The sequence below is a fragment of the Stenotrophomonas sp. NPDC077461 genome, assembly GCF_049545475.1.
Lineage (GTDB): Bacteria > Pseudomonadota > Gammaproteobacteria > Xanthomonadales > Xanthomonadaceae > Stenotrophomonas > Stenotrophomonas nematodicola.
In genome coordinates this window covers 1-111,904 of sequence record NZ_JBMWDO010000002.1, presented here as the reverse complement: position 1 = coordinate 111,904, position 111,904 = coordinate 1, and the positions used below count along the sequence as shown (strand labels likewise).

Here is a 111,904-nt window from a genome sequence, read left to right as displayed (position 1 = left end):
GTGCGGTCTTGCCGGTCAGGCGTGCCTGCATCGCCTGGACCTGCATGTCCAGCTCGCGCAACCGCCGCACTTCCTGGGCGTAATTCGCCTTCAGGGTTTCCAGCTGCGCCATCAGTGCCTTCACGTCGGCCTGGTCGTTGCCGGCTGGCTGCTGCGCGTGCGCGCCCGCCGCTGCCATCAGTGCCAGCGCCGCCAGCGCCAGCGGTGTTGCCCGTATCGAAGTGTGCATTGCCTTGGCCCACGGTTGTGTTGTCGCCCCCTTGCCGGTCCTGCCTTACTGGCCCGGCCCCATGCCTACACCCCGTACCAGCGTCATCGCCTGGGCCACGTTCTGGCTCAGCGGGACGTTGTTGACCAGGGACTGCCTGACCAGATCGATCTGCAGGCGATTGCTCACCGCCTGGCCGTCGCTGCTGAGCGCGATGCTCTGGCCGACGCTGCCGTTGCGGATCCACTGCTGCACCGCGCCGGCGCCCTCGATCTGCAACTGCACCTTGGCGCTGTTGCCGTCCAGCTGGGCAATGGCACTGACCCCATCGCGCTGCAGTGAGGCCACGTGCGCGCTGTCGCTACCGGCGGGCGGCGCAACACCGTCACGCACGGTCAGCCGGGTGGCATTGCTGGCCTGGTTGCCGTCGCCGGCGACCTGGATGGTCTGGCTGAGTCCGGCCACGTTCTGCAGGCCACTGGCATCGATGCTGCGACCGGTGGTGACCGGCAGCGGAGCATCGGCGGCGGTAACGCTGACGCTGGGCGCGAAGGTGATACGCGGGGTGCTGCCCTGGGTGAAGTCCATGCCCAGTTTCAGCGCGCTCTGCGCCGACTGGCCGCCGGCGGTCTGCCACTGCGAGATCATGGTGACGCCGAACCAGGCCACTGTATTGCCACCGACGGTGTAGCGTCCCCGCATGAGGTTCAGTTCCGGATCGGGGATCTCGCTCAGTCCCTTGCCGGGCCGGCTTTCGTCGGCATGCGCCGGTGCCATGCCGAGCACGGTCAGCAGCACCACGCCGGGCGTCCACGTTGCGATGTTCATGTTGACTCCTTAAAACAGGTCGGCATGGGTGAATCCGAAGTCGACCAGTTCCGCGTCGGTGATCGGGCCCTGCCGGGCATACAGCGAACGCGCACTGGGCCGTTCGCCAGGCTGCAGCAGCACCGTGTTGCGATCGAAATCACTGCCGATCACGACAAACACGGCGCGCGACGGCCACGCCTTGAGAAATTCACTGACGGGCAGGCTGCGGTTGCCCAGGATCGGGTCGGCCACGTCCACCACATCGCCACGGACCTGCTTGAGGACCACGAAGTGACGGAACCCGCGTACGTCCATCAGCACCAGTCCAGGCACGCGCAGCGATCGCAACCGCTCTTCGTTGACGCGGTAGCCGCGCCCGCGCATGCCCATCGATTCCACATAACGTTTGATGTCCAGCAGCGAGAATCCACGCTGGTGCACCAGTTGGGGGTCCGATACCCCCATCATCCCTTCGATCACCGTGCCTTCGTCCGCCTCCAGGTGGTAGGCGTAGCGCAGGATCGTGGCCAGCGCCGCCGCGCCGCAGCTGTAGTCGGTGTGCTGCCGCACGATGTTGCGGAAGCGCCGTTCCTGCATGCTTTCCACACGCTGGGTCAGCACCGCTCCATTGGGCAGCACGCCACTGAAGCCGACATCGCCGGCGCGTACCGCGCCCATCGGCAGCATCAGCAGCGACAACGCCCACACCAGCATCCAGATGCGAAAACGGTTGGACATTGCCTTCTCCGGCTCAGGAAGGAGCCCCTGCCCCGAAAGGGGGAGAAGGGACAGGGGCTCCCGGGGAGCCCGGCCATTGGCGGATGGCCGGGTTTGTTGCGCTCAACGCGTACTGCTTGCGAAAACGGACAGACTTACTCGCCGGTGCCGCCGCCACCGCCGCCGGTGGAGGGTTGCGCCACGGCCAGCGCCAGGCTGTTGGCCTGCAGGTTGCCGGTACCCGCCGACACGTTCACCCCGATGTTGCCGGAGGCATTGGAGAACGCACTGCCGGACAGGGCCGCGGTGTTGGTTGCATTCACCGCCACCCAGCGGGTGGTGGAGACGGTGCCGCTCAGGCTCGCGTACAGGTCGGCCACGCCCAGTTCGACGAACTGGCTGGTGCCGCTCTCGTCGGTATCGAAGGCGATACCGCCCACACCCTGGCGATTCGGATTCGCCGTCGCGTTCTGGATGTCGTTATCCATGTCGATGTGGCCCGTTGCATTGCCACTCGGATGGTCCAGCTCGCCATTCCACGTATCCAGGTAGTAGTTGTCCTTCTGGTAGGCGTTGCCGGTACCGCTGTAGCGGCCCGCACCCACCGCGAGGGTCCCGCCGGCGACACGGCCGCGCAGGCTCACGTCCACGGTATCGGTCATGCGCTGCAGATAGCCGGCATTGCTGACGGTATTGCCGCTGGAGACCTGGTTGGAGCTGATGCTCGAGGTGGCATAGGCCGCGGTGGCCACCGAGGCGGCGAGCGCGTTCTTCTGCTCGTTGTTGTTGCCGGAGGTGGCATTGACGCCGATGTTGCCGGACGCACCGCTGAAGGCATTGCCGCCCAGGCCCGCCGCGTTGGTCACGCCGGAGTTGAGGGTGGTGTTGCCTGCGCCGTACTGGTTGACGAACACTTCGGCGTCGGCCATGCCGAAGCTGAAGGACGCATCAGCCGCAGACAGCGATGCGGCGTTGTCCTGGGCATTGTTGTCGCCGGCGGCAACGTTGAAGCCGAGGTTGCCGGACGCATCGGCGCCGACGTCATCGGCGATCGAAGCGCTGTTGGTCACCAGGCTGTTGCCCGCCATGTTGTTGGTGACCGACTGGCGGTTGTCGATGATGGCGATGGCGGCCGAGTCCAGGTCGATCGAGCCGGTGATCTCCGGATCGCCGGAGAAGTTGATGTCCGAGCTCAGACGCAGATCCTTCTCCAGGTTCACGTCCACGCCGTGGTTATTCTTTTCCTTGCGCTCGTCGGCCTGGATGTTGCTGGTCTTGTTGACGTCTTCGTTGACCGTTACATCGCGGTTGCGGGTGACGTCTTCGTTGACGGTGGTGTTGGTGGTGGTGTTGGTGTTGCGGGTGTTGTTCCAGGTCCGGTTCCAGGTCCGCGAATCGGTGTTGGTGTTGGTTTCGGTGTTGGTATCGGTGTTGGTGTTGGTGCGGGTCTCGCTCACATTGTGCAGGTGATTGATGTTCGCGCTCTGGTTCTGGTTGTCACGGTCATTGCCCCGGCCGTTGGCGCCGGCCGTGGCCGATGCCGCAGCGATGGCGACTGCGAGTACGGTCCGCTTCATGGTGGTGTTCATGGTGCCCTCTCTCTCATCACAGACAATCGGGTGGATGTGACTACTCACGGGGTGGACTGCACCGAGATGCTCAGTTGATTTGCGGTGGCGTTGCCGGATCCCGCGATCTGATTGAGTTGCAGGACGCCGTCGAAACCCTGCAGTGCGGTCGCTTCCACCGCCACCCTGCGGGTTCCAGCCGGCCGGCCGTCGTTGACGGTCGCCTGCCCCCCTGCTGACGCGAGCGCACCCGACGCGGCCAGAGCCTCGTCGGTGGTTTCGCGTATGCCCTGTTGCGCCAGCGTCGCGGTCACGACGTTGAGCGTCGCGTTGCCGTTGCCGCTGGCCTGATTGATCGATGCGACGCCGCTGGCGCCGCGCAGTGCCTGTCCGCCGATGCTCGCGCTGGCATCCATCGGGCCGTCGGCGAGCACGCGGTCGCCGGTCTGTCGCTGCTGTGCCTGGACGGCAACACTGGCGCGCTGCCCGTTGGCGATGCCGATGAGGTTGGCCTGCTGGTTGAGATCGCCGGCCACCATGTTCACGCTCATCGCACCGTTGGCGCCGGCCAGCGCACGGCCGTCCATGCGACTGTGGTTGAGGTAGGACAGCATCGCGGCGTAATCGTCGCCGGACTGCGCCGCGGCGACAGCCGGAACGATCAGCGCGAGCGCCAGCGCACTGCCCCGCAGCCAGGCGCTCATTTGCCGGGTCCGCCTGCAGGCTGGCCGAGCGGGAACTGCGCCAGCGCGCCCCGCACCTGGTCGCCGATGCCGCGCGTGGCATTGCCCACCGCGCCCATTGAGCCGCCGATGGTGTTGCTGAACTGACCGCCGGACAGCATGCCGTTGTCGGTGACCTTGCCCAGTGTGTTGTTGACGGTCTGGCCGGTCACGCGTTCGATCGTGGTCGGCCCGTGGGCGGCGCCTGCGCCGGTATTGGACCCGAGCGAGGCATAGTCGTCGTCGCTGAGTTCATCCATCCCGGTCGAGGTGCCCAGCGCCTGGCCGACTTCGCGACGGGGCGACGGCTCGGCAATCAGGGCGATCCCGGGCGGTGCGGGACGATACGCCGGCCGGGTGGACACATCGCGCAGCAGCACGATTTCACCCGGCTGGGCCTTCACCCCCTGACGTGCGCCGGAGGCCGTGGCGGCCAGCGGCAGTACCATCACTGCGGCCAGCCACCAGGGGCTGAAGCGCGGTGTCCTGCGTGCGGCGATGCTGTCCATGGCGAACTCCCGAAAACATGCGCAGGGACATCGCAGCAATCGTGCCAAGTCCAGCAGGCCCGTACGACAAGGCCTTGCCGGCGTTCGCACGCGGCAGCCGCTTCATCGGTGTTACATCCGCGTGGGAAAATCGTTGCCTGAACGTGCGCGGGGACAGGCGGTGCGCCCCGCAGCGTCAACGGTGGCGGGCCTGTATCAACGCTGTTACACCCCCCTGATACACCGCGTTACGGTGCGTGGTCAGCGAGGAGAGAAGGAGCATCCATCAGATTCGGGCGGCAGGCGGTGTCCGCCCCACACAGACAGGGCCGGCAGATGCCGGCCCTGTGCGACGTGCCCATCCGCACGGTGTGCGATCAGGACGGGCGTTCTTCGCCCTCGTCCACACCCAGGTTGGTCGACGGGTTGTCGTAGACCGCACGATCCAGCAACCCGGTTTCCTTGGCCACCAGGACCGGCACCAGCATCTGCCCGGTCACGTTCGTCATCGTCCGCATCATGTCCAGGATGCGATCGATCGCGTAGAGGTAGCCGATCGTCTCCAGCGGCAGGTTCGCCGCGCTCAGCACCACCGTCGCCATCACGACCGCCGTGCCCGGCACGCCCGCGGTCCCGAAGCTGCCCAGCACCGAGGCGATCAACACCACGATGTACTGCTCCGGCGTCAGCGGCACGCCCGTGTACTGGGCGATGAACACCGCGCACAGCGCCGGATAGATCGCCCCGCAGCCGTCCATCTTGATGCTCGCGCCCAGCGGCACCGCGAACGAGGCGTAGTCCTTGTTGACGCCCAGGTTGTGCGTGATCGAGCGCATCGCCGCCGGCATCGCCGCGAAACTGGACGAACTCACGAACGCCACCTGCATGCCCGGTGCAGCCCCCCGGAAGAACTTCAGCGGATTCAGACCGTGTGCCAGCAGCAGGCTCCCGTAGACCACCACGATGTGCAGCGCACAGGCCACGTACAGCGCCAGGACGAAATTGCCCAGCGGCAGCAGTTTCTCGAACCCGTAGCTGCCGACGAGCCCGGCGATCAGGCCGAACGTTCCCAGCGGCGTGATCTCCAGCACGAAGCGCGTCACCTGGATCATGATGTCGCTCAGCTGACCGGTCAGCTTGCGCGCCTCGGCCACCTTGTCGCCCAGCTTCACCATCGCAAAGCCGAGCAGGCCCGCGAAGAAGATCACCGGCAGGATCGACCCGCGCCCGGCAGCGAGCACCGTCTCACCGGCGGCATTCACCTTGGTGCCGATGCCGGTCAGCGCATAGAACACATTGGACGGCACCACGTCCATGAGCACCTTCACGATGCTCGGCACCTCCCGTGGCGTGTAGCCGTGGTCCATGCTCAGACTGAGGTTGCCGGTGCCCGGCTGCATCAGCGTGCCTACCGCCAGGCCGACGCACACCGCCAACGCCGCCGTGATGATGAACCACAGGAACGTCCGCCCGCCCAGCGCCGCCACCGACTTCTGCCCGTGCAGCGATGAAATGGCATTGATCACCGCGAAGAACACCAGCGGCACCGCAATCATCTTGATCAGCGTGACATACAGATCACCAAGCGGACCGAACCAGGTTTCCGCCGCCGGCCCAAGCAACCAGCCGGCCAGCGCACCCAGCACGAAGCCGCCCAGCACACGTTGCCAGAACGGAATCCGCAACCACGCAGAGACCAGCTTCATGAGCATTCCAGAGAGGATTTGACAGCTGGGCACGATAGCCCAAGCCGGCGCCCGGAACGAGGTGTGGACAGAAAATCAGCGTGTCATCGGCGTGCCTTGCGCCGTTCTGCATAATGAACGCCCGATTCACCTGTGAGATATGCCTGTCCATGTCCCGTTCCACGTCCCTGGTGGTGGCCATCGCCACCACGCTGCTGCTCGGCGCCTGTGCCACCCCCGCCTCCACCTCCCGCAACGGCCCGGCCGCCATCCAGGTCGATGTGCCGCCCGTGGCCCATCCTGCCGGTGAAACCCCGCAGTGGTGGTACCGCAGCGGGGCTGCCCGCGCGGCCGGCAACGGGGCCATGCAGGGGCGGGCCAGGAACGTGATCCTCTTCCTCGGTGATGGCATGAGCCTGACCACCGTCGCGGCCGCACGCATCTTCGAAGGCCAGCGCAACGGTAACCCGGGCGAAGAAAACCTGCTGTCGTGGGAGCGCTTCCCGGCCACCGCATTCAGCAAAACCTACAACACCGACTCGCAGACCCCCGACTCGGCCGGCACCATGACCGCCATCACCACCGGCGTGAAGACCCACATGGGTGCCATCGGCGTCAGCGCCGGCCAGCGCACCGACTGCGCCGACAGCCTGGACAAGGGACTGCTGACCTGGCTGCAGTTGGCCGACAGTGCCGGCATGGCCACCGGCGTGGTCTCCACCGCCCGCCTGACCCACGCCACCCCGGCGGCGACCTATGCCCATTCGCCCGAGCGCAACTGGGAAAACGATACCGACCTGCCCGAGGCCGCCAAGGCAGCCGGCTGCAAGGACATCGCCCAGCAGCTGCTGTCCACGTCGCGGTACGGACGCGGCCCGCTGGTGGCCCTCGGCGGCGGGCGCGGCGAATTCACCACCGTTGAAGAGCGCGACCCCGAGTACGACGACAAGGTCGGCCAGCGGCTGGACGGCCGCAGCCTGGTCACTGAATGGCAGCAGGCGCATCCGCAGGGCGCCTATGTCTGGAACGCCCAACAGCTGCAGGCCGCCGCCAACGCACCGGCAATCCTTGGCCTGTTCGAACCGGACCACATGCGCTATGAGATCGAGCGCAAGGACGACCCGGCCGGCGAACCGAGCCTGGCCGAGCTGACCCGGGCCGCCATCGCCAACCTGTCCCGCCACCAGGAAGGCTACGTGCTGATGGTCGAAGGCGCGCGTATCGACCACGCCAACCACAGCGGCAACGCCTACCGTGCCCTGAGCGACACCGTGGCCCTCTCCGATGCCGTGCGCGCCGCCGTCGACGCGACGTCCGACCAGGACACCCTGATCATCGTCACCGCCGACCACTCGCACACGCTGAACTTCGTCGGCTACCCGGCGCGCGGCAATCCGATCCTCGGCAAGGTCAAGGACAAGGGCGGCGAAGATGGTTCCGGTGCGCTCGACGTCGCCCGCGACGGCCTCGGCCTGCCTTACACAACGCTGAGCTATGCCAATGGTCCCGGCTACACCGGCGCCACCAACCAGCAGCCGGCCGGCCCCAAGACCTACCCGCACAACCCCAGCAGCTTCGAGGCGGCCAGCGGCCGGCCGGACCTGTCCCATGTGGATACCGAACACCCCGACTACATGCAGGAAGCACTGGTTCCGACCAAGAGCGAAACCCACGGCGGCGAAGACGTCGGCATCTGGGCGCGCGGCCCCGGCAGCAAGGCCATCCGCGGCACGATGGAGCAGAACGCCATCTATCACATGATCGTCCAGGCCACCCCGCGCCTGCGCGAGCGGCTGTGTGCGGCCGGCACCTGCGATGCCAAGGGCGTACCGGTGAACCTGCCGACGCCAGCGGCCTTCGAGCGCAAGGCCGGGGCGCCCTGATGACGGGCACCCCGCATCCGGCACGCCGCAGGCGCCACGCGCGGCGCCTGCGGCTGCGGCTGCCCGCCAGCCTGCTCGCCAGCCTGCTCGCATGCGTTGCAGCGCATGCCCAGGCGCCGGAGTGCAAGGTACTCACCCAGGAACACGGGCTGTGGATGCTGCCCGGCTGCACCCTGGAGGCAGGCAGCCCCCGCATCGAGGAACAGACGCTGGCCCAGCTCGATTACGACGACGACGGACTGGCGGTCGTGTGGGCCGGCGACAGCTTCCATTACGTCAACCGGCAGGGCCGCACCCAGGCGGTCATCACGTGGGACAACGGTCCGGACCCGCTCGCTGAAGGCCTGATGCGCGGTCGCGTCGGCGCACGCATCGGCTACTTCGATGCCCGCCTGGGGCAGGCCTTCCCGGCCACCTTCGACTTCGGCTGGCCGTTCACCGACGGCATCGCGCAGGTCTGCAACGGCTGCCGCCGCGGCCCGGCCGACGCCCAGGGCCACATCCCGATGGAGGGCGGGGAGTGGTTCCACATCGACCGCCAGGGACGCCGCGTTCCCGCTCCCGCCACGCCATGACGGGCGCACATGGCGGCGATGACCGCCAGACCCGATACTGCCGGCCTGCCTGAGCCATGCCGGACCCGATGCCGATCGACCTGCCCGTTTCTCCCGACACCCCCACTCCGGTGCTGGTCGGCTTCAGTGGAGGGCTGGATTCGACCGTCCTGCTGCACTGGCTGGCGGCGATGCCCGCACAGCGCGCGGCCGGGCTGCGCGCGCTGCACGTCCACCACGGCCTGCAGGCCGCCGCCGATGGCTGGGTCGACCACTGCCGGGCCATCTGCGCCGATTGGGAGATTCCGCTGCAGGTGATCCATGTCGATGTGGCGCGCGACAGCGGCCAGGGATTGGAAGCGGCCGCCCGCAACGCACGCCGCGACGCCTTCGCCCATGCCCTGCGCCCCGGCGAGCGCCTGGCGCTGGCCCACCATCGCGACGACCAGGCCGAGACTTTCCTGCTGCGTGCGCTGCGCGGCTCGGGCGTGGATGGGCTGGCGGCGATCCAGGCCCATGCCGGGTTCGCTGCCGGTTCGGTCTGGCGCCCGCTGCTGCAGGTGCCGCGCAGCGCCCTGCTCGACCACGCCCGCACGCACGGCCTGCACTGGATCGACGACCCCAGCAATGCGCGCGACGATGCCGACCGCAATTTCCTGCGCCTGCACGTGATGCCGCTGCTGCAGCAACGCTGGCCACAGGCCGATGCCGCGTTCGCGCGCAGCGCCGCACTGTGCGCGCAGTCGCAGCGGTTGCTGGACAGCACCGATCGCGACGCGCTGCGACGTTGCCTGATCGCCCCGGGGGTGATGTCCATCACCCCGCTGCAACGGCTGCCTGCCGAGCGCCGGGCGCGCCTGCTGCGGCGCTGGGTGCGCAACAGCGGGTTGCCGCCGCTGCCGGCCGCAGGCGTGGACGCGATCGAGCAGGACCTGCTGCCTGCCGCACCGGACGCCGATGCGCAGTTCGCCTGGCAGGGCGCACGCATCCGTCGCTGGCGCGGTGAGCTGCACCTGCTCTCCGTTACCCTGGCCCTGCCCCCGCACTGGAGCGTGCACTGGGACGGGCGGGCAGTGCTGGCGCTGCCCGACGGTGGCCAATTGGCGCTGCTCGGCGCCGCACGCCTGCCCACGCCGGTCCAGGTCCGTGCGCGGCGGGGTGGCGAACGCATCCAGTTGCCCGGCCGCACCCATTCACACGCGCTCAAAGACCTGCTGCAGCAGCGTGGACTGCCACCGTGGCAGCGCCGCCAGCTGCCGCTGCTGTTCCAGGACGACACGCTGGTTGCCGCTGGCGACCGGGTGATCGCCGCAACGCTGCAGCAGTGGCTGGATGAACACCACGCCCACCTGCAGTGGACGCCGGGCAGCGCGTGAATTGACCCCACCGGGCGCGCGCATCACACTTGCGGCATGCCCAAGAAGTCCCCCAACGAAACCTCCCCGGTCGCCCACTTCGAGCAGTCGCTGGAAGAACTCGAGCACCTGGTGGAGAAGATGGAAACCGGCGAGATGAGCCTGGAACAGTCGCTCAGCGCCTACGAACGTGGTGTGGGCCTGTACCGCCAGTGCCAGCAGGCGCTGGAACAGGCCGAACTGCGCGTGCGCCTGCTCCGCGATCCGGCCCAGCCGGACGCGGCCGACAGCTTCGATCCGCCCGGCCATGACGGTTGAGTCCACGTTCGCGCGATGGCGCGACCGCATTGAAAGCCAGCTCGACGCCAGCCTGCCTTCTCCGGAATCCTCGCCGCAGCGCCTGCACCAGGCGATGCGTTACGCCGTGCTCGGCGGTGGCAAGCGGATGCGCCCGCTGCTGGTCTACGCCAGTGGGCGGATTTTTGGCGCGGACGAACACGCGCTGGATGCGCCGGCCGCGGCGGTCGAGCTGATCCACGCCTATTCGCTGGTCCATGACGACCTGCCGGCGATGGATGACGACGCGCTGCGCCGCGGTCGCCCCACCACGCACATCGCCTTCGACGAAGCCACCGCGATCCTGGCCGGCGATGCGCTGCAGACCCGTGCCTTCGGGCTGCTTGCCGATGCCGCACTGCCGGCGCTGCTGCGCGTGCACTGCCTGCAGGCGCTGACCCATGCATCCGGCGCCGCAGGCATGTGCGGCGGCCAGGCACTCGACATCGACGCCACCGGCCATGCACAGCCGCTGGAGGCGCTGCAGCGCATGCATGCACTGAAGACCGGCGCGCTGATCCGCGCGGCCGTGCGGATGGGCGCGCTGTGCGGCGATGCACCGCAGACCGACCTGCTGCAGCTCGACGATTTCGCCAACGCGCTCGGCCTGGCGTTCCAGGTGCGCGACGATATCCTCGATGTCGAAGCCAGCTCTGAGCAGCTCGGCAAGACCGCCGGCAAGGACCAGGCACAGGAAAAATCGACGTTCCCCGCGCTGCTCGGCATGGAGGGTGCCAAGGCCGAACTGGCTGCACTCAGCGCGCGCATGCACGACAGCCTGGCCGGCTACGACGACCGCGCCGATGCATTGCGTGCCCTGGGACGGCTGGCGGTCGAGCGCAATCATTGATGTGAAGCCCGGCGATGCCTGGCCTTTCGTTACCGGGAAGAACACAAAAAAAAAACGCCCGGCAGTGCCGGGCGTTTTCCTTGGGACCGCCGCGCGTGCAGCGGGCCGCTTACTTCACCAGACGCAACGCGAACGGGTAGCGGTAGGCTTCGCCGTTGTTCGCCTTCACGGCTGCGATGATGCAGAAGACCAGATTCAGGATGCCGACCAGCGGCGCCAGCAGGCCGCCGATGATCACGATCATCAGCACGAAGCAGATCAGCATCGCGATGGTGATGGTGATCTGGAAATTCAGCGCTTCCTTGGCCTGGTCGTTGACGAATGCCTTGCTGCTGTCGTCCTTGTTGACCAGCCAGATGATCAGCGGGCCGATGAACCAGGTGAAGATGCCCAGCAGGTGCGCGGCCAGCGCCATCGTGCGCTGGTCGCTCGGCACCGGATCGGTGTGGGCCGGCGGCGGCGGCGGGGCGGTGACGTTGTCGAATTCGCTCACGTAAAGCTCCTTGTGCGGTAAGTGGGTAGTGCGCGGCAGGCTCCCCGCCTGCCAGGGCAGCTTGAATAGAATACGTCAATCATTACCGGCAACGGTCATCCGCCCGATCAGAATCGACCCCACGTGAACATGGGAGCGGCGGTCGATATCGGTGCCTACCGCTTCGATGCTCGCAAACATGTCCTTCAGGTTGCCGGCGATGGTGATCCCGTCCACCGGATAGGTGATCTCGCCGTTTTCAACGCGGAACCCGCCTGCACCGCGCGAGTAGTCGCCGGTGACGCCATTGACCCCCTGCCCCATCAGTTCGGTGACCAGCAGCCCCTCGCCCATCTGCCGCGCGATGGCAGTCAGGTCGCCCGCATTGGCGGTGACCTTGAGGTTGTGCACGCCGCCGGCATTGGCCGTGGTCGGCAGGCCCAGCTTGCGCGCCGAGTAACTGCCCAGCACGTAGCGCTGCAGGATCCCGTCGCTGACCAGCGCCGAGTCGCGGGTCGCCACCCCGTCGCCGTCGAACGCCGACGAACGCAGGCCACGGCGCAGCAGCGGCAGTTCCTCGATGCCGAACCAGTCCGGGAACAGGCGGGTGCCTGCGCTGTCGAGCAGGAAGCTGGCACGGCGGTAGAGCGCACCGCCGGAGACCGCACCCAGCAGGTGGCCGATCAGCGAGCGTGCCACCTCCGGTGCGTACAGCACCGGCATCTGCGCGGTCGCCATCGAGCGCGGCTGCAGCCGGGCCACGGTCCGCTGCGCGGCCTGGCGGCCGATCGCCGCCGCCGATTCGAGGTCCTCCCGGGCCAACGCACTGCTGTACCAGCCATCGCGCTGCATGCCGTCGCCGTGGCCGGCGATCAGCGCGCAGCCGATCGAATGGTGGCTGCTGCGCTCGCGGCCGATGAACCCGTGCGAGTTGGCGTACACCGACAGACTGGTCGCGGTGGCCGCCGAGGCGCCATCGGAATTGCTGATGCGCGGGTCGGCTTCGCGCCCGGCCGCTTCACAGGCCAGGGCCAGGTCCAGCGCCTCGTCGGCCCCCAGCGCCCACGGATGCCAGCCGTCCAGGTCGGGGAACGTGCGGGCCATCAGGGCCGCGTCGGCCAGCCCGGCCGCCGCGTCGTCCTCGGTGTGCCGGGCGATCGCGCAGGCCTGGGCCACGGTGGACTCCAGGCTGGCGTCCTGCAGGTCGGCGGTGCTGGCGCTGCCCTTGCGCTGGCCAAAGTAGACGGTCACCGCGATGCCGCGATCGCGGGTGGATTCCACCGTCTCGACCTCGCCCAGGCGCACGTTCACATCCAGCCCGCGTTCCTCGCTGCAGCTGACTTCGGCCTGGCTGGCGCCCAGGGCCCTGGCCCGCTCCAGCAGGCGCTGGGAGATGTCGGCCAGCTGCTCCAGGCGCTGCAGGCTGTCGTCGGCCGGGGAGACTTCAGGGGAGATCACGTTCAATGCTTTATCCTGTACGGGTGAGTGCCTGGCGCGACGCCGGGCACAGTTCTGGATGTGGAAATAAGACGATGCGCGGACGCGACGAAGAAACCGGTGAATTCCTTGATATCAGCCGCAGCCAGAACCGGCGCGACGCGCTGGATGTCCTGGCTCTGGGCGAAAAGCTGGTCTCGCTGACCCCGGCCCAGCTGGCCCGCGTGCCGGTGCCGGAAGACCTGCTGCCGCACATCGCCGAGGCCAAGCGCATCACCGCGCACATCGCCCACAAGCGCCAGCTGGCGTTTCTGGCCAAGCACATGCGCCGCGAGGACGACGCCGTGCTGGATGCGATCCGCGACGCGCTGGACGCCAACAGCGAGACCTCGCGCCGTGAAGTGGCCACCATGCACCGCGTGGAGGACTGGCGCGAGCGCCTGATGAAGGACGGCGACAAGGCGCTGGGCCTGCTGCTGGCCGAGTACCCGCACGCCGACCGCCAGCAGCTGCGCACGCTGGTGCGCAACGCCCAGGCCGACCGGGCCAAGAACAAGCCGCCGCGGGCCTACCGCGAGATCTACCAGGTGCTGCGCGGGCTGATGCTGCCCGCCGCGCTGGGCCTGGAAGACCTGAACGCGGCGGACGCCGCGGCCGACGCGGACGCGGACGGCGACACCGACGGCGACGATCGCGCCGACGACTGAGTCCACGCGCCCACGCGGCGGCGCCAGCAATGTGCTGGCCCGCGCGCGGTGTGGCGACAGGGACAGGCGCATCCGGCGGCTCAGGCCTGGGTGCCGCCCACGGTGATGCCATCGATCAGCAGCGACGGCTGGCCCACACCCACCGGCACGCTCTGGCCATCCTTGCCGCAGATGCCCACGCCCTCGTCCAGGGCCAGATCGTTGCCGATCATGCGCACCTTCTGCATCGTCTCCGGGCCATTGCCGATCAGGGTCGCGCCCTTCACCGGCGCGGTGATCCGCCCGTCTTCGATCAGGTAGGCCTCGGTGGCCGAGAACACGTACTTGCCGCTGGTGATGTCGACCTGGCCGCCACCGAAGTTGACCGCGTACAACCCCTTCCTGACGGACCGGATCATCTCCTCCGGATCGTGCTGCCCGGCGCGCATGTAGGTATTGGTCATGCGCGGCATGGTCATGTGCGCGAACGATTCGCGGCGGCCGTTGCCGGTCGGCGCCACGCCCATCAGGCGGGCATTGAGCGAATCCTGCATGTAACCGACGAGGATGCCGTCCTCGATCAGCGTGGTGCACTGGGTCGGGTGGCCTTCGTCGTCAATGTTCAGCGAGCCGCGGCGCCCGTCCAGGGTGCCGTCGTCAACGATGGTCACGCCCGGCGCGGCCACGCGCTCGCCGACACGCCCGGCGTAGACGCTGGTGCCCTTGCGGTTGAAATCGCCTTCCAGACCGTGGCCGACCGCCTCGTGCAGCAGCACCCCGGGCCAGCCCGGGCCGAGCACCACGGTCATCACCCCGGCCGGCGCGGGGATCGCCTCCAGGTTGACCAGCGCCTGGCGCAGCGCTTCGCGGGCGAAGGCTTCCGGGCGCCCGTCGGCGAACAGATCGGCATAGCTGTAGCGGCCGCCGCCGCCGGCATAGCCGGATTCGCGCCGGCCGTGCTGTTCCACGATCACCTGCACGTTCAGGCGCACCAGCGGCCGGATATCGGCGGCCAGCACGCCGTCGCTGCGCGCGATCAGCACGGTATCCACGCCGCCGGACAGGCTCACCATCACCTGCTGCACGCGGGGGTCTGCCGCGCGCAGGTACTGGTCCAGGCGCTTGAGCATCTCGACCTTGGCCTCGTTGCCCATGCCGTCGATCGGGTCCAGCGCCGGGTACAGGGCGCGACCGGTGCCCCGCACCAGCGATCGCGCCGACTGCGCCCCGCCCTCGCGGGAAATGGCACGTGCGGACTGTGCCGCGGCGAGCAGCGCATCGCGATGGATGTCGTCGGAATAGGCAAAACCGGTCTTCTCACCGGCGATGGCGCGTACGCCCACGCCCTGCTCGATCGAATGGGCACCGTCCTTGACGATGCCGTCTTCCACGCTCCAGCTTTCGCGCCGGGCGTGCTGGAAGTACAGGTCGCCAAAGTCGATCCCCGGCCCCAGCAGGGTGCCGAAGGTGCGTTCCAGGCCATTGGCGTCCAGCCCGGCGGGCAGGAGCAGTCGGTCGTGGGCCAGCGAGAGTGCGTTGTCGGTCATGTCATCTATCTGAGGGCGCCGGTCGCCATCGCAACCCGGGCGCGGGAAAAGGGTCAGCGCGGGGTCGGGCGGGCAGGGGCCGGGGCCGGCTTGGGCGCATCGTCGCGGTCGATCACTTCGACCTTGGGTTCGGCCCAGGGGCCGGTCACACGATAGGTTTTGGCGCCGATTTCGCCCAGCGGCTTGGACAGCACCGCGTTGGCGGCGGCGCCCACGGCGGCGCCGACCGGGCCACCGGCGACCGCGCCGACCACGGTCAGCAGGTTGCCGGCACGCGGATTCACGTCGATCGTCTGGTCGAACTGCTGGCGGCGCAGGTCCGTCTGGCCGCGGATGCTGATGTTGGCCGCCGGCCCTTCGATCAGCACCTTGTCGGTGGTGGCCATGCCGCCGGCGAATGCCAGCGTGCCTTCGACCTGGTTGAAGGCGAATCCCTTGGAGAAGAAGTCGCGGAAATCGAACATCAACCGGCGCGGCAGCTGTGTCACGCTGAGCAGGCCCAGTACGCGTCCGGCGCCGGGCTCCAGCTCCAGCAGCTGACCATTGCGGGCATGCACGTCCAGGCGCCCTTCCAGCGCGCCCAGCTGGAAGTCCGACGGACCGCCCGGCCAGCCGGCCTGCAGCTGCAGCTGGCCCTGGCCACCGCGCAGCTGGCCGCCGTAATCCAGGTTCTTCATCAAGCCCCCCAGATCCTCGCTCTTCACGTCCACCGTGAGCTGGGTACGGGCGGCCGCGCCCATGCCCATCCAGCGCCCACGGACATCGATGGCCTGCTTGGGCGAGCGGAACTGCAGCTGATCCACGCTCAGGCCATTGGCCATCGGGCGGGTCCGCAGCACCGCCTTGCCCAGCGTGGCCTTGCCGAACTGCAGGTCGTCGATGTCCAGCGACAGCGGCGGAATCCTGGCCGGGTCGGTGTCGTTGGCGCTGGCCTGCACCCGTGCCGCCAGCAGCGCGTCGCTGGGCAGCACGATCGGCGCGCCATCGCCCGGCGCCTTGACCGGCGTCGGCAGCGACTGCCAATGCACGCGGCTGAGCGTGCCGGAGATGGTGCCGCCATCGGCATTGGGGACATCCAGGCGGCCGGCCAGCGAGGGCCCGTCCAGGCGCACGTCCACGCTGTTGCCGGTGGGGCGCAGCTGCAGACGGGTCTGCTGGAACACGCCACCGGCCAGCAGCAGCTGGCCGACCTGCACATCCACATGCCGCAGCGGCATCGGGTCCTTGCCGTCGTCGCCGCCCGGCGAGCGCGCCAGGCCGATCCACTCCAGCGCATCCAGCGAGCCGCTGCGGCCATTGACCACCAGGCCGCTGGCCGGCGGCTCGCGATCGACCTGGCCACTGCCGAGGGTGACCTGCACGCCGGTCTGGTTGTTGTGCATGCGCGCGGCCAGGGCCAGGCGCTGGCCGAACGCCACATCCACCCGGCCACTGCCCATCGGCAACTGCGCTGCCACCGAGGTGGCCAGCGGCACGTCGGCCGGCTTGTCCAGCGGCGCCGGCAGCTCCAGGCGCGTGCCGACCAGGTCCGAATGCAGACGAAGCTCGGTCGGTGCCGGCGTTCTGCTGCCGGCGGCGACCTTGGGCAGGGTCACGCCGATGGTCCAGCGCGACGTTCCGTGGATATAGGGCTTGAGCCAGTTCAGCTCCGGCGCGCGGTCGAGCAGGCCGCCGGCGTCGAGCGAGGCGGTCAGTTCGGATTCGAAGGCTTTCTGGGGGTCCTGCACATAATCGCCGGCGCGCAGGCTGAGTACGCCGTCCTGGCCGAGGTGGCGCACCGACAGCAGGTTGGCGTCGAAGCCGCCGCGCCCGTAGCGCGCCTGCCCGCGCATGGCATCGAAGGCCAGCTCGAAGCGCTTGTCCGACAGACTGGCACCGTCCAGCTCGACGGTGCCCTGCAGGTGCCCACCGGGGTCGCCGTGGTGCAGCGGCTGCAGCAGGTCGAAGGTGACCGCGGCCGGTCCCTTGGCGGTGAGGTTGTCCAGGGTGTCGCCGTAAGTGGCCTGCAGCGGGCTGCGGCGCAGCATGGCCAGCAGCGCGCCGGCATCACTGCGGGTGGTCGCCTTTACGTACAGGCCGGTCTGGCCGAAATCGGCAATGCCGGCATCGAAGTGGTTCACCGCCACCCCGGCCAGGTCGCCACTGCCGTGCAGCTCGAAGCCGGGGCCGATGAAGGCGATGCCGGCGTTGACCTTGTCCATCGTCGGCCAGTCGTGCTGGAAACGGATGCTGCCGTTGTCGATGTGGCCGGTCGCCTCGAACCGTCCGTTGTTGTGGTCGAACGGCCAGTCCTCCAGGTCGCCGGTGACCAGCCCCACGCCGCCGCGTACCTGCCCGGACACCAGCGCGGCGTCGAGCCAGTCAGTGGCGCCCTTGCTCATCCTGGAATGGATCCAGAAGCGCTTGGCGGTGGTCATCGGCACGTCATCGATCTTCGCCGCCAACTGCAGCCACGGGCGCGTGCCATCGCCCTGGAACCACACCCCACCGCGCACATCGGCGGCATAGTCGGTGCCCTGCACGCGCAGTGCCGGAGTGCCGATCCGCCAGCCGCCGGCCTCGTCGCGCCAGGCGACCATGCGTCCGGCCAGACGCACGTCATGGCGCTGGCCGAAACCGGTCGGCCAGTCGAAATGCATCACCCGTGACGGCACCAGGTCCAGCGCGAACCCATCGGCGTCACCGGTAACGTGGCCGCCCACGCCGCTCAGGCCCGGGGAATGCCCGGCCGGCGCGAAGCGGATCTCATCCAGTTCACCCTCGATCGACAGCCGACCGCCCTGCTCCCCGGCCACCCGCACACGGCTCATCCGCACCTGCGGCGCGGCGGCGTGCAGCCAGCCGCGCAGACCCGGGTCGATGCGGTCGCTCAGCGCCAGGCCACGCAGCAGTGCGGTGGCATCGAGGTTGTCGCCGGACAGCGCGAACTGCTGGCCGCCGGCGATCAGCAGGCCATCCAGCTGCTGGGTCCGGCCTTCCATGCCGATCCGCAACCGCGGCGCATCCGCCCGCCAGCCCCCCTTCACCCAGCGCCAGCGGGCGCGCAGCTGCAGGGTATCCAGGGCCAGCTGCGGGCGGGTACCGTCGGCCAGCGGTGCGCCGCGCAGGCGCACGCCCTGCAGGTCGGCATCGGAGGTCACCATCACTACTTTGTTGTCGCGCAGGTCCACCCAGGCATTGAACTCACCGGTGCCCTGCTGCAGCGACACGCCACCCGCCTTGAGCAGACCGGACCAGGCGCGGAAATCCGCAGGATCAGCCGCCAGCCAGGCCTGCCCGTCGCCGTGGTGGCGGTCGAAATCCACCACGGCGGTCAGCGGCTGCGCGGCCGGGTCGGCCCAGGCGCGGGCGCCCACCCGCAGCCGCTGGCCGTTCACGCGCAGGCGCAGGTCGATGCGTGGCAGTTCGGCCTGCAGGCCGATCGACGGCGCATCCACGCTCAACCGGCCGCCGATCACCTGCAGTTCGCCGAGGCGTCGCAACGTGTCCAGTGGATCGCCGCCGCCAGCCTGCGGCAGGCCGCGCACCGACCAGCGCCCGTCGGCGGCACGCTGCAGCACCAGCGCCACGCCGCGCAGGCGCAGCTCGGTCAACGAGTGGCCCGGCAGCAGGCCGGCATACATCGACACCAGCACCTCGGCTTCGCCGATGCGCAGCCCCTCGCCGGCCCCGATGCGCAGGCCCTTGAGCTGCAGCAGCGGGCCGCGCCGGGTCCAGGCGGTGTCCAGCCCATCGAACCGGACCGGCTGACCGGCGCGCGCGCTCAGCCAGGCCGCCACTTTGTCCGGGTGCCGCTCGGCCAGGGGCAGCAGCTGACTGACGGTGCCCACCAGCACCGCCACGCAGACCAATACGATCGCCACGGCATACACAGCATGGCGGCGAATCCTTCGCAGTCGCAGTCGAAGCGGCGTACTCATCGCAACGCGTGGACGCCCGCGCCGCGCGGCGCAGGCGGATGACGGTCAGAGCAGCACGACATCGAACTGCTCCTGCAGATACTGCTCGTCGGCCTGGAAGCGGATCGACTTGCCCAGGAATTCCTCCAGCTCTGCCACCGCCGAGGATTCCTCGTCAGTGATGCGCGCCACGACCTTGGTCGAGGCGATCACCAGCAGCCGCGCGGCATCGAACTGGCGCACGGCCCGGGTGATCTCGCGGAAGATCTCGTAGGTGACCGTTTCGGCGGTCTTGATCGAGCCGCGGCCGCTGCATTCCGGGCAGGGCTCGGACAGCTGCCGCTCCAGACTTTCCACGGTGCGCTTGCGGGTCATCTCCACCAGGCCCAGTGGCGAGAACTCGTACACGGTGGTTTTGGCATGGTCGCGGGCCAGTGCCTTCTCCAGGGTGCGGAGCACCTGGCGGCGGTGCTCGGCATCGTCCATGTCGATGAAGTCGATGATGATGATGCCGCCCAGGTTGCGCAGCCGCAGCTGGCGCGCCACGGCCTGTGCCGCCTCCAGGTTGGTGCGGAACACCGTCTCCTCGAGGTTGCGCTGGCCCAGGAACGAACCGGTGTTCACATCGATGGTGGTCATCGCCTCGGTCTGGTCGATCACCAGATACCCGCCCGACTTGAGCGGCACCTGCTTGTCGAGCGCGCGACCGATCTCGTCCTCGACCCCGAACATGTCGAAGATCGGCCGGTCGCCGCTGTACAGCTCCAGCTTCTCGGCCAGCACCGGCATGTACTTGGCCACGAAGGCCTGCAGCTGGGCGAAGGTCTCCTTGGAGTCCACCTTGACCTTGTCCACGTCCTTGCGGATCAGGTCGCGCACCGAGCGCAGCGGCAGGCTCAGGTCTTCGTAGATCACGCTGCAGGGCGCGGCATCGCGGCCGCGCCGCTCGACCACGTTCCACACCCGCGACAGATAGGCCACGTCCTCGGCGATGGCTTCAGCGGGCTGGCCCTCGGCGTTGGTGCGCACGATGTAGCCGTAGCCGCCGTGCTGGGCCGACAGCTCGGTCACCAGGCTCTTCAGACGGGCCCGTTCGGCCTCGTCCTCGATCCGGGCCGAGACCCCGACCACCTTGGACTGCGGCAGCAGCACCATGTAGCGCGAGGGAATGCTGATCTGGGTGGTCAGGCGCGCCCCCTTGGTGCCGATCGGGTCCTTGACCACCTGCACCACGATGTCCTGGCCGTCACGCAGCAGTTCCACGATCGGCACCGACGACGGCGGCGGCAGCGTGGTGCCTTCGGTATCGGCGCTGGCCACCGGGGCGGGCCGGATCACATCGTTGGCGTGCAGGAACGCGGCGCGCTCCAGCCCGACCTCGACGAACGCCGCCTGCATGCCCGGCATCACCCGCTGCACCTTGCCCTTGTAGATGTTGCCGACCACGCCACGACGCCAGCCGCGCTCGATGTGCAGTTCCTGCAGCATGCCGTTCTCGATGACGGCGACGCGCGTTTCGCGCGGGGTGACATTGACCAGGATTTCTTCAGACATGGACGACACCCTCCGTTGGCGTGGTGGAAGCAGCGGGCGGAACGCCAAACGCCTGCAGCAACTGCTCGGTCTGTTGCAGGGGCAATCCCATCACACCCGAATAGCTTCCCGCCAGATGGCGGATGTATCGTTCGGCGCCGCCCTGGATGGCATAGGCGCCGGCCTTGCCCATCGGCTCGCCGCTGGCCACATAGGCTGCGATCGCGTCGTCGCCGATGTCGATGAAACTCACCTCCGACACCACCAGGACACTGTCGTGGCGCCCGGCCGCGGCCAGCGCCACCGCGGTCATCACCTGATGGGTACGCCCGGACAGGGCGCGCAGCATCGCGCGGGCATCGACGGCATCGGCCGGCTTGCCGAACACGCGGCCGTCGAGCACCACCTCGGTATCCGAGCCAAGCACCACGGCCTGCGCGTCGTCGGCGACCAGCGCCAGACCCGCGCGCGCCTTGTCGGCCGCCACGCGCTGCACGTAGTCGGTGGCCGATTCGGCGGGGCCGCGGATTTCAGGCACGTCCAGGTCCAGCGCGCGGAAGGGCCGGTCCAGGCGCGCGAGCAGCTGGTTGCGTCGGGGAGATCGGGAGGCAAGATAAAACATCGCGGAAGCATAACCTGTGGCTACTGTCTGAATCGCGAGCAACCGTGTCGAAACGTGATCGACCCCGGCAAAGCTCACGACACGTTCATCGCCCCGACACCAACCTCAACGCCTTCACAAGGAGATGTACATGCGCCGCCATTCGTTGTCCCCCCTGCTGCTTGCCCTGTCCCTTGCCCTGGGAACCTCGATGACCGCACACGCCCAGTCCCAGCCCGCCGTTGCCGTCGCAGCCGACGGCACCCTGCTCAATATCTCGGCCAACGCCGAGGCCCGGCGCGTGCCCGACGTGGCCACGCTCTCGGCCGGCGTGGTCACCCAGGCCGTCGATGGCAACACCGCCATGCGACAGAACGCCGAACAGATGGTCAAGGTGCTGGCGGCGATCAAGGCCGCCGGCATCGCCGAGCGCGACGTGCAGACCAGCGGCGTCAACCTCAGCCCGCAGTACCGCTATGCGGACAATGAAGCGCCGAAGATCACCGGCTACCAGGCCAGCAACACGGTCAGCCTGAAGGTCCGCGACATCGCCAAGCTCGGCAAGGTGCTCGATGCACTGGCCGCGCAGGGCGCCAACCAGATCAACGGCCCGCAGTTCGAGATCGACCAGCCCGAGCCGGTGTACGACGAGGCCCGCCTGGCCGCACTGAAGAAGGCCCAGGCCCGCGCCGAGACCTATGCCAAGTCGCTCGGCCTGCGCGTGCGCCGCATTGTCAGCATCTCTGAAAGCGGTGGCGGCAACTTCCGCCCGGTGATGATGCGTGCAGCCGCTGCGCCGATGGCCGCCGACGTCGCCACCCCTGTCTCGCCGGGCGAATCGACCGTCTCGGTCAACCTGGACGTGGTCTTCGACCTCGGTCGCTGAGCCTGCCGCCACGCGGTTCCCACGACGGCGCCCCAGGGCGCCGTCGTCCTGTCCGGCGCCGGTTCCTGAGCGCCAGTGAAACGGCTCCCCCGCGCATGGCTTCCGGGGCATGCCCTGCTCCGGTATTGCTGTCATTGCGCGGCCTCCTCTCAACCCCGCAGGCCGCGCTGGCACGTTGATGTTCCCGCACATCTGGCAAGGAGAGTGGAGCATGGTCCGTACGCAGCCCCCCGTGATGCCCCTGCAACTCGATGTTTCCCGCGTGCTCGGTTGGAGCACGGCGCTGGCCCTGCACGTGCTGGCCTTGATGCTGCTGCTGATTCCGGCCGCGTACGTGGCCGCGCCTGCCCAGCGCGACCGCCTGTCCGTGCGCTGGATGACCGCCACGCCCACCCCGCCGGTGCCGCCACCGGACATCGTGACCGTCGACCCGACGCCGCCGAAGCCCGCCCCGGCGGTCCCGACGCCACGGGTCGCGCCGCCGCAGGCCCCGCCGACCGCCAGCGCCGACGATCGCCTGGCCGTGCCGCCGCTGCCGGCCAGCGAGCCGGCCATGCCCTCGCTGGAGCCGTCCACCGCCGTCAGCGGCGGGCCGCCCGCGCGGGGCGTGCAACTGCAGTACCGCAGCGCGCCGCCACCGGCCTATCCGATCCAGGCCATTCGCGACGGTCAGCAGGGCACGGTGCTGCTGCGGGTCCGGGTGGGTACCGACGGCCGCCCCAGCGAGGTGACGATCGAGCGCAGCAGCGGCTCGCGCACCCTGGACAGCGCCGCCCGCCTGCAGGTACTGCGCCACTGGCGCTTCGTCCCGGCCATGCGTGACGGCCAGGCGGTGGTTGCCGACGGCCTGGTGCCGGTGGACTTCTCGCTGCCCCGATAAGTCCATACGGCGGGGCGCCTGGACGACGCCCCGCCCATCTCCCGACGGACGGCGTGGCGGGTTAAGCAATTTTTCACACTTACGTCACCTGCTGGAAACCTAGATTGGCGCCGTCGGCCGCCGTTCCGGTGCCGATCTTTCGCCATCGTAGGTTTTCCAGTCAGGAGAGAAGCTGTGAAACACCCGGTCCAACGGCTCGACAGCAGCCGCCGCAATACTCTGGCCCATTCCATTTCCACCTCCCTGACCGGCAGCATGCTGCTGCTGGCGGGCGCACTGGCCAGCTCTTCTGCCTTCGCCCAGGAGCAGGCCACCAACCTGGACCGGATCACGGTCACGGGTTCCAACATTCCGCGCACCAACACCGAGACCCCCTCCCCGGTGCAGGTGGTGACCCGCCAGGAAATCGACCGCACCGGCAAGACCACGGTGGCCGAGTACCTGCAGACGCTCACCGCCGACGGCGCCGGCTCCATCCCCAAGACCTTCGGCAACGGCTTTGCCGGCGGCGGCGCCGGCATCTCGCTGCGCGGCCTGGGCGCCGGCTCCACGCTGGTGCTGTTGAATGGCCGCCGCATGGCCACCTATGGCCTGGCCGATGACGGCCAGAAGGTCTTCACCGACCTGAGCACCATCCCGCTGGACGCGGTGGAGCGCATCGAAGTCCTCAAGGACGGCGCCTCGGCCATCTACGGGTCGGACGCCATCGCCGGCGTGGTCAACATCATCCTGCGCAGCGACTTCAACGGCGCCATCCTGCGCGCGTCCTACGGCCTGTCCGGCGACAGCGACGGCGATGCCAAGAAGGCCACGCTGACCGCCGGTACCGGCGACCTGGCCACCGATGGCTGGAACGCGTTCTTCAGCCTTGACGTGGGCAAGACCGACGCCATCAAGATCAGCGACCGCAAGAACCGCAAGTGGATCGGCACCGGCGACATCCGCCGCTGGGGCTACGATGCCGGCGATGCGCAGTTCCTCGGTGGCGCCTACCTCAGCGGCGGCACCGCCGGCGGCACCGGCCCGAACGGCTCGGTGTTCGACAGCACCGGCCATCTGGTCGCCCTGCCCGGCTGCGCCGGCCTGACCACCATTCCCGGCCAGACCGATGCCACCGCCCAGGCCCAGGGCTGCCTGTGGGATCCGGCGCAGCAGTTCCGCGACCTGACCCCCGAAGAGAAGTACGTCAACGTGTTCGGCCGTGCCAGCTTCGCCTTCGGCGAAGGCGGCGAGGTCTACACCGAGATCGGCTACTCCAAGAAGGAGACCGTGTTCTCCAATACGCCGTCCGGCGTGTCCGGCGGCTGGGGCTATCCCGGTGGCCCGGTCAATGCCAACAGCGGCCCGGGCGCCACGGTGCTCGGCCCCACCCACCCGGACAACCCGATTCCCGGCCAGGCCTCGCGCCTGCGCTACTCGGCCTGGGACGTGGGTCCGCGCGTCACCAACAACACCAACGAGTTCAACCGCTTCCTGGTCGGCGTCAAGGGCAACTGGGGTGAGTGGAGCTACGACACCGCCTACCTGCATTCGGGTACCGACCTGACCAACAAGCGCACCGGCTTCCTGCGTTACAGCGCGGTCCGCTGTGCGCTGGGCGACCCGAACTGCGCCGGCGGCGTGTGGCGCATCGGCGACAACGCCGGGCAGAACACGCAGGCGCTGTATGACTTCATCTCCCCGACCATCAGCGCCCGCGCCAAGTCCAGCCTGGACATGTTCGACTTCACCGTGTCGCGCAGCCTGATGGACCTCAAGGGCGGCCCGCTCGGCCTGGCCCTGGGTACCGAATGGCGTCGTACCAGCAACAGCCTGACCCCGCAGACCTACACCGACGTGGGCGACATCATCGGCCTGGGCTACTCGGCCTATGACGGCACCCAGAACGTGTACGCCGGCTACGTCGAACTGTCCGCACCGGTGCTGGAGCAGCTGGAACTGTCCGCCGCCGTCCGCTACGACAAGTACGAAAGCGGCGAAGGCAAGGCAACGCCGAAGCTGGGCGTGAAGTGGACCCCGGTCGACTGGGTGGCGCTGCGCGCCAGCTACGCCGAAGGCTTCCGTGCCCCCAACCCGGCTGAAAACGGTGACGGTGGCCTGGCCGCCTTCTCCAACGCCCGCGATCCGGCCCGCTGCGCCGCCAGCGGCAACGATCCGGCCGAGTGCGGCGCCCGTCAGGTCGCCATCATCACCCGTCCCAACCCGGGCCTGAAGCCGGAGGAGTCCAAGAGCTACTCGGTGGGCATCGTGCTGCAGCCGACCTCCACCACCTCGCTGACCGTCGATGCGTGGGAAATCAAGCGCACCAACGAAATCGCCCAGGGCAGCACCGCCGACGCGATCGCCGCCGGCAACGTTCTGCGCGACAGCAACAACCTCAACGGGGTGCCGAACACCGGTACGATCCTGGCCGTCAACACCGCCTACGTGAACGCCAACTCGTCGCGTGTGCGTGGTATCGACACCGACATCCGCCAGACCTTCGACCTCGGTCCGGGCCAGCTCGAGCTGGACATGCAGTGGAGCCACGTGCTCAAGTTCGAGCGCACCGAAGGCAGCAGCACGGTCGATTACGTGGGCACCCACGGCAACTGCGATGTGACCAACTGCATCGGCACGCCGCAGGACCGCATCAACTTCGGCACCACCTGGAAGCAGGGCAACTTGAGCGTGAGCGGCGTCGCCAACTACATCTCCAGCCTGGACAACAAGGATGCCCGCGGCGGTTCGTACCTGGCCTTCTACGAAGACGGTACGCCGGTCGAGAAGATCTCCTCGTTCACCACCTTCGACCTGTCCGGTCGCTGGAACGTGACCGAAGCGTTCGAACTCAACGCCTCGGTGCAGAACGTGTTCGACAGGATCGCTCCGCTGGATCCGAGCACCTACGGCGCGGTCAACTACAACCCGCTGCACTTCAGCGGCGCGGTTGGCCGTTACTTCACCGTCGGCGCCAAGTACACCTTCAACTGATCCACCGCACGTAGCGAGCAGAAAGCCCGGGCATTGCCCGGGCTTTTTGTTGGCGCCCGCGCAGAGCCGGGTCCTACCCGGCTGCTCTGCGCGCATCCGCCACCACGATCAGTGCCGCGCTGCACGGAGCCAGCCGACCCGCGGTCGGCGCTACCAGCGATGCAAAAAAAAACCTCGCATCGCTGCGAGGCTTTTCAAAACTTGGCGCCCGAAGTTGGACTCGAACCAACGACCCCCTGATTAACAGTCAAGTGCTCTAACCGGCTGAGCTATTCGGGCGGGGTGCGCATTGTAACCAGTTTTTCGCAGGATGTAACCCGTTTTTCCGCAATTCGCTCGCGCTCGATGTCACGCCCGATGATACGGGTGGTTGGCCAGCATCGCCGCGGCGCGGTACAGCTGCTCGGCCACCACCAGGCGCACCAGCATGTGCGGCAGCGTCAGCGGCCCGATCGACCAGGTTTCATCTGCCAGCGCGGACACCTCCGGCGAGTGGCCTTCCGGCCCGCCGATCAGGAACGCCATGTCCCTGCCCTGTCCGCGCCAGTGCTCAAGACGCTGTGCCAGCTGCTCGGAGCTGAGCTGGCGGCCCGGCACGTCCAATGCCACCACATAGGCATTCTTCGGCAGGGCCGCGATCACCCGCTTGCCCTCGTCCTCCGTTGCACGGCGCGCGTCGCGGCCCTTGCCACGCAATCCTGGCTCGATCTCCACCAGCTCGAACGGCAGCCAGTGCGACAGCCGTTTCTGGTACTCGGCAAAGCCCTGCGCGACCCAGGCGGGCGCGCGTTCTCCGGTGGCGATCAACCTGGCTTTCATCTCACTGCTCCTGCTGGCGGCAGGTCTGCCGCAAAAACGACAACGGCGCCCTCGGCGCCGTTGTCCCGATCCACACCTGCGGCATCAGCGCGCGGCGTAGTCGTCTTCTTCGTCCGCGTCGTCGAGCAGGCTCGGCGGCTGGTCGCCGACCGTCCACAGGCGCTCCAGCGCATAGAACTCGCGCACGCGCGGCAGCATCACGTGGACAATCACGTCGCCCAGGTCGACCAGCACCCACTCCGCTTCGCGCTCACCTTCCACGCCCAGCGGCATCACGCCCAGCTGCTTGGCGAACTTCACCACCTCATCGGCGATCGACTTCACATGGCGGCTGGACGTGCCCGACGCGATCACCATGTAATCGGCGACGCTGGACTTGCCGATCACGTCGATCTCGACGAGATCCTTGGCCTTCAGTTCTTCGGTGGCCTTGCGCACGCACTCCAGCAACTGATCGTTGGACGGTGCGGGGCTGGGCAGTTGGACCTTGATGGTCTGGGGCTGGGGTTGGTTGCTCAAAGCGGGGAGACTCGATAAATGTGGGGCCGATTATACGGGGCGATGGGCGCCCGCGTATTCACGTCCGGGATGCGCCGTACAGGCCGCGGTCGGCGATGTACCCGGCCACCGCCGGCGGCACCAGCGCCTGCCACGGCCCTCCGGCCTGGATCTGCTCGCGCACGCGGGTGGCCGACTCGGGCCGCAGCGGGGCCTCCAGCCGCAGCACGCGGCCGCCGGGCGTTTCCAGCAGGTCCTGCTCGCGTCGGGTCCAGCGCCCCTGCAAGGCCTGCGCGAGGGCCGGCGGCAGGGCCCGGTCCAGGGCGCTGCCCTGGCGATCGGCCACAATGAAGTGGGCCAGCCCGAACAGGGCCTCCCACTGGTGCCACTGCGGCAGCCCCAGCAGGCTGTCGGCGCCCACCAGCCATGCCAGCGGCCGTTGCGGCCCCAACACCTCGCGCAGTTCGCGCAACGTGTCCACGGTGTAGGACGGCACGCCAGGCAGGCGCTCGGCGCGCACCAGTTCCTGCCGGTCCAGCAGCAGTCCCGGCTCGCCGTCGATCGCCAGGGCCAACATCGTGGCGCGATCGGCCGCCAACGCGCCCGGTACGGCCCGGTGCGGCGGATCGGCCGCCGGCAGCAGGCGAACCGCCACCTGCAGCTGGTCGCGTGCCGCCCGTGCGATGGCCAGGTGGCCCAGGTGCACCGGGTCGAACGTGCCGCCGTAATAGATGCGCAGCGGCATCGGTCAGGCGCGCGCCAGCAGGCGCACGGCGCGGGCCTCGGCCACGGCCAGCAGCAGCCGCTCCAGCGCCAGCCAGGCGTCGCCGTCGGCGCGTCCCTTGGCGATGCGGTCCACCAACCCGGCCTCGGCCACAAACCGCTCCCAGCGCTTGGGCTCGGGGTGGCGCTGCAAGGCACGCTTGAAGGGCGCCTGGCGCGACTCCCAGATGCCACGGCTCTTCATTTCCGCGGCCAGGTTGCCACCCCGCGCCTGCACCCGCGCCAGCCCGGCCGTGGCCAGCAGTTCGCGGATCACGATCGGGGTCAGCGCCGCCACGGCTTCGCCTTCGCCGCGCAGGCCGGCGAGCATGCGCAGGACCGCCGCTGGCTGCCCGGAGAAGGTGGCTTCCACCAGCCGGAACACGTCATAGCGGGCGGCATCGGCCACCAGCGACTCCATCGTCTCCACGTCCAGGGTCTGGCCCTTGGCGAGCAGCGCGAGCTTGTCGATTTCCTGCGCGGCCGCCAGCAGATTGCCTTCCACCCGCTCGGCCAGCCGCTGCACGGCCGGCGGATCGGCGCGCAGGCCGTGCTGGCGCAGGCGGCGCTCGATCCAGTCGGGCAGCTCGTGGGGTTTGATCGCCCAGGCCACGGACAGCACGCCGACGCGGCCCACCGCCTCGGCCCACTTGCCCTGGTGGGCCTTGCTCCAGTCATTGCAGGTGATCAGCAGGATCACGTCCGGCGCGGGGTTGGCACAGAACTGGCTGATCACTTCCGCGCCGTCCTTGCCCGGCTTGCCGCTGGGCAGGCGCAGCTCCACCAGGCGCCTGGCACTGAACAGGCTCGGCGCATTGAACGTCGCATCGAGCTGGTTCCAGTCGAAATCGCGGCCGTCGGCGTCAAACACCTCACGTTCGCTGATGCCGTCCCGCCGCGCACGGGCGCGTACCGCATCAGCCGCCTCCAGCACACGCAGGGTTTCCGGCCCGGCAATCAGATACACCGGCAGCAGGGCCTGGCTGGCCGGCTGGCTGGCAAGCTGTTCGGGGCGCAGTTCCATGCCGGTGCCCGGTCCGTGCGGACCGGGTCAGTTGCCCTGCGGCGGATCGACCGGCTGGGCCGGCGTCGCCGCCGGTTCACCCGGCTTGGCCGACAGTCGGCCGTGTTCCATCTCGGCACGCACCACGCTGTCGATGCGGCGCAGGATCGACGCGGACATCTCCCGGCGCAGTTCATCGGCGAGGATCTCGCGCTCGGTGGTCGTACCGGTGGCGTCGGTGGGCGGCGACACGTAGTCGCGCGACAGTTCGATCACCTGCTGCGGCACCAGCACGCTGCCGTCTTCGCGGCGGAACACGAAAATCACCGCGTAGCGCAGGCTGTATTCCTGGGCGCGGCCCTGCGCGTCGATGGCGATCGGCAGGTCGCCCCAACGCTCGGACACCACCTGCAGCTGTGCCACCGGCACACCGTCGGTGCTGTCATCGACACTGTCGGCATCGGCGACCACCGCGCCGGAAGACTGCAGCCCGCGACGGAGCAGCTTGGCCAGCTCGCTGTACGGGGCAGTGGAAACCACCTTCACCGCCGCCGCATCGGCCGGCAGCATCAGCTTGTTGCGCAGATGGAAGCCACAGCCGGCAAGGGTGGTGGTCAGAACGAGGGCAAGCAGGAATCGGGTCATGGGCACAGTCTGGGGGAGCCGGGCGGGCGCGGCAACAGGCATAGAAGATGCCCGATGCCGCGTGAACGTCGGTTGAGACCGGAGGCAGGGTTCGTGACCGCCCTCAGGCGGCCACGATGTTCACGATCTTGCCGGGCACGATGATGATCTTGCGCACGGTCAGGCCGTCGAGGAACTTGGCCGCATTCGGCTCGGCCAGACCCAACGCCTCGATCTGGTCACGCGTTGCATCGGCGGCCACTTCGATGGTGCCACGCAGCTTGCCGTTGACCTGCACCGCCAACGTCACCGCATCACGCACCAGTGCACCGGCATCGACCTGCGGGAACGCCTGGTCTTCCAGCAGCGTCTCGGCGTTGCCCAGCACCTGCCACAGCGCATGGCTGGCATGCGGAGTGATCGGGTTGAGCAGCAGCACGGCCGCCTGCAGTGCTTCCTGGCGGACCGCACGGCCCTGTGCGGAAACATCATCGAACCTGGCCAGCGCGTTCATCAGTTCCATCACCGCGGCGATGGCGGTGTTGAAGCTGTGGCGGCGGCCGTAGTCGTCGCCAACCTTGCCGATGGTTTCGTGGGTCTTGCGACGCAGCGCCTTCTGCTCGGCGTTCAGCGCGGCCGCATCCAGCGCCGGTGCCTGGCCGTCGGCCGCATGCTTCTGCACCTGCGCCCACAGGCGGCGCAGGAAGCGGGCCATGCCATCCACGCCGGCTTCGTTCCATTCCAGCGACTGTTCCGGCGGGGCGGCGAACATCGAGAACAGGCGCACCGTGTCGGCGCCGTACTTGCTGACCATCGCCTGCGGGTCCACGCCGTTGTTCTTGGACTTGGACATCTTCTCGGTGCCGCCGATCTCCACCGGCAGGCCGTCGGCGATCAGCGTGGCGCCGGTGATGCGGCCGCGCTCATCGCGCTGTACGTTCACGTCGGCCGGATTGATCCAGTCCTTGTCCTTCGGATTCTCCGCGTTCCAGCGGTAGTAGGACTCGGCGATCACCATGCCCTGGCACAGCAGGTTCTGCGCCGGCTCGTTGCTGTCCACCATGCGCGCATCACGCAGCAGCTTGTGGAAGAAGCGGAAGTACATCAGGTGCAGGATCGCGTGTTCGATGCCACCGATGTACTGGTCCACCGGCAGCCAGTAGTTGCCGCGCTTGTCCACCGCATCGCGGGCGCCCGGCGAGGTGTAACGGGCGTAGTACCAGCTCGACTCCATGAAGGTGTCGAAGGTGTCGGTCTCGCGCTCGGCCGCGCCGCCGCAGTCGGGGCAGGTGGTCTTGCGCCATTCCGGATCGGCCTTGATCGGCGAACCGGTGCCGACGAAGCTGACGTCTTCAGGCAGCACCACCGGCAGCTGTTCTTCCGGCACCGGCAACGCACCGCACTTGGGGCAGTAGATCACCGGAATCGGGCACCCCCAGTAGCGCTGGCGGCTCACGCCCCAGTCGCGCAGGCGGTAGTTCACGCGGCGCTGGCCCTGGGCCTTGCGCTCGAACCGTTCGGCCAGCGCCTCGAAGGCGCCCTGGAAATCCAGGCCGTCGAACTCGTCGGAGTTGATCAGTTCGGTCTCGCGGGTCTTGTCGCCGTACCAGTCCTGCCAACGCGTCGCGTCGTAGGCGCCCTCGTCCTTGCGCGGCGACTTCAGCGCGATGACCTGGCGGATCGGCAGGTTGTACTTGTTGGCAAATTCATTGTCGCGCTGGTCATGGCCCGGTACGGCCATCACCGCGCCGGTGCCATAGCCCATCAGCACGAAATTGGCGACCCACACCGGGACCTGGGCCCCGGTGACCGGATGCACGGCGCGCAGGCCGGTATCCATGCCGCGCTTCTCCTGGGTTTCCAGTTCGGCCTCGGAGACGCCACCCTGCTTCATTTCGGCCAGCAGTGCGGCCAGCGCCGGGTTCGACTTCGCCGCGTGCTGGGCCAGCGGATGTTCGCCGGCGATCGACACAAAGGTCACGCCCATCACCGTGTCCGGGCGCGTGGTGAACACCCGCAGCGGGTCCAGCGCGCTGCCGTCCACGTCGCGCACGTCGAACTGGATTTCCAGCCCTTCGGAGCGGCCGATCCAGTTGCGCTGCATGGTCTTGACCGACTCCGGCCAGCCCGGCAGCTCATCCAGGCCGTCCAGCAGTTCCTGGGCGTAATCGGTGATGCGCAGGAACCACTGCGGAATCTCGCGCTTCTCCACCAAGGCACCGGAGCGCCAGCCTCGCCCGTCGATGACCTGTTCGTTGGCCAGCACGGTCTGGTCGATCGGGTCCCAGTTCACCACCGCGTTGCGGCGGTAGGCCAGGCCCTTGCGCATCAGACGGGTGAACATGCGCTGTTCGTGCACGTAGTACTCGGGCGTGCAGGTGGCGAATTCGCGCGACCAGTCGATCGCATAGCCCAGCGATTTGAGCTGGCTGCGCATGTGGCCGATGTTGGCGTAGGTCCACTTGGCCGGCGCCGTCTTGTTCTTGATCGCCGCGTTCTCGGCCGGCAGGCCGAACGCATCCCAGCCCATCGGCTGCAGCACGTTGTGGCCGGTCATCCGCTTGTAGCGGCTGATCACGTCACCGATCGTGTAGTTGCGCACATGGCCCATGTGCAGCGCACCGGACGGGTACGGCAGCATCGACAGACAGTAGAACTTCGGCTTGTCCGAAGACTCGTTGACCTCGAAGGCACGGGTGGCGTCCCAGAATTTCTGGGCGACGGATTCAACCTGCTGCGGGTCGTAGACGTTGGGTTCGACGCTGGTCATGGAAACACGGATGCGGCGGCAAAGCGGCACAGGGTACCGCAGTGCGGCAAAGGGCTCCAATCGGCACGATCATCTGCCCTCGCCGAAAAGGTCATCTCGTTGAATTGTCAGGAGATTGAGCGGAAACGGCAACGACGTGCGCAGCGCGGGATGCGCTCAGGGCCGCAGCGCCGCAGGGGCCAGCGGCAGTGCGGCCGCCAGCCAGACCAGCCAGCCGCCGAACGCCAGCAGCTGGGCCAGCGGGCCCGGCAGCAGCGCGGGCAGCACGAACGCGGCCAGCAGCACCGTCGTCCCACCGGCCAGGTGCAGCTGGGCCGCACGGCGCCAGCCGGAAAGCGACCAGGCGCCCCCGGCGGTCATCAGCGCGCCCGGCACGAAGGCCAGCACCCACACCATCCACGCGCTGGCGTGGTAACGGCTGGCCATGCTGTCGATGTCGTCGGCATCCAGCGGCAGCAGCCCCATCGCGGCGAAGGCCAACGCGGCCAGCATCAGCATCTGCACCCCCACCCGCAGCGGCCACGGCGCGGTGCGCGGCACGCGCAGCAGCAGGCAGAACGCCACCCCGGCTGCCAGCAGGCCCGGCAGCAGCAGGGTCACCAGGCTGAAGGCACGCCCGTGCGGCACCCCCAAGGCACCGAGCAGGGCCAACGGATGGCGCATCGGATCGAACGCGGGCAGGGCCAGCGCGAACCCCGTCGCCGCCAGCACGAATACCGCCGCGGCCGCCGCCCCCAGCCCCTGTTCCCAGCGTTTTGCAGCCTGCATCGTCACTCCGGAAGTCGCCGGACGTCCCGGCCTTGCCTAACGGACGCATTGTCTCCGGTTTGCCGCGGACGCGGCAGTGGGGTTGCGTCGGGCGGGCGGCGGCACCATACACTCGGTTACCTGTTTCCCGTTGATATCCGACCATGAGCGATCTTTCCTACGTCTTTGACGCCACCACCGAGTCTTTTGAAGCCCAGGTCCTGCAGAAGTCCCTGCAGACCCCGGTGCTGGTGGACTTCTGGGCCACCTGGTGCGGCCCGTGCAAGACCCTGGGCCCGATGCTGGAAAAGCTGGCGGGCGAGTACAACGGTGCGTTCGAACTGGCCAAGGTGGACGTTGATCAGGAGCAGCAGATCGCCGCCGCCTTCCAGATCCGCTCGGTGCCCACCGTCTTTCTGGTCAAGGGCGGCCAGATCGTCGACGGTTTCCCGGGAGCGGTGCCGGAAGGCCAGCTGCGCGAGTTCCTGGCCCAGCACGGCGTGGTGCCGGCAGCCCCTGCCGACGCGGCCGCCGCCGAAGACGAGCCGGCACCGCTGGATCCGCAGGCCCAGGTGGACGTGCTGCGCGCGGCGATCGCCGCCGAGCCGGACAAGGAAGAGCTGAAGCTCGACCTGGCGCTGGCGCTGCTGCAGACCGGAGCCACCGCCGAAGCCAGCGCGCTGATCGATGCACTGCCGGCCAACCTGTCCACCGATGACCGCGCCGTGCGTGCCCGCGCGCGTCTGGACTTCGCCAGCGCCCTGCAGGACGCGCCACCTGCCGATGTGCTGGACGCGCGCATCGCCGCCGATGGCGATGACCTGCAGGCGCGCCATCTGCGCGGTGTGCAGCAGCTGCTGGCCGGCGAGGACGAGGCGGCATTGGCGCAGTTCCTGGAGATGCTGCGGCGCGACCGCACCTACGATGATGGCCGCCCGCGCAAACTGCTGATCGACGCCTTCAAGGTCATCCAGGACGACGATCTGGTGGGCCGCTACCGCCGCCGCATGGCCTCGCTGCTGTTCTGAGGCGGCTGCGTTCAGAAACCCTGCACGGGTCCCGGGCAATAATGAATTGCGGCCCAGTGGAGGCCGCGATCCATTCGGGGGGATGAGGTCTGGGCCATTGGGGTCCACATGGCTGAGCCCCGCTTCGCAGGGCGCCATCGACCGTGAGATTGACCATTCCGCCGCACCGCTTCCCCCGTACCGTGCGCAGCCTGCTGCTGGCCCTGCTGTTGCTGTCCCCCCTGCCCCTGCTGGCGCAGGACTGGCACTACCGGGTGCGTCCCGGCGACACCCTCTGGGACCTGGCCACCCTGTACCTCAAGCCTGAAGTGGAGTGGGAACGACTGCAGCGGCACAACCGCGTGGATGACCCCTACCGGCTGCCGCCGGGCACCCAACTGGGGTTCCCGGTCGCGTGGCTGCGGGTGCAGCCCGCTCCGGCCCGGGTGGTGGCGGTACGTGGCCCGGTGCAGGCGGGCACGACGGTTGGCCGTGGCACGCTGCGCGCGCTGAAGGAAGGCGATCTGCTGGGCATCGGCGAAGAAGTCGAAACCGGCGCCGACGCCAGCGTCACCCTCGAATTCGCCGATGCCTCCCGGCTGCAGCTGCGCGAGGGCTCGCGTCTGCGCCTGGACCAGCTCAGCCGCTATGGACGCACCGGCATGGTCGATACCCGCCTGCGCCTGGAACAGGGTCGCGCCAGCAACCGGGTCACCCCGGCGCGCGGCCCGGCCTCCCGATACATCATCGATGCGCCGACGGCCACCAGCAGCGTGCGCGGCACGGTGTTCCGGGTGAGCGCAGGCCAGCACGGCCAGGGCGCCTCCACCGAAGTGGTCCAGGGGCGTGTGCAGGTCGGCAATCGTGCCGGCCAGCGCCTGGTCGCCCACGGCCAGGCCACCCGGACGCCCTCGGCGCTGACCCGCCCGGCGCCGCTGGAAGCGCTGCTGCCGGCTCCGCACCTGGACATCGCGCACACCCGGCTGGAGCCATTGCCGGCCCGGTTGGCCTGGGCGCCGGTCGACGGCGCCGCCGGCTACCGCATCGAGATCGTGCGCGCCGACCAGCCCGACGTGCTGCTGGCCGCGCAGGACAGCCCTGCCACCACCGCCACCTTCGACGACCTTCCCGCAGGCACCCTGCGCGTGCTGCTGCGCGCGGTCAGCGCCGACGGCGTGGAAGGCCTGGACAGCGAGCGCGACTTCATCGTCCGCGACCAGCCGGTCGCCCCGATCACCGTGCGCCCGCGCCACGCCGAGATCGTGAACAGCACGCGCCCGCGCTTCGAATGGGGACAGGTACCCGACGCCGCGGCCAGCGTGCTGCAGATCGCCAGCGACCCGCAGTTCGTCTCGCCCCTGGTGGAGCAGGACACCACGTCCACCCACCTGCGTCCCGCGCAGCCGCTGCCACCGGGCACGTACTACTGGCGCGTCGCCTCCCGGGACCGCAACGGCCATCAGGGCCGCTTCGGCCAGACGCTGCCGCTGACCCTGACCGACACCCCCGTCGATCCGGCGCTGCAACCGCCGGAGGCAGCCAAAGGCCAGCTGACCCTGCGCTGGCAGGCAGGCGAGCCGGGCCAGCGCTACCGCGTGCAGCTTGATCGCAAGGGCGACTTCGCCCGGCCGCTGCTGGACCGCGAGGTCGACCAGCCGGAAGTCACGCTCAAGCGCCCGTGGCACGGCAACCTGCACGTGCGCGTGCAGTACATCGAGGACGATGGCTACGCCGGGCCGTTCTCGGCACCGCAGCAGATCGCGCTGCCATGCCGCACCTGCTATGGCGCCGGCGGCGGTGCCCTGCTGCTGTGGCTGCTGCTGTGAAACCGCTGCACCTGTCATGGCCGGGCCGGTTGGTGCTGGCACTGGCGATGGCAGCGCTCGCGGTTGCCGCAAGCCACTGGCACTGGTTCTGGACGCAGGACGAAGCGGTGTACGACACCTATGTCGGCGGATGGGACTACCCGCCCGACCCGCGCCTGCTGATCGTGGCCATCGACGACGCCAGCCTGCAGCAGCTCGGCCAATGGCCGTGGCCGCGAGCCACCCATGCGCGCCTGCTCGACCGCCTGACCCAGGCCGGTGCAGGGCGTGTCGCCCTGGACCTGATGCTGTCCGAGCCAGACCGCCGTGACGCCGCACAGGATGCCGAGCTGGCCGCGGCGATCCGCCGCAACGGCAAGGTAGTGCTGCCGGTTCTCGCCGCGCCGAGCAGCGGGCCACGCATGGCCGAGGAACTGCTGCCGATCCCGCTGATCGCCGCCAACGCCGCCACCCTCGGCCACAGTGACATCGAGGTGGACGCCGACGGCGTGGCCCGCGGGCTGTACCTCACTGCCGGCATCGGCTCACCACACTGGCCCGCGCTGGGACTGGCGCTGGCCGATGTGCGCGGCCCGTTGCCCGGGCTGCGCGATGGCGGCACCGACGTCTCCTCGCCCTACCAGTGGCGGCGCGACCATTACGTGCGGGTGCGCTACGCCGGCCCGCCGGATCGCTTCCCGCAGGTGTCCTATGTGGACGTGCTCAACGGCACCGTGGACCCGGCGCTGCTGCGCGGCCGGCTGGTGATGGTGGGCATGACCGCCAGTGGCATCGCCCCGCCCCTGCTCACCCCGACCACGCGCGAGCGCTGGATGAGCGGCAGTGAATACCAGGCCAACGTCGCCTCGATGATGCTCGATGACAAGGTCATCCGCGTGCTGCCCGCCGCGTGGCAGAACGGCCTGACCGGCCTGCTGGTGGCGCTCTGCTGCCTCGCCCTGACCCTGCCGCGGGCGTGGCTGGGCGCACTGCTGGCGTTGCCGGTGGCGCTGCTGCTCAGCCTGGCCCTGCTGCGTGGCGGCAACCTGTGGTTCGCTCCGGCAGCCAGCCTGGTCGGCATGCTGCTGGTGATCGCGGCGTGGGCCGTATGGCGGGTCAGCGCGTGGCGCCGGCAGGCCAACAGCGATGCGCTGACCGGGCTCGGCAACCGGCTGCGCTTCGAGCAGGCTCTGCAGCAGGAGCACGATGCCGGCCGCCGGACCTGCCGCCCGCTCAGCCTGATCCTGATCGATGTGGACCATTTCAAGCGCCACAACGACCTCTACGGGCACCAGGCCGGCGACGACCTGCTACGCCGCATCGCACACGAAATCGGCGCGCACGCGCGGCGCCCGCGCGACATGGCGGCACGGTTCGGCGGCGACGAGTTCGCCCTGATCCTGCCTGACACGGGCGCGGATGGCGCGGTACAGGTGGTACAGGACCTGATCGCCGGGGTGCAGCAGCTGGAGATTCCGACCGGCCGCGGCGACATCGCCCGGATCACCCTCACCGTCGGCGTGTACACCCGGGTACCGGCCGCGGAGAGCGAACCGCGGCACTTCTTCGAGGGCGCCGATGTCGCCCTGTATCGCGCCAAGGCCGCCGGGCGCAATGGGTATGCGGTGGACGACGGCGGCACGGCCTGACCCGCACGGGCGCCACCATACGCATACGAATGTTAGACTCCGGACCCTCCTCCCTGCGCGACCGGACCCGATGGACGCCCGCCTGTTCCGCCACGGCATCAACCTGTGGCCCCCGTTTCTGTTCACCGGCATCCACGTCACCGACGTTGCCGCCGATTACCGCTACGTGCGGGTCGAACTGCGCATGCGCCCGTGGAACCGCAACTATGTCGGCACCCATTTCGGCGGCAGCCTGTTTGCGATGACCGATCCGTTCTGGATGCTCACGGTGATGCAGAACCTGGGCCGCGACTACTACGTGTGGGACCGCGCCGGCGAGATTGAATTCCTCAAGCCCGGGCGCGGCACGGTCACGGCCGAGTTCCGCCTCGACGAGGCCCTGCTGGCGCAGTTGCGCGCCGCCACGGCGGGCGGCGAGAAATACCTGCACTGGTTCAGCAACGACATCCTCGATGCCCAGGGCGAGGTGGTGGCGCGCGTGCGCAAGCAGGTGTACCTGCGCCTCAAACCCGACGCGCGCGGGGCAGGCAAGGCGGCTCCCTGAGCGATCGCCGGCGCGCCCCGTCAGGGCGCCGTGGCCGGCATCGGCACCTGCAGCATCGCCGTGATCCCTTCATCCGGCCGGGCCGTGGCACGGCGCGGAATCTGCAGCCAGCGGCCGTCGGGGCTGAGCACCGGGGTGCGGGCGGAGGAGCGCATCGACGCGGGCAGCCGCGGCAGTGCCTGCGCCGGCGGATCGGCCTGCTGGCGGAGCCAGCGCTGGGCGGCGACCAGGCGCAGCATCGCCGCGCTGTCCTGCGCGCGATCCGCATAGGGTCGCATCGTCATCGCACCGATCGCCGCCAAACGGCAACCCAGGGCGTTGGCCACACAGTCGAATCCCGCTGGCTGCGGGGCCGGTTCGCGCAGCGGCCGGTCGTCGGCCAGCGCCTGCATCGCCGCCGCGTCACAGGCCCAGGCATAGTGGGGCGCGAAGCGCGCCTCGGTCCGTGCCAGATTGAACACCAGTGGCTGCAGCACACTGCCCTGCTCGGAGGTGCGCAGCGCTGCCTGTCCCATCGCGAACTCGCCGCGCATGGCCGTGCACAGACTCTGCTCGGGCACGGTCATGGGCTGCAGGGCCGCCGTGCAGACCGGCGGCAGCGCCGCATCGGCAGGCAGCTCGGCCAGCAGGTCGGCGAGCAGATGCGCCTGGCCCTCCAGCAGGGCCGCGCCGATCATGCTGAACAACAGGTTGTCGCCGCGCCCGACCAGGCGGCGCCCGGTCAGGATGTCCGCGCACGTTCCCTGCAGCGCGCGCGGGGTATCGCCCTGCACATGTGCCAACGCATTGGCCGACAGAGTGTCGAGCAGCGGCTGCATCGACGGCAGCGGCGTCATCAGGTCGGTGTCGTAGGCGCGGAAGGGCAGCGCGTAGTGGTCGAACTGCGACAGCTCGGCCACGCGCATGTGCAACGCCTCGTGGCCGACATGGGCGGCGGCGAACGCGGCCGGATCGGCGCGTACCGCCGCCAGGCAGCCGATGCCACGCTGGCCGCAACCGAACGCGGCGGTGATGGCCGGGCGCGGGAAACGCTCTTCGGCCACCGACGCCTGTGGTCGCCTGCCGGGCGCGCCCTGCTGCCAACGCGTCAGGTCCTCGGCCAGGACCTGCTCACGGGCCGCCGCGTCCATGCCGTCAAACCCCACCGTCCACACCGCCGCCGCGCCGCTGCGGCCGTCCACCGGGGGCGCCGCGCGCAGCAGCTGCAGGGCGTCCTGGTGCGCCTGCGGGACCGGCCACAGCCGCGCGGCCAGCCACGTGCCTGCAGCCAGCAGCATCAGCACCCCGATTCCTGTTGCCGCCACACGCATCGGTTTGGTCACAGCATTTCCCCTGTTCGCGACGATTGCCCGAATCAACCAGCGTAAACGCAGCCACGCCGCCGCTACAATGCGCGGATGTCGCCCGAAGCCCCCCAACTCGTTCCGCGCCCCTCCCTGCAGCGGTTGTTCCTGACCGGCCTGCTGACCCTGCTGCCGATCTGGCTGACATGGGTCGTGGTCAAATTCGTCTTCGTGCTGCTGTCGGGCATCAGCAGCCCGGTGGTGGTGCCGCTGTCGGCGCAGATCGCCGCGTCCTTCCCGCACTATCTCGGCTGGATCAAGGTCGAGTGGATGCAGAACCTGATCGGTCTGGGCGCTACGCTGCTGGTGATCCTCAGTGTCGGCGTGCTCAGCCGCCGCGTGATCGGCCAGCGCCTGCTGCGCTGGTTTGGTGCGGTGATCCGCCGTATTCCGCTGGCCAGCATCATCTACGACAGCGCCAAGAAACTGCTCGACATGCTGCAGACCGAACCAGGCAGCACCCAGCGCGTGGTGCTGATCGATTTCCCCCACCGCGACATGAAGTCGGTGGGGCTGGTGACGCGGGTGATCCGCGAGCAGGGCACCGGCCGCGAGCTGGCGGCCGTCTACGTGCCCACCACGCCCAACCCGACCTCCGGCTACCTGGAGATCGTGCCGGTGGAACTGCTCACGCCCACCGACTGGACCGTGGACCAGGCGATGAGCTTCATCATCTCCGGCGGCGCGGTCGCGCCGGAATCGGTGCCATTCACCCGCGCCGGCGACCGCTGACATGAGCGCGCGGCCGCTGCAGGATCGCGCGGTCCTGCTGTTCATCGCGCTGGCCGCGTTCTTCTGCGCCAACGCGGTGCTGGCCGAGTTCATCGGCGTCAAGATCTTCGCGCTGGAAGACACACTGGGTGTGTCTGCGTTCAACTGGAACCTGTTCGGCCAGACCGGTTCGCTCAGCTTCACCGCCGGCACGCTGCTGTGGCCGGTGGTGTTCATCATGACCGACACCATCAACGAGTTCTTCGGCCGGCGTGGCGTGAAGTTCATCTCGTGGCTGGCGGTGGCGCTGATCACCTACGGGTTTCTCTTCGCGTTCGCCGCGATCTCGCTGGTTCCTGCCGACTGGTGGGTCACCTCCATGCGCGCGCACGGCGTGCCCGATTACCAGGCCGCGTTCGCGGCGGTGTTCGGCCAAGGCATGTGGACCATCGCCGGCTCGCTGGTGGCGTTCCTGTTCGGGCAGTTGATCGACGTGGCCGTGTTCCACCGCATCCGCCGCGCCACCGGCGAGCGCCATGTGTGGCTGCGCGCGACCGGCTCCACCGCGGTGTCGCAACTGGTGGACAGCTTCGTGGTGATCTGGATCGCCTTTGTACTGGGCCCGCAGCAGTGGCCTACCTCGCTGTTCCTGGCGGTGAGCAGCGTCAATTACCTGTACAAGATGGCCTTTGCGATCGCACTGATTCCTGTGCTGTACCTGATGCGCCGTGCGATCACCCGTTATCTTGGCGCCGGGCGCGCCGCACAGCTGCGCGCCGAGGCGGCGGCTGACTGAGCGCCATACGGCGCGAACCTGACCAGGCACCTGCGCTGGCCGTATCCGGTCGAATCGGGCAAGCTCCCGTGTCTGTGCGTTCACGGAAGTAGCCGATGCCCCACCCCGCCCGCGCCCTGGCGCTTGCCATTGCCGCCCTGCTGGTGTTCAGCGCTGCCGCGCCGGCCGAAGCCGCCAAGAAGAAGACCAGCCGGCCCGCGGCCGCGCAGACCCGCGCCGCCGCCAAGCCAAAGGCCAAACCGCGTGCCCGGCCTGCGGCGCCCCCTGCCCGCCAGCCGCTGGTGCGCCAGCAGACCAAGGCCGCCCAGCTCAACCGCATCTACGACGAATACTGGGATGCCGCGATGCGGCTCAACCCGCTGCAGGCCACGTTCCAGGGCGATGCGCGACACAACGACCAGTTGCCCAACATCCTGTCGGCCGCCTACCGCCAGCAATCCCATGATTTCAGCGTGGAGTGGCTGGGCAAAGTGGAGAAGATCGGCCCGGACGGCCTGACCGGGCAGGACCTGCTGAGCTACGAGATCTTCGTACGCGACGCGCGCATGTCGCTGGCCGCCGAGCAGTACCCGGGCTGGATGCTGCCGGTGAGCCAGTACTACAACCTGGGCAGCATCATGGCCATCCTCGGCTCCGGCTCGGGCGCCCAGCCATTCAACACCGTGCAGGACTACGACACGTGGTCGCGCCGCTCGCTGGGCATTCCGCCGCTGTTCGATCAGGCCATCGCCAACATGCGCCAGGGCATGGCGGCCGGCGTGGTGCAGCCGCGCGATCTGATGGAGAAGGTGCTTCCGCAGCTGGATGCCGTGATCAAGCCGACCGCCGAAGAGAGCATTTTCTGGGCACCGGTACGCAACCTCCCGGACGACTTCTCCGCTGCCGACAAGGCGCGCATCGCCGCCGAATACAAGCGCATGATCGAGTACCGCATCATGCCGGCCTACCGTGCGCTGCGCGGCTTCATCGCCACCGAATACCTGCCCGCCACCCGCGCCAGCGACGGTCTGTCGGCGCTGCCCAACGGCCAGGCCTGGTATGCGCAGAACATCGTGCAGAGCACGGCGTCCACGCTGACGCCGGTGCAGATCCACGCCCTGGCCGAGCAGCGCGTGAGCGCGCTGCAGGCGCAGATCGCCACGATCATGAAGGACAACCGCATCCGCGGCTCGCAGCAGAAGATGCTGCGCAACATGCGCACCGACCGCGATTTCCAGTACGCCAACGCCGATGCGCTGCTTGCCCGGTACAAGCAGCTGCAGGGGCAGGTCAACGCGCGTCTGCCGGGCCTGCTCGGCACGCTGCCCAAGGCGCCGATGGAGATCCGCGCGGTGGAAGCCGAGCGCGCCGCCACCGCCGCCGCGGTCAGCTACCAGCCGCCGCTGCCGGACGGCATGCGTCCGGGCATCCTCTACGTCAACACCGGCGAGCTGCCCAGCCGCCGGCGCTGGGCGGCCCCGATGCAGTACCTGCACGAAGGCATCCCCGGCCATCATGTGCAGCTGGGGCTGCAGCAGGAGCTGGACAAACTGCCGCGCTTCCGCCGCCTCGGTGGCGACATTGCCTTCGTCGAAGGCTGGGGCCTGTATGCCGAATCGCTGGGCGAGGAACTGGGCGTCTACCAGGACCCGTACGAGCGCATCGCTTACCTGCAGGGCGCGCTGACCCGCGCCGCGCGCATGGCCGCCGACACCGGCGTGCATGCGCAAGGCTGGAGCAAGCGCCAGGCCGTGGACTACCTGGTCAAAACGGCCGACCTGCCGGTCGACGACGCCACCGCCGAAGTCGAACGGTTCATGGCCCTGCCCGGGCAGACCCTGGCCAACGGCCTGGGCGAGCTGAAGATGATGGAGCTGCGCGAGACGGCGAAGGCCGCGCTGGGCCCGCGCTTCGACCTGCGCCGCTTCCATGAGGAGATCCTGCGTGACGGCTCCATGCCGCTGGACATCCTCGATGCCAAGATCGCCCGCTGGATTGCCAGCGAGCAGGCTGGCGGCAGCGCCAGTCCCACGCCCTGATCGACGCGACGCCGGCCATGCACCCTGCCCGCCGCCCGCGTGCCTGGTTCCATCTGCTGTGCGGCGGCCTGCTTGCGGCGGCCCACACGGCCGCCGCGCCGACGCTGACGCCGCCCGACCCGGGCATCGATGCACTGATGGCCCGCTATGACGGCCAGGTCCCCGGCGCGGCCGTGCTGGTGCTGCACGACGGCGTACCGGTGTTCCGCCGCGGCTACGGCCTGGCCGTGGTCGAGGACGCCACCCCGGTCACCCCGCGCAGCAACTTCCGGCTCGCCTCGGTCAGCAAGCAGTTCACTGCGGCGGCGATCCTGCTGCTGGCCCAGGACGGCACGCTGACACTGGACGACCCGGTGCGGCGCTGGCTGCCGTCCCTGCCGGCCGCCGCCGACGCGGTCACCCTGCGCCACCTGCTCAGCCACACCAGCGGCCTGCTCGACTACGAAGACCTGATGCCGTCCGGCAGTACCGCCCAGGTCCACGATGCCGACGTGCTGCGTCTGCTCGAAGGCCAGAACCGCACCCTGTTCGCACCGGGCAGCACCTACCGCTACAGCAACAGCGGCTATGCCTTGCTGGCCCTGGTGGTCGGCAGGGCGTCCGGCCAGGACTTCGCCACTTTCCTGCGCCAGCGCATCTTCCTGCCACTGGGCATGGCCGGGACGGTCGCCCACCAGGACGGCGTGGACGCCGTCATCGACCGCGCCTACGGCTACAGCCCGGTCGACGGCCACTGGCAGCGCACCGACCAGAGCCCCACCAGCGCCGTGCTTGGCGACGGTGGCCTCTATTCCTCGCTCGACGACCTGGCCCGCTGGGACGCGGCGCTGTACGACGACCGCCTGCTCCAGGCGCCGTGGCGGCAACAGGCGTTCACCCCCGCCACCCGCACCGACGAGCCGGATGTCCCGTTCTACGGTTTCGGCTGGCGCCTCAACGGCGGTGCACAGTGGCACAGCGGTGAGAGCATCGGCTTCCGCAACGTCATCCTGCGCTACCCGGAGCGGCACCTGACCGTGATCATCCTCACCAACCGCGACGGCCCCGAACCCTATCCGCTGGCACTGAAGATCGCGCAGCGCTGGTTGGACACCCTGCAATGACGCCTCCCGACGCTACCGGCCTGCTTGGCGTCCACCACGTGGCGCTGATCGGATCGGACTACGCCCGCTCCCGCGCCTTCTACACCGGGGTGCTCGGCCTGCGCGTGCTGGCCGAGAACCATCGGGCCGCGCGCGACTCCTGGAAACTCGACCTCGCCCTGCCCGACGGCAGTCAACTGGAACTGTTCTCGTTCCCCGACGCGCCGCCACGGCCCAGCCGCCCCGAAGCGCAGGGCCTGCGCCACCTCGCGTTCCGGGTCGCGACACTGGAACCGATGATCGCCCGCCTGGCCGCCGCGGGCGTCCCCTGCGAGCCGATCCGCACCGATGAATACACCGGCCGCCGTTTCACCTTCTTCGCCGATCCGGACGGCCTGCCGCTGGAGCTGTACGAGATCCCGGCCGACCCCGGCTGACGCCTGCCGCCGACACGTTCCGTACCGGAGCGAATGGGTATACAGTCGGCCCTGTACCGGCCCCGCGCCGGCATTCACGGACATCCCTGGGAGGGGAACATGCGCAAGACCTTCAAGACGCTGCTGCTGGCACTGCCGCTGGTCATGGCCGCCCTGTCGGCCAACGCCGCCGACAGCGCCGTCGGCCGCTGGAAGACCATCGATGACAAGACCGGCAAGGTGAAATCGATCGTCGAGATCACCCAGGCCACCAATGGCACCCTGACCGGCAAAGTGGTCGAGATCCTGCATTCGGACAAGGGTCCCAACCCGGTCTGTGACGGCTGCGAAGGCGCCAACAAGAACAAGCCGGTCAAGGGCATGACCATCCTGTGGAACCTCAAGGCCGACGGCGCCAGCGCCTGGTCCGGCGGCACCATCCTGGACCCGGCCAACGGCAAGACGTACAAGTCCAAGATGAAGCTGCAGACCGGCGGCGCCAAGCTCGACGTGTCCGGCTGCGTGGCCTTCATCTGCCGCGCCCAGACCTGGGTGCGCGAGTAAAACGTCCGCCGTTGCTGCACGTGTGAAGAAGGCCGACGCGGTTTTCCGCGTCGGCCTTCTGCATTTCCGGCACCCCACCCCGAGCGGGCGTCGTTGACGTTTGGCCGTGCGCGCTGGCCCACGCGGCACAGGCTGGGGGCGCATACGCCCCTCCGTGCGATAATCCCCGGTCCCCAAGGCAACAGCGCTTCCCATGACCCGCACCGCTCTCGTCACCACCGCCCTGCCCTACGCCAACGGCCCGCTCCACCTGGGCCACCTGGTCGGCTACATCCAGGCTGACATCTGGGTGCGCGCGCGGCGAATGAGCGGCGGCAAGACCTGGTTCGTGTGCGCCGACGATACCCACGGCACCCCGATCATGCTCGCGGCCGAAAAGGCCGGTGTGACCCCGGAAGCCTTCATCGCCAACATCCAGGCCAGCCACGAGCGCGACTTCGCCGCGTTCGGCGTCGCCTTCGATCACTACGACTCGACCAACTCGGCCACCAACAAGGCCCTGACTGAAGCCTTCTACCTCAAGCTCGAGGCGGAAGGTCACATCGCGCGTCGTTCCGTGGCCCAGTTCTACGATCCGGCCAAGGGCATGTTCCTGCCCGACCGCTACATCAAGGGCATCTGCCCCACCTGTGGCAGCGCCGACCAGTACGGCGACAACTGCGAAGTCTGCGGCGCCACCTACAGCCCCACCGACCTGAAGGAACCGAAGTCGGTCATCTCCGGTGCCACCCCGGAAATCCGCGACTCCGAACACTTCTTCTTCGAGGTGGGCCGCTTCGAAGGTTTCCTGCGCGAGTGGCTGGCGGGCGACGTCGCCCTGCCCGGCGTCAAGGCCAAGCTCGGCGAGTGGCTCAATGCCGAGGGCGGCCTGCGTGCCTGGGACATCTCCCGCGACGCGCCCTACTTCGGTTTCCAGATTCCCGGCCATCCCGGCAAGTACTTCTACGTCTGGTTGGATGCGCCGATCGGCTACCTGTCCAGCTTCAAGGCGCTGTGCGCCAGGACCGGCGAAGACTTCGACGCGCACCTGCGTGCCGGCACCGCCACCGAACTGCACCACTTCATCGGCAAGGACATCGTCAACTTCCACGGCCTGTTCTGGCCAGCCGTACTGCACGGCACCGGCCACCGCGCGCCCACCCGCCTGCACGTCAACGGCTACCTCACCGTGGATGGCGCCAAGATGTCCAAGTCGCGCGGCACCTTCGTGATGGCGCGCACCTACCTCGACGCCGGTCTTGAACCGGAAGCGCTGCGCTACTACTTCGCCGCCAAATCCTCCGGCGGTGTCGACGATCTCGACCTGAACCTGGGCGACTTCATCGCCCGCGTCAACGCCGACCTGGTCGGCAAGTTCGTCAACCTCGCCAGCCGCTGCGCCGGCTTCATCAGCAAGCGCTTCGACGGCCGCCTGGCCGACGCGCTGCCGGACCCGGCCCAGTACGACCGTTTCGTCGCTGCCCTGGCGCCGATCCGCGAGGCGTACGAGCGCAACGACCCGGCCGCCGCGCTGCGCCAGACGATGGCGCTGGCCGACGAAGCCAACCGCTACATCGACGATGAAAAGCCGTGGGTGATCGCCAAGCAGGAGGGTGCCGACGCGCAGCTGCAGTCGGTGTGCACCCAGGGCCTGAACCTGTTCCGCGTGCTGGTCACCGCGCTCAAGCCGGTGCTGCCGGCCACTGCCGCCCAGGCCGAGACGTTCCTGGCCGCCCCTGTGCAGGCCTGGACCGATGTCGCCTCGCCGCTGGTCGCCCACACCATCGCCGTGTACGCCCCCCTGTTCACCCGTATCGACCCGAAACTGATCGACGCCATGACCGACGCTTCCAAGGACACCCTGCAGGCCGCCACCCCGGCTCCCGCCACCCCGGCCAAAGCCGCCAAGCCGGCCGCACCGGCACCGGCCGCCGACGGCGACGCTGCGCCGAGCTACATCGGCATCGACGACTTCGCCAAGCTCGACCTGCGCATCGGCAAGGTGCTGGCCTGCACGTTCGTCGACGGGTCGGACAAGCTGCTGCGTTTTGAACTGGACGCCGGCGAGCTGGGCACGCGCCAGATCTTCTCCGGCATCCGTGCCAGCTACGGCGACCCGGAGGCGCTGGTCGGCCGCAGCGTGGTGTTCATCGCCAACCTGGCGCCGCGCAAGATGCGCTTCGGCCTGAGCGAAGGCATGATCCTGTCGGCCGGTTTCGACGGTGGCGCACTGGCGCTGCTGGATGCCGACAGCGGCGCGCTGCCGGGCATGCCGGTCCGCTGATCGCTCCCGGGGTGGCCCCCAGGGCCGCCCCGCCTGCGCAAGCCCAGAGAGGATCGGATGGAACTGGCCCTGTTCGACTTCGACCACACCGTCACCACCTGCGACACGTACGGCCGCTTCCTGCGCCGCGTGGCCACACCCGAGCAGTTGGCGCAGGCGTGGTGGAAGATCGGCCCGTGGCTGCTGGCCTACCGGCTGAAGCTGATCTCCGCCGCGCGCATCCGTGCCCGCGTCACCCGCCTGACCTTCAGCGACCGCCATGCCGACGACATCGCCACCCAGGCCGCCGGCTATGCGCGGGACGTCCTGCCCGAGGTGGTGCGCCCGCAGATGCTGGAACAGATCCGCTGGCACCTGCAGCAACGCCACACCGTGGTGATCGTGTCCGGTTCGCTGGACCTGTACCTGCGCCCGTGGTGCGACGCGCTCGGCATCGATCTGATCTGCAACCGGCTGGAAATCCGCGATGGGCGCCTGACCGGTCGCTATGTCGATGGCGACTGCGGCCCACGCAAAGTCGAGCACATCCGCCGCCGCTACGACCTGTCGCGCTTCCTGCGCATCCATGCCTACGGCGACAGCCGCGAAGACCGGCCGATGCTGGCCCTGGCCCACGAACGCTGGTATCGCGGCAAACCACAGAAATGACCCTTCCGCGCAGCCGACGCCACGCATGACCACCGCACGCATCCCCTTGGTCGAACGCCTCGACCGCCTGTTGCCGCAGACCCAATGCGGCCAGTGCGGCTACGACGGCTGCCGTCCCTATGCCGCGGCAATGGCACGCGGCGAGGCGGGCGTGGAGCGCTGCCCGCCAGGGGGCGATGCCGGTGCGCGTGCACTGGCGCGGGTGCTGGGCGTGCCGGCGGTTCCGTTCGACCGCAGCCGCGGCGACCATGTGCCGGACCAGCTTGCGCTGATCGTGGAGGCCGACTGCATCGGCTGCACCAAGTGCATCCAGGCCTGCCCGGTGGACGCCATCGTCGGCGGCGCCAAGTACATGCACACCGTCATCGCCGACCTGTGCACCGGCTGCGGCCTGTGCCTGCCACCGTGCCCGGTGGACTGCATCGTGCTGCTGCCCCGCGGCAACGGCTCCACGCCGTAGCGCGGAGCCCTGCCCTGCCGGGTTACGGCAACGCGGCCGTCACCACGATTTCCACCTTCCACGACGGATCGGCCAGCTTGGCCTCCACCGTCGCGCGCGCCGGCGTCATGCCGGCCACGACCCATTCGTCCCACGCGGCATTCATGCCGGCAAAGTCGTTGATGTCGGACAGGAACACCTCGGCACGCAGGATGTGCTGCTTGTCGCTGGCCACCAGCGCCAGCAGCTTGTCGATCTCCGCCAGCACCTGGCGCGTCTGCCCGGTGATGTCCTGGCTGGTGTCTTCGGGGATCTGCCCGGACAGATAGGCAACCTTGTTGTGCACCGTCATCTCGGACATGCGCGGGCCGACGTCGAAGCGTTCCAACATGGCGATTACTCCTGTGGGTGATGAACGCATTGTCGCCGATGCGACGTGAGCGCAGCCAGCACCCTTGGCAAGCGCCGGCATCCGGCGCACGATGCGCCCGCACGCCGCCATGCGCTGCCTTGACTCTCCCATCGCCCGCCCCGGAGCACGCTGTACCGATGACCGACCCCTCCCCGGCTCCCACGCCCTCCCGCGCCGCCTGGCGCCGCGCGGCCACCGTCATCGTCAGCCTCGGCATCCTCGCGCTGGCCCTGCACGGGCTGGCCAACGAATTCGACGAACATGGCTATCGCGCCATCCGTGAGGCGTTCCGCCATCTGGGCGGCGGGCAGATCGCGCTGACCGTGCTGCTCGGCCTGGCCAGCTATGCCTGCCTGATCGGCTTCGACGCGATCGGCCTGCGCCGCAGCGGCAAGCGGCTGCATCCGGCCCGCGTCGGCATCACCGCGTTCCTCGCGCACACCCTCGGGCAGACCCTCGGCTTCGCCGCTCTCACCGGCGGTGCGGTGCGACTGCGCGGCTATGGCGGAGCGGGCCTGTCGCTGGGTGAGATCGGCCAGGTAGTGCTGATGAGCACGTTGGGGTTCGTGTTCGGCGCCTGGGTGCTGTTGTCGATGGCGTTCCTGCTCGAGCCCGGCGCGGCGGCGCTGGCCCTGCCGGTATCGGCGCAGGTCGTACGCGCGTTCGGCGTGGCCGGGCTGCTGGCCTATGCCGTCACCGTGCTGCTGGTCGGCCGCGATGGCCGCACGTTCCGCATCCGCGGCCATGCGCTGTGGCTGCCCGACCGCCGCACCATGCTCGGCGTCACCGCGTTGAGCATGGTCGAACTGGTCCTGGCGGCGGCGGCGTTCTACGTGCTGCTGCCGATGGAGTCGCCCACCGGACTGCCCGGCTTCGTCGGCCTGTATCTGGTGGCGGTGCTGGCCGGGCTGATCTCCAGCGTGCCGGCCGGTCTGGGCGTGTTCGAATGGAGCCTGCTCAAGCTGTTGCCGCAGGTCGCACCTGCGTCCGTGCTCGCGGCCGCGCTGATCTACCGGGTGACCTACTACGTGGTGCCCCTGCTGCTGGCCACCCTGCTCGCGCTTGCACCGGCGCTGCGGCGGCCACTGCGCGCCAGTGCCGGGGCCACCCGCGCCGGCTGGACCGCGCTGCGTCCGTGGCTGCCGCAGATCATCGCGCTGGCGGTCTTCAGCGTGGGCGCCGCGCTGGTCATCGACGGCACGCTGCCCACCCCGCGCCGGCATCTGCTCACCGCCTCGCTGCCGATCCTGGAGACCTCGCACCTGCTCGGCAGTCTGGCCGGCGTGGCGCTGCTGCTGATCGGCCAGGGGCTGCAGCGGCGCAGCCATGCCGCCTGGATGCTGGCGCTGGCGATCTGCGTGATCGCCCCGCTGCCGATCTGGCTGCGCGGCGGCCAGGTGCTGATCGCGCTCTCCGCGCTGCTGGTGGCCACGGCATTGTGGGCCTCGCGCCGCGAGTTCTACCGCCAGGGCGCGCTGCTGGACGAAGCCTGGTCGTGGCCGTGGATCCGCAATCTCGGGCTGGTGCTGGTGGCGGTCATCTGGCTGCTGTTCTTCGTGTACAGCCATGTCGAGTACCAGAACGAGCTGTGGTGGCAGTTCGCGCTGTCCGGCAACGCGCCCCGCGCGCTGCGCGCACTGCTGGTGGTGGCCATCGCGCTGACCATCTTCGGCCTGGCACGGCTGCTGCACAGCACGCGTACCCCGCTGCCGCCGGCAGATGCCTCGACGCTGGACGCGCTCGCACCGATCCTGCAGCGCGCCGAAGACACCCAGGCCTGCCTGGTGCTCACTGCCGACAAGGCGGTACTGCGCGACCCGGCACAGACCGGCTTTGTGATGATGCAGCGCTACGGCGGGTCGCTGATCGCGATGGGCGACCCGGTGGGACCGCCGGAGACCGCACGCGAGCTGATCTGGCGCTTCCGCGAGGAAGCCGACCGGCTCGGTCTGCGCCCGGTGTTCTACCAGGTCGGCGAAGCGCACTGGCAGACCTACCTCGACCTGGGCCTGACCCTGGTCAAGCTCGGCGAGGAGGCGATGGTGCCGTTGCAGGGCTTCACACTGGAAGGCCGCGACCGGGCCGACCTGCGTCAGGCCTGGAACCGCGGCAAGCGCGGCGGGCTGAGTTTCCGCGTGGCCCCGGCCGAGGAGGTTCCGGCCCTGTTGCCGGCGCTGTCGGCCATTTCCCAGGCATGGCTGGACGACAAGGCCGGCGACGAGAAGGGCTTCTCGCTGGGCAGCTTCGACCCGGACTATCTGGCGCGCTTCCCGGTGGCGTTGGTGGAAGCGGAAGGCCGCATCGTGGCCTTCGCCAACCTGTGGCAGGCGCCGGCCGGCCACGAGCTGTCGGTGGACCTGATGCGCCACGTCAACGATGCACCGAAGGGCACGATGGATTTTCTGTTCATCGAGCTGTTCCTGTGGGGCCGTGACCACGACTTCCAGCGTTTTTCGCTGGGCATGGCGCCGTTGTCCGGCCTGGCCCAGCACCGCCTGGCCGGACGCTGGAACCGGTTTGCCAACGTGGTGGCCCGGCATGGCGAACGCTTCTATGGCTTCAGCGGGCTGCGCCGCTTCAAGTCCAAGTTCGCCCCGGTCTGGCGTTCGCGCTACCTGGCCGCGCCGGGCGGCATGCACCTGCCCGCCGCCCTGCTCGACGCCACCCGCCTGATCTCCCTGGACCCGCGCCGATAACGCACCGCCACCGACACCCCGCGCGCTGCGCGCGATAGCCGACCCACGGTCGGCTCTCCCCCAGCTACCGCGCCGGGAGATGCGCCAGCAGCGTCTGTGCCAGGCGGTCGTAGTCGCCCTTGAAGTGATGGTCCCCGGGCAACCGGATCACCTGCGCGCTGCCCGGCGGCAACGCCGGACACAACGCGTCGCCATCGTCTTCGCCATACAGGCACAGCGTCTTCCCCGGCGGCAGGCGCGCCACTTCGGGGGCGATCGGCAGGCCGTCACCGCCACCGCCCAGCCAGTTGCTGACGTGGAATTCGTAATCGGCCTTCCGCCCCACCGACATCAACGCAATCATCCCCAGGCTGTCGCGCGTGGCCGGCGACAGCTGGTTGATCGCGGCCGGAAGCACATCCGCGCCCTGCGAGAACCCGATCAGCACCACGCGCTGGCGCTGCCATTGCTGGCGATAGTGCGCAGCGATACGCTCCAGGTCGCGGGCAAAGCCCTGCGGCGTGCGTTCGCTCCAGAAATAGCGCAGCGAATCCACGCCCACCACCGACACCCCCGCATCGCTCAATGCCGCGGCCACTTCCTTGTCGAGCCCCGCCCAGCCGCCATCACCGGACACGAAGATGGCCAGCGTGTCACCGGGCCTGGACGACGGCACCTCCACCACCGGCAAGCCCCTGAGGTCATCCGGCGGCGGCGCCAGGCTGACACCCTGCTGCGCACCCAGCACCTGCGCGGCGGCCAGCAGACCGGGCAAGGCGTCGCCGCTCGCGGTGCGCTGGAACGGTCGGGCCATCGCAACGCGGCGCAGGAACACCCCCGCATCACCGGCGCGGCAATGCGCCTCACCTGCGGCATTCAACCACGGGAAGCTCAATTCGGTCGGCTGCAGGCGGCCGTGGCTGACGCCCGCACCGCAGACCATGCGTTCGCGCGCGCCATCCGGACAGAAGTCGGTGGTCAGCAGGCCGGCGAACACCTGCGTATCGGCCTGCGCGGCGACCGCGTAAGCCAACTCGGCGCCTTCGCCATCCCCGCCGATCAGCGGCAGGTGGTACCCGGGCAACTGCAGGTACGCCTGGAACCAGCGCGAGAAATTCTCGACATCGCCCGCACCGAAACCGCAGCTGCCACCGCCATCATGTGCCACGCTGCGGCGCAGCCGGGCCACATCGACCACGGCCACCAGCGCGCCCTGCGCGCGCAGCGCGGCCACGCGCGCGGCACTGCGGCCCGGGTCACGGCCCCCGTCGAACCACACCACCACCCGCTGCGGATGGCCCTCGGGCAGGTACACCGGGGTGTCCTGGAATCGACCGTGACTGACTGTCCGTGGCGGCGTGGCCGCGGCCGTTGCCGCCGTGCCCACCATCACCAGCGCCAGCACCTTCCCCCACGCGGCTCGCCGCATCGTCTCGCATCCTCGGATAGATGCGCCACACGATACGCCGGTCGCCGGCCAAGGGCATGTACACAGACTGGCCGCAGCGCTCAGCGCCGCGCCGGAGCGGCCTGCACGCGGGTCTGCCGCCACTGCTGCCAGGCAACCGCCAGCAGCCAGGCCACCAGCGCCGCGATCACCACCTTCTGCCCGGCGCCGCGCGGCGGCCCGCGCCACAGCACATGCAGCCACAGCAGAACGAAGCTCAGCCAGGCCCAGCTCCACGCCGCGCCCGCCCAGCGCGACCAACGAGGATCGGCACGCAGGTACCAGCTCTGCAGCAGCATCGCCACGCTGGCGCACAGGAAGGCGGTATTGGCGGCGATGCCGTGTACCAGCGGCGCCAGCAGCGGTGCATGCGCAGGCAGCCAGCTGTCGCCGATCGCCACGCCCATCAGCCCCACCCCGGCCACGCAGAACAGCATCGGGGCCGCCGCACTGCGGCGCGGCGAGCCACTGCCGGCGTGCAGCGACATGGCCAGCAGCATGATCGCGATCGCCAGCATGCAGTAGGCGCTGCGCAGGGCCAGGCCCCAGGGGCCGTGCAGATACAGGCTCAATGTGGCGCGGACCCAATCCAGGTCGTCACGGGCGACCTGCGTCCAGACCGCGGTCGCCACGAACAGCAGCAGCGCCAGGATGGCCACCTGCGCGAACGCCCCCTGCCAGCGCGGGGACGGTCGCACCGGCCGGCTCACGGCACCTCCGGATGGCGCAGTTTCCAGGCGGCCAATGCGGCGCGGTACTGCTGCAGCTCATCGCTGTACATATCCAGCACGCACAGCGGGCAGCCGCTGCCGCAGCATTCGTTGGGCCCCGGCTCTTCCGGCGGTCGCGGACGCGGATCGGTGGGGTCGGGGTCGGTGGGATCACAAGCAGGCGCAGACATCGTGCGGACGACCAGGCAACGGGTGTGCCGGTCAGTGTAGCCCGCGACCTTCAGCGCTCAAGCAGCCGCCGCAGGTTGGACCGCGCCGGTGCGTCCAGACGCTGGTGGAAAAAGTCGCTCAGGAAAATCCGCGGCTTCATCAGCACCTTCCGCAGGAACCGCTTGCGCTGCATGCGGAACAGGAAGCCGGGCACGTGACCGGCGTACTCTTCTGCGATGCCACGGTCATAGGCGTCGAAGACCGGCGCCGGTGCGCCGAGAATGGCCATGTCGCAATCGAGGAACAACGCGGCCTCGGCATCCACGTCCGACGCAGCCAGCGTGCCGTGGCGCGCGGTCAGTTCGATCAGCTGCACCACCCGTTCGACATCGATGCCCTGCTTCGGCAGCCAGCGCGCGATCGCCTCGCGGGCCAGCTCCGCCGACCGCGCCTCGTTGTCGCTGCGCCCGGCGTCGTAGATCGCGTCGTGATACAGCGCGGCCAGCTGCACTTCGGCCGGCGCCTGCCAGCCGGGGCCGTCCACGGCCACGGTCAGGCAGTGCCGCAGCACCGCCTGTACGTGCGCGAAGTTGTGGTACGCCCGTGGCGGCTCGGTGTAGCGGGCTTCCAGCTCGGCGAGCTGGGCAGGCGGCAGCGGAATCGGTTCAAAGCGCATGCACCATGATTGGCCGGCGCGCAGGCGCTGGCAACCCCGTGCCCGTCCCTGCGCCCGGCGTTTTTTTCACCACCCTCGTGACGCCCTTGCGGCGCAGGCGCCGCCGACGGTTATCCACACCTTTACCCGGTGCCCATCCACACCGGCTGTGGATGGCCGGATACGCCGATGAGCGGCGTGCGCACCGCCCACGCCGGGCATAGACTGGCGGCGACTGGCCCCAGCCCTGCTGCGAGGAGACCGCCATGACCGGTAGCACCGCCCTGCTGTTGAGCCTGGCCCTGGCCGTGCCCGGGCTGGCCGTCGCCGCCGACGCAACGGCGCCGCCGCCGGCTGCCACCCCCTTGCCCCCGGTGTCGGTCGTGGCCACCGGGCCGATCCCCAGCCCGGACCAGGTCATGGCCATCCCGCCGGCGCTGCTGGCCCTGCTGCACGCGCGCGTGATCACCCCGTCGCTGTCGCGCGAGCAGCGCCTGCAACGCCTGATCACCCTGATCTTCGATGCGCAGGGCATGAACCTGGGCTACGACGCCGACGCCACCCTCACTGTGGCCGAGACCTGGGAAACCCGGCGGGCCAACTGCCTGGCCTTCACCCTGCTGTTCGTCAGCCTGGCCCGCGAGGCCGGCATCGATGCGCACGTGCAGGAGGTCAACCAGGTGGTGTCCTGGTACCAGGACCAGGGCGTGATCTACAGCGTTGGCCACGTCAATGCGGGCGTCAACCTGGGCGGCCGCAGCGCGGTCGTCGATCTGGACCGCAACGTGCTGTACGACCGCGAGGGCCCCAGGCAGATCACCCGCGAACGTGCGTTGGCGCATTTCTACAACAACCGCGGCGCCGCCCGCATGGCCGCCGGCGACCTGGTCCTGGCACGCGCCTACTTCCGCCAATCGCTGCAGATGTCACCGGAGTTCGCCTCGGGGTGGAACAACCTGGGCGTGCTGGACACGCGCGAAGGCCGCCTGCAGGCCGCCGTGGTCGACTTCAGATCCGCCCTGCGCTACGCGCCGCAGCATGCCGCGTCGCTGTCCAACGCCAGCACGCTGTACACCCGCATGGGCGACACGCGTGAGGCCGAGCGGCTGTCGCGCCGGCTGGCGCTGGTGCACCGTCGCGACCCGTTCGTGCAGTACATGCTGGGCGCCGACGCGGAGAAGAAGCAGGACTATGCGCAGGCCATACGCTATTACAAGCGCGCCGTGCGCCTGTACGAGGAAGCACACCAGTTCCACTTCGGCCTGGCCCGCGCCTACTTCATGGTCGGCGATACGCAGCATGCCGGCGAGGAGATGCAGCGGGCGCGGGCGCTGGGCGGGGATGCGCTGCAGCAGCGCTACCAGGCCAAGCTGGACAGTCTGAACCGCTGGCGCCTGCAGAACGTGCAGGCGCGATGACCACCGCGATCAGGCCTTCTTGAGGAAGCAGGTCTTGAGGACCAGGCCCTTGATCTTGTCCGAGTTGCCTTCGATGTGCTCGGCGTCGTCATCGACCAGGCGGATGTTGCGGATCACCGTACCCTGCTTGAGCGGGATCGAGGACCCCTTGACCTTCAGGTCCTTGATCACCGTGACCGTGTCACCGGCCGCCAGCGCATTGCCGTTGCTGTCGCGGACGACCAGCGCCTGCCCGGCGCTTTCGCCGGCGGTCCACTCGTGGCCGCAGTCGGCACAGATCCACAGCGCGCCATCGGCGTAGGTATTTTCCAGGGTGCATTGGGGGCAGGCGGGAACAGCGGACATCGGGACAACCTCGGGCATTCAACGATCACTATTGTAGCCTCCCGGTGGCACCCGCTGCCCCAGCGCCCTTGCGCCGGCGGGCGCCTTGCCGCACAGTGCGCGCCCCCTGACCACCGGCCCGGCCCTCCCGCATGAAAATCGGCATCGACTTTGGCACCAGCAATTCCGCCGCCGCGGCAGTGGTCGACGGCAAGGTCGTCCCGATCCAGTTCGGGCAGGCGCAGCAGTTCCGGACCACGGTGTACTTCCCCGAGGTCATGCGTGACCCCAACGATTTCGAGCTGACGCCGGCGCTGGAGCACGAACTGGCCCGCCTGGTCGACGCGGCAGCGCGCGACGCCCGCGCCGCGGGCCAGGAACGGCCGCACGACGCGCTGCGCCGCGAGGCGCTGCGGGTGGTGCGGCGGCAGTGGATGGAAGAGCAGATGCGCGCACCGCTCAGCTCGACCACCTTGCTGCAGAACGCCGTGTACGGCGACGATGCGCTGGAAGCCTACTTCGAAGAGAACGAGGGCAACCTCGTGCAGAGCCCGAAATCGATGCTGGGCTACAACCTGCATCCGCGCGCGCGGCAGACCATCACCGGTATCGCCACCCACATCCTGGAACACATCCGTCTGACCGCCTCGCGTCAGTTCGACACGCCTGTGCGCACCGCCACGCTCGGCCGCCCGGTGCAGTTCCGCAGTTCGATCGGCGAGGCAGGCAACGCACAGGCCCTGGAGATCCTGCACAGCGCAGCGATCGCCGCCGGCTTCGACAGCGTCGACTTCCTCGAGGAGCCCGCGGCGGCGGCCATGCATTACCACGCCGAAAGCACGCAGGAACACGATGCGGTGGTGGTGGACATCGGCGGCGGCACCACCGATGTCGCACACGCCCGCGTCGGCGGCCCCCGGGCGCCGCGCATCCACCGCGCCTGGGGTATCGCGCGCGGCGGTACCGACATCGACCTGGCCCTGAGCCTGGGCGGCTACATGCCGCTGTTCGGCCGCAACATCACCCGCGTACCGACCCATCACTACGTCGAGGCGGCGATGGTGCAGGACATGACCCGACAGCGCGATTTCCGCCAGCACGACTACCGCGACGTCGACGCCCCGTTCGGCAAGCGCCTGCAGGCCCTGCAGGACACCGGCAACACCGCGCGCCTGTACCGCGAGGTGGAGCGCTGCAAGATTGCCCTCAGCAGCGAACCGGGCCACCGCAGCGCACTGGACTTCATCGAACGCGACCTGGCCGTGGACGTCGACGCTCCGCGCCTGGAAGCGGCCGCCAGCGGCTACATGGGTGAACTGGCCGGCCTGCTGGCGCAGGTCCGCGCTGACATCGGCCACGATCCGGCGGCGGTCTTCCTGACCGGCGGCATGTCGCGCGCCGGCTACCTGCAGCAGGCCGTCGCCGCCGCCTTCCCCGGCGCCACCCTGGTGCGCGGCAACCCGTCCTTCGGTGTGGTGCACGGCCTGGCATGGGCGGCGGCGGAACCGTCAGTGGCCGGCTGAGGCGGGCCGCACCAGACCGCCGAAGCCCTTGTCGCACAAGGCTTTCGCCGCGTGAAGCGCGCGCATTAACAAAACGTTACGCCGAAAGCGCTATCATCTTTCGGCTTCAATGCGCAATGCGCATGACCTTCCGGGCCTGATCCAGGCCACTGTCTCTGTCGATGCTGCCGCCCCGTGGACCCGTCCTGTGGCGCCGGGATCGTTTTTACGCTGCGATCCGGCTCGTTCCCAGCACGCACTGCCCCGAGCCGCCAAGAGAGATTCCATTGGGCGAACGCCAGGCTTCACCAGCCCCTTCCATCGTAGCCGAACCGGACCCCATCGACTGTCGCCGCTGCGACGCGGTGTGCTGCCGGCTCTCGGTCACGGTGATGCCCGACGACGCGGTTCCCGGCCATCTGCTGGATACCGACGAACTGGGCCGCACCGTGATGGCGCGCAACGACGAAGGCTGGTGTGCCGCGATCGACCCCTACCATCTGCGCTGCACGATCTATTCGCAGCGCCCCGCGATCTGCCGCCAGTTTTCGATGGGCGGCGATGACTGCCGCACCGTGCGGCAGGACTACCGTCGACAACAGCACGATCTGTCGACGCTTTTTTCACCGATCCACCCATAGCAGGAGCATCCATGGCCCGTACGCCAAAGACCTCCCCCAAGGCAGGCAACACCGTTCGCGTCGACCGCAAGCAAGGGTCCAACACCGCCGTCAGCAGCGCCAGCATCGCTGCCGACCTGGCTGCCTTCCGCAAGGGCGGCGGCAAGATCGAAGTGCTGGGCAACACCCTGGCGCTGAAGAAAGCCGGTTGACCTCGCAGCCGACCGCACCGGCCCTGGCCGGTGCGGTGGCCGCACGACTCAGCGGCGGAGCGTGACCCGCACGCTGCCCGAGTGGGCATTGATCGAGACGTCGCCGTCACCGCCGCCCAGACGCGTATCCAGGCTGCGGCCCGGACCATAGCGCGGCCGTTCCACCTTTCCCGCATCGGACTGGATGCCACCACTGAACGTTTTCACGTTCAACTGCGCCGACACCATCGCCGGCATTGCCAGCCCGACCGACCCGCTGACTGTCTGCAGCGCGACCTTGCCGCCCGGCGCCAGACCACCCACGGCCACGTCCACGCTCCCCGACACCGCTTCAGCGCTCAAACGCTGTACGCGTTCGGCCTCCACACGGATGCTGCCGGACACCGTTTCCGCCGTGATCTCCCCGCTGATGCCGCCGCCGGCCTGCACCTGGCCGCTGACTGCGCGCACCTCCAGCCGTGGCGTCTGCACGCGTGAACGGATGCCACCGCTGACGGTGCCCAGCGTGGTCTCGCCGCTGCGTCCCGCTGCCGCGATGTCGCCACTGACGGCATTGGCCTGCAGGCGACGCACATCGACCTCGGACACGTCGATATCGGCGCTCACCGTGCCCAGCTGCACCTCCACCGCACGCGGTACGCGCAGCGTCAGCGTGGCACCGCCCCGGGTGTTGCTGTTGCGCGGGTAGACCACTTCCCAGCGCACGCGGTTGGTGCTCTTGTCCTGCTTCAGGGTCAGCCCATCGGCCATCGAGCCGCTCAGCGCCACCTCGTTGCGGTCCCAGCCGCGTACGGTGACCTTGCCGGCGATATTGCTCACTTCCACCCGCCCGCCCGCCGCCAGCGGATGGCGCTCGTCGACGTGGGTATCGGCCAGCGCCGCCAACGGCAGCAACAGCGCCAGGGTGGCACTCAACGGCAACAGGGTACGCATCGGATTCTCCTTCATGTGGGCATGCCAGTGGCGGCCATCACCGCCTGCTGGGTCAGTTCCAGCCGCAGCGCATAGGTACGCTGCAGTTGCCCGAGCAGATAGCCCGAGCGCGGATTCTCGGCGATGGCCGCGCGGATGCTGCGCGCGCTGGCATCGAGTTCGTGCAGCGCCGGCTGGTAGTCGCCGGGCAACGTGGCCGCCGGCAACGCCGCCATCGCCTGCTGGTACTCACCGGCCAGGACATCGGCCTGCCGCTGCAGCATCGACGGCGGCGGGGTATGCGGCGTCGGCATCGGCACCACCACCAGCACCGCCAGTGCCGCCGCCAGGCCGAGCCCCACGCCCAGCGCCCAGCGCCGTGGCCGGCGCCGTGCCCTCTCTGCTGTGACCGCATCGGCCGGCACGGCAGCCGGCACCGCATCCAGGCGGCGCAGTTGCGCCTCCTCGTGCAGCTGCGCGGCGATACCCTGCCACACCCGTGCCGGGGGCACCCGCTGGTCGGGCAGCGCCCGCAGGCGCGCGCTCAGGTCGTCATGTTCGTTCATGCGGATTCTCCAAGGCGTGCGCGCAACAGACCGCGCGCACGGTGCAGCTGGGCTTTGGAACTGCCGACCGCCATCTGCAGCTGATCGGCGATTTCATGGTGTTTCCAGCCCTCGATATCGTGCAGCACCAGTACCGCGCGCGCACGCGGCGGCAGGGTTTCCAGCGCGCGCTCCAGGTCCATCACAGTGCCCGCGCAGCGGTCGGGCGCCACCAGCGCCGCCATTGCATCGGCGCTGTCCTCGCCGGTTTCCAGGGCATCTGCGCCGGCGCGCCCGCGCAGTTCCATCAATGCCGCATTGACGCCCATCCGGTGCAGCCAGGTACCCAGGCTGCTCTCGAAGCGGAACGTGGGCAGCGCGCGCCACGCCTGCAGGAAGGTCTCCTGCAGCGCATCCTCGGCGCGCGCCGCGTGGCCACCGCAGAGCCGCCACAGCACCGCGTTCAGACGCGGCGCATGGCGTCGGTAGATGCGTTCGTACGCGCCCATGTCACCAGCGACGGCGGCACGCACCAGGGCGTGGTCGTCGGCGCTGTCGGCCGGGTCGGCGAGGCGGGGAGCGGGCATGGTGGCGTCGAGCATATCCGTTGGATGCCACCGGCACCGAAAAGGTTTAAGCGCATCATCGACCGGGATGTTCAAACCTTTTCGACGTTGGCTGCATCCAAGCCTGTGCTCCACTCCGGTGGCCATCAGGAACTGTCATGTCATCCAGTACGTGCGCATTGTGGTTGTCGCTGGCGGCGTGGTCGCTGACCGGCGGCCCGTGGTCGGTGCAGCTGCACCTGCAGGACGAGCATCCGGACATCTGCGTGCAGACGGGCGGCCAGACGCCACAGTGCGTTTCCACACTGCTGCGGCACCTGGCAGTCGCCCTGCCGCGCTGGGCCTGAGCGGGCATGCGGCCGCGCGCATCGCCGCGCATTAAGATGGGTCCTTGTCTGCCGCACCCCGCAAGGAAATGTGTCCCCCATGAAAGTTCGCCTGCCCGCCTGGACCCACGATTGGCTGCAGTACGTGGAGCCCGCCGGCCTGATTCTGCTGACCATCGCCGTCGCCTGGCTGCTGCGCCTGATTGGCCGCCGGTTGATCCGTCGTCTTGGCGAGCACTACACGCTGCCGCCGGAAATGGTGATGGGCGCGCGTCGGGTCACCGGCTTCGTGGTCTATTTCGCCGCGCTGCTCACCGTGCTGAACATCCTCGGTGTTTCGGCCACCGTGCTGTGGACGGCCTTCACCGGCTTCGCCGCCGTCGGCGCGGTCGCCTTCTTCGCCGCATGGAGCGTGCTGTCCAACATCTTCTGCACACTGCTGATCTTCACCACCCGGCCGTTCCGCCTGCACGACTACATCGAAGTGCTGGAAAACGGTGAAAAGCCGGGTCTGAAGGGCCGGGTGATCGACGTCAACCTGATCTACACCACGCTGCAGGAAACCGACGGCGGCCATGAAGGCACGGTGCTGCAGGTGCCCAACAACATGTTCTTCCAGCGCACGGTGCGCCGCTGGCGCGACCCGGCGCAGGCACCCGGCGGCATCCAGGGCGACGGGTGATGCCCACGGATCAGCGCAGCTGGCTGTCCTTGCTGCCGCGGCGGTTGTAACCGCCGCCGTCGTGCTGTGCGGCGTCGTCCGCCTCCTGGCAGCGCACGCACAGACGCACCCCGGGTACGGCCTTGCGCCGCGCCTCGGGTATGGGGGCCTCGCAGTGTTCGCAGTGCGTCAGCCCCGGGCCCTGCCCCAGCTGCGCGCGGGCGCGCTGAATGGCGTCATCGACCGTGGCGTCGATCTGGTCCTGGACCGCGCCGTCGCCTGCCCACCCTGTCGCCATGTTGTGTCTCCCATGCCGTATCAGGCCCCCAGCATAGACCCGCACGCATGACCGGGCCCAACGTGCGGCTGAACGCACGGGGGCGGCCCCACCCGCGGTCGACGCTGCCGGACTGCCGGCGCGCTTACCAGACCAGGTCGTCCGGGACCTGGAACTGCGCGTAATACGCGTCGTCGTCGGCGTTGCCGGTGCTGGGCTCGCTGCTGCCCGGCTGGGCGTTGTCGAGCACGATGGCGCCGGGATCGCGCTCGCGCACCTTGTCGGCCGCCGCGCGCGGCAGCAGCTCAACGCCCTCGCCGAAGCGGGCGATGACCAGCGCGCCCGACGCCAGCTGCCTGCGCAGCAGGGCATTCACCAGCAGAGTGCGGATCACGGTACCGTCGTTGAAGCGGTATTCGATCTCCCCGTCGCGCTTGACCTTGTTGGTCTCGATGATCTGCCGCACCTGCGCCTGCAGTTCCTGGGCGCGCGCCTTTTCCTTGCGCTCGGCCTCCAGCGCGCGATCGCGTTCAGCCTTTTCCGCGCGCGCCCGTTCGGCCTCGCGCTGGCTTTCGCTGGGCGCAACCGGGGCCTTGCCGTGACGGGCCTTGACCTGTTCACGCGCGGCCTGTGAGACCTGGGACTTCTTGACCAGCCCGGCCTTGAGCAGCTGCTCCTGCAGGGGATTCGCCTTCGCCATACGCCTTGCATCTGTTTTTGCGGGATTCCGGGGGCCATCATACTGGTCTGCCCGCCCCACCCCAACCGCTCCCCGTGACCGCCCTGAAGTACCTTGCCGGCTACCCCGACGCCCTGCAGCAGCAGGTGCGCGAGCTGATCGCGGGCGACCGCCTGGGGCCGTGGCTGGAGCGCCGTTACGCCGACCTGCATACCGTGCGCAACGACCGCCAGCTGTACGACTACACCCAGGACCTGAAAGACCGCTACCTGCGCCAGTCCGCCCCGCTGTCCAAGGTGATCTACGACAGCCGGCTGCAGGTGCTCAAACACGCCCTGGGCACCCACACCACCGTCTCGCGCGTCCAGGGCAGCCGGCTCAAGGCCAGCCGCGAAATCCGCATCGCCACGGTGTTCCGCGATGCCCCGGCCCCGTTCCTGAAGATGATCGTGGTACATGAACTGGCGCACCTGAAGGAATCGGACCACAACAAGGCCTTCTACCAGCTCTGCACGCACATGGAAGCGGATTACCACCAGCTGGAATTCGACCTGCGGCTGTACCTCACCCACCTGGACGGTACCGCCGGCTGACGCCCGGCCGCCCCCACCCAGTACACTCCCCGCCCGCTTCCCGCTTTTCGTTGCCTGCCCGATGACCGACCCGATCCGACTCGACAAACGCCTGACCCAGCTGATCGGCTGCTCACGCGGCGACGCCCAGCGCTACATCGAGGGGGGCTGGGTGACCGTGAACGGCAGCGTTGTTGAACAGCCCCAGGCGATGGTCACCGACGAGGTCATCGTCCTGCGTGACAACGCCGAAGCGACCCGCGCCGAAACGGTGAGCATGCTGCTGCACAAGCCCGCCGGCATGCCGGCCGACGCACTGTGCGCCCTGGTCACCCCGGACACGCGCAGCGAACTCGACGCCACCGGCGTCACTCTGCTGCAGCGCCATTTCCACGCCCTGCAGCTGGTCATGCCGCTGGCGGACGAGGACAGCGGCCTGGTCGTGGTCAGCCAGGACGGGCGGGTCGTCTCGCACCTCAAAGACCGCGGCGCCACGCTGGAGCAGGAGTACCTGGTGGAAGTCACCGGCGAGCTGGTGCCCTACGGCATGAAGCGCCTGGCGCACGGCCTGAGCTTCCGCAACTGGCCACTGCCACCGTGCAAGGTCAGCTGGCAGAACGAAACCCGCCTGCGCTTCGCCATCAAGCCGGTACATCCCGGCCAGCTGCGCGACATGTGCCGCCAGGTCGGCCTGGAGGTCGTGAGTGTCCGCCGCCTGCGCATCGGACGCGTGGCGATGGGCAAGCTCGTTCCCGGCCAATGGCGCTACCTCGCCCCCGACGAGCGCTTCTGATCGACCGGCCCCGGTCGGCCTGCACTCGCGCTGCACGGCCGGGCCGCTTAGGATCGGGGCATGACCGACAAACCACCCTTCTGGCGCCGGCTCCTGCGCTGGCTGGGCATCTTCGTGGCGATCCTGGTCATGCTGGTGCTCAGTGGCCTGCTACTGGCCGACCACCTCACGCCCAAGGCGCTTGGCACCCCGTCGCGGGTGCTGCCAGTCCAGCCCAGCCAGACCGCGATCGACCGCGAACTGTCACGCCTGCAGGCCGAGCACCCCGGCGAATCCGGCGTGGCCTTCCTCGCCGATGGGCTGGATGCCTACGCCGCGCGCGCGGTGATCACCCAGCACGCCGGACGCAGCCTGGACCTGCAGTACTACATCTGGCAGAACGACCTCATCGGCCACCTGATGGCACGCGAGCTCTACCAGGCCGCCGAGCGCGGCGTGCGCGTGCGCATCCTGCTCGACGACATGAACGCGCAGGACAAGGACGCGCTGATGATGGCGCTCGACCAGCACCCCAACATCGAGATCCGCCTGTACAACCCGTTCCGCAACCGCAATGGCCTGTGGCGGCTGGTGGAAATGGTGCAACGCGTGTTCAGCGTCAACCACCGCATGCACAACAAGTCCTGGATCGCCGACGGCCGCGTGGCCATCGTTGGTGGGCGCAATATCGGCGAGGAGTATTTCAGCGCGCGCACCGACGTCAATTTCCGCGACCTGGACCTGCTCGTCGCCGGCAAGGCCGTGCAGCAGGCCAACATGATTTTCGACGACTACTGGAACAGCGAAACCGCCCTCCCCATCGCGGCCCTGGCGTTCTACACTCCGGCCCAGCTGCGCCTGCTGGTGCGCCAGTCCGAGCACGAAGCGCGGCTGGACGGCGCCAAGCCCTACCTGGCACGCGTGGCGCGTTCGCAGCAGGCGCAGTCGTACTACCGTGATGCCGTCGATCTGCACTGGACCCGCCAGGTGGCGATCGTCTCCGATCCGCCGATGAAACACCGCCGCGACGACCGGGGCGACTGGCTGGTCGCGCGGCTCTCGGCCGAACTGGCGGGTACCCGCCACAAGGCCCTGCTGATCTCCCCGTACTTCGTGCCCGGTGAAGAAGGCACGCAGGGGCTGGGTGCGCTGGTGGCACGCGGCGCGACTGTCGGGGTGGTGACCAACTCGCTGGCGGCCAACGACGTTGCCGCCGTGCACAGCGGCTACATGCACTATCGCGCCCCGTTGCTGCGCAGCGGTGTGCACCTGTACGAGCTGAAATCGCGCGGCCATGCCGACAGCGGCGGCCTGTTCGGCAGCAGCGGTGCCAGCCTGCACACCAAGGCCTTCATGATCGACGACCGGCGCGGGTTCGTCGGCTCGTTCAACCTCGACCCGCGCTCGGCCTACCTCAACACCGAAATGGGCGTGCTGTTCGATGACCCGGTGCTGGCGGCGCAACTGCGCGCCGAGTACCTGCGGCTGGCCAGTCCCGCGCAGAGCTACTGGGTGGCGCTGGACGCGCACGGCCAGGTGCGCTGGCTGGACCGCGCCGCACAGCCGCCACACTGGCTCTACCGCGAACCGGATACCGGCCTGTGGCTGCGCGTCAGTGCGCGTGCCATCAGCTGGCTGCCGCTGGAGTCGCAGTTGTAGCCGCGCTCAGCGCGAGGCCACGCCTGCGTCCGCGCCGGCATCGCCATCCCCGGCATGCACCTCGTCGGCGTCCAGGGTTTCCACGGCGCGCCCGTGGACACGCCGCCAGATCCACTGCAGCGCGTGGGCCGGCGTGCTCTGCAGGTGCTCCAGCAACGCCAGCGCCTGCGCCTGGCCCATGCGTCCGTGCCGGCACAGCAGGCTGGCCGCCGCCGCGGCGCGGGCAAAACCCAGGCTGGTGAGCAGTCCGTCCGGCGCGCCGGCGCCGGCCCGCTCCAGCGCGGCATGCACCGGCGGCGGCAATTCCCACGCTGCAGCGATACGGCTGGCGACCGGCAGGGTCCAGTCATCCAGCAGAGCGGCGGCAAGCGCCCGTGGCGGTACCGCGACACCATGTCCCGCGCAGGCATCGAGCAGGTGGCGCATCACCAGCGCCGCGCCCAGCCCCTGGGTGAGCCCCAGCCACTGCGCCGCGAAGGCATCTTCATGGCTGACCGTACGCGCGTGGTCGGCGGCCGCGCGCGACGCCAGCAGCGCGTGTTCCCAGATCACCGCATCGAACTGCGGGAACGCGGCGCACTGCAGGTGCATCACCGGCTGGACCAGCACCGCGCTGATGATCTGGCGGATACCCTCGGTGCCCACCAGGGTCACCGCCCGCTGCAGGCTGTCCACCGGCCGGGCCTGCAACCGGTACACCGGGCTGTTGGCGATACGCAGCAGGTTGCCGGTGAGCACCGGGTCCTGGCCGATGATCGCCGCCATCGCCCGCGCCGAGGCCTCGTGGTCGTTGACGGTCTGGATCAACTGCGGCAGGAGCTGTGGCCGCCGCGGCAGGTGGCGGGCCGACCAGTCGCGCGCCGACAGCGCCGCATCCACTGCCGCACGCAATGCCGGCGCGGGCGCGGTGTCACCTGCCGGATCGCCTCCGCGTGGCACCAGTGCCAGGGCATACAGCCCGGCCTGCAGCACCGCCGCCGGGTCCCCGGCGGGCGCCGCCAGCGGAGCCGCCACGCGCAGGTCGGCCCGGGGCGGCCGTGTCTCGGCCAGCCCCCGCTGCAGCGATCCCTGGCGCCTGCGCCAGGCCACCAGCGCCAGCACGGCGGCCACGCCGCCCACGCCCCACGCACCCAGCATCGGCGCCGACGTCAGCATCGAGGTCTCCCGGAAACGCGGTCCCGCACCTGCCTTGTCGCCACTGCGCCCACGTCATCCATCCTGACATTGCCGATACTGCACACCGTAGCCACGGCATCGGCCGCGCCTTCACCAACTTTAACGGCCCGGCCCCGGCGGCGGCTGACACCGCCCTCCGGCGGAATGCACTAGAATGGCGCCGCGCGACCCGTCCACTCGAACCGACGACGTCGCTTTTTTTGTTTTACAACCCAACATTTGCTGGTCCGTTCGCCGCTGTTCGCCACCGTTCGCACCATCGGAGCCACCATGTTATTTGAAACCCTCGAAACCACCGATCACGAACAAGTGGTGTTCTGCCACAACCGCGACGCGGGTCTGAGGGCGATCATCGCCATCCACAACACCACCCTGGGCCCGGCTCTGGGCGGGGTGCGCATGCGGCCGTATGCCAGCACCGACGAGGCGCTCGCCGATGCGCTGCGGCTGAGCCGCACGATGACCTACAAGAACGCGCTGGCCGGGTTGAACGTGGGCGGCGGCAAGGCGGTGATCATCGGCGACCCGAAGGTGGACAAGAGCGAAGTGCTGTTCCGCGCGTTCGGCCGCTACGTCGATTCGCTGGGCGGACGCTACATCACCGCCGAGGACGTGGGCACCGATGTCAACGACATGGAGAACATCTACCTGGAGAGCGAGTACGTCACCGGCGTGCACCAGGTCCACGGTGGCTCCGGCGATCCGGCCCCGTTCACCGCCTACGGCGCGCTGCAGGCCCTGATGGCCGCCATGCAGCACAAGCTGGGCCATGAGGAAGTCGGCAAGGCCAGCATCGCCGTGCAGGGCCTGGGCCATATCGGCATGGAACTGGTCAAACTGCTGCGCGACCGTGGGGCCAAGCTGTTCGTGACCGATCTGGACAGCAGCCGGGTGGAGCGCGCGGTCACCGAATACGGCGCCGAGGCGGTCAAGCCCGACGACATCTACGACGTCAACGCCGACGTCTTCGCGCCCTGTGCGCTGGAAGGCGCGATCAATCCGCAGACGCTGCCCCGCCTGCGCACGAAGATCGTCTGTGGCACCGCCAACAACCAGCTCGCCAGCTTGGAGATCGGCGATGAGCTGCATGCGCGCGGCATCCTGTATGCGCCCGATTATGCGGTCAACGCCGGCGGCGTGATGAACGTGTCGCTGGAGATCGACGGCTACAACCGCGAGCGCGCCATGCGCCTGATCCGCAGCATCTACCACAACCTCGGCCGCATTTTCGCGCTGTCCGAGCGCGAGGGTATCGCTCCCCAGCGCGCCGCGGACCAGATCGCCGAATCGCGCATCCAGTCGATCGGCAAGCTGAAAATGCCTCTCGGCCGCAGCACGCCGCGACTGGGCACCCTGCGCCGCAACTGACGGCACGGCCCTACCGGAAACGCAGAAGGGCGCGATCGACGATCGCGCCCTTCTTCATTGCTGCCCTGCGGGGTCAGAACGCGGAGGCGTAGCGCAGGGCCACCTGGTGCAGGTCCCCGCGCGGACCAACGCGCTGGTCGTAGCCGAACGACACGCGCGTGTTCCGGCTGAGCCACGACTCCACCGAGACCCCGAACAGCCCCCCGGACCGGGCGGGCTGCAGGCCGGCCAGCGGCGCCCACGCATCCACGCCAACGAAGCTGGCCTGCAGGTCGAGCCCGTGGCTGGCCAGGTGCTGCTGCCATTCGGCGTAGCCGCGCAGCGACCAGTCGCCCCACCACGCCTGCGCACGCACGCCAGCCAGCGCCTGGCTGCGGCTGGCAATGCCGCCCTGCGTGCGCAACCCGAAACCGGCGCCGCCGTTCTCGCTGAAGCGGTCGCTGTCCACCCGTGCGTACTCGGCACCGAGGTACGGCGTGAGCGACAGGGCGGTGCTGCCGAACCGGTAGCCCGATTCCATGCTGGCCGTGCTGAAACTGCCGCCGTAGCGCGCGTTGACCCCGTACTGGCCGGCGCCCAGCAGCAGCTGGCGGTCGATATCGCGGGTGAACCGGCCGGCGCCCACCTGGCCCAGCGCGTAGGCCCGCCCGTGCTGCCAGCCGGCATACAGCTGCGCCTGCGACTGGCGGTCACGCCCCCTGTCATTGCCCCAGTCGCGGGTACTGGCGCTGCGGGTTTCGCCGAAGGCGAAGCCCAGCATGCCGTGACTGCCCAGTGCCGTGTCCTGGCCCATCATCCAGCCCTGGGTCTGGACACCGCTGGCAGCGAAACTGCCCTGCCCCGCCTCGCCCAGCGTGCTGTGCCAGGCGCCGCGCAGGCGTGGTGCGGCCGTCACCGCATCGAAACGCGAGGACAGCGCGCGTCGCTGCATGTCGATGGTGTCGAAGGTCATCGCCGCCGCCAGGCCGTGCGCTTTGCCGGACAGGCTCTCCAGGCTCGCCGACAGCCCGTCGGCGCCCTGCACCTGCTGCAGTTGGCCTGCCGCCGCCGCAAAGCCGCCTGCGGCCGGCCCGCCGCCATCGAGCACTTCGAATGCGGTTTCCACGCGGGCCGCCGCGCCCTGCGCCGCAGCGCCCACGCCCGCCGACGCGGCGGCCGCGCTGACGTTGACCCGGTCGATGTCCAGCCATGCGGTGCGCGCGTCGTAGCCGAAACGGCTTTCCAGCAGGGTGATGCTGGTGTCCTTGCGAAGGCTGTCAAACGCGCCGGTCAGCGACTGGCCCGCCTTGATCAGCTCCTGGCGGCGTCCGTCCTGCGGGACGTAACCGCTCACCGCCCCCATCAGGTACAGCACGCCTCCCTGGAGCTCGACCGTGCCCGTCACGTTCAGCGGTGCGGCGCCCAGCAGCGTCATGTACTGCCCGCCGGCACGCTGCACGTAGTTGCCGTCAATGGTGGCAACGGTGCGCGCCTCGTTCAGCAGCACGCTGCCGCCGCTGTCCACGTTGCCCTTGACCCGCGCGCTGCTGCCCATGAACTGCAGCACCGCGCGCTCGGCGCCATCGGGCTGCGCCACAATGGTCACGTTGGAGGTGATCGACCCGCCGTCGCGCAGCGCCAGCGTGCCGCGTTCGATGCGCGTGTCGCCGGTGTAGGTGCTGGTGCCGGACAGGCCCAGCGAACCGTTGCCCTGTTTGACCAGCCCGCCGCTGCCGCTGATGGTGTTGCTCCAGACCGAGTTCAGGCCCAACACGTTGACATCGACCACGGTGTTGCCCCAGTCGAAGCGCGCCGGCCCGTTGACCGCCTTGGCGACGTTGAGCAGGCCATAGCCGAAAGTGCTGTCCACGCCGGGCGCGCCAAGATCGGTGGCGGTGCCAAGCAGGGTCTGGCGGACCAGGTCGTTGGTGAAGTACGGATACTTCTCCCACACCAGCGCGGCGGCGCCGGACACCAGCGGTGCGGCATAGGACGTGCCCGAGCCCCACAGGTAGCTCGGCGTGCCACCGGTGTTCTGCGGGTCCACGTACACCACGGTACCGGGCGCGGCCAGGCAGTAGGCGGCCGCCACGCCGCACGCGTTGGCATAGGACGCCAGTTTGGACGGATCGGCCGAATCCACCGCGGTCACGGTCAGCCAGCCGCGCTCCAGGTCCGCGGCCGGGCGCGTGCCGTTCGGACCGGCCTGGCTTGGCAGGGCAGCCATGCTGGAGGGGTTGGGGCGGCTCTCGTTGCCGCTGGCGAACACCACCAGCCCGTTGTTCGCCATCACGAAGGGACGGTACTCGTTGGCGATCGGCGCGGTCGCGGCCGGGTTGGTCCAGTACAGCCCGCCCCAGGAGTTGTTCATGATCTTCACGCCGTCGGCGATCAGATCCTGGTGCATGGGCGCGAAACCGAGCGCACCGCTGACTTCATTGCCGCTGCCGCTGCCGTCATCGGTGGGGCGCCGGTCGGCGATGATCCGCGCCGAGATCACCAGCGCTTCCGGCGCGATGCCGCCCGGCCAGGCGCCGACGGCGCGGCCCGCCGCCAGCGAAGCCACCGTCGTGCCGTGGCCGACCACATCGTCCACGTTGAGATTGTTGACGCGCGGGTCGATGTAGGCGCGGCTGGACACCACCCGCCCCGACAGGGCGGGATGGGCGCGGTTGACGCCAGAATCGACCACGCCGATGCGCACGCCCTTGCCGGTCAGGCCCTGCACGTTGCGGCCATTGACGATGGTCAGGTGCGCATCGATCGCCGGCTGCACCGGCGGATTGGTCGGCGGCGTCACCGGCGGTGTGACCGGCGGGGTCACCGGGGGCGTGACCGGCGGCGGATCCACCCGCACGTTGCCGCCCCCCCCACCCCCGCCACAGGCACTCAGCGCCACGGCCAATGCGCCCGCCAGCCCTGTCCTCACTGCCACGATCTGTTTCATCCCCGCTCCCCACGTTCGATACGCAATGACCGGCATCCTGCCATCCGGGCAGACACCGGCGGTCAATGCCGACCCTCTATACTGGGCCGACCCCCACGCAGTCTGACGGGATTCGCGCCGGCATCCAATGCCCGCCGTCCCATTCCGAATATCGCTCACGCACCAACGAGATTGCCATGTCCAACATCGTCATCGCCGCCGCCAAGCGCACTGCCATCGGTTCCTTCCTCGGCCAGTTCAACGGCGTTCCCACGCCCACCCTGGGCGCCACCGCGATCGCCGCGGCCCTGGAACAGTCCGGTGTCCCGGCGGCGGATGTCTCCGAAGTGATCATGGGCTGCGTGCTGCCGGCCAACCTCGGCCAGGCGCCGGCCCGCCAGGCCGCCATCGCCGCCGGGCTGCCGCTGTCCACCGGCGCCACCACCCTGAACAAGGTATGCGGCTCGGGTATGAAGGCCATCATGCTGGGCCATGACCTGATCAAGGCCGGGTCGGCCAGCATCGTGGTCGCCGGCGGCATGGAGTCGATGTCCAACGCCCCGCACATGCTGCCCAATTCCCGTACCGGCAACCGCTTCGGCAACTTCCAGGCGGTGGACCACATGGCCCACGACGGTCTGGTCAACGCCTACGACGGCAAGGCGATGGGCGAGTTCGCCGAGTGTGCGGTGGACAAGTACCAGGTCAGCCGCGAAGCCCAGGACGCCTATGCGATCGAGTCGGTGCGCCGCGCGCAGGCCGCGCAGGCCAATGGCGCGTTCGACGATGAGATCGTCGCGGTCACTGTGACCACCCGCAAGGGCGAGGTCAGCGTGGCCCAGGACGAACAGCCCAGCCGTTCGGACATCGCCAAGATTCCCACCCTGCGCCCGGCCTTCAAGAAGGATGGCACGGTGACGGCCGCCAGTTCGTCCAGCATTTCCGACGGCGCCGCCGCCGTGGTGCTGCTGTCCGAGGACGACGCCCGCGCACGCGGCGTGCAGCCGCTGGCCCGCATCGTCGGCCACGCCACCCACTCCCAGGAACCGGAATGGTTCACCACCGCGCCGATCGGCGCGCTGCGCACACTGCTGGAGAAGACCGGCTGGACGCTGGACCAGGTCGACCTGTTCGAGATCAACGAAGCGTTTGCCGTCGTGGCAATGGCGCCCATGCTCGAACTGGGTATTCCGCACGACAAGGTCAACGTGAATGGTGGCGCGTGCGCGCTGGGCCATCCGATCGGTGCTTCGGGCGCGCGGCTGGTGGTGACCCTGGTGAACGCCTTGCGCAAGCGTGGGGCCCAGCGCGGCATTGCGACTCTCTGCATTGGCGGCGGCGAAGCAACCGCCATCGCTATCGAATTGATTTGATTTGGTTTAACGCGCATTTCTCAAAAATGAATGCGCGATCGCTTGACAGCCAATCGTGGCTTGTCATCATGTTGCCGGGCGCGCAATAGCGCGTTGCCTAATCTAACGACGAGGATTCACACTAATGAGCATCAACAAGCTGCTGATCGCGATGGCCCTGGGCCTGGCTCTGACCGCCTGCTCCAAGCAGGAACAGGCTGCTGACGCTGCTGCTTCGGCCAACGAAGCCGCCGCTGACGCCCAGGTCGCTGCCGACCAGGCCGCTGCTGCTGGCGCCCCGGCTGCCGACGCTGCCCAGGCTGCTGCCGACACCGCCACCACCGCTGCTGACGCTTCGGCCGATGCCGCTGCTGCCGCTGCTGGCGCTGCCACCGACGCTGCTGCCGCCCAGGCTGCTGACGCTGCCAAGGCTGCCGAAGGCACCGCCGAGCAGGCCAAGGACGCTGCTGAAGAAGCCAAGAAGTAATCACTTCTTTCTTCAAGCAAGTCTGAAGAAGCCGCTGGTTCGCCAGCGGCTTTTTCTTTGGCCGCCACAACCCGCCCTTCACACCGGCGTGAATAGGCTGGCCTCCCCGACGATTCCCGTCCTGGAGACCGCCATGAACATCCGTCCTATCACCACTTCCCTGCTGGCTGCCTCCCTGCTGCTGGCCCTGGCCGCCTGCAAGGGCCCGGAAGCCGAACAGGCACGCCAGGATGCGGCCCAGGCCGCCGACAGCGCCAACGCCGCCGCGCGCGAGGCCGTCGACAAGGCCGCCGCCGCCACCCGCAGCGCGGCCGATGATGCCGCGGCCGCGTCCGACCGCGCCGCCGCCGATACGCAGCAGGCACTGGATCGGGCCGCCGCTGCGACCTCCGAAGCCGCTGGCGAGGCCAAGAGCGCTGCCCGGGATGCTGCCGCGCATGCCAGCGATTCCACCGCCGATGCCGCGCAGAAGGTAGCCGACAAGGCGCGCGACGTCGCCAACGAGGCAAAGCAGAACGCCGACGAGGCCAAGCACTGAGCCACACCGCCGCATCACGGCAGGATGTCGTCATCCGCACGCCCCTCTCCGGAGGGGCGTGCTGCATTGGAACGGTGGCTCAGGGCAGCGCGCGGGCCAGGACCGCAGCGTAATCCAGATCCGACGGCAGCGTTCCGAATGCCATGCCGTGCTCGGCACCGAGCCGGGAGCGGATGAAGGCAGCCGCCAGCGGGCTGTCGGCGCGCAGCAGTACCGCCGCCTGCAGCAGCAGCGCCAGCCGCTCGGTGATGCGACGCGCCTGCGCCTCACCCGGGCCGGCCGCCAACTGCGCACGCAGCGTCTGCCATGCCGCATCGTAGATGGTGTCGCGTCCGGCCACTCTGCCCAGTTCCTGTTCCAGCACCGGCAGCACCTGCGCCTCGCGCGACAGCGCGCGCAGCACGTCCAGGCACTGGATGTTGCCACTGCCTTCCCAGATCGAATTCAACGGTGCCTGCCGGTACAGCCGCGGCAGGATCGATTCCTCGACGTACCCCGCACCGCCCAGGCATTCCTGCGCTTCGTTGACGAACACCGCCGCGCGCTTGCACACCCAGTACTTGCCCACCGCTGTGGCGATGCGGGCGAAGGCGGCCTCCTGTGCATCCTGCGGCGCCAGGTCGACCGCGCGCGCAACACGCAGGGCGAACACGGTGGCCGCCTCCGATTCGATCGCCAGGTCGGCCAGCACATTGGCCATCAGCGGGTGGTCGCACAGACGGCGGCCAAAACTGCTGCGATGACGCGTGTGGTGCAGCGCCTGCGCCAGCGCCATGCGCATTTCCGCCGCGGCGCCGAGCATGCAGTCCAGCCGCGTCATCATCACCATGCCGATGATGGTGGCCACCCCGCGCCCCTCCTCGCCCACCCGCCGCGCCCAGGCACCGCACAGCTCGATCTCGCTGGACGCGTTGGCCCAGTCTCCGAGCTTGTCCTTCAGGCGCATCAGATGGAACGCGTTGCGGTTGCCGTCGGCCAGGCGCCGCGGCATCAGGAAACAGGTCAGCCCGCCCGGCGCCTGTGCCAGCACCAGGAAGCCATCGGACATCGGCGCGGAAAAGAACCATTTATGCCCGACCAGGGCATAGCTGCCGTCGGCCTGCGGTTCGGCGCGGGTGGTATTGCCGCGCACATCCGATCCGCCCTGCTTTTCGGTCATGCCCATGCCGAGGGTGATGCCGGCCTTGTCGGCAATGGGCACGTCGCGCGGGTCGTAGTGCGGTGCCGCGGCCTTGTCGGCCCACTCGGCCAGCAGCGGGTCTTGGCGCAGCACCGCAACCGCCGCATGGGTCATGGTCAGCGGACAACTGGTGCCGGCTTCGGCCTGATGGTGCAGATAGCTCAGCGCCGCGCGCGCGACGTGCGCACCCGGCACCGGCTCGTGCCAGGACAGGCCCGCCACGCCGTGCGATTTGGCCGCCTCCATCAGCGCGTGGTAGGCCGGATGGAACTCGACGGTATCGATACGATGGCCCTGTGCATCGTGGGTACGCAGACGCGGACGGTCCCGATTGGCATCGAATCCCAGCCGGTACAGCGCGTCGCCAGCCAGCCCGCCGTATACCGCCAGGCGTGGCACGAACGCCGCGCCACCCTCGCGCTGCACCGCTTCGGCCAAGGCCAGATCGTCGGCCCACAGATGCCGGCCCCCGAACGGTGGCGGCTGGTTGGTCACCGCATGGGTCTCGAAGGCGGACAGCTCGGGCATCGTGGCGGGCCTCGTGGCAGGGGACCGCCCGATTCTGCCGCATCCACGCGCAGGCGTCCGTTCAGCCGGATTCTCACCTCCTGCACGAACGCGGCGGCACAGTGCAGGCATGACGTCCTCCTCTGCAAAACCGGACCTGGTGGTGCTGCGCCCGGAAGGCCTGTACTGCCCGGCCGGTGACTTCCACATCGACCCGTGGCGCCCGGTCCCGCGCGCGGTGATCACGCACGGGCACGGCGACCATGCCCGCAGCGGCATGGGCCACTACCACTGCAGCACCGACAGCGTGCCGATCCTGCGCTGGCGGCTCGGCGAAGTGCCGCTGGACGCGCATGCGTACGGCGCGCGCTTCCGCCTGGGCGATGTGGACGTGTCGCTGCATCCGGCCGGACACGTGCTGGGGTCGGCGCAGGTGCGCATCGACGACGGCACCCAGGTCTGGGTGGCCTCCGGTGACTACAAGCGGCAACCCGATCCCACCTGCGCGCCGTTCGACGTGGTGCCCTGCGATACGTTCATCACCGAGGCGACCTTTGGACTGCCGGTGTACCGCTGGCCGCCCACGCCGCAGGTGGCCGCCGACATCGTGGCCTGGCGCAGGGAATGCGAAGCGCGCGGCGAAGCCGCCGTGCTGCTCTGCTACGCGCTGGGCAAAGCGCAGCGGGTGCTGGCCGAGCTGCTGCCGCTGGACACGCAGCCGGCGCTGCTGCACGGCGCGATCGCCGCCGGCGTGGCTGTGTACCGCGAGGCCGGCATCGCCATGCTCGCCACCGAAACCGTCGGTGAGCAGGCGCGCGGCAGCGACCTTGCCGGCAAGCTGGTGCTGGCGCCGCCCTCGGCCGCCGGCAGCGCCTGGATGCGGCGTTTCAAGAGCGCGCAACTGGGCTTTGCGTCGGGCTGGATGCGCCTGCGCGGCAACCGCCGGCGCCGCAACTACGACCGCGGCTTTGTGGTGTCCGATCACGCCGACTGGCCGGACCTGCTGCGTACGATCGCGCAGACCGGGGCGCGTCGGGTGATCGCCACGCACGGCAATACCGATGCGCTGATCCGCTTCCTGCGCGAGCGGGGCGTAGCCGCCGGAGCTTTCGCCACCGGCTACGGGGACGAGGAATGAAACGCTTCGCCGCGCTGTACCGCACGCTGGACCGCAGCACCGCCACCGGCGACAAACGCGCTGCGCTGGTCGATTATTTCCGCGACGCGCCAGCGCATGACGCGGCATGGGCGCTGTTCCTGCTGTCCGGTGGCAAGGTCACCAGCGCGCGGCAGAAGATCGCCGGCAGCGCCGAACTGCGCGCGTGGATCGCCGACGTCTCCGACACCCCCGCATGGCTGGTTGACGACAGCTACGACCAGGTCGGCGACCTCGCCGAAACGCTGACCCTGCTGCTGGACGATCCGGCCGACCGCGCGTCCGACATGGCGCTCGCCGACTGGATCGAGCAGCGTCTGCTGCCGGTCGCCAACCAGGCCGAGCCGGTCCGCCGCGCCACAGTGATGGAGGCGTGGCGGGACCTGGCGTTCGACGAGCGGCTGGTATTCAACAAGCTGCTGACCGGCGCGCTGCGCGTGGGCGTGTCGCAGCGGCTGGTGCAGCAGGCGCTGGCGGAACTATCCGGCATCGACATTGCCCGCATCGCCCAGCGCATGCTCGGCGCGTGGGTACCCTCGCCCGGCCTGCTGGCCGACCTGCTGACGCCGGAGGAACGCCCGGAGGACCGCCAGCAGCCTTACCCGTTTTTCCTCGCATCTCCACTGGAAAGCGACGCCGACCGGCTGGGCGACATCGGCGGCTGGAACGTGGAATGGAAGTGGGATGGCATCCGCCTGCAGCTGCTGCGGCGCCAGGGCGAAGTGGCGCTGTGGTCGCGCGGCGAGGAACGTCTGGATGGCCGCTTCCCGGAGATCGAGGCGGCCGCGATGGCGTTGCCGGACGGCTGCGTGATCGATGGCGAACTGCTTGCCTGGCGCGATGACGATCCGCAGCCGTTGCCGTTCACCGCGCTGCAGACCCGCATCCAGCGCCGCGCGCCCGGCCCCAGAACCCTGCGCGATACGCCTGTGCGCGTGCTCGCCTACGACCTGCTGGAGCTGCACGGGCAGGACCTGCGGCTGCAGCCGCTGACGCAGCGGCGCGCCGCGCTGGCGACCGTGCTCGACAGCCTGGGCGATCCGCGGCTGCAGCTCTCCCCGCAGCTCCATCCCGACGACTGGCACGCCGCCGCCGCCCTGCGGGCAGGTGCGCGCGAGCGCGGCGTCGAGGGACTGATGCTCAAGCGCGGCAGCTCGCCCTACCAGAGCGGACGGCGTCGCGGCGACTGGTGGAAATGGAAGGTCGACCCGCTCACCGTCGATGCGGTGATGATCTACGCGCAGTCCGGCCACGGCCGACGCAGCACGCTGTACACCGATTACACCTTCGGCGTGTGGGACGGTGACAGGCTGGTACCGGTAGCCAAGGCGTACTCGGGCCTGGACGACACGGAAATCCTGGCGCTGGACCGCTGGATCCGCGCCAACACGCTCGAACGCTTCGGGCCGGTGCGCAGTGTGCGTGGCGAACAGGTGTTCGAACTCGGCTTCGAAGGCGTCAACCGCAGCAGCCGGCACAAGTCCGGCATCGCGGTGCGTTTTCCGCGCATCCTGCGCTGGCGGCAGGACAAGCCGGCCAGCGAAGCAGACACGCTGGCCCAGCTGCAGGCGCTGGCACGGTGACGCGGCGCGAGGCGATGGCACGCCTGGTGGCGTGGTTCGCCAGCCGCGGCTGGGCACCGCTGCCGTTCCAGAAAACCATGTGGCGTCACTACCTGGCCGGCGCGTCGGGGCTGCTGCACACGCCCACCGGCAGCGGCAAAACCCTGGCAATGTTCGGCGGCCCCCTGCTGCAGGCGCTGTCCGATCCGCCGCCGCGCATTGCGGGCCGCGGCGGCAGGCGGGTGCCGGCCCTGCAGGTCCTGTGGATCACCCCGCTGCGCGCACTCGCCGCCGACACCGCGCGTGCGCTGCGCGAGCCGTTGTCCGCACTGGGCCTGGACTGGCAGGTGGGCCTGCGTACCGGCGATGCCAGCGCGCGCGACAAGCGTCTGGCGCGCGAGGGGCGCGTGGATGTACTGGTCACCACGCCCGAATCGCTGGCACTGCTGTTGAGCTATCCCGATACGATGGCGCGCCTGCAGCAGCTGCGCTGCGTGGTGGTCGACGAGTGGCACGAGCTGCTTGGCAACAAGCGGGGCGTGCTGCTGCAGTTGAACCTGCGTCGCCTGCGCGATGCGCTGCCGGCGCTGCAGGTGTGGGGGCTGTCGGCCACGCTCGGCAACCTCGACGAAGCGCGCCAGGTGCTGCTGCCCGACCAGCCCGACGCGCCACAGGTGTCAGGCGCCCGCCCCCGTCCGATGACGCTGGAAACGCTGCTGCCGGCGCACGGCGAACGCTTTCCGTGGGCGGGGCATCTGGGCCTGTCACAGCTGCAGCGCGTGCTGGAGCGGCTGCTGTCGGCACGCAGCAGCCTGCTGTTCACCAACACCCGCGCGCAGGCGGAACTGTGGCACCAGGCATTGACGGCGGTATGGCCGGAGGAGCTGGCGACCCTGGCACTGCACCACGGTTCGCTGGACCCTGCGCTGCGGCGCGATGCCGAGGAGGGACTGCGCGAAGGTCGCCTGCGCTGCGTGGTCGCCACGTCCAGCCTGGATCTCGGCGTGGACTTCCCCGCTGTGGACCAGGTGCTGCAGGTCGGCAGCCCCAAAGGCATCGCGCGCCTGCTGCAGCGTGCCGGCCGGGCGCGTCATCGTCCCGGTGAATCCGGACACATCATCTGCGTCCCCTCGCATGCGCTGGAGCTGGTGGAGTATGCGGCAGCGCGACGCGCGCTGGCCGAGGGCGTGATCGAAGCACGACGTCCGCTGCAGTTGTCGCTGGACGTGTTGGCCCAGCACTGCGTGAGCTGCGCGCTAGGCGGCGGTTTCGACGCCGATGCGCTGTTCGCGCAGGTGCGACGCACGCACGCGTTCGCCAGCCTGGAGATGACGCAGTGGGAAGGCGTGCTGGCCTTCATCGTGCAGGGGGGCCGTGCGCTGGCGCAGTACCCGAACTTCCACCGCGTCGTTCGTGACGATGATGGCGTGTACCGCGTCCACGACCGCCGCGTGGCGCTGCGTCACCGCTTGTCGATCGGCACCATCACCAGCGACGGCAGCCTAACGGTCCAGTTCCTGCGCGGCGGCCGGCTGGGCGCGGTGGAAGAGCAGTTCGTGGGACGGCTGCGACCCGGGGACCGCTTCCAGTTTGCCGGGCGCCTGCTGGAACTGGTCCGGCTGGAGCAGATGACCGCGTATGTGCGGCTGGCCCGTGGCGGCGAGGGCGTAGTGCCGCGCTGGCAGGGCGGCCGGTTGCCACTGTCCGATGCACTGGGCCGCGAGATGGAAGCGGTACTGGAGACGCCCGGCGAGAGCGCCGAACTGCGCTGGCTGGCGCCGTTGCTGCAGTTGCAGGCGCGCCTGTCCGTGCTGCCCGGCTCCTCACGCCTGCTGGTGGAAACACTGCTCCGCCGCGAGGGCCAGTACCTGTTCGTGTATCCGTTCGCGGGCCGTCAGGTCAACGAAGGCATCGCCGCGTTGATGGCGATGCGCTGGACGCGCCTGCAGACCAACACCTTCGCCTATGCCGCCAACGACTACGGCTTCGTGCTGGCGCCGGCGCATGCGGTTGCGGTGGAACCGGCGCTGATACGCCGGCTGCTGCAGCCTGACAGCCTGTTCGAGGACCTGCGCGACAGCCTCAACCTTGGCGAGCTGGCACGCCGTCAGTTCCGCGATATCGCGCGCGTCTCCGGCATGTTGGTGCCTGCGTTGCCGGGCCGCACGCCGCGCAGCCTGCGTCAGTTGCAGGCGTCCAGCGGGCTGCTGTACGACGTGCTGCGCCAGCACGATCCGGATCACATCCTGCTGACGCTCGCCGAACACGAGGTGCTGCACAGTCAGCTCGACCTCGGCGCTCTGGCCGCCGCACTGCAGCGCTGTCAGGCGCGCGCGCTGCATGTGCAGGCGTTGGGCAGCCTCGGGCCATTCTCGTTCCCGCTCTGGGCCGAGCGCATGCGCGGCCAGCTCAGCAACGAAGACTGGAAAACCCGCGTGCTGCGCGCGGCACAGCAACTGGAGAAACGGCATGGGCAATGACCTGTCGCTGACGCTCGCCGGCGAGACGCTGCACCTGCTGGGTGCGCGTGCGCTCTACTGGCCGACGCGCAGCGCGATGTTGATCGCCGACCTGCACTTGGGCAAGGCCGACCTGTTCCGGCGCGCCGGCATCGGCCTGCCCAGCGGCGGCACGGGCGATGATCTCGCACGCCTGACCCACCTGCTGCAGCAGCAGCGCGTGGACACGCTGTGGATTCTGGGCGATGTACTGCACGGTGTGGCGCATCGCGCCGCGTGGTACCGGCAGTGGCAGGGATGGCGTGAGCAGCACCCGTCGCTGCAGATCGGCGCACTGGCCGGCAACCACGACCGTGCGCTGCCCAAAGCGGACCTCGGCATCGAACTGATGGGTGAGAGCGTGCAGGAAGGGCCGTTCCTGCTGCGCCACGACCCGCGCCCGCATGCGCGCCTGCACGTACTGTGCGGTCACCTGCATCCACTGGCACGGCTGCCGGGCATGCAGCGGCGCTGGCCGGCATTCTGGCTGCGCGAAGACCTCACGATACTGCCGGCCTTCTCGCGGTTCACCGCCGGCATCGCGCCGGTGCTGGCCAATGGGGAGCGGCTGGTGGCGTGCGTCGAAGACGAGGCCATCGCGCTGCCGCCGCGCTAGCCGCCGGACGGCGGCCGAACGCGGTGCGATTCACATGGCCGGGACCAGCGTATCCGGCATCAACAGGATCTCCGGCGTGCGGGACACGGCGCGGACCGGCTGCTGCTGGATCGCCACCAGCATGTCGCGGGCCGCCTGGCGGATGTGCGGATGATGCTCCGCTGCGGTATGGGTGATGAGGCTGGTGACATGGAATTCGAACACGTCTTCCATCACATCCGGCTGATCCTCGTGCAGCATCTGCAACAGACCGCGCAGTTTGCTGAGTTCGCTTTCGAGAGTGTCGGCCGAGAACAACATGTCAATCTCCTTGGGATGGCGGTCCACACGGGACCTGGGGCGCAGGCGCACCGGCACGGAACGATCCGTGGTGCAAGGCATATCCGGGTCGGGTGGCGCCAGGCGCACACGCACGCTGCGTCTGCGCTGCCGTTGTCTCATGTCGACGGTGATTTCACCGTCAACGCAATGCAGATCCGCCTTCACGCGCGCGCATTCAGCGCCTGACGCGGGTATCACCGTGCAGCACGGTATTCGCGCATTGCCGTCACGAACCCGGGCGACAACGGCAGGCGCCCCATCCAGCCATGCTGCGTGCCACTGAGCACGCGCAGCATGTGCCCGCGCCCGCCAGGTACGCGCCCCATCGGCCCGAAGAACACGTCGCGGGCACGCGCCAGCGTGTCGCGTTCGGACTGGAACAGCGGCGTCAGCCAGTGGCTCCAGTAGTGATAGATCGCCACATGCGCGCGTCGCCGCTGCTGGTACGCCTGCAATGCGGCCGTCAGATCGGGGTGCGCCCGCAGCGCATCGCGCAGCGCCATCGCATCCAGCAGCGCCATGTTCACCCCCTGCCCCAGCTGCGGGCTCATCGCATGCGCCGCGTCGCCGGCCAGCACCAGCCGCCCGCGATGCCACTGCCGCATGCGCGTGTCGCGATAACTCGCGCGGGCCAGCGCCTCCGGCGCTACGTCCTGCAGCAACCCGTGTGCCTCCGGCCAGAGCGCAGCGACATCGTCCAGCCAGCGCGCCATGCCATCGCGTTCCCAGTGCGCGAAGCGATCACGCGGCAGACTCCAGAAGAAGCTCAGCCGTGGCGTGTCATCGCCGGGCCGCGTTCCCACGGGCAGCAGGCCGATCATCCTGCGCGCCATCAGGTAGCGCTGGCGCAGTTCGTCGACATGCGGCCAGTCACCGCGCGGCAGCAGGCACCACAGTGCCCCCCACGGGTACTCGCGATCGTGCCGCGCACCCGCCACCTGCGCGCGCAGCGTGGAGGCGGCGCCATCGGCGGCGATCACCACGTCGTAGGGCCCGTGCCACTGTCCGCGTGCATCACGCACGCGCCCCTTGTCACTGTCCACCTCGACGATCGCGGTATCGGCCTGCAGGTTGCCCGCGTGCTCCCAGGCCTGCGCCAACACTGTGAACAACGCACCGCGCTGCATGCCCACGCCATGCAGATGCACGTCCAGCGCGGCGTAGCGCATGTCCATCACCGCGCGCCCGCAGGGCGTTTCCCCGTACAGCCGCTGCACCGGCGCGCCATGTCGCAGCACCTGCGGCAACAACGCCATCTGCCACAGCACGTCCAGGCCGCTGGGTTGCAGCAGGAAGCCGGCCCCGACGGGGCCGGGCGCTTTCGCACGCTCGAACACGTGCACCACGTGATGATCGCGTGAAAGCAGAATCGACAATGCCTGACCGGCGGTGCCGTAGCCGATGATCGCCACCGTGCGCGGCTGCGTCATGTCATGTTCCCTATGAGCGTGATCAAGTTCACATCGTGCGCAAAAAAAACCCCGCCGAAGCGGGGTTTTCAATGCTCAACCGAGAGAATCACTCAGCCGGCACAATGTTCGAAGCCTGGGCGCCCTTCGGGCCCTGGGTCACGTCGTACGTGACACGCTGGCCTTCCTGCAGGCTGCGGAAGCCCTTGGCGTTGATCGCGGAGAAGTGCGCGAAGACGTCGGCGCTGCCGTCCTCCGGCGAGATAAAGCCAAATCCCTTGGCGTCGTTGAACCACTTGACGGTACCGTTCGGCATGGTAATGCGAGACCTTCTTCAATGAATGGGTGGTGTACGCTCAACCAGCGCACTGCCGGAGTATGCAAAGCTTGTTCCGCAATGACAATCACCCCCGCGCCAATTCACCGATCAGTTCCGGCAAACCCGCCGACGCGGCATCGACGTTGGCCAGTACTTCGGCCATCGTGATTTCGTCGCCATCACCACACCCGGCCGCCCAGTTGGCCACGATCGCCAGGCAGGCATAGTCCAGACCGAGCTCGCGCGCCAGGCTGGCTTCGGGCATGCCGGTCATGCCGACCAGATCGCAGCCGTCGCGACGCATGCGGGCGATCTCCGCATTGGTTTCCAGGCGCGGCCCCTGCGTGGCGCCGTAGCATCCGCCATCCTGCAGACGCACGCCGGTGACCTTGGCTGCGGCCAATACCTTGCTGCGCAGCATCGGCGTGTACGGATGCCCGAAGTCCACGTGCAGCACCTCGCTGCCCGGCTCTTCACACAGCGTGGAGATGCGACCCCACGTGTAATCGATCAACTGGTCCGGACAGGCCAGCACGCGCGGTCCGAACGCATCGGTGATGCCGCCAACAGTATTGAGTGCGAGCACGCGCGTCGCGCCGATCTGCTGCAGCGCAGCGAGATTGGCGCGGTAATTGATCTTGTGCGGCGGCAGCGAGTGGCCTTCGCCGTGGCGGGCCAGGAACGCCACGCGCTGGCCGAGCAGCGTGCCGACCCGGATCGGGCCGGACGGCGTGCCGTAGCGGGTCTCGACCTGGTGGCTGCTGACATCGTCGAGCTGGGCCAGTTTGTAGACGCCGGTGCCGCCGATGACGGCCAGTGCGATGTGTTCCATCATTCCTTCATCGCGTAGATGGCCGGCACGCAGCGCAGCGTCTCATTGACGTCCATGCCGAAGCCGAACACGTAACGGTCCGGCAGGTCGATGCCGGCGTAGTCGGCCTTGATGTCCGGCAGCGCGCGGTCGTGCTGCTTGACCGTCAGCGCGGCGATGCGCACGTCGGTCGCGCCCTGTTCCAGGCACCAGGTGCGCACGCCCTGCAGCGTGTAGCCCTCATCGAGGATGTCGTCGACCAGCAGCACGCGACGGCCGAACAGCGCGGTGGCCGGCTTGTGCTTCCAGACCAGGTCGCCGCCGGTGGTCTCACCGCGGTAGCGGGTGGCATGCAGGTAATCGAACTGCACGTCCTGGCCGCGGGCACCCAGTTCCAGCGCAAGCTGTCCGGCGAACGGCAGGGCGCCATGCATGATCGACAGGAACAGCGGCACTTCGCCCTTGTAATCGCGCGCGATGGCGTCAGCGATGCCGGCAATGGCCTTGTCGATGGTGGGGCGGTCGACCAGCAGGTCGGCCTGGGCCAGGGCCTGGGGGATGGTGAGGTTGGGCATCAGACGGTTCTTCCAAGGGTGTCAAGCAAACGGGATTGGGTAGTGCCGTGGCGGGTGTCGGCCAACAGGCCGTCCCAGCCCAGCGCGCCGCGGCCGATCAGGCCCAGCAACGCGGCGGTATTGAGGGTGCGGCCTTCGACCGCGCGCAGCGATTCTTCCACCAGTTCGGGGTGGCAGACCAGCACCACGTCGCAGCCGGCGTCCAGATGCGCATCCACGCGCGCCTTCACGCCACCGGCGGAGAACGACGCGGCCATGCCGATGTCGTCGGAGAACACCACGCCGCGGAAGCCCATCTCGCCGCGCAGGATCTCGCCGATCCAGCGGGGCGAGTAGCCGGCCGGTTCCGGCGCCACCTGCGGGTAGACCACGTGGGCCATCATCACCGCGTCGGCACCGGCGTCGATACCGGCCACGAACGGCACCAGGTCCAGCGCACGGAGTTCATCGAGCGTGCGCGGATCGCTGGCATCGTCGACGTGGGTGTCTTCCTTGACCGTGCCGTGGCCGGGGAAGTGCTTGAGCGTGGCCGCCATGCCCACGCTGTGCATGCCGCGCACATAGGCGCGGGTGAAGGCCGCGACCACGTCCGGATCGGCGCTGAAGGCGCGGTCGCCGATGGCCAGGTTGCCCCGGCCCAAATCGACCACCGGTGCAAAGCTCAGGTCCACGCCGCTGGCGCGCACTTCGCTGGCCATCAGCCAGGCGTGCTGCTCGGCCAGGGCCAGCGCGGCCTCGGGGTCCCTGGCGTACTGCGCATCGAAGCCCTGCAGCGGCGGCAGCGCGCTGTAGCCGTCACGGAAGCGCTGCACGCGGCCGCCTTCCTGGTCCACGCAGATGAGCACCGGGCGCGGGGCGGCGGCGCGGATCGCGGCCGACAGCGCGGCAACCTGCTCGCGCGAGGCGAAATTGCGCTTGAACAGGATGACACCGGCCACGGCGTCATGCTGCAGCCAGTGCCGCTCCTGGGCGGTGAGTTCGGTCCCGGCGACGCCGATCACGAGCATGGGTCATCTCCAATACGGGGCGCCGCGATGGCGCACCGCCGCATTGTCGCAGAACCCGCGCGCCGTGGGCCACGACCGCGCGGCTGTGACCACGTCTCGGTCAGGACGCGTCCGCGGCGCCTTCCGCCGCGATCTGCCGCAGTGCCTGGGCAAACGCCTCGGGCGGCTGGGCCCCCTGCACGGCGTAGCGGCCATTGATCACAAAGGTGGGCACCGACTGAATGCCCACTGCACGGGCCTGGTCGAGCTGGGCCCGGATCTCCTCCAGCCCTTCCTCGCTGGCCAGCAACGCCGTCACCCGGTCGGCCCCGATTCCGCCGGCGGCGGCGGCCTCGATCAGCGTCTGCGGATCGGCCAGATTCCGCCCGTGAACAAAATGCGCACGGAACAGCGCCTCGCCGACCGCCGCCTGCACGCCCTCACGACCCGCCAGCCACAGCAGGCGATGCGCCGGCAGGGTGGTGACCCGCACCTGGCCCTGGTCGAAGTCCATCGGCAGGCCTTCGGCGCGCGCCGTGGTCTGGGTCTGGGACAGAATCTGCTCGGTGCGCTCGGCACTGCCGAATTTGGCCCGATAGGCCTCGCGCAGCGGCACCGGAGTGGTGCCGGCGTCCGGATCCAGCAGGAACGGCCGCCAGCGCACCTCGATCTCGGGTGCTTCGTCGCCCAGAAGGGCCAGGCCCTGCTCGAACCGGTGTTTACCGATCCAGCACCAGGGGCACACCACGTCGGACCAGATCTCAATGTTCATGCGGCCAAGATGGGGATGACGGCCTGCGGAAAAAAGGGGGCAGCGGCGCCTCAAAGCGCCGCGTTGGACGTGATCGTCGCCGACGGGCCCTTCACGCTCGCGCTGAACCCGGGCGGCGACACCGCCGCGCGCCCGCGGCTATCTGTCCCAGCGGCTGAAGGGATGGGCGGCCAGCGCCAGGTTGTAGTAGCGCACGTCGTCGGTGACTTCCTCACCCACCCATGCCGGTAGGGCGATGGACTGGTCGGCGCGCTCCAGCTCGATCTCGGCCACGACCAGCCCGGCGTTGTCGCCGAGGAATTCATCGACCTCCCAGATCCGCCCGCCGTGTTCGACCAGATGCCGGCGCTTGTCGATCAGCCCGCCGACGCACAGCGCAAGCAGCGCGCGGGCATCGTCCACCGGAATCGGGTAGTCGAACTCCTGCCGGGTGTGGCCGATCTCGCGCGACTTCAGGTTGAGGAAGGCCTGCGCGCCCTGGATGCGCACACGCACCGAGGCCTTCTGCGCGCCACTGTCGAGCGCGGCGGCGTCATTGATGTAGCCCTGCGCCATCGGAATCACCGCGTGCGCGGCGGTGCGCCAGCCGTCGCCGGTGACGAGGAATTTGCGTTCGATTTCAATGCCCATGCGCACAGTATGGCGGCGCGGCGCCTACACTGCGCGCCCCCTGCAAGGATCCAGCCACGATGACACGCCATCGCCCCACCCTGCGCCGCATCGCCCTCGCCTCCCTGGCGCTGCTCCCGCTGGCCGCCAGCGCTGCCGCGCCGGCCATCCCCACGCTGGCGCAGGCCCAGTCGGCGATGGACGCGCTGTTCGATGCCGCCATCGCCGACCGCCCCGCCACCGACAGCAGCCGCATGGTCGCCGACGCGTTTCGTCCCCGCCTGCTGGGGTTGTCCAGCTGCATGCCGCTCGACGGCGCCGCCGCGGCCACGGTGGACTGCATCACGACCGCCCAGGCGGGTCCGGAGCCGGTGTATCGCCTGTTGCGCTTCGTCTACACGGAGCAGCGCTGGACGATGCCTGTCGAACAGCGCCGGATCCCGGTGCCGGTGCCGCCGCAGGAGCGTGTGCAGGTCCTGCTGCGCGAGACGTTCATCGCGCGCGCCGCGCAGGAGGCCGACCCTGCCGCGCGTGCCGAGCTGGCACAGGCGGCGCGCACGGCCGACGTGGTCGCGGTGCATGCGTGCGACATCGGCGAGGACGCGCCGGTGATCGAATGCGAGGTCGACGCCATCGTCGCCAGCGAGCGCGGCCGCCAGCCGATGGCGTTCGTGTGGGGGGACGGACAGTGGCACAACGCACCGGCCACGGCGCAGTAGCGGACGCGGCCGGCGAACGGGCGTCAGCGCTTCTCGAACACCGCGATGCTCTCCACGTGCGCGGTGTGCGGGAACATGTCCATTGCGCCGGCCGAGACCAGGGTGAAGCCCTGTTCGTTGACCAGATAGCCCGCATCGCGCGCCAGCGAGCCGGGATGGCAGCTGACGTAGACGATGCGCTTGAACTGCTTCAGCGGCAGCTGCTGCAGCACTTCGATGGCCCCCGAGCGCGGCGGGTCCAGCAGCAGCTTGTCGAAGCCCTGGCGCATCCACGGCGTCTGGCGCTGGTCCTGGGTCAGGTCCGCAGCGTGGAACTGGGCGTTGGACAGGCCATTGCGCTCGGCGTTTTCCCGTGCACGCGCGACCAGTCCCGGATCACCTTCCACGCCGACCACTTCACGCACGGTACGCGCCAGCGGCAGGGTGAAGTTGCCCAGGCCACAGAACAGATCGAGCACCCGCTCGTCCGGGCCGGCGTCGAGCAGTTCCAGCGCCAGCGCGATCATCTTCACGTTGAGCGATGCATTGACCTGGATGAAGTCCAGCGGCCGGAAGGCCAGCTCGACATCCCACGGCGCGAGCTTGAACGACAGCGGCACCTCGGCCGGCCACAGCGGCTGCACCGATTCCACGCCGCCGGGCTGCAGCGAGATCGCAAAGCCGTGTTCCTGCCCGAAGGCGGTCCACGCCGCACGATCGGCGTCGCTGAGCGGCTGCATGTGGCGGATGGTCAGCATGATCGCGTCGTCGCCGGCGATGAACTCGATCTGCGGAATATCGCGCTTGCCGTCCAAGGTCTCGATGAAGGTGGCCATCGCGCCGACCTTGCTGCCGATCTCCGGGATCACGGTCAGGCACTGCGACAGATCGGCGACGAAGCGCGGGTCCTGCTCGCGGAAGCCGACCAGGGTCTTGTCCTTCTTCTCGACCCGACGCACCGAGAACCGGCCCTTGCGGCGGTAGCCCCAACTGTCGCCGACCAGCGGCGGCAGCACGGTACCAGGGGTGACGTGGCCGATACGGGTCAGGTTGTCCATCAGCACCCGCTGCTTGGCCACGATCTGCTGCGATTCCTCCAGGTGCTGCAGCACGCAGCCGGCGCAGACGCCGAAATGCGGGCAGCGCGGCGTCACCCGCTGCGGCGAGGCGGTCACCACCTCCAGCGTGCGCGCCTCGTCAAAGTGGCGGTTGCGGGCGGTCGGTTCGGCGGTCACCACTTCGCCCGGCAGCGCGCCGGTGATGAAGGTGACCTTGCCACCCTCGCCATCACGGCGGGCCACGCCACGGCCATCGTGGCTGAGGTCGAGGATGTCGGTCTGGAAGGGCGTACGGTCGAGGCGGGAGCGGGTTCGGGCCACGTGGCAACAGGCTGCGGGCAAAAAGGGTGCGTATTGTCGCAGATGGAGGCATTGCCCTGCTCGGAAACCGTTTGCAGCGGCCCCGGACGTGTTTAATATGGGACACAGCTGACATGGAGGCAGCCCCAATGCAGATGACCCCGCGGGATCCCATGCCCCGATTCCTGCTCGTCGAGGACGACACCATCAGCCGCGGCTTCTTCAAGGCTGCGCTGGAGACCCTGCCCGCCGAGGTCGATACCGCCGATTCGCTGGCCAGCGCAATGGACCGCGCCAACGGCGGCGGCCATGACCTGTGGCTGATCGACGTCAACCTGCCCGACGGCAACGGCACCGAGCTGCTGCAGGCCCTGCGCCGTTCGCGGCCGGACACCCCGGCGCTGGCGCATACCGCCGATGGCGACAGCGGCATCCATGCCCGGCTGCGCGAGGCCGGCTTCAGCGAGACCCTGATCAAGCCCCTGACCCGCGAACAGCTGCTCAAGGCGGTGCGCCGCGCGCTGGTCAACAGCCCCGGCGGCATGGCGGCCGGTCCCGGGAGCAGCACCGAGAACGAGCGCCAGGACTGGGATGAAACCACCGCCCTGGCAGCCCTGAATGGGCAGCGCAACCATCTCATCGCCCTTCGCGAACTGTTCCTGGCCGAATTGCCCGGGGTGCGCGACGCCGTCGCGCAGGCCTTGCTGCAGCAGGATGTACGGGCCCTCCGCGGGCAGTTGCACCGGTTGCAGGCCAGTTGCGGCTTCGTCGGCGCCGCGCGCCTGGCCCGGGCGGTACGCCAACTGCACCAGGCACCGGAATCCGGCGGCGCACAGACCCAGTTCCGCGCGGCGGTGGAAGCCCTGCTGCATTGAGTCTCAGCGCCCGGCGCTAGCGCCGGCGTGACAGGTCGTCGAGCATTTCCCAGGATTTCAGGCCGCGGCCCCCGAGGTGGTGCAGCAGCACCGTGCGCATGCTGGGGCGCAGGCTGGCCAGGTCCTCCGCGCCGGGCAGACGGTCAGCGCCCAGCGCGAGCAGCGCGCTGCCGGTGGCCGCTCCGCGTCGCTGGTCGGCGCCCCGGTCACTGAGCAGACGGCGCGGGCCATCGCCCGGGTCGAGTTCGTAGCGGGCAGCGGGATCGAGCGGCTCGCCATCGCCGTCATGGCTCAGGTCGAACCCCACCCCGAGCGCATCCAGCAGATCCCGTTCGAAGCGGCGCAGGGTCCATGCCAGGGGGTCGCCGTCGCGCAGCCGCTGGCGCACCACGGCATAGGCGTCGTACAGGTCGGGCAGCGGGTCCTGGCGGGGTGCCAGCCGCAGCAGCAGTTCATTGATGTAGAAGCCGGCGAGCATCGCATCGCCCAGCAGCCGCGGTGCGGCGTCGAGTGCCTCGGCACCGCGAAGCTGCGCCAGTTCGCCGCGCTGTACCGCGGTCAGCCGGATCCATTGCAGGGGCTGCAGGGCCGCCCGCAACGGCTGGCTGCGGGCACTGGACACGCCCCGCGCGAGCAGGCCGATGCGACCATGCTGCTCGGTCAGCACTTCCACCAGCAGGCTGGTCTCCCGCCACGGGCGGGCGTGCAGAACGAAGGCGGGTTCATCCTCGATGCGCACGGCCTACCTCCCGACCGGCGCCGGCCGGTGGGGTCCCACCGCAGCGCACGCCGGGACACGACGGACGCCGCGCCGCTGCGCGCGCCCGGGGCGGTTCATTCGTAGCCGAAGGCCTTCAGCGCGGCTTCGTCGTCGGACCAGCCCTCGCGCACGCGCACCCAGGTTTCCAGGAACACCTTGGCACCGAACAGACGTTCCATCTGCATGCGGGCCTTGGCACCGATATCCTTCAGGCGGGTACCGCCCTTGCCGATCACGATCGCCTTCTGGCCTTCGCGCTCGACCCAGATCACCGCACCGATGCGCAGCAGGTTGCCGTCTTCGACAAAGCGCTCGATCTCCACCGTGGTGGCGTACGGCAGCTCTTCGCCCAGCTGGCGCATCAGCTGCTCGCGGACCAGCTCACCGGCCAGGAACCGCTGGCTGCGGTCGGTGATCTCGTCCTCGCCGAACATCGGCGGGGCTTCGGGCAGCAGCTTCAGCACGTCGCGCACCAGCGCGTCCAAGCCGTTGCGCTTCTGCGCGGAAATCGGATGCACGGCGGCAAAGCTGCGGCCGGCGGTCACTTCCTGCAGGAACGGCAGCAACGCGCCCTTGTCCTTGAGGCGGTCGATCTTGTTGACCACCAGCACCACCGGCACGCCCGCATCGCTGAGAACGTTGAAGGCCAGGGTGTCTTCCTCGTCCCAGCGGCCGGCCTCGATCACCAGCAGCCCGGCGTCGACACCTTCCAGCGAGCCGCGCGCCGCCCGGTTCATCACCCGGTTCATGGCGCGCTTCTGCACCTTGTGCAGCCCGGGCGTGTCGACCAGCACCAGCTGCCCTTCCGGATAACTGGCGATGCCGAGCAGCCGGTGGCGCGTGGTCTGCGGCCGGTTGGACACGATGCTGACCTTGGCGCCGACCAGGGCGTTGGTCAGAGTGGATTTGCCGACATTGGGGCGGCCGATGACGGCCACGCTGCCGCTACGATGGGGGGTTGCTTCGCTCACTTGGAATCCAGTTGCTCGAGGGCGGCGGCGGCCGCCTGTTGTTCGGCCAGCCGTCGCGAGGCACCTTCGCCTTCGGTGCTGACGGCAGGATCGGTTACGCCGCAGCGTACCCGGAAGGTCTTGGCGTGATCGTCACCCGATTCTGACACCAGTTCGTACTGGGGGAGCGCCTTCTGTCGGGCCTGCAGCCATTCCTGCAGGCGCGTCTTGGGGTCTTTCTCCGGCTTGCCCGTGGCCGGCAGCGCCTCCATCGAGGGGCTGAACCAGGGCAGCACCACGGTCTGGCAGGCGGCAAAGCCGGCGTCCAGGTAGATCGCCGCGACCACCGCCTCCAGCGCGTCGGCCAGGATCGAGTCCCGGCGTTGGCCGCCGGACTTCATCTCGCCGGGTCCCAGCGTCAGCCGGTCGCCCAGCTGCAGGGTGCGGGCGATGACCGCCAGCGCGCCTTCGCGCACCAGCTCGGCCCGGGCGCGGGTCAACGCACCCTCGTCGGCCTTGGGCCACCGCTCGTAAAGCGCCTGGGCCACCATCATGTTGACGATGCTGTCGCCAAGGAACTCCAGCCGCTCATTGTTGGGCGTACCGGCACTGCGATGCGTCAGGGCCTGCTGCAGCAGACCCGGATCGCGGAAGGGGTGACCGATCAGGTCACCGCGTTGGAAAGGTTTATTCGGCACCGCTACGGGTCAATTCCTGGTTGGTATCAAACCGGCCCACCACGTCGAGGTTGCCGATCATTGCCCGGCGCACTTCGTAGTTGACCTTCATGTTCCAGCCGCCATCGATGCGATCGAATGTGACGTTGGCCGGCTTCACGTTCTCGGAGTAGTTGATGTACAGACGCTTGAAGAACAGGTCCTGGACACGCCCGGGCTCCATGTTGCCCACCCCCGGCTCCTTGGCCAGGCTCTTCATCGCCGACCGCACCGAGTAGTACTCCTGGTACATCGGGAACAGCTTCATGCCGATGTACAGGCCGAAGGCAACCACGATCAGGACGACCAGGAACGAGGTCAGGGTCATGCCGCGCTGCGTGTTCATCGTCTTCATTGCGTTCTCCCCAGATACGCCGGTGTGATGGATCAGTTGATGGTCGAGCCGATCCGCGACGGCTCGAAGCCGTCCTTGCAGAACCAGCCCGAGCAGTTCAGCCAGATCAGGAACGCCTTGCCACGGAGATTTTCCTCCGGCAGCAGGCCCCAGAAGCGGCCATCGTCGCTGTTGTCGCGGTTGTCGCCCATGACCAGGTACTTGCCGGCCGGCACGGTCCACTGACCCTGGCCACGCGGGTAGTCGGTCTCCAGCACGGTGTGGGTACGGCCCGGCAGGTGCTCCACCAGCAGCGTGCTGCCGTCGCCCTGGCCGAGGTGGCCCGCGTAGATGCCCTTGTTGTCGTACTTGACCGGCTCGCCATTGAGGATCAGCCCATCGCCCTGGAAGGCGACCTCGTCCCCCGGCACGCCGATGACGCGCTTGATGAAGTTCTCGCCCTTGGCAGGGTCGGCGTCGGAATGGCCCGGGAAGTGGAACACCACCACGTCGCCACGCTTGGGCTCGCCCAGCGGAACGATCTTGGCGTTGTTCAGCGGCAGGCGCAGACCGTAGGAGAACTTGTTGACCAGGATGAAATCGCCGATCAGCAGGTTGGGCATCATCGAGCTGGACGGAATCTTGTACGGCTCGGCGATGAAGCTGCGCACCACCAGCACGATCGCCAGCACCGGGAAGAACGCCCGGGAGTAGTCGACCAGCACCGGTTCGGAATCCAGCAGGCCGGCACGCGCGGCACGGCGCCTGGCGAAGTACAGCTTGTCGGCCAGCAGGATCAGCCCGGAGGCCAGCGTCAGTACGACCAGGAGGATTTCAAACAATTTCATGCGGTGTCCTTGGGATCGGGTGCCTTACTTGTCCATCTGCAGCACGGCCAGGAAGGCTTCCTGCGGGATCTCCACGCGGCCCACCTGCTTCATGCGCTTCTTGCCTTCCTTCTGCTTCTCCAACAGCTTCTTCTTGCGCGAAACGTCGCCACCATAGCACTTGGCCAGAACGTTCTTGCGCATGGCTTTGACCGTGGTGCGGGAGATGATCTGCGAGCCCACGGCGGCCTGGATGGCCACGTCGAACATCTGTCGGGGGATCAGGTCCTTCATCTTCTCGCACAGCTCGCGGCCGCGGCGGTCGGCATGGCTGCGGTGCACGATCAGCGACAGCGCATCGACCTTGTCGCCATTGATCAGCACGTCCACACGGACGAACGGACCGGCGTCGAAACGCACGAAGTGGTAGTCCAGCGAGGCGTACCCGCGGCTGACCGACTTGAGCTTGTCGAAGAAGTCGAGCACCACTTCGGCCATCGGCAGCTCGTAGCTGATCTGCACCTGGCTGCCGAGGTAGTTGATGCCGATCTGGCTGCCACGCTTTTCTTCGCACAGCTTGATGATGTTGCCGATGTACTCCTCGGGCGTGAGCACGTTGGCACGGATGATCGGCTCGCGGATTTCCTCGACCTGGTTCACCGGCGGCAGCTTGGCCGGGTTGTCCATGTTGATGATCGAGCCGTCGGTCTTGAGCACTTCATAGACCACGGTCGGCGCGGTGCTGATCAGGTCCAGGTTGTACTCGCGCTCGAGGCGCTCCTGCACGATTTCCATGTGCAGCATGCCGAGGAAGCCACAGCGGAAGCCGAAGCCCATCGCCTCGGAGCTTTCCGGCTCGAACCGCAGCGCGGCGTCGTTCAGGCGCAGCTTGTCCAGCGCTTCGCGCAGGTCCGGGTAGTCTTCGGCATCCACCGGGAACAGGCCGGCGAACACGCGCGGCTGCATTTCCTGGAAGCCCGGCAGCGGCTTGGGCGCCGGATCGGCCGCCAGGGTCAGGGTGTCGCCGACCGGCGCGCCGTGGACATCTTTGATGCTGGCGGTGACCCAGCCCACTTCACCGGCGCGCAGGGCTGGCAGCACCTTGCGCTTGGGCGTGAACACGCCGACGTTGTCGACCTGGTGGTTGCGGCCGGTGGACATCACCTGCAGCTTGTCGCCGGCCTTGATCTGGCCCTGCATCACACGCACCAGCGAGACCACGCCCAGGTAGTTGTCGAACCACGAGTCGATGATCAGCGCCTGCAGCTTGTCGGTATCGCGCGGCACCGGCGGCGGAATGCGATGCACGATCGCCTCCAGCACGTCCTGCACGTTCAGGCCGGTCTTGGCACTGACCGGCACCGCATCGGTGGCGTCGATGCCGATCACGGCCTCGATCTCGGCCTTGGCGCGCTCGATGTCGGCCGTAGGCAGGTCGATCTTGTTGATCACCGGCACCACTTCCAGCCCCTGCTCCACCGCGGTGTAGCAGTTGGCCACCGACTGCGCTTCCACGCCCTGGGCCGCATCGACCACCAGCAGCGCGCCTTCGCAGGCGGCCAGCGAGCGGCTGACTTCATAGGAGAAGTCGACATGCCCGGGGGTGTCGATGAAGTTCAGGTGGTAGGTCTGGCCGTCTTTGGCGACATACGGCAACGAGACCGACTGGGCCTTGATGGTGATGCCGCGCTCGCGCTCGATCGGATTGGAGTCGAGCACCTGCGCCTCCATCTCGCGGGCCTGGAGGCCACCGCAAAGCTGGATGATGCGATCGGCCAGCGTGGACTTGCCGTGGTCGACGTGGGCGATGATGGAGAAATTGCGGATGTTCCGCATCGAATCAGAGGACATAGGTGGCGGCGGCGCGTCGCGTCGTCAGGATAACGACACATTATCGCATGGCCGGCCGGCTCCCGCGTGGGCCTACGTCCGATTGTCGCCAATGCCGGCCAGAAACGACCGGGCCCGCCGAAGCGGGCCCGGAAACGCAGCAGTGGCGGGGGTTACTGCCCCGTCTTGATCGCCACGAACGCGCTGTTGCCGGCGCCGGTGCGGACCAGCAGCATCACCACGTCACCCTTCTTGTAGCCCGACAGCTGGCGATCCAGTGCCGCCACGCTGCCGACCGGGGTACGCCCGACCTGCAGGATCACCATGCCCTGCGACAGCTGCGCGTCCCGCGCGGCCTGGCCGGTCACCCGGGTGATGCGCACGCCTTCACCGGACTCCAGGCCCAGCTGCTTGCGCTGGGCCGCGGTCAGGTCGATCACCTCCAGGCCCAGCAGGGCGTTGGCACCGGTCTGCGGCGTGGCCGCGTCGGCCGTCGCCGGACGGCTGCTGGCGCGCTCGGCGTCCTCGGCCAGTTCGGTCAGGGTGGCGGTGAGCTCGCGCTCCTTGCCATCGCGCACGACGCCCAGGCGCACCTTGCTGCCCGGCGGCAGCGCACCGATCGCCGGCGGCAGATCCGACCAGGCATTGACCATGCTGCCGTTGACGGAGCGGATGACGTCGCCGATTTCCACGCCGGCCTTGGCCGCCGCACTGCCGGGCACGATCTGGTTGACCAGCGCACCACGGCTGTCGGGCAGGCCCAGGCCCTGCGCCTTCAACCCGTCGATCGGCTCGACCACGGCCCCCAGCTGGCCACGGCTCACCCGGCCGGAGGTCTTGATCTGCTCGACAGCGCCCATCGCCAGGTCGATCGGGATCGCGAAGCTGATGCCCATGTAGCCGCCCGAGGCGGAGAAGATCTGCGAGTTGATGCCGACCACTTCACCGCGGGTGTTGAGCAGCGGGCCGCCCGAATTGCCCTGGTTGATCGCCACGTCGGTCTGGATGAACGGCACGTAGCGCTGGTCCGGACCGCCGGTGCTGCGGCCGACCGCGCTGACCACGCCGGCCGTGACCGAGTGGTCCAGGCCGAACGGCGAGCCGATCGCAACCACCCACTGACCCGGCTTGAGCGTATTGGAATCGCCCACCCGCACGGTCGGCAGGTTCCTGGCGTCGATCTTGAGCAGGGCCACATCGTACTGCTGGTCGCTGCCGATCACCTTGGCGGTGAACTCGCGGCGGTCGCCCAGCTTGACCTTCACTTCACTGGCATCGGCGACCACGTGGTAGTTGGTCAGCACATAGCCGTCGGCCGAGATGATGAAGCCCGAGCCCATGCCACGCCCGCGGGGGGCCTCGCCCTGCCCGCCCGGCTGGCCGGGCATCTGGAAGTCGGGACCGAAGAAGCGGCGGAAGAATTCGGGCATGTCCTCATCGCCGGGGCCCATCGCACGGGCCGCGCGGTTGTTGCGCACGATGGTGGTCTCGACGTTGACCACGCCGGGCCCGACCTGTTCGACCAGGTGGGTGAAGTCCGGCAGTCCGCTGACCAGCTGCGGGGCCGGCGCGCGCGGCGCCGCGGCCGGGGCCGCGGCGACCGGCGCGGTCGGGGACGGCGACTGGGCACATGCCCCGAGGGGAAGAGTCAGGGACAGGGCCAGCAGGGACAGAGCCTGCTTACGCATGCGAGGGGTCATCAGACGCGAGCCTCCGGGTCAGGAAGAAAGGGAGAGGGACGCTGCGGCCGTACGGCCGCAGCGCGAACATCGGGATGCCACGCGGCTCAGTCGCGATGGCTGCGGCTGGCCGGCACGGCCGGTTCGGCCTCCTGCAGGCGCGGCTCGAAGGGATAGAACGCGGCGCGTGGCTCCTGCGTGGAGAAGCTGGCATTGAGTGCACCGCCACCGGCCGGGGCCAGCGTGGAGCGTGGCCAGGGCTTGGCCTGCAGACTGCCGACGTCACCGAAGGGATAGGCGCGCGCGGCCGCAGCCGGCACTACCGGCAGGGGGCTGGCGGCGACAGCGCGCTGCGGCTCGGCACTGCGCTCAAGCGCACCGCGCGCGGCCTGCTGGGTACGGGTGGCGCTGTTGCGGCGCGCGGCCGCCACGTCCTGTCGGCGGCTGGCCGCCGCGACCGCAGCGGCGGGCGCGGCGGCCACGGCCAGGGCGGCATCGGCCGGGGCGACCGGGGCGGCGGGCGGCGCCGGCGGCAGCTCGGCCTGGCTGGCGATCACCGTGGTCGGCGCGGGCGGCGGGGTCTCGCCGGGCAGCTGCTCGCGGGTCATGAACATGGCCACCGCCGCCACCGACGCGGCCAGGGCAGCGCCGCCGCCCCACCGACGCCAGCCGCTGCGACGCACCGTGGCCGGCGCGGCAGCCGGCTGCGGCTGCGGTCGCGGCTCGGCAGCCACCGCCACGCGGATGCGCTCGGCGAACGCCTGCGGCGCCGGCGCGCAGGCCTGCCCACGCAGCACATCGCCCAGCAACTGCCAGCGTTCGTGACAGCCGGACAGCGCCTCGTCGTGTTCCAGCCGGCGCAGCATGAAGCGCGCCTCATCGGCCGACAGTTCGCCGTCGATCAGCGCCGACAGCTGCTGCCGGTTGTGGGCATCGAGTTTGTCCGGCGGGGTGCCGGCGTTTCCAGGGGTAGGCATCTTGGGGGTCATACGCGGTTCTTCTCGCGGGTGGCGCTGCCGATATCCAGCAGCGGCCGAAGTTCAGTGTCGATGGCTTCGCGGGCGCGGAAAATCCGCGACCGCACGGTGCCGATCGGGCACCCCATCTTCTGCGCGATTTCCTCGTAACTCATGCCATCCACCTCGCGCAGGGTGATGGCCGAACGCAGTTCCTCCGGCAATGCCGCCACCGCCTTCATCACCGTCTGTTCCAGCTCCTGGCGCATCAGTTCGCGCTCGGGCGTGTCGGTGTCGCGCAGGCGGGTGCCGCTGTCGTACTGCTCGGCGTCCCCGATGTCGATGTCATCGGTGGGCGGGCGGCGGTTGTGGGCGGCGAGATGGTTTTTGGCAGTGTTCACGGCGATCCGGTGCAACCAGGTATAGAACTGGGCGTCGCCACGGAAACTGCCGATCGCGCGATACGCGCGGACGAAAGTGTCCTGGGCCACGTCCTGACATTCACTCCAGTCGGCGATGTAGCGCCCGATCAGGGCGACGATCCGGTGCTGGTACTTGCGCACCAGGACATCGAACGCCGCACTTTCGCCGCGCTGCACGCGCCGGACCAGTTCCAGGTCCAGCTCCTGTGGTGTTTCAACCTCGGCCATTGGGGGCCGCACTCCTGTCAGCCCAACCGACGTCGGGCAATGAGACTGCCAATCCCGGGAAAAGTTCAGCGACCGATCAACGACGCCGCACCAGCTTTTAACCACCGTTCCGTTAAGGTTTCCGATCCAGGCAGTGAACCGGCGGTCGTTCTCCCCCCAGCTATAGGGATTTGACGGGGAGGAAACAACCTCTGGATCATAGCCCCCTTCTCCATACACAACCGGATGGAACGTCCCATGCTCTCAGGCTTCGATGGGCTCCGCTTCTCACATTGGCACCCGCAGATCCGTGACGATGGTGTCGTGGTGCTCAGCCTCGACCGCCAGGACAGCAGCGTCAACGCCATGTCGCAGGACGTGCTGCTGGAACTGGGCGACCTGATCGAGCGCATCGCCATCGACCCGCCCAAGGCGGTGGTGATCCAGTCGATCAAGGCGGCCGGCTTCATCGCCGGTGCGGACCTGAAGGAGTTCCAGGAGTTCGACCGGCGCGGTACCGTCAATGACGCGATCCGCCGCGGCCAGAGCACCTACCAGAAGCTGGCCGAGCTGCCCTGCCCGACCGTGGCGGCGATCCACGGCCACTGCCTGGGCGGCGGCACCGAGCTGGCGCTTGCCTGCCGCTACCGGGTGGCCTCCAACGACCCCTCCACCCGGATCGGCCTGCCGGAAACCCAGTTGGGCATCTTCCCGGGCTGGGGCGGCAGTGCACGCCTGCCGCAGCTGGTGGGCGCGCCGGCGGCGATGGACATGATGCTGACCGGCCGCAACCTGTCGGCGTCGGCTGCGCGCAACATCGGTCTGGTCGACAAGGTGGTGGCACCGGCCGTGCTGCTCGATACCGCCGTGGCGCTGGCGCTGACCGGCACGACCCGCCCGTTCAAGCAGCGCGCGACCGCCTGGGCGACCAACACCTGGCTGGCACGCAGGCTGCTGGCCCCGCAGATGGCCAAGCAGGTCGCGCGCAAGGCCCGCAAGGAGCACTACCCGGCGCCCTACGCGCTGATCAACACCTGGGCGCGCGCCGGCGGCAGCCCGATCCAGACCCGCCTGGACGCCGAGCGCCGTGCTGTGGTCAAACTGGCCAGCACCCCGACCGCGCGCAACCTGATCCGCATCTACTTCCTGACCGAGCGGCTGAAGGCGCTGGGCGGCAAGGACCACGGCATCACCCATGTGCACGTGGTCGGCGCAGGCGTGATGGGCGGCGACATCGCCGCGTGGTCGGCCTACAAGGGCTTCAACGTGACCCTGCAGGACCGCGAACAGCGTTTCATCGACCCGGCGATGGAACGCGCGCAGGCGCTGTTCGCCAGGAAGGTGAAGGACGAGAGCAAGCGCCCGGCCGTGGCCGCGCGGCTCAAGGCCGACCTGGCCGGCGACGGCGTGGCCGTGGCCGACCTGGTGATCGAAGCGATCATCGAAGATGCCGACGCCAAGCGCAGCCTGTACCAGACGCTCGAGCCGACGATGAAGGCCGACGCACTGCTGACCACCAACACATCCTCCATTCCGTTGGTGGAACTGCGCGACCACATCCAGCGCCCGGCCCAGTTCGCCGGCCTGCACTACTTCAACCCGGTGGCGCAGATGCCGCTGGTGGAGATCATCCACCACGACGGCATGGCCCCGGAAACCGAGCGCCGGCTGGCGTCGTTCTGCAAGGCGCTGGGCAAGTTCCCGGTGCCGGTGGCCGGCACGCCCGGCTTCCTGGTCAACCGCGTGCTGTTCCCGTACATGCTCGAAGCCGCCACCGCCTACGCCGAAGGCGTTCCCGGGCCGGTGCTGGACAAGGCGGCGGTGAAGTTCGGCATGCCGATGGGCCCGATCGAACTGCTCGACACCGTCGGTCTCGACGTGGCCGCCGGCGTGGGCAAGGAACTGGCACCGTTCCTGGGCCTGCAGATTCCCGCCGCCCTGCAGACCGTTGAACAGGGCAAGCGCGGCAAGAAGGATGGCCAGGGCCTGTACAAGTGGGAGAACGGCCGCGCGCAGAAGCCGGACGTGCCGGCGGGCTACGCAGTGCCTGCCGACCTTGAGGACCGCCTGATCCTGCCGCTGCTCAATGAAGCCGTGGCCTGCCTGCACGAAGGCGTGGTCGCCGACGCCGACCTGCTCGATGCGGGCGTGATCTTCGGCACCGGGTTCGCCCCGTTCCGCGGCGGCCCGATCCAGTACATCCGCGCCACCGGCGCCGATGTGCTGGTGGAACGCCTGAAGGCGCTGCAGCAGCGTTACGGCGACCGTTTCGCACCGCGCCCGGGCTGGGACGATGCGGTGCTGCGCGAGCCGGTGATTTAAGGTTTTTCGAACGCATGACACAACAACGCCACCGTAAGGTGGCGTTGTTGTTAGTGACTCCTCCTTTGGAGGGCGGGAAAGCACCCAATCGACGAGCGGCCACCAGACTAACGGCGCCGAGTTAACGAATTCTATGACCACTAAAACCCTACAACCGCCTTTGACCACGCACCAATAAGCGTCCACCCGGCGCCACACCAAAGAAGAACATGATGATTGATCTTGGTCAAAACTGATCAGGCAGAAGTAGATCAATCCAAAAGCGAACGACTAGGACGATTAGGAAGATCAAAGCTAGCCCCCTCCATCCAGTTGCACCTCCATTTTGCCCATGAAACCTCGCATCGCAAGGACGTCCCTGTCGACTTTTCTAAAAACAGAAGCGCCAGTCGCATTGAGTAGGCAAAAGTCGCCTCCATGTGTAACATCTAGATAGCGGAAAATCGCAAAGACGAGCAAACAGGTAGGCAAAAACCGCCTTACCCGCCAACCAAGGAGTACGACCTGACATGGCTGTTTTACGCGAAAAACGGATACGAGCTTGCGCAAAGAACCTGGCAAACAATATCCGCGCCGAGAACATTAGCTACTCAAGCTATCTCGACCTTTACTCGGGCGTAGAAAATGTAGAGAACATCGACAATATTAATAACACAGTTATTTACGGGCGCAGGGGATCCGGAAAAACCCACCTCCTTAGAGCGTTGAAAGAGCGCATATTGGAGCGCATTGACAACGACAGAAATCTGCCTGTCTACATTGATCTTAGAAGAATAATTCCAGTCCTCTCGTCGGACTCACAGGATCCTGATGTCGATTCGATATTGATATTCAAACATGTAGTTCAAGACGTGGCTTATGAGTGCGCCAGCGCCATCCCGAGACTGTTTGATATCAATGAATTTGACGAGAAGAACACTCAGATTCTGAACTCAAAAAGAGTTAAGGTCGAAGAGGGAATCAAAAAGATATACCTCGAGTTTGATGGGCGGGAGTATACGAAACCCCGCAAACTTCGAGTGTCAGTTGGAGAAGTTCAAAGCCTAGGTCTAGAGGCGAAACTCGGACGATCGCCCTCGCTTTCCGCGACCGGAAAGGGAGAGAAATCTCGGCAGCAAGATGTCTCTCAAGACAAGTACATCTCGGTGCTGGAAGTATCAAATGAAATCGATCGCCTGATAGACAATCTAGACCTAAACCGAATCACAATCCTGCTTGACGAATGGTCTGAGATAGCACTGCCAACACAGCTCATGCTTGCTGAGCTAATCAAAAAGAACTTTTCAGCGATCTCGGTATCCGTAAAGATCGCCGCCATTCCAAATCGAACCAACCTTGGCATAAAAACCGAGAAGAAATTTGTTGGCCTTGAAGATGGAGGCGATATTTCAAGCTACCCCCTGGACATGCGCTACGTGTTTGAGGTCAACAGAGCCCAGACTCGCGATTTTTTCAATGACCTACTTCTTCGACACCTTCGCGCAATTGACGAAAATGCCGTAAAAGATATTCTTGCGGACTCAAAAAAATCCGACGCAAGCCTCATCAATATATTCTTTGCAAATGTCGCACTGAATGAGATACTAATTGCGTGCGCGGGCGTCCCCCGCGACTTCATGAATCTATTCCTCAACTCATACGACAAATTCCTTCTTTCCGGATCTTCATCAAGCCGAATTTCAGTTAAGGATTTGCGATCAGCCAACCTTGAGTGGTATGAGTCAGATAAGAAGGAACAGGTCGACAAACATCCAGTAGAGCGCCAACTACTGGAAGCGATCGTCCATGAAATCGTTGGAGTCAAGAAGTCCATGCACTTCCTGCTTCCCGAGAAGTACGCACAAAATAAGCACATACAAAATTTGATCGACTTTAGAGTAATGCATTTAAGGAGAAGCGGCTATTCTCACAAAGATCATGCAGGCGTTGTTTACAACGTCTACTCAATTGATTATGGATGCCACAATTCCTTAAACATACAAAAAAGCAAACTTGACTCCTCAGTCCTTGAGGGACTAAGTGTAAAGGACCTCAGAGATATAAGGCGAATATCTCTTGAGGACAAATTCTTCTCTCAATTTCTACTCAGTGTTGGCGAGGCATTCCCATGCCCTTCCTGTAACAGGCCAATTGACACCAACCATTTAGCTTACGTCAAGCAAGGACTATGCAACCACTGCTTTGATAAAGTCGAGAAAGCAGCCTAATCCAGTTGACACAACGAGAGCAATAACCCCCGCCACACACTATCGCCAAAAGCGCTGAAGGGACAGGTACGGCGCACAAAAACGTGTGGTTGGCAGCGTCAGCATGGGTGAACGCAGTTTGCGCGCCACTGCTTCGCAGGGCCCATACATCCGCCAGCCGGATGTATGGGCAAGCCCAAAGCCGCTGCGTTTTTATTTACCAGAAACGCTGGTTTCGGCCAAAATTGCTCCCCCAGCCTCATATTTCAACCAAAAAATCTGGATCCCTTCGTTGGAACATGCTGTTACCTACATAGAGCGCAAAGTCGTTAGCGTCATGTGACATTCTTGCTTTTCACTTCCGCCAGCGAGATCGCCCGCATGACCACCATCATCGCCCCCCGCGTGCACGACATTGGCGGCCTGCAGGTACGCCGCGCCGTGCCCAGCATCCAGGCGCGCAGCGTCGGCCCGTTCGTCTTCGTCGACCAGATGGGGCCGGCCGTCATGGGCGCCGGTACCGGCATCGATGTGCGCCCGCATCCGCATATCGGCCTGGCCACAGTCACCTTTCTGTGGTCCGGCGCCATCGGCCACCGCGACACGCTCGGCTCGGACCAGGTGATCCGTCCCGGCGACGTCAACTGGATGACCGCCGGCCGCGGCATCGCCCACTCCGAGCGCACCCCGCCGGTGGAGCGCGAACACGACCATCCGCTGCACGGCATGCAGACCTGGATCGCGCTGCCCAGGAGCGCCGAAGAAACGGACCCGGCCTTCCATCACCATGCCGCCGCCACCCTGCCCCAGCAGCGCCGCAACGGTGCCTGGCTGCGCGTGATCGCCGGGCGTGCGTACGGCGAGGAGTCGCCGGTGAAGGTGTTCAGCGACACCCTCAACGTGGCCATCGACCTGGACCCGGACGGCGAGATCGATCTGGATACCGGCCACGTGGAGCGCTCGCTGTACATCCTCGAAGGCGAGGCGCAGCTGGACGGCGTGGACGTGCCGGCCCAGCACCTGATCCTGCCCGAACCGGGCGCACGCGGCCGCCTGCGCGCCAAGACCCCGGTCAAGGCGATGCTGATGGGCGGCGAACCGCTGGATGGCCCGCGCCACCTGTGGTGGAACTTCGTCTCCAGTTCCAAGGAGCGCCTGGAGCAGGCCAAGCACGACTGGGAAGCCGGCGCCTTCGGCACCATTCCCGGCGACGACAAAGAGTTCATTCCCCTGCCGCAGGCCTGACCCTGCCGTTCGTCGGCACGTTGACGCCACACTCACACCGATGAACATCGATTCAGCTACGGTCTGCCTGCCCATCCCGGGCAGACCGCGTGGAGACATCGATGAGCATGGGCAAGCGACTTGCGGCCGAGTTCCTCGGCACGTTCTGGCTGGTGCTGGGTGGTTGTGGAAGTGCGGTACTGGCGGCCACGTTCGGCGGTGACGGCAATCCCCTCGGCATCGGGTTTCTCGGCGTGGCGCTGGCCTTCGGCCTGACCGTGCTGACCGGGGCCTATGCGTTCGGCCATGTGTCCGGCGCGCACTTCAACCCGGCCGTCAGCATCGGCCTCTGGGCCGGCGGCCGCTTTCCGGCGCGCGACCTGGTGCCTTACATCGTCGCCCAGGTGCTCGGTGGCCTGCTGGCGGGCGTCATTCTGCTGCAGATCGCCTCGGGCGCACCCGGCTTCGCCATCGATGGCAGCCAGGCCGGTGCATTCGCCAGCAACGGGTACGGTGCACTGTCGCCTGGCGGGTACAGCGTGGCGGCCGCCTTCCTGTGCGAGGTGGTGCTGACGGCGGTGTTCCTGATCGTGATCATGGGGTCCACGCATGGCCGGGCACCGGCCGGGTTCGCCCCGATCGCGATCGGCCTGGCGTTGACGCTGATCCACCTGATCAGCATTCCGGTCACCAATACCTCGGTGAACCCGGCGCGATCCACGGCCGTGGCCTTCTTCGCCGGCAGTGGCGCGGTCGGGCAGCTGTGGCTGTTCTGGCTGGCCCCGGTGCTGGGCGGCCTGATCGGCGGCGTGGCCTACAAATGGATCGGCGCGGAGCCGCGCTGAGCGGGGCGACGGGCAGGCCGCCACGGCCTGCCCGATAGGGCACGCCGCACTGCGGATTCACATTCATTTGAAACTGATATTTGTAGATCGAATCACATTCCGCTACCGTCCGAATCACCAGTCCGTCACCTGACGGCTGGCGCCTCCGGGACGCGCATGGGGATATGCGCAGCCATCGGCCTGGGTTTCCGCGGCCACCGGATCGCGCCTGCCTGACGCGGACCCGGCCATTCCGACCCTGGGGGAAAGCATGAACGTCCTGCGCGCCGCTGTATGCCTGAGCCTGTTGTCGTCCGCCGCCGTGGCATGGGCGCAATCGCCGTCCGAGTGTCCTTCGCTGCCTGCCGGCAGCGGCCTGCAATGGCATCAGCAGGCACAGTCCGACTTCATGCTGTGCAAGGCCAGCACCGCCGATGGACGCGAGGTGCTGAGCCTGATTCTCAGTGCGCGCGATCCCGCGCTCACCCTGACCCGTACGCTGCGCCAGGAAAAAGGCGGTTTCGCCGGCGAGTCGATGTACTGGTACCAGCCGGACCTGGGCGGCCAGAAACCGCCGGGCTACGACACCCGCCGCGTGGCGGTGGTGAAGTTCGACAAGAACCGCTATGCGCAGATCGCGCTGTATGCCGACAACGCGCAGGAACTGGGCACGCTGCAGTCGCTCACCCAAGGCATGAACCTGACGCCGACGGCGGTTGCCGCGGGGCGCTGACGGTGCAGCAGCCGCCGAGCCAGGCTCGGCGTCACCGTCCGCTTCCGGGTGTCAGGAGCTCAGAAACGGCCTTCCTGGAAGTCCACAAAGGCCTGCATCAGCTCCTGGCGGGTGTTCATCACGAACGGCCCGTGGCGCATCACCGGCTCACGCAGCGGCCGGCCCGCCACCAGGATCAGCCGCGCGCCGTCGGCACCGGCCTGGAGGTCCAGGCGCTCGCCGCCGCCGAGCACCGCCAGCTCCTGGCGTGCCACCGGCCGCGCATCCTCGCCCTGCCCGACCGTCAGCCCGCCTTCGAAGACGTACGCGAAGGCGCTGTGCCCATCCGGCAGATCGTACGACCAACCGGCATCGGCGCCGAGGGTGATGTCCAGGTACACCGGATCGGTCGCCGGCTGGACGATCGGCCCGGTCACGTCGCCGACCTGCCCGGCGATCACCTTCACCTGCACGCCGTCGGCCGGCTGCGCCACCGGAATGCGCTCGGGCGCGAACTCCTGGTACTTCGGGTCGGTCATCTTGTCGCGCGCCGGCAGGTTCACCCACAGCTGGAAGCCGCGCATCTGGCCGGATTCCTGTTCGGGCATTTCCGAATGCACCAAGCCGCGCCCGGCGGTCATCCATTGCACGCTGCCGGGAGTCAGCAGCCCCTCGTTGCCGTGGTTGTCCTTGTGCCGCATGCGTCCATCGAGCATATAGGTCACGGTCTCGAAGCCACGGTGCGGGTGGCTCGGGAAGCCGGCGATGTAGTCCTCGGCGCGATCGGTGCCGAATTCATCCAGCAGCAGGAACGGATCCAGGTCGGGCAGCGACGGCCCGCCGATCACGCGCGTCAGGCGCACGCCGGCGCCATCGGAGGTGGCCATGCCACGGATGGTGCGCAGCACGCGCACGGGGTTGGGGCTGCTCATGTCGACTCCGACGGGTGGGGACGGGATACAACATGGGCGCCGCGCCCGCTGCCGCCAACCGCCACGCCCGCAACCGATTGTTCCAGTGGTGGCGTGCGCCCACCGTGCAGGCCGCGCGCATGACCGCTGCCGCTGTCCGCATCCCCACGCCGCCCGCGTTGCGACCTACGACCAAAGTACTAGCGGCACGCCCCCGTCTTCGCATTGACCCTGTCGGTGCCAAGGCGGACTCTTACGATGTTCTCCAGGGAGACGCACACTCATGAAAGGTTTTTCCAAGCTGGGCTGGGCGGCGCTCGCGCTGCTCGGCGCATTCTGTCTTGGCACCGTCGCGCTGCGCCGGGGCGAACACATCAATGCCTTGTGGATCGTGGTCGCCGCGGTCTCCATCTATCTCATCGCGTACCGCTTCTACAGCCTGTTCATCGCCGACAAGGTGATGCAGCTCGACCCGACCCGGGCGACACCGGCGGTGATCAACAACGATGGCCTGGACTACGTCCCGACCAACAAGCACGTGCTGTTCGGCCACCACTTCGCCGCCATCGCCGGCGCCGGCCCCCTGGTCGGCCCGGTGCTGGCCGCGCAGATGGGCTACCTGCCCGGCCTGCTGTGGCTGGTGGTCGGCGTGGTCCTGGCCGGCGCGGTGCAGGATTTCATGATCCTGTTCCTGTCCAGCCGCCGCAACGGCCGTTCGCTGGGTGACCTGGTGCGTGAGGAAATGGGCCAGGTGCCCGGCACCATCGCCCTGTTCGGCGCGTTCCTGATCATGATCATCATCCTGGCCGTGCTGGCGATGGTGGTGGTCAAGGCGCTGGCGGAAAGCCCCTGGGGCATGTTCACGGTAATCGCCACGATGCCCATCGCGATCCTGATGGGCATCTACATGCGCTACATCCGCCCGGGCAAGATCGGCGAGATTTCCATCGTCGGCCTGATCCTGCTGCTGCTGGCCATCTGGTACGGCGGCAAGGTCGCGGCCGATCCGGTGTGGGGCCCGGCCTTCACCTTCACCGGCATCCAGATCACCTGGATGCTGATCGGCTACGGCTTCGTCGCCTCGGTGCTGCCGGTGTGGCTGCTGCTGGCCCCGCGCGACTATCTGTCCACCTTCCTCAAGATCGGCACCATCGTGGCGCTGGCGATCGGCATCCTGATCGTCATGCCCGAACTGAAGATGCCGGCGCTGACCCAGTTCGCGGCCAGCGGCGACGGTCCGGTGTGGAAGGGCGGCATGTTCCCGTTCCTGTTCATCACCATCGCCTGCGGCGCGGTCTCCGGCTTCCATGCCCTGATCGCCTCGGGCACCACGCCCAAGCTGCTGGCCAATGAACGCCACATGCGCTACATCGGCTACGGCGGCATGCTGATGGAATCGTTCGTGGCGGTGATGGCGCTCGTGGCGGCCTCGATCATCGATCCGGGCATCTACTTCGCGATGAACAGCCCGGCCGCGGTGATCGGTGCCGATGCGGTATCGGCCGCGCACTACATCACCAACACGTGGGGCTTCACGATCACGCCGGAGCAGCTGCAGGCCACTGCGGCGGCCATCGGCGAACCGACCATCCTGCACCGCGCCGGTGGCGCGCCAACGCTGGCCGTGGGCATCGCGCAGATCCTGCATGAAGCCATCCCCAGCGGCAGCAACGCGATGATGGCGTTCTGGTACCACTTCGCGATCCTGTTCGAGGCGCTGTTCATCCTCACCGCAGTGGATGCCGGTACGCGTGCGGGCCGCTTCATGCTGCAGGACCTGCTGGGCAACTTCATCCCCGCACTGAAGAAGACCGAGTCCTGGACGGCCAACATCATCGCCACGGGCGGCTGTGTGGCGTTGTGGGGCTACCTGCTCTACACCGGCGTGGTCGATCCGTTCGGCGGCATCCAGACGCTGTGGCCGCTGTTCGGCATCTCCAACCAGATGCTGGCGGGGATCGCGTTGATGCTGGGCACAGTGGTGCTGTTCAAGATGAAGCGCGACCGCTTCGCCTGGGTCACGGCCGTGCCGGCGGTATGGCTGCTGATCTGCACCACCTACGCCGGGCTCATCAAGATCTTCGACAGCAACCCGGCGCAGGGCTTCCTCGCCCAGGCGCACAAGTTCCAGGATGCGATCGCCACCGGCACCATCACCGCACCGGCCAAGACCATCGGGCAGATGAACCAGATCGTGGTCAACGCCTACGTCAATACCGGCCTGACCGTGCTGTTCCTGTTCGTGGTGTTCTCGATCCTGGTCTACGCGATCAAGACGATCGTGCAGGCGCGCCGTTCGCCGGTGCGTACCGACAAGGAAACCCCGTACGTGGCGCTGCAGCCGCACCAGATGGCGGACCTGTGATGAGTACCGAACTGGTTCCCGTCGGCCAGTACCAGGCGCACCGCCGGCTGTGGCGGCGCCTGGTGCAGACCGCACGGCTGTGCTGCGGCATTCCCGACTACGACAACTACGTGCGGCACGTGCTGGAGAATCATCCGGACCGTGAACCGATGGACTACAAGACCTTCTTCCGCGAGCGGCAGGAAGCCCGCTACGGCGGGAGGAACGGCGGTCGCTGCTGCTGAAGGCATCCGAACGGCTGACCTGTCAGCCACAGCAAGCCGCAGAACTGACAAGGCCCGCAAATGCGGGCCTTGTCATATACGTTCACCTCTCTTCACACGACGAGAGGTGACAAACTTCCTTGCTCGATCTTCGACCATCTGGCGCGCAAATCAATTCCGGCCTTGCCTCGCTCTTCATGCGTATCTTTCAGCGTTGCAAGGCTTTCTCGCTGGGTTCGCAACTCGGATTGCATGAGAGTGTGTTCAATGATCCTGCGCTCCAGGTCCGGAGCATTTGGATCAAGCTCCTCTACCTCTTGAACGAATAGATCAATCGTATCCCTGGCGTAAGTAGCCACTTCGATCAGGCTCTTTGCCGCCGCATCTACAAGTGCCTCAAGTGTCGCCGCTGTTGCTGTAGCCGCATCCAATGCAGCCGATGTGTAGATGGACGAGAACTCCGCAGTATCCGGCGCCTGTTGCTCGCAGGCGGACGCTAGCGCGGCCAAGTCCAACGGCAAATTATTTGGTGCGACCCACTCCCACACAGCATCAAGAGCCTTTCTCATCGGAGCCAGATCGCCATAGCCACTATCGACTTGGAAGCTTCGATAATTTGGCAACATGCGCTCACAGCAATACGCCATGAATGCCACTCTCTTCCAGTCCGGCATCCCTTCCGTCGCCAGCAACAGTCTTGCCTCGTCGAAACTTTCCATTGATCCCTACCTGTCCCTGATCGGTATATCAATTTTTTTTAGCTTCCTGGCAATTTGTACACGCAGGACGGCTCGGAGAAACACTTGTAGGCGTAAGCCCTTGTGCCTATGCTCCATTCACTGCATTGACTTCGGCATGTGTGCCTCGAACACCCTTAGCCGCCACTTCGCTCTCTTGCGCCTGGTGCAGACCGCGCGGCTGTGCTGCGGCATTCCCGACTACGACAACTACGTGCGGCACGTGCTGGAGAATCACCCGGACCGCGAACCGATGGACTACAAGACCTTCTTCCGCGAGCGGCAGGAGGCCCGCTACGGCGGGAGGAACGGCGGTCGCTGCTGCTGAAGGCATCGAACGGCTGACCCGTCCGCCACAGGCTGATACCTGTGGCGGACGATACACCCGACTTCAGGCGGCCATAGACGCCCGATGCACTGCATCGGGCGTCTGCATCTTCAAGGGACAGTTGCTCTCTTACCCGCAGGGCACATTCCCGGCGCTTCACTCCACTGCACCTCAAGTTGCACTCTGTCGGACACGCAGGCGTGCGGCGCTTGCCTAACGGACTTGGCTGTCATTGACCGTTCAAAATCCTCGAGAACGGAACGGCGAAGCGTTCAAAGTAATCTCGATGATCCAGCAGGAACTCTTCAACGAACAGCCTCGCCTCTTCCTTACGGCCCATCAGATACAGGCAACATGCCACCCGTTCCGGATAAGCACCGAGCATCGGTACACGCGCTTGCAATAAGGGAAGCAGCCGCTCATAGGTGCCGATCGACAACGCATACGACAAGCCGACATCAGAATACAAACGCGCCAACCGAGTGGCTTGCGCGGCAACATCCACTTTCCGCGTAAAACGGAAGGCCTGCTCATGGGGCGCCAGCTCTCCCATGTGAACGGCATAGGTGGATATATTTCGGCTGTATTTACGCCCCTTTAGGGAGGTATAAAGCTTCATGATCGGCGCTACATGGACGCCGACGAAAGGATTGATATCGAGATACTCTCTTTCCAAGCTAGTATTGAGCCCAACCCAACAATGGAAGCCATTCTCCATCGGCCAGTCCACCTCCTGCTTCCGATAGCGCGTAAATCCTTCCACCTCAAGCGCCTCATAGCACTTGAGCAGAACAGCCTCCTTGAAGGCCGCATCGCAATGTTCAATAGCACTCATCAGCATCGCTTCACGTCATAGCACGTCATCTGCGTCGCTTCTCCTGGCTCAAGCCCCGCTTTTCCCGCGTTGGCCCCTCTAGGGGTCACTGGACGCCCTGCATCAATGTCCGCCTTGACCGCTTTTTGACCGGGGCTCAATTGAGCATTGCCGCTTTTTACCTCCACAACACGCCTATCCGTCGTCACGATGTCCGCCACGCTTCGTTGACCGGTAGATGCTTCCAGTGTAACTCGCGCGCCTGCCACCTTCTCGCCAAGTTCCTGGGCTACGGCCTTTTCAGCCCGGGCGCCTTGGGCCACGTTCTCGGCCAACCTAACGGCCTTGATCGTTGCCCCAGCGCCTCCTGGCACGAATGGGACTGCAGCCGCCAGAGAATCGACGACCACGCCAATCGAATCAACGACACCGGCACCAATTTTGCCTTCGCTAAAGTTTGAATAGGCGCTAGTTGCCCCCAAGGTGATGTTCGCAACATCCCACACGGTTTCGACGATCCGACCGTCCGGATCTCTGAATTTATACGGATTTCCGTTCGCATACCGATACCGATTGAACTGCCCGACCGGCTGCTCATACGCCGTCACCGGATCAACGCTCAGGAAGATCCCCAATTGCGGATCTGTAATGACCCACTGATTTCCTGCTCAGGTGTTACTTTCCCCGAAAGAGACACCGATGAGCGAAGTGATGGAAGAAGAGATCAAGCGTTGGACGGCCCGTCGCAAGTCGGCACTGGTCCTTGAGATCATCCAGGGCAAGACCACCGTGGCTGCGGCCAGCCG

108 protein-coding genes, 1 tRNA gene and 1 pseudogene (1 of these 110 cut by a window edge) are annotated in these 111,904 nt (G+C 68.2%); 52 read left to right on the top strand and 58 right to left on the bottom strand.

Features of this window, described 5'->3' with window-relative positions:
• The 7 genes from ACPEH8_RS05100 to ACPEH8_RS05070 all read right to left on the bottom strand — a co-directional run.
• Positions 1-229, bottom strand: the beginning of a protein-coding gene (locus tag ACPEH8_RS05100; RefSeq protein WP_017355803.1) for a hypothetical protein. The gene continues 1,082 nt to the left of window position 1, outside the view; 229 of the gene's 1,311 nt are visible here — the first part of the coding sequence; its start codon is at positions 227-229; the stop codon falls past the left edge of the window.
• Between the two features lie 45 nt (positions 230-274).
• Positions 275-1,036, bottom strand: coding sequence for a hypothetical protein (locus ACPEH8_RS05095; protein WP_262071686.1), 762 nt, complete (start codon positions 1,034-1,036; stop codon positions 275-277).
• 9 nt (positions 1,037-1,045) lie between these two features.
• The gene (locus ACPEH8_RS05090; protein WP_136003169.1) at positions 1,046-1,756 is read right to left on the bottom strand and encodes a C39 family peptidase; all 711 of its coding nucleotides are present in this window, start codon (positions 1,754-1,756) and stop codon (positions 1,046-1,048) included.
• A 134-nt stretch (positions 1,757-1,890) separates the two neighbouring features.
• Positions 1,891-3,324 (bottom strand): adhesin, encoded by a 1,434-nt coding sequence (locus ACPEH8_RS05085; protein ID WP_423666220.1) that lies wholly within the window; start codon positions 3,322-3,324, stop codon positions 1,891-1,893.
• A gap of 44 nt (positions 3,325-3,368) precedes the next feature.
• Positions 3,369-4,007: a hypothetical protein gene (locus tag ACPEH8_RS05080; protein WP_229296535.1), complete on the bottom strand. Its 639-nt coding sequence runs from the start codon at positions 4,005-4,007 to the stop codon at positions 3,369-3,371.
• Positions 4,004-4,534 (bottom strand): hypothetical protein, encoded by a 531-nt coding sequence (locus ACPEH8_RS05075; protein WP_423666218.1) that lies wholly within the window; start codon positions 4,532-4,534, stop codon positions 4,004-4,006. Before ACPEH8_RS05075 ends, ACPEH8_RS05080 begins: the two co-directional genes overlap by 4 nt.
• A gap of 356 nt (positions 4,535-4,890) precedes the next feature.
• Positions 4,891-6,219, bottom strand: a complete 1,329-nt coding sequence (locus ACPEH8_RS05070) for a dicarboxylate/amino acid:cation symporter (RefSeq protein ID WP_017355798.1) — start codon at positions 6,217-6,219, stop codon at positions 4,891-4,893.
• Between the two features lie 149 nt (positions 6,220-6,368).
• Between ACPEH8_RS05070 and ACPEH8_RS05065 the strand changes: the two genes are divergently transcribed.
• From ACPEH8_RS05065 to ACPEH8_RS05045, 5 genes are read left to right on the top strand one after another with little or no spacing between them, the layout of a single operon-like run.
• Positions 6,369-8,081: an alkaline phosphatase gene (locus tag ACPEH8_RS05065; RefSeq protein WP_017355797.1), complete on the top strand. Its 1,713-nt coding sequence runs from the start codon at positions 6,369-6,371 to the stop codon at positions 8,079-8,081.
• Positions 8,081-8,656, top strand: a complete 576-nt coding sequence (locus ACPEH8_RS05060; RefSeq protein ID WP_423666216.1) for a WG repeat-containing protein — start codon at positions 8,081-8,083, stop codon at positions 8,654-8,656. The genes ACPEH8_RS05065 and ACPEH8_RS05060 overlap by 1 nt, the downstream gene beginning before the upstream one ends.
• A 56-nt stretch (positions 8,657-8,712) precedes the next feature.
• Positions 8,713-10,011, top strand: coding sequence for a tRNA lysidine(34) synthetase TilS (gene tilS, locus ACPEH8_RS05055; protein WP_153165200.1), 1,299 nt, complete (start codon positions 8,713-8,715; stop codon positions 10,009-10,011).
• Positions 10,012-10,047: 36 nt separating this feature from the next.
• Entirely contained in the window at positions 10,048-10,308 is a 261-nt protein-coding gene (locus ACPEH8_RS05050; protein WP_136003164.1) for an exodeoxyribonuclease VII small subunit, read from the top strand.
• Positions 10,298-11,176, top strand: a complete 879-nt coding sequence (locus ACPEH8_RS05045; RefSeq protein ID WP_017355124.1) for a polyprenyl synthetase family protein — start codon at positions 10,298-10,300, stop codon at positions 11,174-11,176. The genes ACPEH8_RS05050 and ACPEH8_RS05045 overlap by 11 nt, the downstream gene beginning before the upstream one ends.
• 109 nt (positions 11,177-11,285) lie before the next feature.
• Here ACPEH8_RS05045 and ACPEH8_RS05040 read toward each other — a convergent pair whose 3' ends face one another.
• Positions 11,286-11,669 (bottom strand): DUF4870 domain-containing protein, encoded by a 384-nt coding sequence (locus ACPEH8_RS05040; protein WP_017355123.1) that lies wholly within the window; start codon positions 11,667-11,669, stop codon positions 11,286-11,288.
• A 75-nt stretch (positions 11,670-11,744) separates the two neighbouring features.
• Positions 11,745-13,112, bottom strand: a complete 1,368-nt coding sequence (gene pmbA / locus ACPEH8_RS05035; RefSeq protein ID WP_136003162.1) for a metalloprotease PmbA — start codon at positions 13,110-13,112, stop codon at positions 11,745-11,747.
• 68 nt (positions 13,113-13,180) lie between these two features.
• Here pmbA and yjgA point away from each other — a divergent pair, with 68 nt between their 5' ends.
• Positions 13,181-13,792: a ribosome biogenesis factor YjgA gene (gene yjgA / locus ACPEH8_RS05030; RefSeq protein WP_136003161.1), complete on the top strand. Its 612-nt coding sequence runs from the start codon at positions 13,181-13,183 to the stop codon at positions 13,790-13,792.
• 80 nt (positions 13,793-13,872) lie between these two features.
• Here the strand turns inward: yjgA and tldD are convergent, their stop codons facing one another.
• Genes tldD through ACPEH8_RS05010 form a run of 4 tightly spaced genes read right to left on the bottom strand, consistent with a single transcriptional unit; the run spans position 13,873 to position 21,372 of the window.
• Complete coding sequence (gene tldD, locus ACPEH8_RS05025) at positions 13,873-15,318, bottom strand: metalloprotease TldD (RefSeq protein WP_017355120.1); 1,446 nt, start codon at positions 15,316-15,318, stop codon at positions 13,873-13,875.
• Positions 15,319-15,371: 53 nt separating this feature from the next.
• Positions 15,372-19,238, bottom strand: a complete 3,867-nt coding sequence (locus ACPEH8_RS05020) for a YhdP family protein (protein ID WP_312710541.1) — start codon at positions 19,236-19,238, stop codon at positions 15,372-15,374.
• Between the two features lie 45 nt (positions 19,239-19,283).
• Positions 19,284-20,771: a ribonuclease G gene (gene rng / locus ACPEH8_RS05015; protein ID WP_136003158.1), complete on the bottom strand. Its 1,488-nt coding sequence runs from the start codon at positions 20,769-20,771 to the stop codon at positions 19,284-19,286.
• Positions 20,764-21,372 carry a Maf family nucleotide pyrophosphatase gene (locus tag ACPEH8_RS05010; RefSeq protein WP_423666333.1) on the bottom strand — a complete coding sequence of 203 codons (609 nt, stop codon included), beginning with the start codon at positions 21,370-21,372 and terminating at the stop codon, positions 20,764-20,766. Before ACPEH8_RS05010 ends, rng begins: the two co-directional genes overlap by 8 nt.
• A gap of 130 nt (positions 21,373-21,502) precedes the next feature.
• On the opposite strand from ACPEH8_RS05010, the gene ACPEH8_RS05005 reads away from it, so the two are divergent.
• The 3 genes from ACPEH8_RS05005 (at position 21,503) to ACPEH8_RS04995 (ending at position 26,090) form a co-directional block, all read left to right on the top strand.
• Positions 21,503-22,237 carry an SIMPL domain-containing protein gene (locus tag ACPEH8_RS05005; protein WP_153165203.1) on the top strand — a complete coding sequence of 245 codons (735 nt, stop codon included), beginning with the start codon at positions 21,503-21,505 and terminating at the stop codon, positions 22,235-22,237.
• A gap of 211 nt (positions 22,238-22,448) precedes the next feature.
• On the top strand, positions 22,449-23,117 hold the full coding sequence (locus ACPEH8_RS05000) for an energy transducer TonB (RefSeq protein WP_153165204.1): 669 nt from the start codon (positions 22,449-22,451) through the stop codon (positions 23,115-23,117).
• Positions 23,118-23,291: 174 nt separating this feature from the next.
• Entirely contained in the window at positions 23,292-26,090 is a 2,799-nt protein-coding gene (locus tag ACPEH8_RS04995) for a TonB-dependent receptor (RefSeq protein ID WP_423666214.1), read from the top strand.
• A 202-nt stretch (positions 26,091-26,292) separates the two neighbouring features.
• Here ACPEH8_RS04995 and ACPEH8_RS04990 read toward each other — a convergent pair.
• From ACPEH8_RS04990 to ACPEH8_RS04955, 8 genes are all read right to left on the bottom strand, one after another.
• A tRNA-Asn gene (locus tag ACPEH8_RS04990) sits at positions 26,293-26,369 on the bottom strand.
• 69 nt (positions 26,370-26,438) lie between these two features.
• A complete protein-coding gene (rlmH, locus tag ACPEH8_RS04985; protein WP_136003155.1) occupies positions 26,439-26,909 on the bottom strand; it encodes a 23S rRNA (pseudouridine(1915)-N(3))-methyltransferase RlmH in 471 nt (156 codons plus the stop codon).
• Between the two features lie 84 nt (positions 26,910-26,993).
• Complete coding sequence (gene rsfS / locus ACPEH8_RS04980) at positions 26,994-27,428, bottom strand: ribosome silencing factor (protein WP_136003154.1); 435 nt, start codon at positions 27,426-27,428, stop codon at positions 26,994-26,996.
• A gap of 58 nt (positions 27,429-27,486) precedes the next feature.
• Positions 27,487-28,152: a nicotinate-nucleotide adenylyltransferase gene (gene nadD, locus ACPEH8_RS04975; RefSeq protein ID WP_423666212.1), complete on the bottom strand. Its 666-nt coding sequence runs from the start codon at positions 28,150-28,152 to the stop codon at positions 27,487-27,489.
• A 3-nt stretch (positions 28,153-28,155) separates the two neighbouring features.
• Entirely contained in the window at positions 28,156-29,193 is a 1,038-nt protein-coding gene (gene holA, locus ACPEH8_RS04970) for a DNA polymerase III subunit delta (protein ID WP_136003152.1), read from the bottom strand.
• 27 nt (positions 29,194-29,220) lie between these two features.
• The gene (gene lptE, locus ACPEH8_RS04965; protein WP_017356013.1) at positions 29,221-29,817 is read right to left on the bottom strand and encodes an LPS assembly lipoprotein LptE; all 597 of its coding nucleotides are present in this window, start codon (positions 29,815-29,817) and stop codon (positions 29,221-29,223) included.
• A 103-nt stretch (positions 29,818-29,920) separates the two neighbouring features.
• Positions 29,921-32,566 carry a leucine--tRNA ligase gene (leuS, locus tag ACPEH8_RS04960; protein ID WP_017356012.1) on the bottom strand — a complete coding sequence of 882 codons (2,646 nt, stop codon included), beginning with the start codon at positions 32,564-32,566 and terminating at the stop codon, positions 29,921-29,923.
• 156 nt (positions 32,567-32,722) lie between these two features.
• Positions 32,723-33,334, bottom strand: coding sequence for a DUF998 domain-containing protein (locus ACPEH8_RS04955; RefSeq protein ID WP_136003151.1), 612 nt, complete (start codon positions 33,332-33,334; stop codon positions 32,723-32,725).
• Between the two features lie 143 nt (positions 33,335-33,477).
• Between ACPEH8_RS04955 and trxA the strand changes: the two genes are divergently transcribed.
• From trxA to ACPEH8_RS04935, 4 genes are all read left to right on the top strand, one after another.
• Positions 33,478-34,341, top strand: coding sequence for a thioredoxin (gene trxA / locus ACPEH8_RS04950; protein ID WP_136003150.1), 864 nt, complete (start codon positions 33,478-33,480; stop codon positions 34,339-34,341).
• Positions 34,342-34,484: 143 nt separating this feature from the next.
• Positions 34,485-36,146, top strand: coding sequence for a FecR domain-containing protein (locus ACPEH8_RS04945; RefSeq protein ID WP_423666210.1), 1,662 nt, complete (start codon positions 34,485-34,487; stop codon positions 36,144-36,146).
• Positions 36,143-37,774 carry a CHASE2 domain-containing protein gene (locus ACPEH8_RS04940; RefSeq protein ID WP_423666208.1) on the top strand — a complete coding sequence of 544 codons (1,632 nt, stop codon included), beginning with the start codon at positions 36,143-36,145 and terminating at the stop codon, positions 37,772-37,774. Before ACPEH8_RS04945 ends, ACPEH8_RS04940 begins: the two co-directional genes overlap by 4 nt.
• 70 nt (positions 37,775-37,844) lie before the next feature.
• On the top strand, positions 37,845-38,318 hold the full coding sequence (locus ACPEH8_RS04935) for a DUF4442 domain-containing protein (RefSeq protein WP_017357014.1): 474 nt from the start codon (positions 37,845-37,847) through the stop codon (positions 38,316-38,318).
• 20 nt (positions 38,319-38,338) lie between these two features.
• On the opposite strand, the gene ACPEH8_RS04930 is transcribed toward ACPEH8_RS04935, so the two are convergent.
• Entirely contained in the window at positions 38,339-39,595 is a 1,257-nt protein-coding gene (locus ACPEH8_RS04930) for a hypothetical protein (RefSeq protein WP_423666206.1), read from the bottom strand.
• Between the two features lie 120 nt (positions 39,596-39,715).
• Between ACPEH8_RS04930 and ACPEH8_RS04925 the strand changes: the two genes are divergently transcribed.
• The 9 genes from ACPEH8_RS04925 to rnfB all read left to right on the top strand — a co-directional run bounded on the left by ACPEH8_RS04925 (position 39,716) and on the right by rnfB (position 48,619).
• Entirely contained in the window at positions 39,716-40,393 is a 678-nt protein-coding gene (locus ACPEH8_RS04925) for a DUF502 domain-containing protein (RefSeq protein ID WP_017357415.1), read from the top strand.
• A gap of 1 nt (position 40,394) precedes the next feature.
• Entirely contained in the window at positions 40,395-41,168 is a 774-nt protein-coding gene (locus tag ACPEH8_RS04920; protein WP_423666205.1) for a queuosine precursor transporter, read from the top strand.
• Positions 41,169-41,263: 95 nt separating this feature from the next.
• Entirely contained in the window at positions 41,264-43,186 is a 1,923-nt protein-coding gene (locus tag ACPEH8_RS04915; RefSeq protein WP_017357413.1) for a DUF885 domain-containing protein, read from the top strand.
• Positions 43,187-43,203: 17 nt separating this feature from the next.
• Positions 43,204-44,289, top strand: a complete 1,086-nt coding sequence (locus ACPEH8_RS04910) for a serine hydrolase domain-containing protein (protein WP_423666203.1) — start codon at positions 43,204-43,206, stop codon at positions 44,287-44,289.
• Entirely contained in the window at positions 44,286-44,705 is a 420-nt protein-coding gene (locus ACPEH8_RS04905) for a VOC family protein (RefSeq protein ID WP_017357411.1), read from the top strand. Before ACPEH8_RS04910 ends, ACPEH8_RS04905 begins: the two co-directional genes overlap by 4 nt.
• A 99-nt stretch (positions 44,706-44,804) precedes the next feature.
• Positions 44,805-45,248, top strand: a complete 444-nt coding sequence (locus ACPEH8_RS04900) for a DUF2147 domain-containing protein (protein WP_017357410.1) — start codon at positions 44,805-44,807, stop codon at positions 45,246-45,248.
• 193 nt (positions 45,249-45,441) lie between these two features.
• A complete protein-coding gene (gene metG / locus ACPEH8_RS04895; protein WP_017357409.1) occupies positions 45,442-47,511 on the top strand; it encodes a methionine--tRNA ligase in 2,070 nt (689 codons plus the stop codon).
• Positions 47,512-47,568: 57 nt separating this feature from the next.
• On the top strand, positions 47,569-48,159 hold the full coding sequence (locus ACPEH8_RS04890; protein ID WP_017357408.1) for an HAD family hydrolase: 591 nt from the start codon (positions 47,569-47,571) through the stop codon (positions 48,157-48,159).
• Between the two features lie 25 nt (positions 48,160-48,184).
• Positions 48,185-48,619 (top strand): Rnf electron transport complex subunit RnfB, encoded by a 435-nt coding sequence (rnfB, locus tag ACPEH8_RS04885; RefSeq protein WP_017357407.1) that lies wholly within the window; start codon positions 48,185-48,187, stop codon positions 48,617-48,619.
• A 22-nt stretch (positions 48,620-48,641) separates the two neighbouring features.
• On the opposite strand, the gene ACPEH8_RS04880 is transcribed toward rnfB, so the two are convergent.
• On the bottom strand, positions 48,642-48,989 hold the full coding sequence (locus tag ACPEH8_RS04880) for a RidA family protein (RefSeq protein ID WP_017357406.1): 348 nt from the start codon (positions 48,987-48,989) through the stop codon (positions 48,642-48,644).
• 158 nt (positions 48,990-49,147) lie between these two features.
• Here ACPEH8_RS04880 and mprF point away from each other — a divergent pair, with 158 nt between their 5' ends.
• Complete coding sequence (mprF, locus tag ACPEH8_RS04875) at positions 49,148-51,706, top strand: bifunctional lysylphosphatidylglycerol flippase/synthetase MprF (protein WP_166473308.1); 2,559 nt, start codon at positions 49,148-49,150, stop codon at positions 51,704-51,706.
• A gap of 64 nt (positions 51,707-51,770) precedes the next feature.
• On the opposite strand, the gene ACPEH8_RS04870 is transcribed toward mprF, so the two are convergent.
• The 4 genes from ACPEH8_RS04870 to ACPEH8_RS04855 all read right to left on the bottom strand — a co-directional run bounded on the left by ACPEH8_RS04870 (position 51,771) and on the right by ACPEH8_RS04855 (position 54,689).
• Entirely contained in the window at positions 51,771-53,114 is a 1,344-nt protein-coding gene (locus tag ACPEH8_RS04870) for a virulence factor family protein (RefSeq protein ID WP_423666201.1), read from the bottom strand.
• Between the two features lie 80 nt (positions 53,115-53,194).
• A complete protein-coding gene (locus tag ACPEH8_RS04865) occupies positions 53,195-53,842 on the bottom strand; it encodes a DUF998 domain-containing protein (RefSeq protein ID WP_229296539.1) in 648 nt (215 codons plus the stop codon).
• The gene (locus tag ACPEH8_RS04860) at positions 53,839-54,033 is read right to left on the bottom strand and encodes an oxidoreductase-like domain-containing protein (protein ID WP_026070810.1); all 195 of its coding nucleotides are present in this window, start codon (positions 54,031-54,033) and stop codon (positions 53,839-53,841) included. Before ACPEH8_RS04860 ends, ACPEH8_RS04865 begins: the two co-directional genes overlap by 4 nt.
• A 50-nt stretch (positions 54,034-54,083) precedes the next feature.
• A complete protein-coding gene (locus ACPEH8_RS04855) occupies positions 54,084-54,689 on the bottom strand; it encodes an HD domain-containing protein (protein WP_017356326.1) in 606 nt (201 codons plus the stop codon).
• A gap of 245 nt (positions 54,690-54,934) precedes the next feature.
• Here ACPEH8_RS04855 and ACPEH8_RS04850 point away from each other — a divergent pair, with 245 nt between their 5' ends.
• Positions 54,935-56,086, top strand: coding sequence for a tetratricopeptide repeat protein (locus ACPEH8_RS04850; RefSeq protein ID WP_312711381.1), 1,152 nt, complete (start codon positions 54,935-54,937; stop codon positions 56,084-56,086).
• 9 nt (positions 56,087-56,095) lie between these two features.
• On the opposite strand, the gene ACPEH8_RS04845 is transcribed toward ACPEH8_RS04850, so the two are convergent.
• Positions 56,096-56,431, bottom strand: a complete 336-nt coding sequence (locus ACPEH8_RS04845; protein ID WP_136003141.1) for a zinc ribbon domain-containing protein YjdM — start codon at positions 56,429-56,431, stop codon at positions 56,096-56,098.
• Positions 56,432-56,562: 131 nt separating this feature from the next.
• On the opposite strand from ACPEH8_RS04845, the gene ACPEH8_RS04840 reads away from it, so the two are divergent.
• From ACPEH8_RS04840 to ACPEH8_RS04830, 3 genes are all read left to right on the top strand, one after another.
• Positions 56,563-57,933 carry an Hsp70 family protein gene (locus ACPEH8_RS04840; RefSeq protein ID WP_136003140.1) on the top strand — a complete coding sequence of 457 codons (1,371 nt, stop codon included), beginning with the start codon at positions 56,563-56,565 and terminating at the stop codon, positions 57,931-57,933.
• A 320-nt stretch (positions 57,934-58,253) separates the two neighbouring features.
• Positions 58,254-58,553: a YkgJ family cysteine cluster protein gene (locus ACPEH8_RS04835; RefSeq protein WP_082316410.1), complete on the top strand. Its 300-nt coding sequence runs from the start codon at positions 58,254-58,256 to the stop codon at positions 58,551-58,553.
• Between the two features lie 11 nt (positions 58,554-58,564).
• A complete protein-coding gene (locus tag ACPEH8_RS04830) occupies positions 58,565-58,744 on the top strand; it encodes a hypothetical protein (protein WP_017356549.1) in 180 nt (59 codons plus the stop codon).
• 48 nt (positions 58,745-58,792) lie between these two features.
• On the opposite strand, the gene ACPEH8_RS04825 is transcribed toward ACPEH8_RS04830, so the two are convergent.
• Genes ACPEH8_RS04825 through ACPEH8_RS04815 form a run of 3 tightly spaced genes read right to left on the bottom strand, consistent with a single transcriptional unit; the run spans position 58,793 to position 60,803 of the window.
• On the bottom strand, positions 58,793-59,677 hold the full coding sequence (locus ACPEH8_RS04825; protein WP_423666200.1) for a DUF4097 family beta strand repeat-containing protein: 885 nt from the start codon (positions 59,675-59,677) through the stop codon (positions 58,793-58,795).
• Between the two features lie 11 nt (positions 59,678-59,688).
• Complete coding sequence (locus ACPEH8_RS04820) at positions 59,689-60,222, bottom strand: hypothetical protein (protein WP_017356547.1); 534 nt, start codon at positions 60,220-60,222, stop codon at positions 59,689-59,691.
• The gene (locus tag ACPEH8_RS04815; protein WP_017356546.1) at positions 60,219-60,803 is read right to left on the bottom strand and encodes an RNA polymerase sigma factor; all 585 of its coding nucleotides are present in this window, start codon (positions 60,801-60,803) and stop codon (positions 60,219-60,221) included. Before ACPEH8_RS04815 ends, ACPEH8_RS04820 begins: the two co-directional genes overlap by 4 nt.
• Before the next feature lie 122 nt (positions 60,804-60,925).
• Here ACPEH8_RS04815 and ACPEH8_RS04810 point away from each other — a divergent pair, with 122 nt between their 5' ends.
• A complete protein-coding gene (locus tag ACPEH8_RS04810; protein ID WP_136003139.1) occupies positions 60,926-61,114 on the top strand; it encodes a hypothetical protein in 189 nt (62 codons plus the stop codon).
• Between the two features lie 79 nt (positions 61,115-61,193).
• Positions 61,194-61,775 (top strand): mechanosensitive ion channel family protein, encoded by a 582-nt coding sequence (locus tag ACPEH8_RS04805; protein ID WP_017356544.1) that lies wholly within the window; start codon positions 61,194-61,196, stop codon positions 61,773-61,775.
• A 10-nt stretch (positions 61,776-61,785) separates the two neighbouring features.
• Here ACPEH8_RS04805 and ACPEH8_RS04800 read toward each other — a convergent pair whose 3' ends face one another.
• Positions 61,786-62,052 carry a DksA/TraR family C4-type zinc finger protein gene (locus tag ACPEH8_RS04800; RefSeq protein ID WP_017356543.1) on the bottom strand — a complete coding sequence of 89 codons (267 nt, stop codon included), beginning with the start codon at positions 62,050-62,052 and terminating at the stop codon, positions 61,786-61,788.
• A 124-nt stretch (positions 62,053-62,176) separates the two neighbouring features.
• On the bottom strand, positions 62,177-62,731 hold the full coding sequence (locus tag ACPEH8_RS04795) for a DUF2058 domain-containing protein (RefSeq protein ID WP_017356542.1): 555 nt from the start codon (positions 62,729-62,731) through the stop codon (positions 62,177-62,179).
• Between the two features lie 74 nt (positions 62,732-62,805).
• Between ACPEH8_RS04795 and ACPEH8_RS04790 the strand changes: the two genes are divergently transcribed.
• The 3 genes from ACPEH8_RS04790 (at position 62,806) to ACPEH8_RS04780 (ending at position 65,713) form a co-directional block, all read left to right on the top strand.
• Positions 62,806-63,303: a YgjP-like metallopeptidase domain-containing protein gene (locus ACPEH8_RS04790; protein WP_423666198.1), complete on the top strand. Its 498-nt coding sequence runs from the start codon at positions 62,806-62,808 to the stop codon at positions 63,301-63,303.
• A gap of 61 nt (positions 63,304-63,364) precedes the next feature.
• Positions 63,365-64,075 carry an rRNA pseudouridine synthase gene (locus ACPEH8_RS04785; protein ID WP_017356540.1) on the top strand — a complete coding sequence of 237 codons (711 nt, stop codon included), beginning with the start codon at positions 63,365-63,367 and terminating at the stop codon, positions 64,073-64,075.
• A 60-nt stretch (positions 64,076-64,135) separates the two neighbouring features.
• Positions 64,136-65,713, top strand: a complete 1,578-nt coding sequence (locus tag ACPEH8_RS04780) for a phospholipase D-like domain-containing protein (protein WP_423666196.1) — start codon at positions 64,136-64,138, stop codon at positions 65,711-65,713.
• A gap of 6 nt (positions 65,714-65,719) precedes the next feature.
• Here the strand turns inward: ACPEH8_RS04780 and ACPEH8_RS04775 are convergent, their stop codons facing one another.
• Entirely contained in the window at positions 65,720-66,850 is a 1,131-nt protein-coding gene (locus tag ACPEH8_RS04775; RefSeq protein WP_423666331.1) for an HDOD domain-containing protein, read from the bottom strand.
• Positions 66,851-67,159: 309 nt separating this feature from the next.
• Here ACPEH8_RS04775 and ACPEH8_RS04770 point away from each other — a divergent pair, with 309 nt between their 5' ends.
• Positions 67,160-68,257: a Glu/Leu/Phe/Val dehydrogenase dimerization domain-containing protein gene (locus ACPEH8_RS04770; protein ID WP_136003136.1), complete on the top strand. Its 1,098-nt coding sequence runs from the start codon at positions 67,160-67,162 to the stop codon at positions 68,255-68,257.
• A gap of 73 nt (positions 68,258-68,330) precedes the next feature.
• On the opposite strand, the gene ACPEH8_RS04765 is transcribed toward ACPEH8_RS04770, so the two are convergent.
• The gene (locus ACPEH8_RS04765; protein WP_423666194.1) at positions 68,331-71,183 is read right to left on the bottom strand and encodes a S8 family serine peptidase; all 2,853 of its coding nucleotides are present in this window, start codon (positions 71,181-71,183) and stop codon (positions 68,331-68,333) included.
• A 176-nt stretch (positions 71,184-71,359) separates the two neighbouring features.
• Between ACPEH8_RS04765 and ACPEH8_RS04760 the strand changes: the two genes are divergently transcribed.
• The 3 genes from ACPEH8_RS04760 to ACPEH8_RS04750 all read left to right on the top strand — a co-directional run bounded on the left by ACPEH8_RS04760 (position 71,360) and on the right by ACPEH8_RS04750 (position 73,539).
• Positions 71,360-72,535 carry a thiolase family protein gene (locus ACPEH8_RS04760; RefSeq protein WP_017356163.1) on the top strand — a complete coding sequence of 392 codons (1,176 nt, stop codon included), beginning with the start codon at positions 71,360-71,362 and terminating at the stop codon, positions 72,533-72,535.
• 124 nt (positions 72,536-72,659) lie between these two features.
• Entirely contained in the window at positions 72,660-73,001 is a 342-nt protein-coding gene (locus ACPEH8_RS04755; RefSeq protein ID WP_136003134.1) for a hypothetical protein, read from the top strand.
• A 133-nt stretch (positions 73,002-73,134) separates the two neighbouring features.
• Positions 73,135-73,539 carry a hypothetical protein gene (locus ACPEH8_RS04750; RefSeq protein ID WP_136003133.1) on the top strand — a complete coding sequence of 135 codons (405 nt, stop codon included), beginning with the start codon at positions 73,135-73,137 and terminating at the stop codon, positions 73,537-73,539.
• A 79-nt stretch (positions 73,540-73,618) separates the two neighbouring features.
• Here the strand turns inward: ACPEH8_RS04750 and ACPEH8_RS04745 are convergent, their stop codons facing one another.
• Positions 73,619-75,247, bottom strand: a complete 1,629-nt coding sequence (locus tag ACPEH8_RS04745) for an acyl-CoA dehydrogenase family protein (RefSeq protein ID WP_136003132.1) — start codon at positions 75,245-75,247, stop codon at positions 73,619-73,621.
• A gap of 109 nt (positions 75,248-75,356) precedes the next feature.
• Between ACPEH8_RS04745 and ACPEH8_RS04740 the strand changes: the two genes are divergently transcribed.
• The 4 genes from ACPEH8_RS04740 to pdeM are packed head-to-tail and all read left to right on the top strand — an operon-like array spanning position 75,357 to position 81,058.
• Positions 75,357-76,364, top strand: a complete 1,008-nt coding sequence (locus ACPEH8_RS04740; RefSeq protein WP_423666192.1) for a ligase-associated DNA damage response exonuclease — start codon at positions 75,357-75,359, stop codon at positions 76,362-76,364.
• Positions 76,361-77,965, top strand: coding sequence for an ATP-dependent DNA ligase (locus ACPEH8_RS04735; RefSeq protein WP_423666190.1), 1,605 nt, complete (start codon positions 76,361-76,363; stop codon positions 77,963-77,965). The genes ACPEH8_RS04740 and ACPEH8_RS04735 overlap by 4 nt, the downstream gene beginning before the upstream one ends.
• 14 nt (positions 77,966-77,979) lie before the next feature.
• Complete coding sequence (locus ACPEH8_RS04730) at positions 77,980-80,424, top strand: ligase-associated DNA damage response DEXH box helicase (RefSeq protein ID WP_423666329.1); 2,445 nt, start codon at positions 77,980-77,982, stop codon at positions 80,422-80,424.
• Positions 80,414-81,058: a ligase-associated DNA damage response endonuclease PdeM gene (gene pdeM, locus ACPEH8_RS04725; RefSeq protein WP_423666188.1), complete on the top strand. Its 645-nt coding sequence runs from the start codon at positions 80,414-80,416 to the stop codon at positions 81,056-81,058. Before ACPEH8_RS04730 ends, pdeM begins: the two co-directional genes overlap by 11 nt.
• A gap of 30 nt (positions 81,059-81,088) precedes the next feature.
• Here pdeM and ACPEH8_RS04720 read toward each other — a convergent pair whose 3' ends face one another.
• The 8 genes from ACPEH8_RS04720 to ACPEH8_RS04685 all read right to left on the bottom strand — a co-directional run bounded on the left by ACPEH8_RS04720 (position 81,089) and on the right by ACPEH8_RS04685 (position 86,881).
• The gene (locus ACPEH8_RS04720; RefSeq protein ID WP_243746279.1) at positions 81,089-81,544 is read right to left on the bottom strand and encodes a hypothetical protein; all 456 of its coding nucleotides are present in this window, start codon (positions 81,542-81,544) and stop codon (positions 81,089-81,091) included.
• Between the two features lie 29 nt (positions 81,545-81,573).
• Positions 81,574-82,809, bottom strand: a complete 1,236-nt coding sequence (locus ACPEH8_RS04715) for an FAD-dependent oxidoreductase (protein WP_423666186.1) — start codon at positions 82,807-82,809, stop codon at positions 81,574-81,576.
• A gap of 88 nt (positions 82,810-82,897) precedes the next feature.
• Complete coding sequence (locus tag ACPEH8_RS04710) at positions 82,898-83,104, bottom strand: cold-shock protein (RefSeq protein ID WP_017357288.1); 207 nt, start codon at positions 83,102-83,104, stop codon at positions 82,898-82,900.
• 88 nt (positions 83,105-83,192) lie between these two features.
• Positions 83,193-83,939 (bottom strand): S-methyl-5'-thioinosine phosphorylase, encoded by a 747-nt coding sequence (locus ACPEH8_RS04705; RefSeq protein WP_026070968.1) that lies wholly within the window; start codon positions 83,937-83,939, stop codon positions 83,193-83,195.
• Entirely contained in the window at positions 83,939-84,493 is a 555-nt protein-coding gene (locus tag ACPEH8_RS04700; protein ID WP_017357286.1) for a hypoxanthine-guanine phosphoribosyltransferase, read from the bottom strand. The genes ACPEH8_RS04705 and ACPEH8_RS04700 overlap by 1 nt, the downstream gene beginning before the upstream one ends.
• Positions 84,493-85,500: a beta-N-acetylhexosaminidase gene (gene nagZ / locus ACPEH8_RS04695; protein WP_153165220.1), complete on the bottom strand. Its 1,008-nt coding sequence runs from the start codon at positions 85,498-85,500 to the stop codon at positions 84,493-84,495. Before nagZ ends, ACPEH8_RS04700 begins: the two co-directional genes overlap by 1 nt.
• 100 nt (positions 85,501-85,600) lie before the next feature.
• On the bottom strand, positions 85,601-86,251 hold the full coding sequence (locus ACPEH8_RS04690) for a DsbA family oxidoreductase (RefSeq protein WP_153165221.1): 651 nt from the start codon (positions 86,249-86,251) through the stop codon (positions 85,601-85,603).
• 138 nt (positions 86,252-86,389) lie between these two features.
• Positions 86,390-86,881: a CYTH domain-containing protein gene (locus ACPEH8_RS04685; protein ID WP_153165222.1), complete on the bottom strand. Its 492-nt coding sequence runs from the start codon at positions 86,879-86,881 to the stop codon at positions 86,390-86,392.
• Between the two features lie 59 nt (positions 86,882-86,940).
• On the opposite strand from ACPEH8_RS04685, the gene ACPEH8_RS04680 reads away from it, so the two are divergent.
• Positions 86,941-87,579, top strand: a complete 639-nt coding sequence (locus ACPEH8_RS04680) for a hypothetical protein (RefSeq protein WP_423666184.1) — start codon at positions 86,941-86,943, stop codon at positions 87,577-87,579.
• A gap of 23 nt (positions 87,580-87,602) precedes the next feature.
• Here ACPEH8_RS04680 and rlmD read toward each other — a convergent pair whose 3' ends face one another.
• The gene (gene rlmD, locus ACPEH8_RS04675; RefSeq protein WP_136003126.1) at positions 87,603-88,937 is read right to left on the bottom strand and encodes a 23S rRNA (uracil(1939)-C(5))-methyltransferase RlmD; all 1,335 of its coding nucleotides are present in this window, start codon (positions 88,935-88,937) and stop codon (positions 87,603-87,605) included.
• A gap of 128 nt (positions 88,938-89,065) precedes the next feature.
• Here rlmD and ACPEH8_RS04670 point away from each other — a divergent pair, with 128 nt between their 5' ends.
• A complete protein-coding gene (locus ACPEH8_RS04670) occupies positions 89,066-89,791 on the top strand; it encodes a response regulator (protein ID WP_136003125.1) in 726 nt (241 codons plus the stop codon).
• 16 nt (positions 89,792-89,807) lie between these two features.
• Here ACPEH8_RS04670 and recO read toward each other — a convergent pair whose 3' ends face one another.
• The 9 genes from recO to rpoE form a co-directional block, all read right to left on the bottom strand.
• A complete protein-coding gene (gene recO / locus ACPEH8_RS04665) occupies positions 89,808-90,530 on the bottom strand; it encodes a DNA repair protein RecO (protein WP_166473316.1) in 723 nt (240 codons plus the stop codon).
• A 95-nt stretch (positions 90,531-90,625) separates the two neighbouring features.
• A complete protein-coding gene (gene era, locus ACPEH8_RS04660) occupies positions 90,626-91,522 on the bottom strand; it encodes a GTPase Era (protein WP_136003123.1) in 897 nt (298 codons plus the stop codon).
• On the bottom strand, positions 91,519-92,199 hold the full coding sequence (gene rnc, locus ACPEH8_RS04655) for a ribonuclease III (protein ID WP_017356786.1): 681 nt from the start codon (positions 92,197-92,199) through the stop codon (positions 91,519-91,521). Before rnc ends, era begins: the two co-directional genes overlap by 4 nt.
• Complete coding sequence (locus ACPEH8_RS04650; protein WP_017356785.1) at positions 92,189-92,572, bottom strand: DUF4845 domain-containing protein; 384 nt, start codon at positions 92,570-92,572, stop codon at positions 92,189-92,191. Before ACPEH8_RS04650 ends, rnc begins: the two co-directional genes overlap by 11 nt.
• A gap of 32 nt (positions 92,573-92,604) precedes the next feature.
• Positions 92,605-93,399 (bottom strand): signal peptidase I, encoded by a 795-nt coding sequence (gene lepB / locus ACPEH8_RS04645; RefSeq protein ID WP_017356784.1) that lies wholly within the window; start codon positions 93,397-93,399, stop codon positions 92,605-92,607.
• Positions 93,400-93,423: 24 nt separating this feature from the next.
• On the bottom strand, positions 93,424-95,214 hold the full coding sequence (lepA, locus tag ACPEH8_RS04640) for a translation elongation factor 4 (RefSeq protein WP_017356783.1): 1,791 nt from the start codon (positions 95,212-95,214) through the stop codon (positions 93,424-93,426).
• 167 nt (positions 95,215-95,381) lie between these two features.
• Positions 95,382-96,908 (bottom strand): DegQ family serine endoprotease, encoded by a 1,527-nt coding sequence (locus ACPEH8_RS04635; RefSeq protein ID WP_136003121.1) that lies wholly within the window; start codon positions 96,906-96,908, stop codon positions 95,382-95,384.
• 86 nt (positions 96,909-96,994) lie between these two features.
• Positions 96,995-97,864 carry a sigma-E factor negative regulatory protein gene (locus tag ACPEH8_RS04630; RefSeq protein WP_423666182.1) on the bottom strand — a complete coding sequence of 290 codons (870 nt, stop codon included), beginning with the start codon at positions 97,862-97,864 and terminating at the stop codon, positions 96,995-96,997.
• An 8-nt stretch (positions 97,865-97,872) separates the two neighbouring features.
• Complete coding sequence (rpoE, locus tag ACPEH8_RS04625; protein WP_423666180.1) at positions 97,873-98,493, bottom strand: RNA polymerase sigma factor RpoE; 621 nt, start codon at positions 98,491-98,493, stop codon at positions 97,873-97,875.
• Positions 98,494-98,730: 237 nt separating this feature from the next.
• Here rpoE and ACPEH8_RS04620 point away from each other — a divergent pair, with 237 nt between their 5' ends.
• From ACPEH8_RS04620 to ACPEH8_RS04595, 6 genes are all read left to right on the top strand, one after another.
• Positions 98,731-100,794 (top strand): 3-hydroxyacyl-CoA dehydrogenase NAD-binding domain-containing protein, encoded by a 2,064-nt coding sequence (locus tag ACPEH8_RS04620; protein ID WP_153165227.1) that lies wholly within the window; start codon positions 98,731-98,733, stop codon positions 100,792-100,794.
• A gap of 509 nt (positions 100,795-101,303) precedes the next feature.
• Complete coding sequence (locus ACPEH8_RS04615) at positions 101,304-103,001, top strand: hypothetical protein (protein WP_423666178.1); 1,698 nt, start codon at positions 101,304-101,306, stop codon at positions 102,999-103,001.
• A 103-nt stretch (positions 103,002-103,104) separates the two neighbouring features.
• Positions 103,105-103,323: a hypothetical protein gene (locus ACPEH8_RS04610; RefSeq protein ID WP_423666176.1), complete on the top strand. Its 219-nt coding sequence runs from the start codon at positions 103,105-103,107 to the stop codon at positions 103,321-103,323.
• Positions 103,324-103,361: 38 nt separating this feature from the next.
• A complete protein-coding gene (locus ACPEH8_RS04605) occupies positions 103,362-104,225 on the top strand; it encodes a pirin family protein (RefSeq protein ID WP_423666327.1) in 864 nt (287 codons plus the stop codon).
• A gap of 101 nt (positions 104,226-104,326) precedes the next feature.
• The gene (aqpZ, locus tag ACPEH8_RS04600; protein ID WP_287252721.1) at positions 104,327-105,049 is read left to right on the top strand and encodes an aquaporin Z; all 723 of its coding nucleotides are present in this window, start codon (positions 104,327-104,329) and stop codon (positions 105,047-105,049) included.
• A gap of 250 nt (positions 105,050-105,299) precedes the next feature.
• Positions 105,300-105,761 (top strand): hypothetical protein, encoded by a 462-nt coding sequence (locus ACPEH8_RS04595; RefSeq protein ID WP_166473317.1) that lies wholly within the window; start codon positions 105,300-105,302, stop codon positions 105,759-105,761.
• 59 nt (positions 105,762-105,820) lie between these two features.
• Here ACPEH8_RS04595 and ACPEH8_RS04590 read toward each other — a convergent pair whose 3' ends face one another.
• A complete protein-coding gene (locus ACPEH8_RS04590) occupies positions 105,821-106,672 on the bottom strand; it encodes a pirin family protein (RefSeq protein WP_423666174.1) in 852 nt (283 codons plus the stop codon).
• A gap of 262 nt (positions 106,673-106,934) precedes the next feature.
• Between ACPEH8_RS04590 and ACPEH8_RS04585 the strand changes: the two genes are divergently transcribed.
• Positions 106,935-109,016: a carbon starvation CstA family protein gene (locus ACPEH8_RS04585; protein WP_423666172.1), complete on the top strand. Its 2,082-nt coding sequence runs from the start codon at positions 106,935-106,937 to the stop codon at positions 109,014-109,016.
• Positions 109,016-109,240: a YbdD/YjiX family protein gene (locus ACPEH8_RS04580; protein ID WP_136003113.1), complete on the top strand. Its 225-nt coding sequence runs from the start codon at positions 109,016-109,018 to the stop codon at positions 109,238-109,240. The genes ACPEH8_RS04585 and ACPEH8_RS04580 overlap by 1 nt, the downstream gene beginning before the upstream one ends.
• A 92-nt stretch (positions 109,241-109,332) precedes the next feature.
• Here ACPEH8_RS04580 and ACPEH8_RS04575 read toward each other — a convergent pair whose 3' ends face one another.
• Positions 109,333-109,938, bottom strand: coding sequence for a DUF416 family protein (locus ACPEH8_RS04575; protein ID WP_423666170.1), 606 nt, complete (start codon positions 109,936-109,938; stop codon positions 109,333-109,335).
• Between the two features lie 136 nt (positions 109,939-110,074).
• Here ACPEH8_RS04575 and ACPEH8_RS04570 point away from each other — a divergent pair, with 136 nt between their 5' ends.
• The gene (locus ACPEH8_RS04570) at positions 110,075-110,284 is read left to right on the top strand and encodes a YbdD/YjiX family protein (protein ID WP_262072268.1); all 210 of its coding nucleotides are present in this window, start codon (positions 110,075-110,077) and stop codon (positions 110,282-110,284) included.
• Between the two features lie 229 nt (positions 110,285-110,513).
• Here ACPEH8_RS04570 and ACPEH8_RS04565 read toward each other — a convergent pair whose 3' ends face one another.
• Positions 110,514-111,119 (bottom strand): hypothetical protein, encoded by a 606-nt coding sequence (locus tag ACPEH8_RS04565; RefSeq protein WP_262072269.1) that lies wholly within the window; start codon positions 111,117-111,119, stop codon positions 110,514-110,516.
• A complete protein-coding gene (locus tag ACPEH8_RS04560; protein ID WP_423666168.1) occupies positions 111,119-111,733 on the bottom strand; it encodes a polymorphic toxin type 10 domain-containing protein in 615 nt (204 codons plus the stop codon). Before ACPEH8_RS04560 ends, ACPEH8_RS04565 begins: the two co-directional genes overlap by 1 nt.
• A gap of 64 nt (positions 111,734-111,797) precedes the next feature.
• On the opposite strand from ACPEH8_RS04560, the pseudogene ACPEH8_RS04555 reads away from it, so the two are divergent.
• Positions 111,798-111,904: pseudogene (locus ACPEH8_RS04555) on the top strand (DUF1153 domain-containing protein); the annotation flags it as partial.

Bases quoted from the DNA above. Each gene is read 5' to 3' on its own strand.
- ACPEH8_RS05095 (WP_262071686.1), bottom strand. From the start codon at position 1,036: ATGAACATCGCAACGTGGACGCCCGGCGTGGTGCTGCTGACCGTGCTC.
- ACPEH8_RS05090 (WP_136003169.1), bottom strand. From the start codon at position 1,756: ATGTCCAACCGTTTTCGCATCTGGATGCTGGTGTGGGCGTTGTCGCTG.
- ACPEH8_RS05085 (WP_423666220.1), bottom strand. From the start codon at position 3,324: ATGAACACCACCATGAAGCGGACCGTACTCGCAGTCGCCATCGCTGCG.
- ACPEH8_RS05080 (WP_229296535.1), bottom strand. From the start codon at position 4,007: ATGAGCGCCTGGCTGCGGGGCAGTGCGCTGGCGCTCGCGCTGATCGTT.
- ACPEH8_RS05075 (WP_423666218.1), bottom strand. From the start codon at position 4,534: ATGGACAGCATCGCCGCACGCAGGACACCGCGCTTCAGCCCCTGGTGG.
- ACPEH8_RS05070 (WP_017355798.1), bottom strand. From the start codon at position 6,219: ATGAAGCTGGTCTCTGCGTGGTTGCGGATTCCGTTCTGGCAACGTGTG.
- ACPEH8_RS05065 (WP_017355797.1), top strand. From the start codon at position 6,369: ATGTCCCGTTCCACGTCCCTGGTGGTGGCCATCGCCACCACGCTGCTG.
- ACPEH8_RS05060 (WP_423666216.1), top strand. From the start codon at position 8,081: ATGACGGGCACCCCGCATCCGGCACGCCGCAGGCGCCACGCGCGGCGC.
- tilS (WP_153165200.1), top strand. From the start codon at position 8,713: ATGCCGGACCCGATGCCGATCGACCTGCCCGTTTCTCCCGACACCCCC.
- ACPEH8_RS05050 (WP_136003164.1), top strand. From the start codon at position 10,048: ATGCCCAAGAAGTCCCCCAACGAAACCTCCCCGGTCGCCCACTTCGAG.
- ACPEH8_RS05045 (WP_017355124.1), top strand. From the start codon at position 10,298: ATGACGGTTGAGTCCACGTTCGCGCGATGGCGCGACCGCATTGAAAGC.
- yjgA (WP_136003161.1), top strand. From the start codon at position 13,181: ATGCGCGGACGCGACGAAGAAACCGGTGAATTCCTTGATATCAGCCGC.
- tldD (WP_017355120.1), bottom strand. From the start codon at position 15,318: ATGACCGACAACGCACTCTCGCTGGCCCACGACCGACTGCTCCTGCCC.
- ACPEH8_RS05020 (WP_312710541.1), bottom strand. From the start codon at position 19,238: ATGAGTACGCCGCTTCGACTGCGACTGCGAAGGATTCGCCGCCATGCT.
- rng (WP_136003158.1), bottom strand. From the start codon at position 20,771: ATGTCTGAAGAAATCCTGGTCAATGTCACCCCGCGCGAAACGCGCGTC.
- ACPEH8_RS05010 (WP_423666333.1), bottom strand. From the start codon at position 21,372: ATGTTTTATCTTGCCTCCCGATCTCCCCGACGCAACCAGCTGCTCGCG.
- ACPEH8_RS05005 (WP_153165203.1), top strand. From the start codon at position 21,503: ATGCGCCGCCATTCGTTGTCCCCCCTGCTGCTTGCCCTGTCCCTTGCC.
- ACPEH8_RS05000 (WP_153165204.1), top strand. From the start codon at position 22,449: ATGGTCCGTACGCAGCCCCCCGTGATGCCCCTGCAACTCGATGTTTCC.
- rlmH (WP_136003155.1), bottom strand. From the start codon at position 26,909: ATGAAAGCCAGGTTGATCGCCACCGGAGAACGCGCGCCCGCCTGGGTC.
- nadD (WP_423666212.1), bottom strand. From the start codon at position 28,152: ATGCCGCTGCGCATCTATTACGGCGGCACGTTCGACCCGGTGCACCTG.
- holA (WP_136003152.1), bottom strand. From the start codon at position 29,193: ATGGAACTGCGCCCCGAACAGCTTGCCAGCCAGCCGGCCAGCCAGGCC.
- lptE (WP_017356013.1), bottom strand. From the start codon at position 29,817: ATGACCCGATTCCTGCTTGCCCTCGTTCTGACCACCACCCTTGCCGGC.
- leuS (WP_017356012.1), bottom strand. From the start codon at position 32,566: ATGACCAGCGTCGAACCCAACGTCTACGACCCGCAGCAGGTTGAATCC.
- ACPEH8_RS04955 (WP_136003151.1), bottom strand. From the start codon at position 33,334: ATGCAGGCTGCAAAACGCTGGGAACAGGGGCTGGGGGCGGCGGCCGCG.
- trxA (WP_136003150.1), top strand. From the start codon at position 33,478: ATGAGCGATCTTTCCTACGTCTTTGACGCCACCACCGAGTCTTTTGAA.
- ACPEH8_RS04935 (WP_017357014.1), top strand. From the start codon at position 37,845: ATGGACGCCCGCCTGTTCCGCCACGGCATCAACCTGTGGCCCCCGTTT.
- ACPEH8_RS04930 (WP_423666206.1), bottom strand. From the start codon at position 39,595: ATGCTGCTGGCTGCAGGCACGTGGCTGGCCGCGCGGCTGTGGCCGGTC.
- ACPEH8_RS04925 (WP_017357415.1), top strand. From the start codon at position 39,716: ATGTCGCCCGAAGCCCCCCAACTCGTTCCGCGCCCCTCCCTGCAGCGG.
- ACPEH8_RS04920 (WP_423666205.1), top strand. From the start codon at position 40,395: ATGAGCGCGCGGCCGCTGCAGGATCGCGCGGTCCTGCTGTTCATCGCG.
- ACPEH8_RS04915 (WP_017357413.1), top strand. From the start codon at position 41,264: ATGCCCCACCCCGCCCGCGCCCTGGCGCTTGCCATTGCCGCCCTGCTG.
- ACPEH8_RS04910 (WP_423666203.1), top strand. From the start codon at position 43,204: ATGCACCCTGCCCGCCGCCCGCGTGCCTGGTTCCATCTGCTGTGCGGC.
- ACPEH8_RS04905 (WP_017357411.1), top strand. From the start codon at position 44,286: ATGACGCCTCCCGACGCTACCGGCCTGCTTGGCGTCCACCACGTGGCG.
- ACPEH8_RS04900 (WP_017357410.1), top strand. From the start codon at position 44,805: ATGCGCAAGACCTTCAAGACGCTGCTGCTGGCACTGCCGCTGGTCATG.
- metG (WP_017357409.1), top strand. From the start codon at position 45,442: ATGACCCGCACCGCTCTCGTCACCACCGCCCTGCCCTACGCCAACGGC.
- ACPEH8_RS04890 (WP_017357408.1), top strand. From the start codon at position 47,569: ATGGAACTGGCCCTGTTCGACTTCGACCACACCGTCACCACCTGCGAC.
- rnfB (WP_017357407.1), top strand. From the start codon at position 48,185: ATGACCACCGCACGCATCCCCTTGGTCGAACGCCTCGACCGCCTGTTG.
- ACPEH8_RS04880 (WP_017357406.1), bottom strand. From the start codon at position 48,989: ATGTTGGAACGCTTCGACGTCGGCCCGCGCATGTCCGAGATGACGGTG.
- mprF (WP_166473308.1), top strand. From the start codon at position 49,148: ATGACCGACCCCTCCCCGGCTCCCACGCCCTCCCGCGCCGCCTGGCGC.
- ACPEH8_RS04870 (WP_423666201.1), bottom strand. From the start codon at position 53,114: ATGCGGCGAGCCGCGTGGGGGAAGGTGCTGGCGCTGGTGATGGTGGGC.
- ACPEH8_RS04860 (WP_026070810.1), bottom strand. From the start codon at position 54,033: ATGTCTGCGCCTGCTTGTGATCCCACCGACCCCGACCCCACCGATCCG.
- ACPEH8_RS04855 (WP_017356326.1), bottom strand. From the start codon at position 54,689: ATGCGCTTTGAACCGATTCCGCTGCCGCCTGCCCAGCTCGCCGAGCTG.
- ACPEH8_RS04850 (WP_312711381.1), top strand. From the start codon at position 54,935: ATGACCGGTAGCACCGCCCTGCTGTTGAGCCTGGCCCTGGCCGTGCCC.
- ACPEH8_RS04845 (WP_136003141.1), bottom strand. From the start codon at position 56,431: ATGTCCGCTGTTCCCGCCTGCCCCCAATGCACCCTGGAAAATACCTAC.
- ACPEH8_RS04840 (WP_136003140.1), top strand. From the start codon at position 56,563: ATGAAAATCGGCATCGACTTTGGCACCAGCAATTCCGCCGCCGCGGCA.
- ACPEH8_RS04830 (WP_017356549.1), top strand. From the start codon at position 58,565: ATGGCCCGTACGCCAAAGACCTCCCCCAAGGCAGGCAACACCGTTCGC.
- ACPEH8_RS04825 (WP_423666200.1), bottom strand. From the start codon at position 59,677: ATGCGTACCCTGTTGCCGTTGAGTGCCACCCTGGCGCTGTTGCTGCCG.
- ACPEH8_RS04820 (WP_017356547.1), bottom strand. From the start codon at position 60,222: ATGAACGAACATGACGACCTGAGCGCGCGCCTGCGGGCGCTGCCCGAC.
- ACPEH8_RS04815 (WP_017356546.1), bottom strand. From the start codon at position 60,803: ATGCTCGACGCCACCATGCCCGCTCCCCGCCTCGCCGACCCGGCCGAC.
- ACPEH8_RS04810 (WP_136003139.1), top strand. From the start codon at position 60,926: ATGTCATCCAGTACGTGCGCATTGTGGTTGTCGCTGGCGGCGTGGTCG.
- ACPEH8_RS04805 (WP_017356544.1), top strand. From the start codon at position 61,194: ATGAAAGTTCGCCTGCCCGCCTGGACCCACGATTGGCTGCAGTACGTG.
- ACPEH8_RS04800 (WP_017356543.1), bottom strand. From the start codon at position 62,052: ATGGCGACAGGGTGGGCAGGCGACGGCGCGGTCCAGGACCAGATCGAC.
- ACPEH8_RS04795 (WP_017356542.1), bottom strand. From the start codon at position 62,731: ATGGCGAAGGCGAATCCCCTGCAGGAGCAGCTGCTCAAGGCCGGGCTG.
- ACPEH8_RS04785 (WP_017356540.1), top strand. From the start codon at position 63,365: ATGACCGACCCGATCCGACTCGACAAACGCCTGACCCAGCTGATCGGC.
- ACPEH8_RS04780 (WP_423666196.1), top strand. From the start codon at position 64,136: ATGACCGACAAACCACCCTTCTGGCGCCGGCTCCTGCGCTGGCTGGGC.
- ACPEH8_RS04775 (WP_423666331.1), bottom strand. From the start codon at position 66,850: ATGCTGGGTGCGTGGGGCGTGGGCGGCGTGGCCGCCGTGCTGGCGCTG.
- ACPEH8_RS04770 (WP_136003136.1), top strand. From the start codon at position 67,160: ATGTTATTTGAAACCCTCGAAACCACCGATCACGAACAAGTGGTGTTC.
- ACPEH8_RS04765 (WP_423666194.1), bottom strand. From the start codon at position 71,183: ATGAAACAGATCGTGGCAGTGAGGACAGGGCTGGCGGGCGCATTGGCC.
- ACPEH8_RS04760 (WP_017356163.1), top strand. From the start codon at position 71,360: ATGTCCAACATCGTCATCGCCGCCGCCAAGCGCACTGCCATCGGTTCC.
- ACPEH8_RS04755 (WP_136003134.1), top strand. From the start codon at position 72,660: ATGAGCATCAACAAGCTGCTGATCGCGATGGCCCTGGGCCTGGCTCTG.
- ACPEH8_RS04750 (WP_136003133.1), top strand. From the start codon at position 73,135: ATGAACATCCGTCCTATCACCACTTCCCTGCTGGCTGCCTCCCTGCTG.
- ACPEH8_RS04745 (WP_136003132.1), bottom strand. From the start codon at position 75,247: ATGCCCGAGCTGTCCGCCTTCGAGACCCATGCGGTGACCAACCAGCCG.
- ACPEH8_RS04740 (WP_423666192.1), top strand. From the start codon at position 75,357: ATGACGTCCTCCTCTGCAAAACCGGACCTGGTGGTGCTGCGCCCGGAA.
- ACPEH8_RS04735 (WP_423666190.1), top strand. From the start codon at position 76,361: ATGAAACGCTTCGCCGCGCTGTACCGCACGCTGGACCGCAGCACCGCC.
- ACPEH8_RS04730 (WP_423666329.1), top strand. From the start codon at position 77,980: ATGGCACGCCTGGTGGCGTGGTTCGCCAGCCGCGGCTGGGCACCGCTG.
- pdeM (WP_423666188.1), top strand. From the start codon at position 80,414: ATGGGCAATGACCTGTCGCTGACGCTCGCCGGCGAGACGCTGCACCTG.
- ACPEH8_RS04715 (WP_423666186.1), bottom strand. From the start codon at position 82,809: ATGACGCAGCCGCGCACGGTGGCGATCATCGGCTACGGCACCGCCGGT.
- ACPEH8_RS04710 (WP_017357288.1), bottom strand. From the start codon at position 83,104: ATGCCGAACGGTACCGTCAAGTGGTTCAACGACGCCAAGGGATTTGGC.
- ACPEH8_RS04705 (WP_026070968.1), bottom strand. From the start codon at position 83,939: ATGGAACACATCGCACTGGCCGTCATCGGCGGCACCGGCGTCTACAAA.
- ACPEH8_RS04700 (WP_017357286.1), bottom strand. From the start codon at position 84,493: ATGCCCAACCTCACCATCCCCCAGGCCCTGGCCCAGGCCGACCTGCTG.
- nagZ (WP_153165220.1), bottom strand. From the start codon at position 85,500: ATGCTCGTGATCGGCGTCGCCGGGACCGAACTCACCGCCCAGGAGCGG.
- ACPEH8_RS04690 (WP_153165221.1), bottom strand. From the start codon at position 86,251: ATGAACATTGAGATCTGGTCCGACGTGGTGTGCCCCTGGTGCTGGATC.
- ACPEH8_RS04685 (WP_153165222.1), bottom strand. From the start codon at position 86,881: ATGGGCATTGAAATCGAACGCAAATTCCTCGTCACCGGCGACGGCTGG.
- ACPEH8_RS04680 (WP_423666184.1), top strand. From the start codon at position 86,941: ATGACACGCCATCGCCCCACCCTGCGCCGCATCGCCCTCGCCTCCCTG.
- ACPEH8_RS04670 (WP_136003125.1), top strand. From the start codon at position 89,066: ATGCAGATGACCCCGCGGGATCCCATGCCCCGATTCCTGCTCGTCGAG.
- ACPEH8_RS04650 (WP_017356785.1), bottom strand. From the start codon at position 92,572: ATGAAGACGATGAACACGCAGCGCGGCATGACCCTGACCTCGTTCCTG.
- lepB (WP_017356784.1), bottom strand. From the start codon at position 93,399: ATGAAATTGTTTGAAATCCTCCTGGTCGTACTGACGCTGGCCTCCGGG.
- lepA (WP_017356783.1), bottom strand. From the start codon at position 95,214: ATGCGGAACATCCGCAATTTCTCCATCATCGCCCACGTCGACCACGGC.
- ACPEH8_RS04635 (WP_136003121.1), bottom strand. From the start codon at position 96,908: ATGACCCCTCGCATGCGTAAGCAGGCTCTGTCCCTGCTGGCCCTGTCC.
- ACPEH8_RS04630 (WP_423666182.1), bottom strand. From the start codon at position 97,864: ATGCCTACCCCTGGAAACGCCGGCACCCCGCCGGACAAACTCGATGCC.
- rpoE (WP_423666180.1), bottom strand. From the start codon at position 98,493: ATGGCCGAGGTTGAAACACCACAGGAGCTGGACCTGGAACTGGTCCGG.
- ACPEH8_RS04620 (WP_153165227.1), top strand. From the start codon at position 98,731: ATGCTCTCAGGCTTCGATGGGCTCCGCTTCTCACATTGGCACCCGCAG.
- ACPEH8_RS04615 (WP_423666178.1), top strand. From the start codon at position 101,304: ATGGCTGTTTTACGCGAAAAACGGATACGAGCTTGCGCAAAGAACCTG.
- ACPEH8_RS04610 (WP_423666176.1), top strand. From the start codon at position 103,105: ATGGGTGAACGCAGTTTGCGCGCCACTGCTTCGCAGGGCCCATACATC.
- ACPEH8_RS04605 (WP_423666327.1), top strand. From the start codon at position 103,362: ATGACCACCATCATCGCCCCCCGCGTGCACGACATTGGCGGCCTGCAG.
- aqpZ (WP_287252721.1), top strand. From the start codon at position 104,327: ATGAGCATGGGCAAGCGACTTGCGGCCGAGTTCCTCGGCACGTTCTGG.
- ACPEH8_RS04595 (WP_166473317.1), top strand. From the start codon at position 105,300: ATGAACGTCCTGCGCGCCGCTGTATGCCTGAGCCTGTTGTCGTCCGCC.
- ACPEH8_RS04590 (WP_423666174.1), bottom strand. From the start codon at position 106,672: ATGAGCAGCCCCAACCCCGTGCGCGTGCTGCGCACCATCCGTGGCATG.
- ACPEH8_RS04585 (WP_423666172.1), top strand. From the start codon at position 106,935: ATGAAAGGTTTTTCCAAGCTGGGCTGGGCGGCGCTCGCGCTGCTCGGC.
- ACPEH8_RS04580 (WP_136003113.1), top strand. From the start codon at position 109,016: ATGAGTACCGAACTGGTTCCCGTCGGCCAGTACCAGGCGCACCGCCGG.
- ACPEH8_RS04575 (WP_423666170.1), bottom strand. From the start codon at position 109,938: ATGGAAAGTTTCGACGAGGCAAGACTGTTGCTGGCGACGGAAGGGATG.
- ACPEH8_RS04570 (WP_262072268.1), top strand. From the start codon at position 110,075: ATGTGTGCCTCGAACACCCTTAGCCGCCACTTCGCTCTCTTGCGCCTG.
- ACPEH8_RS04565 (WP_262072269.1), bottom strand. From the start codon at position 111,119: ATGAGTGCTATTGAACATTGCGATGCGGCCTTCAAGGAGGCTGTTCTG.